General features: G+C 60.6%; 116 protein-coding genes (1 of these 116 running past the window's edge). 83 read left to right on the forward strand and 33 right to left on the reverse strand.

The annotated features are described in order from the left end of the window. Positions 1-45: 45 nt before the first annotated feature. Together olsB and AC1DNW_RS10180 are read left to right on the forward strand one after the other, a co-directional pair. Positions 46-921 carry a l-ornithine N(alpha)-acyltransferase gene (gene olsB, locus AC1DNW_RS10175; RefSeq protein WP_477852562.1) on the forward strand — a complete coding sequence of 292 codons (876 nt, stop codon included), beginning with the start codon at positions 46-48 and terminating at the stop codon, positions 919-921. A 117-nt stretch (positions 922-1038) separates the two neighbouring features. Continuing rightward, positions 1039-1674: a bleomycin resistance protein gene (locus AC1DNW_RS10180; RefSeq protein ID WP_113307768.1), complete on the forward strand. Its 636-nt coding sequence runs from the start codon at positions 1039-1041 to the stop codon at positions 1672-1674. Between the two features lie 44 nt (positions 1675-1718). Here the strand turns inward: AC1DNW_RS10180 and AC1DNW_RS10185 are convergent, their stop codons facing one another. After that, positions 1719-4004 (reverse strand): NADP-dependent malic enzyme, encoded by a 2286-nt coding sequence (locus AC1DNW_RS10185; RefSeq protein ID WP_477852564.1) that lies wholly within the window; start codon positions 4002-4004, stop codon positions 1719-1721. A gap of 113 nt (positions 4005-4117) precedes the next feature. On the opposite strand from AC1DNW_RS10185, the gene mutS reads away from it, so the two are divergent. The 4 genes from mutS to murJ all read left to right on the forward strand — a co-directional run bounded on the left by mutS (position 4118) and on the right by murJ (position 11714). Further along, entirely contained in the window at positions 4118-6844 is a 2727-nt protein-coding gene (mutS, locus tag AC1DNW_RS10190; RefSeq protein WP_477852565.1) for a DNA mismatch repair protein MutS, read from the forward strand. 11 nt (positions 6845-6855) lie between these two features. Continuing rightward, positions 6856-7131, forward strand: coding sequence for a hypothetical protein (locus AC1DNW_RS10195; protein WP_113298350.1), 276 nt, complete (start codon positions 6856-6858; stop codon positions 7129-7131). Positions 7132-7245: 114 nt separating this feature from the next. After that, positions 7246-10137, forward strand: coding sequence for a [protein-PII] uridylyltransferase (locus AC1DNW_RS10200; protein ID WP_477852566.1), 2892 nt, complete (start codon positions 7246-7248; stop codon positions 10135-10137). Next, the gene (gene murJ, locus AC1DNW_RS10205) at positions 10134-11714 is read left to right on the forward strand and encodes a murein biosynthesis integral membrane protein MurJ (RefSeq protein WP_477852567.1); all 1581 of its coding nucleotides are present in this window, start codon (positions 10134-10136) and stop codon (positions 11712-11714) included. The genes AC1DNW_RS10200 and murJ overlap by 4 nt, the downstream gene beginning before the upstream one ends. Before the next feature lie 90 nt (positions 11715-11804). On the opposite strand, the gene AC1DNW_RS10210 is transcribed toward murJ, so the two are convergent. Further along, positions 11805-12233 carry a YcbK family protein gene (locus AC1DNW_RS10210; protein WP_477852568.1) on the reverse strand — a complete coding sequence of 143 codons (429 nt, stop codon included), beginning with the start codon at positions 12231-12233 and terminating at the stop codon, positions 11805-11807. Between the two features lie 187 nt (positions 12234-12420). Here AC1DNW_RS10210 and AC1DNW_RS10215 point away from each other — a divergent pair, with 187 nt between their 5' ends. From AC1DNW_RS10215 to trmB, 16 genes are all read left to right on the forward strand, one after another. Next, complete coding sequence (locus AC1DNW_RS10215; RefSeq protein WP_113307763.1) at positions 12421-12816, forward strand: VOC family protein; 396 nt, start codon at positions 12421-12423, stop codon at positions 12814-12816. Between the two features lie 89 nt (positions 12817-12905). Beyond that, positions 12906-13970 (forward strand): tryptophan--tRNA ligase, encoded by a 1065-nt coding sequence (gene trpS / locus AC1DNW_RS10220; protein ID WP_113307762.1) that lies wholly within the window; start codon positions 12906-12908, stop codon positions 13968-13970. A gap of 75 nt (positions 13971-14045) precedes the next feature. Then, the gene (locus tag AC1DNW_RS10225) at positions 14046-14537 is read left to right on the forward strand and encodes a universal stress protein (RefSeq protein ID WP_477852570.1); all 492 of its coding nucleotides are present in this window, start codon (positions 14046-14048) and stop codon (positions 14535-14537) included. A gap of 107 nt (positions 14538-14644) precedes the next feature. Further along, positions 14645-15211 (forward strand): NifU family protein, encoded by a 567-nt coding sequence (locus AC1DNW_RS10230; protein ID WP_113307761.1) that lies wholly within the window; start codon positions 14645-14647, stop codon positions 15209-15211. A gap of 87 nt (positions 15212-15298) precedes the next feature. After that, complete coding sequence (gene tsaB, locus AC1DNW_RS10235) at positions 15299-15958, forward strand: tRNA (adenosine(37)-N6)-threonylcarbamoyltransferase complex dimerization subunit type 1 TsaB (protein ID WP_113307760.1); 660 nt, start codon at positions 15299-15301, stop codon at positions 15956-15958. Next, complete coding sequence (locus tag AC1DNW_RS10240; RefSeq protein WP_477832392.1) at positions 15955-16455, forward strand: GNAT family N-acetyltransferase; 501 nt, start codon at positions 15955-15957, stop codon at positions 16453-16455. Before tsaB ends, AC1DNW_RS10240 begins: the two co-directional genes overlap by 4 nt. 34 nt (positions 16456-16489) lie before the next feature. Next, positions 16490-16918, forward strand: a complete 429-nt coding sequence (locus AC1DNW_RS10245; protein ID WP_113298340.1) for a ferric uptake regulation protein — start codon at positions 16490-16492, stop codon at positions 16916-16918. A 27-nt stretch (positions 16919-16945) separates the two neighbouring features. Further along, positions 16946-17743 carry a lyso-ornithine lipid O-acyltransferase gene (gene olsA, locus AC1DNW_RS10250; protein WP_477852573.1) on the forward strand — a complete coding sequence of 266 codons (798 nt, stop codon included), beginning with the start codon at positions 16946-16948 and terminating at the stop codon, positions 17741-17743. A gap of 48 nt (positions 17744-17791) precedes the next feature. After that, the gene (gene miaB / locus AC1DNW_RS10255) at positions 17792-19201 is read left to right on the forward strand and encodes a tRNA (N6-isopentenyl adenosine(37)-C2)-methylthiotransferase MiaB (RefSeq protein WP_477852575.1); all 1410 of its coding nucleotides are present in this window, start codon (positions 17792-17794) and stop codon (positions 19199-19201) included. A gap of 18 nt (positions 19202-19219) precedes the next feature. Then, a complete protein-coding gene (locus tag AC1DNW_RS10260; protein WP_113298337.1) occupies positions 19220-20272 on the forward strand; it encodes a PhoH family protein in 1053 nt (350 codons plus the stop codon). Beyond that, positions 20272-20787, forward strand: coding sequence for an rRNA maturation RNase YbeY (gene ybeY / locus AC1DNW_RS10265; protein ID WP_113298336.1), 516 nt, complete (start codon positions 20272-20274; stop codon positions 20785-20787). Before AC1DNW_RS10260 ends, ybeY begins: the two co-directional genes overlap by 1 nt. Further along, complete coding sequence (locus AC1DNW_RS10270) at positions 20784-21920, forward strand: hemolysin family protein (RefSeq protein ID WP_115035817.1); 1137 nt, start codon at positions 20784-20786, stop codon at positions 21918-21920. Before ybeY ends, AC1DNW_RS10270 begins: the two co-directional genes overlap by 4 nt. A gap of 78 nt (positions 21921-21998) precedes the next feature. Continuing rightward, positions 21999-23603: an apolipoprotein N-acyltransferase gene (gene lnt / locus AC1DNW_RS10275; RefSeq protein WP_477852578.1), complete on the forward strand. Its 1605-nt coding sequence runs from the start codon at positions 21999-22001 to the stop codon at positions 23601-23603. 153 nt (positions 23604-23756) lie between these two features. Beyond that, positions 23757-24176: a helix-turn-helix domain-containing protein gene (locus AC1DNW_RS10280; RefSeq protein ID WP_113298333.1), complete on the forward strand. Its 420-nt coding sequence runs from the start codon at positions 23757-23759 to the stop codon at positions 24174-24176. Positions 24177-24356: 180 nt separating this feature from the next. Beyond that, positions 24357-25610, forward strand: a complete 1254-nt coding sequence (gene metK / locus AC1DNW_RS10285; protein WP_113298332.1) for a methionine adenosyltransferase — start codon at positions 24357-24359, stop codon at positions 25608-25610. After that, a complete protein-coding gene (gene trmB, locus AC1DNW_RS10290; RefSeq protein ID WP_477852579.1) occupies positions 25607-26308 on the forward strand; it encodes a tRNA (guanine(46)-N(7))-methyltransferase TrmB in 702 nt (233 codons plus the stop codon). Before metK ends, trmB begins: the two co-directional genes overlap by 4 nt. Positions 26309-26676: 368 nt before the next feature. On the opposite strand, the gene AC1DNW_RS10295 is transcribed toward trmB, so the two are convergent. Both AC1DNW_RS10295 and AC1DNW_RS10300 read right to left on the reverse strand, forming a co-directional pair. Beyond that, the gene (locus AC1DNW_RS10295) at positions 26677-26934 is read right to left on the reverse strand and encodes a BQ00720 family protein (protein ID WP_113298330.1); all 258 of its coding nucleotides are present in this window, start codon (positions 26932-26934) and stop codon (positions 26677-26679) included. A gap of 47 nt (positions 26935-26981) precedes the next feature. Further along, positions 26982-27407 (reverse strand): Hsp20 family protein, encoded by a 426-nt coding sequence (locus tag AC1DNW_RS10300; protein ID WP_113298329.1) that lies wholly within the window; start codon positions 27405-27407, stop codon positions 26982-26984. A gap of 282 nt (positions 27408-27689) precedes the next feature. Here AC1DNW_RS10300 and AC1DNW_RS10305 point away from each other — a divergent pair, with 282 nt between their 5' ends. After that, positions 27690-28634 carry a nucleoside hydrolase gene (locus tag AC1DNW_RS10305; protein WP_477852580.1) on the forward strand — a complete coding sequence of 315 codons (945 nt, stop codon included), beginning with the start codon at positions 27690-27692 and terminating at the stop codon, positions 28632-28634. Positions 28635-28708: 74 nt separating this feature from the next. Here the strand turns inward: AC1DNW_RS10305 and grpE are convergent, their stop codons facing one another. Both grpE and hrcA read right to left on the reverse strand, forming a co-directional pair. Beyond that, the gene (grpE, locus tag AC1DNW_RS10310) at positions 28709-29344 is read right to left on the reverse strand and encodes a nucleotide exchange factor GrpE (RefSeq protein ID WP_477852582.1); all 636 of its coding nucleotides are present in this window, start codon (positions 29342-29344) and stop codon (positions 28709-28711) included. A gap of 111 nt (positions 29345-29455) precedes the next feature. Then, a complete protein-coding gene (gene hrcA, locus AC1DNW_RS10315) occupies positions 29456-30544 on the reverse strand; it encodes a heat-inducible transcriptional repressor HrcA (protein WP_477852584.1) in 1089 nt (362 codons plus the stop codon). Positions 30545-30721: 177 nt separating this feature from the next. On the opposite strand from hrcA, the gene rph reads away from it, so the two are divergent. The 4 genes from rph to hemW all read left to right on the forward strand — a co-directional run bounded on the left by rph (position 30722) and on the right by hemW (position 33793). Further along, positions 30722-31438, forward strand: coding sequence for a ribonuclease PH (gene rph, locus AC1DNW_RS10320; RefSeq protein WP_113298602.1), 717 nt, complete (start codon positions 30722-30724; stop codon positions 31436-31438). Between the two features lie 72 nt (positions 31439-31510). Next, entirely contained in the window at positions 31511-31927 is a 417-nt protein-coding gene (locus AC1DNW_RS10325) for a VOC family protein (RefSeq protein WP_113298325.1), read from the forward strand. Positions 31928-31936: 9 nt separating this feature from the next. After that, the gene (rdgB, locus tag AC1DNW_RS10330; RefSeq protein ID WP_477852586.1) at positions 31937-32581 is read left to right on the forward strand and encodes an RdgB/HAM1 family non-canonical purine NTP pyrophosphatase; all 645 of its coding nucleotides are present in this window, start codon (positions 31937-31939) and stop codon (positions 32579-32581) included. Between the two features lie 15 nt (positions 32582-32596). Next, complete coding sequence (gene hemW, locus AC1DNW_RS10335; RefSeq protein WP_477852588.1) at positions 32597-33793, forward strand: radical SAM family heme chaperone HemW; 1197 nt, start codon at positions 32597-32599, stop codon at positions 33791-33793. 6 nt (positions 33794-33799) lie between these two features. Here hemW and AC1DNW_RS10340 read toward each other — a convergent pair whose 3' ends face one another. Next, positions 33800-34720: a DMT family transporter gene (locus AC1DNW_RS10340; protein ID WP_477852589.1), complete on the reverse strand. Its 921-nt coding sequence runs from the start codon at positions 34718-34720 to the stop codon at positions 33800-33802. Between the two features lie 142 nt (positions 34721-34862). Here AC1DNW_RS10340 and gcvA point away from each other — a divergent pair, with 142 nt between their 5' ends. Beyond that, positions 34863-35747 carry a transcriptional regulator GcvA gene (gcvA, locus tag AC1DNW_RS10345; protein WP_113307752.1) on the forward strand — a complete coding sequence of 295 codons (885 nt, stop codon included), beginning with the start codon at positions 34863-34865 and terminating at the stop codon, positions 35745-35747. On the opposite strand, the gene AC1DNW_RS10350 is transcribed toward gcvA, so the two are convergent. The 5 genes from AC1DNW_RS10350 to mutM form a co-directional block, all read right to left on the reverse strand. Continuing rightward, positions 35744-36826 (reverse strand): saccharopine dehydrogenase C-terminal domain-containing protein, encoded by a 1083-nt coding sequence (locus AC1DNW_RS10350; protein WP_113307751.1) that lies wholly within the window; start codon positions 36824-36826, stop codon positions 35744-35746. The genes gcvA and AC1DNW_RS10350 overlap by 4 nt on opposite strands. Before the next feature lie 132 nt (positions 36827-36958). Further along, a complete protein-coding gene (gene dnaA / locus AC1DNW_RS10355) occupies positions 36959-38512 on the reverse strand; it encodes a chromosomal replication initiator protein DnaA (RefSeq protein ID WP_477852592.1) in 1554 nt (517 codons plus the stop codon). Positions 38513-39374: 862 nt separating this feature from the next. Then, positions 39375-39653 carry a 30S ribosomal protein S20 gene (gene rpsT / locus AC1DNW_RS10360; RefSeq protein ID WP_113298319.1) on the reverse strand — a complete coding sequence of 93 codons (279 nt, stop codon included), beginning with the start codon at positions 39651-39653 and terminating at the stop codon, positions 39375-39377. 194 nt (positions 39654-39847) lie between these two features. Further along, positions 39848-40621 (reverse strand): enoyl-CoA hydratase, encoded by a 774-nt coding sequence (locus AC1DNW_RS10365; protein ID WP_477852594.1) that lies wholly within the window; start codon positions 40619-40621, stop codon positions 39848-39850. Positions 40622-40630: 9 nt separating this feature from the next. Further along, positions 40631-41521 (reverse strand): bifunctional DNA-formamidopyrimidine glycosylase/DNA-(apurinic or apyrimidinic site) lyase, encoded by an 891-nt coding sequence (mutM, locus tag AC1DNW_RS10370; protein WP_113298317.1) that lies wholly within the window; start codon positions 41519-41521, stop codon positions 40631-40633. Positions 41522-41674: 153 nt separating this feature from the next. On the opposite strand from mutM, the gene ubiE reads away from it, so the two are divergent. From ubiE to AC1DNW_RS10410, 8 genes are all read left to right on the forward strand, one after another. Further along, the gene (gene ubiE, locus AC1DNW_RS10375; RefSeq protein WP_113307749.1) at positions 41675-42451 is read left to right on the forward strand and encodes a bifunctional demethylmenaquinone methyltransferase/2-methoxy-6-polyprenyl-1,4-benzoquinol methylase UbiE; all 777 of its coding nucleotides are present in this window, start codon (positions 41675-41677) and stop codon (positions 42449-42451) included. Positions 42452-42456: 5 nt separating this feature from the next. Beyond that, positions 42457-44031, forward strand: coding sequence for a 2-polyprenylphenol 6-hydroxylase (gene ubiB, locus AC1DNW_RS10380; RefSeq protein WP_113298315.1), 1575 nt, complete (start codon positions 42457-42459; stop codon positions 44029-44031). Positions 44032-44122: 91 nt separating this feature from the next. Next, positions 44123-45706 carry an aromatic amino acid ammonia-lyase gene (locus AC1DNW_RS10385; RefSeq protein WP_113307748.1) on the forward strand — a complete coding sequence of 528 codons (1584 nt, stop codon included), beginning with the start codon at positions 44123-44125 and terminating at the stop codon, positions 45704-45706. 27 nt (positions 45707-45733) lie between these two features. Beyond that, positions 45734-47101 (forward strand): dihydroorotase, encoded by a 1368-nt coding sequence (locus tag AC1DNW_RS10390; protein ID WP_477852596.1) that lies wholly within the window; start codon positions 45734-45736, stop codon positions 47099-47101. Continuing rightward, positions 47098-48378, forward strand: a complete 1281-nt coding sequence (locus AC1DNW_RS10395; RefSeq protein ID WP_113298312.1) for a Zn-dependent hydrolase — start codon at positions 47098-47100, stop codon at positions 48376-48378. The genes AC1DNW_RS10390 and AC1DNW_RS10395 overlap by 4 nt, the downstream gene beginning before the upstream one ends. Next, complete coding sequence (locus tag AC1DNW_RS10400) at positions 48359-49456, forward strand: S-methyl thiohydantoin desulfurase domain-containing protein (RefSeq protein ID WP_113307746.1); 1098 nt, start codon at positions 48359-48361, stop codon at positions 49454-49456. Before AC1DNW_RS10395 ends, AC1DNW_RS10400 begins: the two co-directional genes overlap by 20 nt. 3 nt (positions 49457-49459) lie before the next feature. Further along, positions 49460-49789 (forward strand): TfoX/Sxy family protein, encoded by a 330-nt coding sequence (locus tag AC1DNW_RS10405; protein ID WP_113307745.1) that lies wholly within the window; start codon positions 49460-49462, stop codon positions 49787-49789. A gap of 47 nt (positions 49790-49836) precedes the next feature. Then, a complete protein-coding gene (locus AC1DNW_RS10410; RefSeq protein ID WP_477852599.1) occupies positions 49837-51498 on the forward strand; it encodes a urocanate hydratase in 1662 nt (553 codons plus the stop codon). A gap of 9 nt (positions 51499-51507) precedes the next feature. On the opposite strand, the gene AC1DNW_RS10415 is transcribed toward AC1DNW_RS10410, so the two are convergent. Then, a complete protein-coding gene (locus tag AC1DNW_RS10415; RefSeq protein ID WP_113307744.1) occupies positions 51508-51909 on the reverse strand; it encodes a GFA family protein in 402 nt (133 codons plus the stop codon). A 58-nt stretch (positions 51910-51967) separates the two neighbouring features. Then, the gene (locus AC1DNW_RS10420; protein ID WP_477852601.1) at positions 51968-53221 is read right to left on the reverse strand and encodes an MFS transporter; all 1254 of its coding nucleotides are present in this window, start codon (positions 53219-53221) and stop codon (positions 51968-51970) included. Positions 53222-53311: 90 nt separating this feature from the next. Between AC1DNW_RS10420 and AC1DNW_RS10425 the strand changes: the two genes are divergently transcribed. Further along, on the forward strand, positions 53312-54187 hold the full coding sequence (locus AC1DNW_RS10425; protein ID WP_113307742.1) for a LysR family transcriptional regulator: 876 nt from the start codon (positions 53312-53314) through the stop codon (positions 54185-54187). Here AC1DNW_RS10425 and AC1DNW_RS10430 read toward each other — a convergent pair. Beyond that, positions 54184-55089 carry a LysR family transcriptional regulator gene (locus AC1DNW_RS10430; protein WP_113307741.1) on the reverse strand — a complete coding sequence of 302 codons (906 nt, stop codon included), beginning with the start codon at positions 55087-55089 and terminating at the stop codon, positions 54184-54186. The two genes, AC1DNW_RS10425 and AC1DNW_RS10430, sit on opposite strands and share 4 nt — an antisense overlap. A gap of 125 nt (positions 55090-55214) precedes the next feature. On the opposite strand from AC1DNW_RS10430, the gene AC1DNW_RS10435 reads away from it, so the two are divergent. Both AC1DNW_RS10435 and AC1DNW_RS10440 read left to right on the forward strand, forming a co-directional pair. Beyond that, on the forward strand, positions 55215-55979 hold the full coding sequence (locus AC1DNW_RS10435; protein ID WP_113307740.1) for an SDR family oxidoreductase: 765 nt from the start codon (positions 55215-55217) through the stop codon (positions 55977-55979). Between the two features lie 131 nt (positions 55980-56110). After that, entirely contained in the window at positions 56111-56860 is a 750-nt protein-coding gene (locus AC1DNW_RS10440) for an SDR family oxidoreductase (RefSeq protein ID WP_477852602.1), read from the forward strand. Between the two features lie 63 nt (positions 56861-56923). Here AC1DNW_RS10440 and AC1DNW_RS10445 read toward each other — a convergent pair whose 3' ends face one another. After that, positions 56924-57787: an NmrA family NAD(P)-binding protein gene (locus AC1DNW_RS10445; RefSeq protein ID WP_477852603.1), complete on the reverse strand. Its 864-nt coding sequence runs from the start codon at positions 57785-57787 to the stop codon at positions 56924-56926. A 251-nt stretch (positions 57788-58038) separates the two neighbouring features. Here AC1DNW_RS10445 and AC1DNW_RS10450 point away from each other — a divergent pair, with 251 nt between their 5' ends. Beyond that, entirely contained in the window at positions 58039-58959 is a 921-nt protein-coding gene (locus AC1DNW_RS10450) for a DMT family transporter (RefSeq protein WP_113307738.1), read from the forward strand. A gap of 71 nt (positions 58960-59030) precedes the next feature. Further along, positions 59031-60242, forward strand: a complete 1212-nt coding sequence (coaBC, locus tag AC1DNW_RS10455; protein ID WP_113307737.1) for a bifunctional phosphopantothenoylcysteine decarboxylase/phosphopantothenate--cysteine ligase CoaBC — start codon at positions 59031-59033, stop codon at positions 60240-60242. Here the strand turns inward: coaBC and AC1DNW_RS10460 are convergent. Then, positions 60229-61041: a class II glutamine amidotransferase gene (locus AC1DNW_RS10460; protein WP_113307736.1), complete on the reverse strand. Its 813-nt coding sequence runs from the start codon at positions 61039-61041 to the stop codon at positions 60229-60231. The genes coaBC and AC1DNW_RS10460 overlap by 14 nt on opposite strands. A 549-nt stretch (positions 61042-61590) precedes the next feature. Here AC1DNW_RS10460 and AC1DNW_RS10465 point away from each other — a divergent pair. The 6 genes from AC1DNW_RS10465 to AC1DNW_RS10490 all read left to right on the forward strand — a co-directional run bounded on the left by AC1DNW_RS10465 (position 61591) and on the right by AC1DNW_RS10490 (position 67718). Further along, entirely contained in the window at positions 61591-62268 is a 678-nt protein-coding gene (locus AC1DNW_RS10465) for a FadR/GntR family transcriptional regulator (protein WP_477852606.1), read from the forward strand. Further along, positions 62265-63551, forward strand: a complete 1287-nt coding sequence (locus AC1DNW_RS10470) for a CynX/NimT family MFS transporter (protein WP_477852607.1) — start codon at positions 62265-62267, stop codon at positions 63549-63551. Before AC1DNW_RS10465 ends, AC1DNW_RS10470 begins: the two co-directional genes overlap by 4 nt. Positions 63552-63651: 100 nt before the next feature. Beyond that, positions 63652-65190, forward strand: a complete 1539-nt coding sequence (locus tag AC1DNW_RS10475) for a S10 family peptidase (RefSeq protein ID WP_477852608.1) — start codon at positions 63652-63654, stop codon at positions 65188-65190. Between the two features lie 48 nt (positions 65191-65238). After that, the gene (gene otsB, locus AC1DNW_RS10480) at positions 65239-66036 is read left to right on the forward strand and encodes a trehalose-phosphatase (protein ID WP_113307732.1); all 798 of its coding nucleotides are present in this window, start codon (positions 65239-65241) and stop codon (positions 66034-66036) included. A 37-nt stretch (positions 66037-66073) separates the two neighbouring features. Beyond that, on the forward strand, positions 66074-67447 hold the full coding sequence (gene otsA / locus AC1DNW_RS10485; protein ID WP_477852610.1) for an alpha,alpha-trehalose-phosphate synthase (UDP-forming): 1374 nt from the start codon (positions 66074-66076) through the stop codon (positions 67445-67447). 61 nt (positions 67448-67508) lie between these two features. Then, entirely contained in the window at positions 67509-67718 is a 210-nt protein-coding gene (locus tag AC1DNW_RS10490) for a TOBE domain-containing protein (RefSeq protein WP_025669386.1), read from the forward strand. Positions 67719-67732: 14 nt separating this feature from the next. Here the strand turns inward: AC1DNW_RS10490 and tsaA are convergent, their stop codons facing one another. Both tsaA and AC1DNW_RS10500 read right to left on the reverse strand, forming a co-directional pair. Then, entirely contained in the window at positions 67733-68236 is a 504-nt protein-coding gene (tsaA, locus tag AC1DNW_RS10495) for a tRNA (N6-threonylcarbamoyladenosine(37)-N6)-methyltransferase TrmO (protein WP_113307730.1), read from the reverse strand. 68 nt (positions 68237-68304) lie between these two features. Further along, positions 68305-68832: an Lrp/AsnC family transcriptional regulator gene (locus AC1DNW_RS10500; RefSeq protein WP_113307729.1), complete on the reverse strand. Its 528-nt coding sequence runs from the start codon at positions 68830-68832 to the stop codon at positions 68305-68307. 82 nt (positions 68833-68914) lie between these two features. Between AC1DNW_RS10500 and AC1DNW_RS10505 the strand changes: the two genes are divergently transcribed. Beyond that, on the forward strand, positions 68915-69301 hold the full coding sequence (locus tag AC1DNW_RS10505) for a RidA family protein (RefSeq protein WP_113298292.1): 387 nt from the start codon (positions 68915-68917) through the stop codon (positions 69299-69301). A 36-nt stretch (positions 69302-69337) separates the two neighbouring features. Here the strand turns inward: AC1DNW_RS10505 and AC1DNW_RS10510 are convergent, their stop codons facing one another. Further along, entirely contained in the window at positions 69338-70045 is a 708-nt protein-coding gene (locus AC1DNW_RS10510; RefSeq protein ID WP_113307728.1) for a glutathione S-transferase family protein, read from the reverse strand. A 113-nt stretch (positions 70046-70158) separates the two neighbouring features. Here AC1DNW_RS10510 and AC1DNW_RS10515 point away from each other — a divergent pair, with 113 nt between their 5' ends. Then, positions 70159-71055 carry a LysR substrate-binding domain-containing protein gene (locus AC1DNW_RS10515; RefSeq protein ID WP_113307727.1) on the forward strand — a complete coding sequence of 299 codons (897 nt, stop codon included), beginning with the start codon at positions 70159-70161 and terminating at the stop codon, positions 71053-71055. Here AC1DNW_RS10515 and AC1DNW_RS10520 read toward each other — a convergent pair whose 3' ends face one another. Next, positions 71056-72639 (reverse strand): peptide chain release factor 3, encoded by a 1584-nt coding sequence (locus AC1DNW_RS10520; RefSeq protein ID WP_113307726.1) that lies wholly within the window; start codon positions 72637-72639, stop codon positions 71056-71058. A gap of 90 nt (positions 72640-72729) precedes the next feature. On the opposite strand from AC1DNW_RS10520, the gene dut reads away from it, so the two are divergent. Together dut and AC1DNW_RS10530 are read left to right on the forward strand one after the other, a co-directional pair. Beyond that, positions 72730-73200 (forward strand): dUTP diphosphatase, encoded by a 471-nt coding sequence (gene dut, locus AC1DNW_RS10525; protein WP_113307725.1) that lies wholly within the window; start codon positions 72730-72732, stop codon positions 73198-73200. Continuing rightward, positions 73197-74090 (forward strand): GNAT family N-acetyltransferase, encoded by an 894-nt coding sequence (locus AC1DNW_RS10530; RefSeq protein WP_477852612.1) that lies wholly within the window; start codon positions 73197-73199, stop codon positions 74088-74090. The genes dut and AC1DNW_RS10530 overlap by 4 nt, the downstream gene beginning before the upstream one ends. A 15-nt stretch (positions 74091-74105) precedes the next feature. Here the strand turns inward: AC1DNW_RS10530 and AC1DNW_RS10535 are convergent, their stop codons facing one another. Continuing rightward, positions 74106-74573 carry an Lrp/AsnC family transcriptional regulator gene (locus AC1DNW_RS10535; RefSeq protein ID WP_477832420.1) on the reverse strand — a complete coding sequence of 156 codons (468 nt, stop codon included), beginning with the start codon at positions 74571-74573 and terminating at the stop codon, positions 74106-74108. A gap of 108 nt (positions 74574-74681) precedes the next feature. On the opposite strand from AC1DNW_RS10535, the gene AC1DNW_RS10540 reads away from it, so the two are divergent. After that, entirely contained in the window at positions 74682-75584 is a 903-nt protein-coding gene (locus tag AC1DNW_RS10540; protein ID WP_113307779.1) for a DMT family transporter, read from the forward strand. A gap of 4 nt (positions 75585-75588) precedes the next feature. On the opposite strand, the gene AC1DNW_RS10545 is transcribed toward AC1DNW_RS10540, so the two are convergent. Continuing rightward, on the reverse strand, positions 75589-76107 hold the full coding sequence (locus AC1DNW_RS10545) for a Dps family protein (protein ID WP_113298286.1): 519 nt from the start codon (positions 76105-76107) through the stop codon (positions 75589-75591). 231 nt (positions 76108-76338) lie between these two features. Here AC1DNW_RS10545 and AC1DNW_RS10550 point away from each other — a divergent pair, with 231 nt between their 5' ends. Beyond that, entirely contained in the window at positions 76339-76956 is a 618-nt protein-coding gene (locus AC1DNW_RS10550) for a LysE family translocator (RefSeq protein ID WP_113307723.1), read from the forward strand. A gap of 131 nt (positions 76957-77087) precedes the next feature. Next, entirely contained in the window at positions 77088-78050 is a 963-nt protein-coding gene (cysK, locus tag AC1DNW_RS10555) for a cysteine synthase A (protein ID WP_113298284.1), read from the forward strand. A gap of 126 nt (positions 78051-78176) precedes the next feature. Here cysK and AC1DNW_RS10560 read toward each other — a convergent pair whose 3' ends face one another. From AC1DNW_RS10560 to rsmI, 5 genes are all read right to left on the reverse strand, one after another. Continuing rightward, positions 78177-79709: a YifB family Mg chelatase-like AAA ATPase gene (locus AC1DNW_RS10560; protein ID WP_477852614.1), complete on the reverse strand. Its 1533-nt coding sequence runs from the start codon at positions 79707-79709 to the stop codon at positions 78177-78179. A 262-nt stretch (positions 79710-79971) separates the two neighbouring features. Next, complete coding sequence (gshB, locus tag AC1DNW_RS10565; protein WP_113307721.1) at positions 79972-80919, reverse strand: glutathione synthase; 948 nt, start codon at positions 80917-80919, stop codon at positions 79972-79974. A 96-nt stretch (positions 80920-81015) separates the two neighbouring features. Then, the gene (locus AC1DNW_RS10570) at positions 81016-81519 is read right to left on the reverse strand and encodes a cupin domain-containing protein (protein WP_113298281.1); all 504 of its coding nucleotides are present in this window, start codon (positions 81517-81519) and stop codon (positions 81016-81018) included. A 153-nt stretch (positions 81520-81672) separates the two neighbouring features. Next, positions 81673-82041, reverse strand: a complete 369-nt coding sequence (locus AC1DNW_RS10575; RefSeq protein ID WP_113307720.1) for a YraN family protein — start codon at positions 82039-82041, stop codon at positions 81673-81675. Next, positions 82034-82948, reverse strand: a complete 915-nt coding sequence (gene rsmI, locus AC1DNW_RS10580; RefSeq protein WP_113307719.1) for a 16S rRNA (cytidine(1402)-2'-O)-methyltransferase — start codon at positions 82946-82948, stop codon at positions 82034-82036. The genes AC1DNW_RS10575 and rsmI overlap by 8 nt, the downstream gene beginning before the upstream one ends. Before the next feature lie 248 nt (positions 82949-83196). Between rsmI and dnaN the strand changes: the two genes are divergently transcribed. The 7 genes from dnaN to AC1DNW_RS10615 all read left to right on the forward strand — a co-directional run bounded on the left by dnaN (position 83197) and on the right by AC1DNW_RS10615 (position 88144). After that, positions 83197-84315 carry a DNA polymerase III subunit beta gene (gene dnaN / locus AC1DNW_RS10585; RefSeq protein ID WP_477852616.1) on the forward strand — a complete coding sequence of 373 codons (1119 nt, stop codon included), beginning with the start codon at positions 83197-83199 and terminating at the stop codon, positions 84313-84315. A gap of 111 nt (positions 84316-84426) precedes the next feature. Further along, complete coding sequence (pmtA, locus tag AC1DNW_RS10590) at positions 84427-85020, forward strand: phospholipid N-methyltransferase PmtA (RefSeq protein ID WP_113307718.1); 594 nt, start codon at positions 84427-84429, stop codon at positions 85018-85020. Beyond that, positions 85021-85602 carry a histidine phosphatase family protein gene (locus AC1DNW_RS10595; RefSeq protein ID WP_113307717.1) on the forward strand — a complete coding sequence of 194 codons (582 nt, stop codon included), beginning with the start codon at positions 85021-85023 and terminating at the stop codon, positions 85600-85602. Between the two features lie 6 nt (positions 85603-85608). After that, the gene (gene pyrF / locus AC1DNW_RS10600; RefSeq protein WP_113307716.1) at positions 85609-86316 is read left to right on the forward strand and encodes an orotidine-5'-phosphate decarboxylase; all 708 of its coding nucleotides are present in this window, start codon (positions 85609-85611) and stop codon (positions 86314-86316) included. Between the two features lie 13 nt (positions 86317-86329). Beyond that, positions 86330-86617: a DUF1330 domain-containing protein gene (locus tag AC1DNW_RS10605; RefSeq protein ID WP_113307715.1), complete on the forward strand. Its 288-nt coding sequence runs from the start codon at positions 86330-86332 to the stop codon at positions 86615-86617. Positions 86618-86726: 109 nt separating this feature from the next. Continuing rightward, complete coding sequence (locus tag AC1DNW_RS10610; protein WP_113307714.1) at positions 86727-87707, forward strand: complex I NDUFA9 subunit family protein; 981 nt, start codon at positions 86727-86729, stop codon at positions 87705-87707. A 284-nt stretch (positions 87708-87991) separates the two neighbouring features. Beyond that, a complete protein-coding gene (locus AC1DNW_RS10615) occupies positions 87992-88144 on the forward strand; it encodes a hypothetical protein (protein WP_477832425.1) in 153 nt (50 codons plus the stop codon). 78 nt (positions 88145-88222) lie between these two features. On the opposite strand, the gene AC1DNW_RS10620 is transcribed toward AC1DNW_RS10615, so the two are convergent. Continuing rightward, positions 88223-89020 carry an undecaprenyl-diphosphate phosphatase gene (locus AC1DNW_RS10620; RefSeq protein ID WP_113307713.1) on the reverse strand — a complete coding sequence of 266 codons (798 nt, stop codon included), beginning with the start codon at positions 89018-89020 and terminating at the stop codon, positions 88223-88225. 279 nt (positions 89021-89299) lie between these two features. Between AC1DNW_RS10620 and AC1DNW_RS10625 the strand changes: the two genes are divergently transcribed. The 9 genes from AC1DNW_RS10625 to AC1DNW_RS10665 all read left to right on the forward strand — a co-directional run bounded on the left by AC1DNW_RS10625 (position 89300) and on the right by AC1DNW_RS10665 (position 99575). Then, entirely contained in the window at positions 89300-89992 is a 693-nt protein-coding gene (locus tag AC1DNW_RS10625; protein WP_113298271.1) for a glutathione S-transferase family protein, read from the forward strand. A gap of 12 nt (positions 89993-90004) precedes the next feature. Further along, positions 90005-91165, forward strand: a complete 1161-nt coding sequence (queG, locus tag AC1DNW_RS10630; RefSeq protein ID WP_113307712.1) for a tRNA epoxyqueuosine(34) reductase QueG — start codon at positions 90005-90007, stop codon at positions 91163-91165. Further along, entirely contained in the window at positions 91165-92034 is an 870-nt protein-coding gene (locus AC1DNW_RS10635) for an SDR family oxidoreductase (RefSeq protein ID WP_477852618.1), read from the forward strand. The genes queG and AC1DNW_RS10635 overlap by 1 nt, the downstream gene beginning before the upstream one ends. Positions 92035-92443: 409 nt before the next feature. Next, positions 92444-92806: a septal ring lytic transglycosylase RlpA family protein gene (locus AC1DNW_RS10640; protein ID WP_113298269.1), complete on the forward strand. Its 363-nt coding sequence runs from the start codon at positions 92444-92446 to the stop codon at positions 92804-92806. A gap of 179 nt (positions 92807-92985) precedes the next feature. Further along, positions 92986-94275, forward strand: coding sequence for an RsmB/NOP family class I SAM-dependent RNA methyltransferase (locus AC1DNW_RS10645; RefSeq protein WP_477852619.1), 1290 nt, complete (start codon positions 92986-92988; stop codon positions 94273-94275). 228 nt (positions 94276-94503) lie between these two features. Further along, positions 94504-95781 (forward strand): imelysin family protein, encoded by a 1278-nt coding sequence (locus AC1DNW_RS10650; protein ID WP_477852621.1) that lies wholly within the window; start codon positions 94504-94506, stop codon positions 95779-95781. Positions 95782-95828: 47 nt separating this feature from the next. Beyond that, a complete protein-coding gene (locus AC1DNW_RS10655; protein ID WP_477852622.1) occupies positions 95829-97367 on the forward strand; it encodes a di-heme oxidoreductase family protein in 1539 nt (512 codons plus the stop codon). Then, positions 97367-98470, forward strand: a complete 1104-nt coding sequence (locus AC1DNW_RS10660) for an imelysin family protein (RefSeq protein ID WP_113307708.1) — start codon at positions 97367-97369, stop codon at positions 98468-98470. Before AC1DNW_RS10655 ends, AC1DNW_RS10660 begins: the two co-directional genes overlap by 1 nt. 4 nt (positions 98471-98474) lie before the next feature. Beyond that, positions 98475-99575 (forward strand): DUF1513 domain-containing protein, encoded by a 1101-nt coding sequence (locus AC1DNW_RS10665; protein ID WP_477852625.1) that lies wholly within the window; start codon positions 98475-98477, stop codon positions 99573-99575. On the opposite strand, the gene AC1DNW_RS10670 is transcribed toward AC1DNW_RS10665, so the two are convergent. Then, the gene (locus AC1DNW_RS10670) at positions 99554-100633 is read right to left on the reverse strand and encodes a DUF2252 family protein (RefSeq protein ID WP_113307706.1); all 1080 of its coding nucleotides are present in this window, start codon (positions 100631-100633) and stop codon (positions 99554-99556) included. The two genes, AC1DNW_RS10665 and AC1DNW_RS10670, sit on opposite strands and share 22 nt — an antisense overlap. A 391-nt stretch (positions 100634-101024) precedes the next feature. Between AC1DNW_RS10670 and AC1DNW_RS10675 the strand changes: the two genes are divergently transcribed. From AC1DNW_RS10675 to guaA, 3 genes are all read left to right on the forward strand, one after another. Beyond that, entirely contained in the window at positions 101025-101474 is a 450-nt protein-coding gene (locus AC1DNW_RS10675) for a PaaI family thioesterase (RefSeq protein ID WP_113298261.1), read from the forward strand. Continuing rightward, a complete protein-coding gene (locus AC1DNW_RS10680) occupies positions 101471-102109 on the forward strand; it encodes a 5'-methylthioadenosine/S-adenosylhomocysteine nucleosidase (RefSeq protein WP_113298260.1) in 639 nt (212 codons plus the stop codon). Before AC1DNW_RS10675 ends, AC1DNW_RS10680 begins: the two co-directional genes overlap by 4 nt. A 92-nt stretch (positions 102110-102201) precedes the next feature. Continuing rightward, entirely contained in the window at positions 102202-103764 is a 1563-nt protein-coding gene (gene guaA / locus AC1DNW_RS10685; protein WP_477852627.1) for a glutamine-hydrolyzing GMP synthase, read from the forward strand. Positions 103765-104015: 251 nt separating this feature from the next. Here guaA and AC1DNW_RS10690 read toward each other — a convergent pair whose 3' ends face one another. Continuing rightward, the gene (locus AC1DNW_RS10690; RefSeq protein ID WP_113307704.1) at positions 104016-104618 is read right to left on the reverse strand and encodes an NAD(P)-binding domain-containing protein; all 603 of its coding nucleotides are present in this window, start codon (positions 104616-104618) and stop codon (positions 104016-104018) included. A gap of 51 nt (positions 104619-104669) precedes the next feature. After that, positions 104670-105404, reverse strand: coding sequence for an SDR family oxidoreductase (locus AC1DNW_RS10695; RefSeq protein WP_113307777.1), 735 nt, complete (start codon positions 105402-105404; stop codon positions 104670-104672). Positions 105405-105654: 250 nt separating this feature from the next. On the opposite strand from AC1DNW_RS10695, the gene AC1DNW_RS10700 reads away from it, so the two are divergent. The 10 genes from AC1DNW_RS10700 to AC1DNW_RS10745 all read left to right on the forward strand — a co-directional run bounded on the left by AC1DNW_RS10700 (position 105655) and on the right by AC1DNW_RS10745 (position 115323). Continuing rightward, positions 105655-106551, forward strand: coding sequence for a LysR family transcriptional regulator (locus AC1DNW_RS10700; protein ID WP_477852629.1), 897 nt, complete (start codon positions 105655-105657; stop codon positions 106549-106551). A 553-nt stretch (positions 106552-107104) separates the two neighbouring features. Further along, a complete protein-coding gene (locus AC1DNW_RS10705) occupies positions 107105-108046 on the forward strand; it encodes a hypothetical protein (RefSeq protein WP_162748432.1) in 942 nt (313 codons plus the stop codon). Between the two features lie 387 nt (positions 108047-108433). Continuing rightward, positions 108434-109153 (forward strand): AAA family ATPase, encoded by a 720-nt coding sequence (locus AC1DNW_RS10710; protein ID WP_477852630.1) that lies wholly within the window; start codon positions 108434-108436, stop codon positions 109151-109153. 174 nt (positions 109154-109327) lie between these two features. Next, the gene (locus AC1DNW_RS10715; protein WP_113307700.1) at positions 109328-109936 is read left to right on the forward strand and encodes a 2'-5' RNA ligase family protein; all 609 of its coding nucleotides are present in this window, start codon (positions 109328-109330) and stop codon (positions 109934-109936) included. Positions 109937-110006: 70 nt separating this feature from the next. Continuing rightward, on the forward strand, positions 110007-111068 hold the full coding sequence (locus AC1DNW_RS10720; RefSeq protein ID WP_477852631.1) for a M14 family metallopeptidase: 1062 nt from the start codon (positions 110007-110009) through the stop codon (positions 111066-111068). A gap of 104 nt (positions 111069-111172) precedes the next feature. Continuing rightward, positions 111173-112303 (forward strand): TIGR03364 family FAD-dependent oxidoreductase, encoded by a 1131-nt coding sequence (locus AC1DNW_RS10725; RefSeq protein WP_113307698.1) that lies wholly within the window; start codon positions 111173-111175, stop codon positions 112301-112303. Continuing rightward, complete coding sequence (gene phnX, locus AC1DNW_RS10730) at positions 112300-113079, forward strand: phosphonoacetaldehyde hydrolase (protein WP_477852632.1); 780 nt, start codon at positions 112300-112302, stop codon at positions 113077-113079. Before AC1DNW_RS10725 ends, phnX begins: the two co-directional genes overlap by 4 nt. Positions 113080-113148: 69 nt before the next feature. After that, positions 113149-113499, forward strand: a complete 351-nt coding sequence (locus AC1DNW_RS10735) for an ArsC family reductase (protein ID WP_113307697.1) — start codon at positions 113149-113151, stop codon at positions 113497-113499. 3 nt (positions 113500-113502) lie between these two features. Beyond that, a complete protein-coding gene (gene ybaK / locus AC1DNW_RS10740; RefSeq protein ID WP_113307696.1) occupies positions 113503-113976 on the forward strand; it encodes a Cys-tRNA(Pro) deacylase in 474 nt (157 codons plus the stop codon). Between the two features lie 93 nt (positions 113977-114069). Then, positions 114070-115323: an aminopeptidase gene (locus tag AC1DNW_RS10745; RefSeq protein WP_113307695.1), complete on the forward strand. Its 1254-nt coding sequence runs from the start codon at positions 114070-114072 to the stop codon at positions 115321-115323. Here AC1DNW_RS10745 and AC1DNW_RS10750 read toward each other — a convergent pair. Continuing rightward, positions 115271-115343, reverse strand: partial view of an EamA family transporter gene (locus tag AC1DNW_RS10750; RefSeq protein ID WP_477852634.1) — the end only. The gene runs 848 nt beyond the window's last position; only the last 73 of its 921 coding nucleotides appear in the window; its start codon lies beyond the right edge, outside the window; the stop codon is at positions 115271-115273. The two genes, AC1DNW_RS10745 and AC1DNW_RS10750, sit on opposite strands and share 53 nt — an antisense overlap.

A 115343-nucleotide genomic window follows, 5' to 3' on the forward strand; every position in this document is an offset into this window, starting at 1 on the left:
TAAGTGTTTTATGGCGTGTGATAAGCCGGAGACGGGAGAATCGCCATGTCTGTTGACATCCTTAATTGTGACGCTACCGCCGAGGTCTCCCGGCCGTCGACGGCTGCTGCCCCGAAGGAAGGCGACGTTTTTGGCCGCATCGGCAATCTCGAAACCCGCCTCGCCCGTACAGCGAGCGAGATCGATGCCGCTCAGTCCGTGCGCTACCGTGTCTTCGTCGAGGAAATGAAGGCTCAGCTGCCGGCGGACGCCATGCGTCGTGAGCGCGATGTCGACGCTTACGACGCCTTCTGCGACCATCTTCTGGTTCTCGACCGCTCGATCGAGGGCGATACCGAAGACYAGATCGTCGGCACTTACCGCCTGCTCAGGCAGGACGTCGCCATGGCCAATGGTGGTTTTTACTCGGCTTCGGAATTTGCCATCGATGAGCTCATCGCCCGCCATCCCGACAAGCGCTTCATGGAACTCGGCCGCTCCTGCGTGCTGCCGGAATACCGCACCAAGCGCATCGTCGAACTGCTCTGGCAGGGCAATTGGGCCTATGCGTTGAAGCACGGCATGAGCGCCATGTTCGGCTGCGCCTCCTTCCCGGGCGTTCACCCGGAAAGTCATGCTCTGGCTCTCTCCTTCCTCTACCACAGCGTGCTCGCCAAGGATGAATGGGCCGTCGGCGCGCTGCCGCATCTGGCGCGCGACATGGACCTGATGCCGGCCGAAGGCGTCAATCCGAAAAGGGCGCTGATGGCGCTGCCGCCGCTTATCAAGGGGTACCTGCGCCTCGGCGCCATGGTCGGCTCCCATGCGGTCGTCGATCAGGCGTTCAATACGACCGACGTGCTGATCGTGCTACCGATATCAAGCATTTCCGATCGTTATCTGAACTATTACGGTGCGGATGCAGGCCGTTTCGCAAGCTGAGGCGGCCGCTTGACGGCTGCGTCTTGTCAATTCATTCTTATCAGGCGTTTTCAGTAGGGCGCATCGGCAATGGTGCCGGCTGGGCTATGCCCGCCTACAACATCAAAACCTTGCGCCATGCCGAATTTCGAAAACCTCAGAAAGAAAGCCAAGCAGTTTAAACGCTGGCATCAGGATCGCTATTATCCTGTCGCTGCGGAGATCCGCTGCTGGCTTGCCCGTTACCGCCATCTCAACGACCAGCAAATCCTCGAGCTTGAATTCAAGCTTGCCGATGCGCAGGAACTCGTGGCGGCACAGGAGGGCTTTGAAAGCTGGTCGGCGCTCAAAAAGGGGCTCACCGACATGAATGCAACAACTGGACAGAAATCTGCCTCCCAACCGACACTGCTCGATGCCCAACCGCAGCTTTTCGTGAGCGATATTCACGCTGCCTGTGATTTCTACTCACAGAAACTCGGCTTCGCTCCTGGCTTCATTTATGGCGAGCCGCCCTTCTACGCACAGGTCGTTCGCGGTGCGGCGAGGCTCAACCTCCGACACGTCGAAATGCCGGCTTTCCATCCGGAGATTCGCCAACGCGAGAAGGATATCCTGTCCGCGACGATTACGCTTGATGACGTGAAGGCGCTGTTTCTCGAATACACCGCAAACGGCGTTCCTTTTCACCAGCCGCTGCGGCTGGAACCCTGGGGTGCCAGAACATTCATCGTCTGCGATCCAGATGGAAATCTGATCGCTTTTGCGGGATAAGCCGTTCGGGCGGACCACATCAGCGGTCCGCCCTCTATTATTTATCAGGAGCCGGCAGCATAGGCCGCAATCGCAGCCATGTTGACGATATCGCTATCCTTGGCGCCCATCGACGTGATCTGCACCGCCTTGTCGAGGCCGACGAGGATGGGTCCGATGACCGTCGAGCCGCCGAGTTCCTGCAGCATCTTGGTCGAGATCGATGCCGAGTGGAATGCCGGCATGACGAGGACGTTGGCCGGACCGGAGAGGCGGYAGAAGGGATATTGCTCCATCACCTTACGGTTCAGGGCAACGTCGGCGGCCATTTCGCCGTCATACTCGAAATCGACGCGACGCTTGTCGAGGATCTTCACAGCTTCGCGCACACGCTCGGAACGCTCACCCGAGGGATGGCCGAAGGTGGAATAGGCGAGCAACGCGACGCGCGGCTGGTAGCCCATGCGGCGCGCGAGACCTGCAGCCTCCTCCGCAATATCGGCAAGCTCCTCGGCCGTCGGCATATCGTGAACCGCAGTGTCGGCAACGAAGACCGTGCGGCCGCGGCAAAGCGCGATCGACACGCCGATCACGCGATGGCCCGGCTTATGGTCAATGCAGCGGCGCACATCTTCGAGTGCCGTCGAATAGTTGCGGGTGATGCCCGTCACCATGCCATCTGCATCGCCTAGCGCCACCATAGTGGCAGCGAAATGGTTGCGGTCATTATGGATCAGGCGCTGTGCGTCGCGGTGCAAGTAGCCCTTCCTCTGCAGGCGGGCATAGAGATAATCGATATAGGCCTCGACGCGGGTCGAGATGCGCGCGTTGACGATCTCGAGACCTGGACGATTGAGGYCTATGCCGGCGCGCTCGGCCGTTGCGCGGATCAGATCCTCGCGGCCGAGCAGGATGGCGGTGCCGAGCTGCTGGTTGGCATAGACCATGGCGGCGCGCAGCACCTGTTCCTCTTCGGCCTCGGCGAAAACAACACGCTTCGGATGCCGGCGAACGCGTTCGTAGAGGCTTGCAAGCGTGGAGGCGATCGGGTCGCGACGAGCGGAAAGCTCGCGCTTGTAGCCAGCCATGTCAGTGATGATCTTGCGAGCGACGCCGCTTTCGATCGCCGCTTCGGCAACGGCCGCCGGAATGGCCGAGATCAGGCGCGGATCAAAGGGAACAGGAATGATGTATTGGGCCCCGAAGCGCGGGCGATTGCCCTGATAGGCGGCCGCGACATCATCAGGCACGTCCTCACGGGCGAGGCTCGCGAGCGCCTTCACGGCGGCGATCTTCATCGCATCGTTGATGGTCGAGGCACGGACGTCGAGGGCGCCGCGGAAGATATAGGGGAAGCCCAGCACGTTATTGACCTGGTTCGGATAGTCCGAACGGCCGGTCGCCATGATGGCATCATCGCGGACACGGGCGACTTCCTCCGGCGTGATTTCCGGATCGGGATTGGCCATGGCGAAAATGATCGGCCGGTCGGCCATGGAGCGGATCATCTCCTCGGAGAAGGCGCCCTTCTGCGACAGGCCGAAAACGACATCCGCGCCCTTCATCGCCTCTTCCAGCGTACGCGTGTCGGTCTTGGCCGCATGGGCCGACTTCCACTGGTTCATGCCCTCGGTGCGGCCCTGATAGATGACGCCCTTGGTATCGCACAGGACGATGTTTTCGGGCGCAAAGCCCATCGACTTGATGAGCTCGACGCAGGCGATGGCAGCGGCACCCGCGCCGTTACAGACAAGTTTTGTCGTCTTCAGGTCGCGGCCCGTCAGTTCCAGCGCGTTGATCAGGCCGGCGGCGGCAATGATCGCAGTACCGTGCTGGTCGTCATGGAAAACAGGAATATCCATCAGCTCGCGCAGGCGGCTTTCGATGACGAAACAGTCCGGCGCCTTGATGTCTTCCAGATTGATGCCGCCGAAGGAGGGGCCGAGGAAACGGACGCAGTTGATGAACTCGTCGACATTTTCCGTGTCGACTTCGAGGTCGATGGAATCGACGTCGGCGAAACGCTTGAAGAGAACCGACTTGCCTTCCATGACCGGCTTGGAAGCCAGGGCGCCGAGATTGCCAAGGCCGAGGATGGCCGTGCCGTTGGAGATGACGGCAACCATGTTGCCGCGGGTCGTGTAATCGTAAGCCGTCGCCGGATCTTCAGCGATGGCTTTGACCGGCACCGCGACACCGGGAGAATAGGCAAGCGAGAGATCGCGCTGCGTCGCCATCGGCTTGGTCGGGTTGATTTCCAGCTTGCCGGGCCGACCCATTGCGTGAAACTCAAGCGCTTCCTTATCGGTGACAGACGTCACCGACCGTTCTTTCTTCTCCATCTGCGACATAACTCCTCCAAACGTCTTGTGGGTGACGTTTTCCTCTTCCCCAATTGCTGTTGTCATCTATAGCGGCGGCCGGATAGGGTTGGCACCTGTTTTTTGGGAAAAACTGCACCTCCGTGAACGCACGAATAGACACCAGAAACGAAGCCTTCTCGGCAGCCGAGCTTGCGACAGAGGAAAGTCGCGCCTCGGCGACGCCGATGATGGAGCAATATATCGAGATCAAGGCGAACAATCCGGATTCGCTGCTCTTCTATCGCATGGGCGATTTTTACGAGCTGTTCTTCGAGGATGCGCTCGAGGCTTCGCGTGCGCTCGGCATCACGCTGACCAAACGCGGCCAGCACATGGGGCAGGATATTGCGATGTGCGGCGTGCCGGTGCATGCGGCCGACGATTACCTGCAGAAGCTGATCGCGTTCGGCTATCGCGTCGCGGTTTGCGAGCAGGTGGAAGATCCGGCGGAAGCCAAGAAGCGCGGATCGAAATCCGTCGTCAAGCGCGATGTCGTCCGCCTCGTTACACCGGGCACCATTACCGAGGAGAAGCTGCTTTCTCCTTCGGAATCGAACTATCTGATGACGCTGTCGCGCATCCGCGGCACTTCGGAGCCGGTACTGGCGCTTGCCTGGATCGATATTTCCACCGGCGTCTTCCGGCTGGCCGAGACCGAGGCTTCGCGGCTGCTTGCCGATATCCTGCGTATCGACCCACGCGAACTCATCGTTCCGGACACGATCTTCCACGATCCGGAATTGAAGCCCGTTTTCGATGTGCTMGGCCGCACCGCCGTTCCACAGCCGGCTGTGCTTTTCGACAGCGCGACGGCGGAAGGCCGCATAGCGCGCTATTTCGGCGTTTCGACGCTTGACGGCTTTGGCAGTTTTTCACGCGCTGAGCTTGCGGCAGCATCAGCAGCCGTTGCCTATGTGGAGAAGACCCAGATTGCCGAACGGCCGCCACTCGGCAGGCCGGAACGGGAAAGCGGCGCCTCGACGCTGTTCATCGATCCGGCCACGCGCGCCAATCTGGAGCTTGTGCGCACGCTGTCCGGCGATCGTAACGGCGCGCTGCTCAAGGCGATCGACCGGACAACTACCGGCGGCGGAGCGCGGCTGCTGGCCGAACGGCTGATGTCGCCGCTCACCGATCCAGCCCGCGTCAACGAGCGGCTGGATTCAATCGGTTTCCTGATGCAGGAGCCGTCGCTCTGCGGCGAATTGCGCGATGCCCTGAAACATGTGCCCGACATGCCGCGGGCGCTCTCCCGCCTGGCACTCGACCGTGGCGKCCCCCGCGATCTCTGGGCAATCCGCCAGGGGCTGGGCACTGCCGCGCATCTTGCCGGCCTGCTGGGAAGCGCCATGCTGCCGGAAGAGCTGGAACAGGCCCGCATGGGGCTGGAAGCCCTGCCGTCCGGCCTCGAAATATTGCTCGCGGAAAACCTTGCAGATGAACTGCCGCTCCTGAAACGCGATGGCGGCTTCCTGCGCGATGGTGCCAATGCCGACCTCGACGACGTCAGGGCGCTACGCGACCAGTCGCGTCGCGTCATTGCCGGCCTGCAGCTGCAATATGCCGAAGAGACCGGCATCAAGTCGCTGAAGATCAAGCACAACAACATTCTCGGTTACTTCATCGAGGTTACCGCCGGCAATGCCGGACCGATGACCGATACATCCGAGGCGAAAGCCCGCTTCATCCACCGCCAGACGATGGCGAATGCCATGCGGTTCACCACGACCGAGCTTGCCGATCTCGAAAGCCGCATCGCCAACGCCGCCGACCGCGCACTGCAGATCGAATTCCTCGCCTTCGACCGGATGACGGAAGCGACGGTCGCCGAGGCCGAAGTAATCAAGACAGGCGCGCGGGCGCTCGCCGTCATCGATGTTGCGGCAGGCCTGGCGCTGCTTGCCGAAGAACAGGCTTATTGCCGGCCGCTGGTCGACGGCTCGAAGATGTTTGCCATCGAAGGCGGCCGMCACCCTGTCGTCGAACAGGCACTGCGTCGGCAGTCCACCGGTCCCTTCGTCGCCAATAATTGCGATCTGTCGCCCGTCTCCGACGGCAAGGATGGCGCGATATGGCTGCTGACCGGCCCGAACATGGGCGGTAAGTCGACATTCCTGCGCCAGAACGCGCTGATCGCCATTCTTGCGCAGATGGGCTCCTTCGTGCCGGCAACGTCTGCGCATATCGGCATCGTCGACCGGCTTTTCTCACGCGTCGGCGCATCCGACGATCTGGCGCGCGGGCGTTCCACCTTCATGGTGGAGATGGTCGAGACTGCGSCGATCCTTAATCAGGCCAGCGATCGTTCGCTGGTCATTCTAGACGAAATCGGCCGGGGTACTGCGACATTCGACGGTCTTTCCATCGCCTGGGCGGCTGTCGAGCATCTGCATGAGGCCAACCGCTGCCGTGGGCTCTTTGCCACGCATTTCCATGAACTGACGGTCCTCTCCGAAAAGCTTGCCCGGCTATCGAACGCAACAATGCGCGTGAAGGAATGGGACGGCGACGTCATCTTCCTCCACGAAGTCGGTCCGGGTGCAGCCGACCGGTCCTACGGCATTCAGGTCGCGCGGCTTGCCGGACTGCCGGCATCCGTCGTGGCGCGCGCGCGCGACGTGCTGACCCGACTCGAAGACGCCGACCGCAAGAACCCAGCGAGTCAGTTGATCGACGACCTGCCGCTCTTCCAGGTGGCGGTGCGCCGTGAAGAGGCGTCACGCGGGCCTTCCAAGGTCGAAGAAACCCTGAAGGCGATGAGCCTCGACGATATGACACCGCGCGAGGCGCTCGACGCGCTTTACGACCTTAAAAAGAAAATGAAGTAGGAGCCGCGCCCGTGTTCATGGAAAAACTGCTTCAGGAAACGCAGCGCCTCTCCGTCATCGTCTCGATGCTGGAGATCATGAAACAATCTGATGGCAATCTGGAGGCGCGCGGCTGGAACACGCCGATCGGCATGGCGAAGATCACTGGTTCCTGCCTGAAGATCGGCGCGTTCAGCGGTGCAATCATTGACGCTGGATACCGCGAATGCGACAAGGCGACGCTCGACGGCATCATGAGCGAGACGCGGCAGGTTCTCAATACGCTGCTGACACAGCCGTCTGCCTGAGAACTTGCGGCAAAGCGTCCGTGGCCGACGGCTTGCCAACACCATTTCGCCAAATTTAAAGGTTCATGCAATATGGACGGCTGTGTCATCAGGCGGGCAAAGAGGCTATAGCGCATGCAGACGAAACCAGAGGCGCGCCACGAGCAAGCGGCCAGGACCGGACAGGAAATCGCCCAGCCGATGGCAACGCGCACCAGCGATTTCTCAGAAATCCTCGACGTGGAACTGCTGCAGGGGCAATGCGACGCCATTGCCGAGGCTAACCGCAACCGTCCGGACGTTCTGCGCAACGATCTTCTCTCCGTTCTGAAGAAGGCGAGTGTTGAAGGACGTCGGAAGGCGCGCGAACTGCTCGACGCCCAGGGGGGCGGGCTCGACTGCGCGCACCGGATTTCCTGGCTGCAGGACCAGATCATCGCCGTTCTCTACAATTTCGCGACTGCGCATATCTTTCCGAAGCAGAAGGACAAGTTCGCGGTCACGGCGGTCGGCGGCTATGGGCGCGACACGCTGGCGCCCGGCTCCRATATCGATCTGCTCTTCCTGTTCCTGCCGAAGCCGGCGGAAGAGACGCACAAAGCCGTCGAGTTCATGCTTTACATGTTGTGGGACATGGGTTTCAAGGTCGGCCACGCGACCCGCACCGTCGAGGAATGCATCGCGCTTTCCAAGTCGGATATGACGATCCGCACCGCCATTCTGGAGATGCGTTACATCTGCGGGCTGAAGCCGCTCGAAACGGAGCTGGAAGCCCGCTTCGACAAGGAAATCGTCACCGGCACGGGACCGGAATTCATCGCCGCCAAGCTGGCCGAACGCGACGAGCGCCACCGCAAGGCCGGCGACACGCGCTACCTCGTCGAGCCGAATGTCAAGGAAGGCAAGGGCGGCCTTCGCGACCTGCACACGCTGTTCTGGATTTCGAAATATTATTACCATGTGCGCGACCCCGCCGATCTGGTGCCGCTCGGCGTGCTGTCGAAGCAGGAATACCGGTTGCTGGAAAAGGCCGACGACTTTCTCTGGGCCGTGCGCTGCCACATGCATTTCCTGACCGGGAAGGCCGAGGAGCGTCTTTCCTTCGATATCCAGCGCGAGATCGCCGAGGCGCTCGGTTATCATTCCCGCCCCGGCCTTTCGGCCGTCGAGCGCTTCATGAAGCACTATTTCCTCGTTGCCAAGGATGTCGGCGACCTGACGCGCATCCTCTGCGCCGCACTCGAAGACCAGCAGGCGAAGTCGATCCCCGGCCTGACGGGCGTCATCAGCCGCTTTACGCACCGCAATCGCAAGATCCCCGGCAGCGTCGAGTTCGTGGAAGATCGCGGCCGCATCACGCTCGCCAATCCTGATGTGCTCAAGCGCGATCCGGTCAGCATTATCAGACTATTTCACGTCGCCGATATCAACGGGCTCGAATTCCATCCCGATGCGCTGAAGCGCGTGACGCGCTCGCTCAACCTCATCAACAACGATCTGCGCGAGAATGACGAGGCCAACCGGCTCTTCCTGTCGATCCTCACTTCCAAGCGCGATCCGGCGCTGATCCTGCGGCGCATGAACGAGGCCGGCGTGCTTGGCCGCTTCATTCCCGAATTCGGCAAGATCGTCGCGATGATGCAGTTCAACATGTATCATCACTATACTGTTGACGAGCACCTGATCCGCGCCATCGATGTTCTGTCGGAAATCGACAAGGGCAAGGCCGAGGAACTGCACCCGCTCTCCAACAAGCTGATGCCGCATATCGAGGATCGCGAGGCTCTTTATGTCGCGGTTCTGCTGCACGATGTGGCCAAGGGCCGGCAGGAAGATCATTCGATTGCCGGTGCACGCGTCGCCCGCAAGCTCTGCGCCCGCTTCGGCCTGTCGCAGAAGCAGACCGAAATCGTCGTCTGGCTGATCGAGGAACATCTGACCATGTCGATGGTCGCGCAGACGCGCGACCTGACGGACCGCAAGACGATCACCGACTTCGCCGATCGCGTTCAATCTCTGGACCGCCTGAAGATGCTGCTGATCCTGACGATCTGCGACATCCGCGCCGTCGGACCGGGCGTCTGGAACGGCTGGAAGGGGCAATTGCTGCGCACACTCTATTATGAGACGGAGCTGCTGCTGGCCGGCGGCTTCTCCGAAGTGTCGCGCAAAGAGCGCGCCCAGGCTGCTGCCGACGCGCTTTATGCGGCGCTTTCCGACTGGAGCCAGAAGGACCGCCGCACCTATGCCAAGCTGCATTACCAGCCCTACCTGCTCTCCGTGCCGCTGGAAGATCAGATACGCCATGCGCATTTCATCCGCCAGGCCGACAAGGCCGGCCAGGCGCTGGCAACCTCGGTGCGCACCGACAGCTTCCACGCGATCACCGAAATCACCGTTCTCTCACCCGACCATCCCCGCCTGCTCGCCGTCATTGCCGGCGCCTGTGCGGCTGCCGGTGCCAATATCGTCGATGCGCAGATCTTCACGACTTCGGACGGCCGGGCGCTCGATACGATCCATGTCAGCCGCGAGTTTCCGAATGACGAGGACGAGCTTCGCCGTGCAGCCACGATCGGCCGGATGATCGAGGACGTGCTTTCCGGCCGCAAGCGGCTGCCCGAGGTGATCGCGACCCGCACCAAACACCGCAAGAAGAGCAAGGCCTTCATCATTCCGCCTTCGGTGACGATCACCAACAGCCTGTCGAACAAGTTCACCGTCATCGAGGTGGAATGCCTCGACCGGCCGGGCCTGCTGTCGGAAATGACGGCAGTGCTGTCGGATCTCTCGCTCGACATCCAGTCCGCGCGGATCACCACCTTTGGTGAAAAAGTCATCGACAGCTTCTACGTCACCGATCTCGTCGGCCAGAAGATCTCCGGCGACAGCAAGCGCGCCAATATCACCGCCCGCATGAAAGCAGTCATGGCCGAAGAGCAGGACGAACTGCGCGAACGCATGCCATCAGGCATCATCGCGCCTCTCGCTACTGCGGCCGAAAAGAAAGCCGGTTCCCCCACATGAGCCTCGTCAAGAAATTTGCCACGGTCGGCGGCGCCACGCTCGGCAGCCGCATCTTTGGTTTTGCCCGCGAAACGCTGATGGCGGCGGCGCTGGGGACAGGGCCGATGGCCGACGTTTTCTATGCAGCCTTCCGCTTCCCGAACCTGTTCCGTCGGMTCTTTGCCGAAGGCGCCTTCAACGCCGCCTTCGTGCCGCTCTTTGCCAAGGAGATCGAGGCGAACGGCACGGACGGCGCCAAGCGCTTTTCGGAAGAGGTGTTCGGCGTTCTTTTTTCCGTGCTGCTGCTCATCACCATCGTGATGGAGTTTTCCATGCCGCTTCTCGTGCGCTTCGTCATCGCGCCGGGCTTTGCGGATGATCCCGAGAAGTTCGACATCACCATCCGAATGGCGGCGGTGATGTTCCCCTATCTCATGTGCATGTCGCTGACGGCGATGATGAGCGGCATGCTGAATTCGCTGCACCACTTCTTCGCCGCGGCCGTGGCACCGGTCTTCCTCAACGTCGTGATGATCGGGGCGCTGTTCTACGCGCTCTATACCGGCGCCGACCCATTGACGACGGCCTGGTATCTCTCCTGGGGCGTGCTCGCGGCYGGCGTCCTGCAGCTCGCCGTCGTCTATCTCGGTGTACTGCATGCCGGCATGAGCATCGGCATCCGCTTCCCGAAGATGACGCCGAACGTCAAGCGGCTGCTGATCCTTGCCGTTCCGGCCGCCGTCACCGGCGGCATCACGCAGATCAACCAGCTCATCGGCCAGGCGATCGCCTCCTCCCGCGAAGGCGCCATCGCCGCCCTGCAATATGCCGACCGTATCTACCAGCTCCCTCTCGGCGTCGTCGGCGTCGCCGTCGGTGTGGTGCTGCTGCCCGAGCTTGCCCGTTCGCTCAAGGGCGGAGCGTTACGCGAGGCCGCCTTTCTGCAGAACCGCTCGATCGAGTTCGTCCTGTTCCTGACGATCCCAGCCGCCTTCGCGCTGTGGATCCTCTCGGACGAGATCATCCGCGTGCTCTATGAGCGCGGCGCCTTCCACCAGGAAAACACTGTTATCGTCGGCTCGATCCTTGCGATTTACGGCATCGGCTTGCCGGCTTTCGTGCTGATCAAAGCACTGCAGCCGGGCTTTTATGCCCGCGAGGACACCAAGACGCCGATGCGTTTTTCGGCGGTCGCCGTCGCTGTCAACTGCGCCACGGCGCTGACCCTCTTTCCCTACATAGGTGCACCCGGAATCGCTGTGGCCGAGGCCACCGCCGGCTGGATCAGCACCGTGCTGCTCTTCACGACACTTCTGCGACGCGGTCATCTGACATGGGAATGGGCGCTTGCCAAACGCGCCGTCCTTCTGATCGTCGCCTCTGCCGTCATGGGCGCCGTCATCATCTACCTCAAGCAGCACTGGGAACCCTGGCTTGCCTCGGGCGCCCCGCTTCTAACCAAGGTCGGCACCCTTGGCCTGCTGATTGCGATTTCGATGGTCGTCTATTTCGCGACCGCCTTCCTGATCGGCGGCGCGGACCTCGGCATGATCCGCCGCAATCTCAACCGCAAGCCGGCACCCGCGAAAGACGCCTGAGATCAGGGTATCTCCGGTTTTCCTTCGAAGCATGGGATACTCTATCCCTTTGTTTTTGCGCAATTCTGCGCGCAAAATCGCTGGAATTGCTTAGCAATCGACCCATCGTCGCTGCGGCCCGACATCGACATGGATGATGCCGTTGCAATAGCTGCCGATCCCACCTATCCCGGGTGCGGTTTTCGCGGCCGCGATGATCGTCCGCTCCGACAGTMCGGGAATCCTGATATCAGCTGCCATGCACGTTCCGTGCAAGGAGCCGTGGCGGCGGGGATGCGGCCGGAAGCCCGACGTTATCATCGGGCGGCGGCCGGTCTTTGCCGCGATATGCGACAAAATCGCCCGCAATCGCACCGGAAAACAGCTGGCGCGAACACTGACGGTCTGCATCGTGTAGGCTATACGCGTCTCGTGTTTGGGAAGCTGGGTAGTCTGCCGTCGATTATCTTGACCGACGGCTGTCGTTGCTGATTGTAGGGCGAAAAGGCCTGCCATGGCGAGCAAACTAGCGTTCTGCATGGTCCCTCCGATCGGTTATCCCGACGGCCCCTTGGGCCGCCAGCCCGGCGAGAGGATTTTCAGTTCAAAGAAAGCTTTTCTGTGAAATTTTATACTCAATTTTAGCTAAACAGGCTGATCAATTTGGCGTAAAACCTGGCATTTTCCCCCATATAATTGGAATAGCCTTCCTAATTTGGAGATCCCCGTGACCCAATCCCTCTTCCTCGTCACCCTCGTCGTCGATGATTATGACCGCGCCAAAGCCTTCTATTGTGAGGCTCTCGGCTTCGAATGCCTTCAAGATGAAGTGCAGCCGGAAGGCAAGCGCTGGGTCGTCGTCAAGCCGAAGGGCGGGGATGGGGCAGCCTTTTTGCTGGCACAGGCGACAAATGAAGCGCAGCGAGTAGCCATCGGTAACCAGGCCGGCGGACGTGTGGGTTTCTTCCTGAAAACCGATGATTTTGCGCGTGACCATGCTGCGATGCTAACAGCCGGGGTGCGCTTTCTGGAGGAGCCACGGCACGAGGTTTACGGCACCGTCGCAGTCTTTGCGGATCCTTACAGCAACACCTTCGATCTGATCCAGCATGCCGCGGGCTGAACCCCTTGATTGCGAGCGGCCGCCCGTGCATAAGCCGCGGCGTTAACGGCACAGTCAGGCCCTCCACCAGCCTAATCGAGGACAACATCATGGGCGAATTCAAGAAGCTCGTATTTTCCGGCGTTCAGCCGACGGGCAATCTGCATCTCGGCAATTATCTCGGCGCGATCCGTCGCTTCGTGCAGCTCCAGGACGGCAACGACTGCATCTACTGCGTCGTCGACCTGCATGCGCTGACCGCGCAGCTCGTCCACGAGGACATGCTGTCGCAGACGCGCTCGATCGCGGCCGCCTTCATCGCTTCCGGCATCGACGCCGAAAAGCATATCGTCTTCAATCAGTCCGCCGTACCGCAGCACGCCGAACTCGCCTGGATCTTCAACTGTGTCGCCCGCCTCGGCTGGATGAATCGCATGACGCAGTTCAAGGACAAGGCCGGCAAGGACCGCGAGCAGGCCTCGCTCGGCCTCTATGCCTATCCGAGCCTGATGGCTGCCGACATCCTCGTCTACCGCGCGACGCACGTTCCCGTCGGCGAGGACCAGAAGCAGCATCTTGAGCTCACCCGCGACATCGCGATGAAGTTCAACCTCGACTACGGCTCGCATATCCGCAAGACGAACTACGGGATCGACATCACTGTCGGCAACGAGCCGGTGCATGCCTATTTCCCGATGGTCGAACCGCTGATCGGCGGGCCGGCACCGCGTGTCATGTCGCTGCGCGATGGCACGAAGAAAATGTCGAAGTCCGATCCTTCGGATCTTTCGCGCATCAACCTGATGGACGACGAGGACGCGATCTCCAAGAAAATCCGGAAGGCCAAGACCGATCCTGATGGATTGCCGAGCGAAGTCGCCGGTCTGGAAAGCCGGCCGGAAGCCGAGAACCTCGTTTCGATCTATGCGGCACTCGCCGACCAGTCGAAGGAGCAGGTGCTCGCAGAATTCGGCGGCCAGCAGTTCTCCGTCTTCAAGCCGGCGCTGATCGATCTCGCTGTTCAGGTGCTTTCGCCGATCACTGGCGAAATGCGCCGCCTGATGAGCGATACGAGCCATATCGACGCGATCCTGCGCAACGGCAATGAACGCGCAAGGGCACGCGCCGACGTGACGATGCGCGAACTTCGAGAGATCATCGGCTTCCTCTACTAGTCCGATCGACATGCAGAGCTCCCGTGCAAAACGGGGGCTTGCAAATTTTTGGTCTCAGGTGTCAGAGTTCGCACCATGGTATCAAAGCGACTCTCACGGCTCGAAGGTCATCGCCGCAAATTCATAGCGGTGATTGACGGGACTCCTGAATGCCAACGCGCCGTCCATTATGCCGGACGGCGCGCCAAGAATTCCAATGGCGGCCTCATCCTTCTCTATGTGATCCCGGAAGGCGATTTCCAGCAATGGCTTGGCGTCGAKGAGATCATGCGGGCGGAAGCCCGGGAGGAGGCGGAAGCCACCGTCGCCAAGATCGCGCAGATCGTACGCGAGACGATCGGCATCGAGCCTGAAATTGTCATCCGCGAAGGCAACTCGGCAGAGCAAATCAATGCGGTGATCGAAGAAGATCGGGACGTCGCCATCCTCGTGCTTGCCGCAAGCTCCGCCAAGGAAGGACCGGGACCGCTGGTTTCGTCTATCGCCGGACGGGGAGCGGCCTTTCCCATTCCCGTCACCGTGCTTCCCGACACGCTGACCAACGAAGAAATCGACGCCCTGTGTTAAGTCATTTCTTGAGTATCAGTCTCTTGAATTGGCCGGACAATAGGCTTATTTTCTTTTGAAGAATTCTAAAGACGGCAGAGGTCACGGCCCGCCGCACGGAGAGCGAGATGTTCATTCAGACCGAAGCCACGCCGAACCCGGCAACACAGAAGTTCCTTCCCGGCAAGGTCGTGATGGAAAACGGCACGGCCGAATTCCGCAACGCCGATGAAGCCCAGGCTTCGCCGCTCGCCGCCCGCCTCTTCGATATCCCGGGCGTGACCGGCGTCTATTTCGGCTATGATTTCATCTCCGTCTCCAAGGACGATGCTGAGTGGCAGCATCTGAAGCCGGCCATCCTCGGCTCGATCATGGAGCATTTCATGTCCGGCAAGCCGGTCATGGGCGATGCCTCGATCCTGTCGGAAGATGCCGATGCGGGTGACGAATTCTTCGACGAGGGTGACGAATCGATCGTGCTGACCATCAAGGAACTGCTGGAGACGCGCGTGCGTCCGGCCGTTGCCCAGGATGGCGGCGACATCACCTTCCGTGGCTTCAAGGACGGCAAGGTCTATCTGAACATGAAGGGCTCCTGCGCCGGCTGCCCGTCTTCGACGGCTACGCTGAAGCACGGTGTCCAGAACCTGTTGCGCCATTTCGTTCCGGAAGTGCAGGAAGTGATTGCCGCTTAAAATCTCGGATACGTCCGGCCGTTCATCTGGGGTTGGATCGGACGGATTTATGGATGGGCGACAATAGTTTATTCGGAAATTGATGGCATGATCGTTCTGGCGCTCGACACGGCAGGTGTAGATTGCGCTGCCGCCGTTTATGACAGCGGCAGGAATACGATGCTGGGGGAGGCATCGGATATGATCGGCAAGGGGCATGCTGAACATCTGATGGGTATCGTCGATCGTGCGCTGGATCAGGCGGGCGTCGCGCTTTCGGATATCGACCGCATTGCCGTCACCATCGGACCTGGCTCCTTTACCGGTATCCGCGTCGGCGTCGCCGCAGCCCGCGGCTTTGCGCTTTCCCTCAATATCCCCGCCGTCGGCATCACCACACTCGAGGTCATGGCAGCCGCTCAGCGCGAGAACACACCGGGCTGCGCAGTGCTCGCAGCGATGGATGCCAAGCGGGACGAAATCTATCTCCAGTCCTTCGCCGCCGACGGTTCGCCGCTCGACGAGGCGCGTGCGGCGAGTGTAGTGGAGGCCCAGGCTTTTGCCGCCGGTTTCGACGGCGAGATCACCGGTTCTGCGACTCCGCTCCTGAAGCCCGATGCAACGGGCGAGCACATCAACACATTCCCGATCTCCATCGTGGCCCGCCTCGGTGCGGCCGCGAACCCGAATGCCGGAAAGCCGAAGCCCGTTTATCTGCGTGGACCCGATGCCAAACCACAGGCCGGGTACGCGATTGCAAGAGTATGACAATGCTGGAAGCATATCTGACGCTGAAACCGGAATTCGAAATCGTCGTCATGGAGCCCGAAGATTGCCTCGACGTTTCCGTCCTCCACGGCGAACGCTTCGCGCGCCCCTGGGGTGACGGCGAATTCCACAGCCTGCTTTCGCAGAACACAGTCTTCGGCTTTGTTGCCCGCCAGACCAACGCCATCCTGAAGAAGACCTTGCCGGGCTTCATCCTTGCGCGCCAGGTTGCCGGCGAGGCGGAAATCCTGACGGTCGCCGTGCAGGCGAAGGTCGCGCATTCCGGCCTCGGCTGGCGTCTGATGCAGGCCGCTATACGCGAAGCACGCCTTCGCGGCGGCGAGAGCATGTTCCTGGAAGTCGACAACGGCAATATCGCTGCCCTTGGCCTTTACCGCAAGCTTGGCTTCGAGCAGGCCGGCGAGCGCAAGGGCTATTACAAGGACGCCAATGGGGCTACCTCCACAGCGCTTGTCATGAAGCGCGTTCTTCGGTAGTTCCCTTCTCGACAGGAATAGCGAGAAGGCAGCCATGACTGAGGAAGCCAAGACCCTTGAGGAGCTTTGCGCTGAACGCGGCATGCGCATGACCGAGCAGCGCCGGGTGATCGCGCGTATTCTCGAGGATTCCGAAGATCATCCCGATGTCGAGGAGCTTTATCGGCGTTCCGTCAAGGTCGATGCCAAGATTTCTATCTCGACGGTCTATCGCACCGTGAAGCTGTTCGAGGACGCCGGCATCATCGCCCGGCACGATTTCCGTGATGGCCGCTCCCGCTACGAGACGGTTCCCGAAGAACATCACGATCATCTGATCGACCTGAAGACCGGCGCCGTGATCGAATTTCGCTCACCGGAAATCGAGGCGCTGCAGGAGCGGATCGCACGCGAACACGGCTTCAAGCTCGTGGACCACCGCCTCGAACTCTACGGCATCCCGCTGAAGAAAGACGAAATCTGATACCATGGCAGTCCGGGAGCGCCGCATTTGATCGTCAGGCTGCGCATTGCCTTCGCCATTACCGTCATCATTGTCGTCAGCATCCTGCTCATGCCGCTGCAGGTGCTGGCGCTTTATTTTAACTGGAAGCTGCGTCGCACCCTGCCCCGACACTGGCATCGCATCGTCTGCTATTGTCTTGGCATCCGCATTCGCGTGCGCGGCACACTTGAGAGACGCCGGCCGCTGATGCTCTGCTCCAATCACTCTTCGTGGATGGACATCATGGTCATGTCGGCCGTTGCAGACGTTGCCTTCATCGCCAAGATCGAGGTGCGCGACTGGCCGATTTTCGGCACTCTCGCCAAGCTGCAGAAGAGCGTCTTCGTGGTGCGGGAGGAAAAACGCCGCACCGGCGATCAGGCGAACGAAATCGCCGGCCGTATGGCAGACGGCKAAATCGTCGTGCTTTTTCCCGAGGGAACGACCTCTGACGGCAATCGCCTGCTGGAGGTCAAATCGTCGCTCTTCGGTGCAGCCGCCATGGCCGTGCCGCATTCCCCGACCGGTTCTGTCATGGTCCAGCCGGTTTCCATTGCCTATACGCAGGTGCACGGTATCGCCATGGGCCGCTATCACCGCCCGCTCGCCGCATGGCCGGGCGATATCGAGCTTCTGCCGCATCTCAAAGACATCTTCAAATGTGGTGCCATCGATGCCGAAGTCTCCTTCGGCGAGGCAATCGAATATGGCGAGAAGACCAATCGCAAGGACGTCAGCGCGACGATCGCCGCCCGCATCCGCAACCTGCTGAACAGCAGCCTTCGCGGCCGCAACGTTGGCTGAGGCAAGAGTCCCTTTTCTCGAGCGCCAAAAACCACTAGATAACGCGCCATGACCCAGGACAGCGCCCTTCTTCAGGCCCCGGAGGTTTCTCTCCGCGATGGCTCCAACAGCCGCAAGGTTTTCATCAAGACCTATGGCTGCCAGATGAACGTCTATGACTCGACGCGCATGAGCGATGCTCTTGCCCGCGACGGCTATGAGCCAACCGAGGACATGGAAGAAGCCGACCTCGTCCTGCTCAATACCTGCCATATCCGCGAGAAGGCTGCCGAGAAGGTTTATTCCGCTCTCGGACGACTGCGCGAGATGAAGAAGCGCAAAGCGGCCGACGGCCGCGAGATGATGATCGGCGTTGCCGGCTGTGTGGCACAGGCGGAAGGAGAAGAGATCTTGCGCCGTGCGCCGGCAGTCGACGTCGTCATCGGCCCGCAGACCTATCACCGCCTGCCGGAGGCGCTGCGCCGCGCCAAGGAAGGCCACCGCGTCGTCGATACGGAATATGCGATCGAGGACAAGTTCGAGCATCTGCCGATCGCCGAGGCGCCGAAGATTCGTGCCCGCGGCGTGACCGCCTTCCTGACGGTGCAGGAAGGCTGCGACAAATTCTGCACCTTCTGCGTCGTGCCCTATACGCGCGGCTCGGAGGTTTCGCGACCGGTCTCGCAGATCGTCGAGGAGGCGATGAGGCTCGTCGATGGCGGCGTGCGCGAAATCACTCTGCTCGGCCAGAACGTCAATGCCTGGCACGGCCTCGGCCCGAAGGGCGAAGAGTGGAGCCTTGGCGACCTGCTCTACCGGCTTGCCGATATCCGCGGCCTTGCACGGCTTCGATATACGACCAGCCATCCGCGCGACATGGACGACCGGCTGATCGAGGCGCATCGCGACCTTCGCACGCTGATGCCTTACCTGCACCTGCCGGTCCAGGCCGGTTCGGACCGTATTCTCAAGGCGATGAACCGCCGCCACACGGCAGCTGAATATCTTTCCCTCATCGAGCGCATCCGCAAGGTCCGCCCCGATATCGCGCYCTCGGGCGACTTCATTACCGGCTTTCCGGGGGAGACAGACGGCGAATTTGAGGATACACTAAAACTCGTTGAGGAGGTTCGTTATGCACAGGCCTTCTCGTTCAAATATTCGACGCGGCCGGGTACGCCCGGTGCGGAATTGAAGGACCAGGTGCCGGAAGAAATCAAAGCAGAACGGTTGGAACGCCTGCAAGCGCTGCTTCTCAAGCAGACGCAGGAATTCAACGAGTCCTGCGTCGGCAAGGAAATCGATCTTCTCCTGGAAAAGCCGGGCCGCATGCCGGGCCAGCTCATCGGACGTTCTCCCTGGCTTCAGTCTGTGAATGTTGATGCAAAAGCATCGCAAATCGGTGACATTATTAAAGTGCGAATCACAGGAACCGGAACCAACAGCCTGTTTGCCGAACGCGCAGAGGCTGAGGTCTAACCCAAGGAGCTCGACCGCTTGAACGGACAGGAATTGGTTTCATCTTCACCGCGCCACCCACGCATTGCGAGCGACGCCAATCACTTCGTCCTGACGTTCGAGAACAACCGGTTCGCCAGCGAACTTTTCGGACAGTTCGATCAGAACCTGAAGCTCTTGGAACAGCGGCTCCATATCGATGCGCGGGCGCGTGGCAACTCCGTCGTCATTACGGGCGATGTGCTGGCGACCAATCAGGCGCGACGCACACTCGATTACCTCTATGAAAAACTCCAGAAAGGCGGCAGTGTGGAGCGTTCAGACGTGGAAGGCGCAATCCGCATGGCGGTTGCAGCCGACGACCAGCTCACGCTGCCGACGATGGAGAAAAAAGCCAAGTTGACGATGGCGCAGATTTCTACGCGCAAGAAGACGATCATCGCGCGCACGCCGACACAGGATGCCTATATGCGGGCGCTTGAGCGCTCGGAGATGGTGTTCGGCGTCGGCCCGGCCGGCACCGGCAAGACTTATCTCGCCGTCGCCCACGCAGCCCAGCTTCTGGAGCGAGGCGCCGTCGAGAAGATCATCCTTTCGCGGCCGGCCGTGGAAGCCGGCGAACGCCTCGGCTTCCTGCCGGGTGATATGAAGGAGAAGGTCGATCCTTATCTGCGCCCGCTCTACGACGCGCTTTACGACATGATCCCCGGCGACAAGGTCGAACGGGCGATCACCGCAGGCGTCATCGAAATCGCGCCGCTCGCCTTCATGCGCGGACGCACGCTCGCCAACGCCGCCGTTATCCTCGACGAGGCCCAAAACACCACGGCGATGCAGATGAAGATGTTCCTGACGCGTCTCGGCGAGAATTCGCGTATGATCATCACCGGCGACCCGAGCCAGATCGACCTGCCGCGCGGCGTCAAATCCGGCCTCGTGGAAGCGCTGCACCTGCTGAACGACGTCGAGGGCATCTCGATGGTGCGCTTCAGGGATGTCGACGTCGTGCGCCATCCGTTGGTCGGCCGCATCGTCAAGGCCTATGACGCGACCTATGTAGCGGCAAACGAAGAGGCCAGCCGGCAGGACTGATGGCCGATCTCGACATACAGATCAGCATCGAGGACACGGGCTGGCCCGCCGAAGATGTGTTGCATGCCCTTGGCGAACGCGTGCTGGGTGCGGCGGTCACTTACTTGCGGGAAGAGGAACAGCAGCCCTTCCCGACGATGCCGCCGGAAGTTTCGCTCGTCTTTACCGACGATGCCTCCATCCAGGACATCAATGCGGAATGGCGCGGCAAGGACAAGCCGACCAATGTGCTGTCGTTTCCAGCCTTCCCGGTCAAACCCGGCAAAATGCCCGGCCCGATGCTCGGCGATATCATCATCGCCCGGGAAACGGTAGAGCGCGAGGCGCATGAGCTCGAAAAGAGCTTTGACGATCATCTCACTCATCTTATGGTGCATGGTTTCTTGCATCTGCTCGGCTACGACCATATGAATAATAACGAAGCCGAAATTATGGAGGGGCTGGAGACTCGCATTTTAGCAGTACTCGGCCTATCTGACCCCTACGAGGGTCAAGACCTTAAAATGGAACCATGAGCGACTTTTCAACGAAGCCGGCGTCAGACGCCAAGGACTCCGACCAATCCTCCTCTTCCGACGAGGGTGGCAGTAGTCGACACCGACCGCCATCCTTCTGGTCACGCGCCGCGCGCATCTTAAGACCGCAACAGGGCTCGCGCCTACGCGAAGACATCGCCGATGCGCTGATGACAGACCCGGCAGCGGCCGATGCCTTTGCGCCCGACGAACGCGCGATGCTTCACAATATCCTGCGCTTCCGCGAGGTACGCGTCGCCGACGTCATGGTGCCGCGCGCCGATATCGAGGCGGTCGACCAGAACATCACGATCGGCGAGTTGATGATCCTCTTCGAGGAAAGCGGCCGCTCGCGCATGCCGGTCTATGCCGAAACGCTCGATGACCCGCGCGGCATGGTGCATATCCGCGACCTTCTTTCCTATGTTGCCAAGCAGGCGCGCAACAAGCGCCGCAGCGGTACGAAGCCTGTAGCAGGCGCGCCGGCCATCGAGGTCTCTCCGGAAAATATCCAGAAGGCGCCACGCTCGGCCAAACCCAATTTCGATCTCGGACGCGTCGACCTGCAGAAGACGCTCGCCGAAACCGGTATCATCAGACAGATCCTCTTCGTGCCGCCCTCGATGCTCGCCTCTGATCTGCTGCGTCGCATGCAGGTGAACCGTACGCAGATGGCACTGGTCATCGACGAATATGGCGGCACCGACGGTCTTGCCTCGCATGAAGACATCGTGGAGATGGTGATCGGCGATATCGACGACGAACATGACGATGAAGAAGTGATGTTCAAGCGCGTTTCGGAGGACATGTTCGTCGCTGATGCCCGCGTCGAACTCGAGGAAATTGCCGAAGCCATCGGCCCTGATTTCGACATCAGCGAGCAGATCGACGAGGTCGACACATTGGGCGGCCTGATCTTCTCGGCGCTCGGGCGTATCCCGGTGCGCGGCGAAGTCGTGCAGGCTTTGCCCGATTTTGAATTCCACATTCTCGACGCCGATCCACGCCGCATCAAGCGGGTACGCATTACCCGTAAGCGCCAGGCGATCCGCCGCCGCGCCAAGGCGGATGGTGACGGGCCGCTCATCGGCGACGGAAACGACGATCGGCCGGCTGAATCGACCGCAAACTGACCTTTCCGTAAGACGACAAGCGCGCACTTTTTTGAAAGACTGCGATTGGATTGATTCGCGGCTTTGATGGGAGTGCGCATGGAGCGGCTTGCGGACAGGGTTATCCTCGTCTGGGGTTTCAAACGGTCATTGCTTGCGATCGCAGCAGGTGCCTTTGGCGTGCTGGCGCTACCTCCCGTCGGCTTCTTCGCCGCGATGTTCGTTTCCTTCACGCTGCTCGTCTGGCTGATCGACGGGGCGGCCGCCTCGCCGGAAAGTAGTCTGCCAGGTCGGCTCTGGCCGGCATTTGCGACCGGCTGGCTGTTCRGCTTCGGCTATTTCGTTGCCGGGCTCTGGTGGCTTGGGCATGCGCTGCTGATCGATTCAGAGGAATTTGCCTGGGCTTTACCGCTCGCCATCCTCGGGCTCCCGGCCTGTCTTGCCATCTTTTACGGGTTGGCTGCAGGACTTGCCCGTATCTTCTGGTCCGACGGCATGGGGCGGATTGCAGCACTTGCTGCCAGCTTCGGCCTGCTTGAGTGGGTGCGTAGCTTCATCTTCACCGGCTTTCCGTGGAACGCCATCGGCTATGCCATGATGCCCGTGTCTGTCATGATGCAGTCCGCGCATGTGATCGGCACCATGGGGGTAACGGCTCTCTCGGTCTTCGTCTTTGCCGCCCCCGCTCTGCTCGGAACCCGGCAGGGAGCGAAGCTCGGTATCAGCCTCGCGGCAATCCTCTTTGCAGCGCATCTCGGTTACGGCGCCTATATCCTCTATCTCACGCCGAAACCCGAGCCCTTGCCCGAGGACAAGCGGCCTGTGGTTCGCCTGGTGCAGCCGGCAATCGACCAGGCCATCAAGATGGACAATGATGCAGATCGCGAGGCGATCTTCGAGACACATCTCAAGCTTTCGACGGAGGCTCCCAAAGACGGTGGCAGGAAGCCTGACATCATCGTCTGGCCGGAAACCTCGATCCCATTCATCCTCACCGATAACAAGGATGCGCTGACGCGGATCGCCGATACGCTCGACGACGACCAGATCCTGATCGCGGGCGCCGTGCGCGCCGAAGAACTCGGTCCCGGCTACCCCACACGCTATTATAACTCGATCTATGTCATCGACGGACGCGGGCAGATCGTCGCCGCCTCCGACAAGGTGCACCTCGTTCCCTTCGGTGAATATCTTCCCTTCGAAGACATGTTCAACGAACTCGGTATCCAGAATGTGGTGGAGATGCCGGGTGGTTTTTCGGCCGCCGCCAGCCGTCATTTGCTCGAGCTTCCTAGCGGGCTGAAATTCTATCCGCTCGTCTGCTACGAGATCATCTTCCCAGATGAAATGACAGGCGACATCGGCCAAGCGAATGCCATTCTCAACATCACGAATGACAGCTGGTTCGGGTCAACACCCGGTCCCTACCAGCATTTTCAGCAGGCGCGCGTACGAGCGGTCGAAACCGGTTTGCCGCTGATTCGCGATGCGAATAGTGGAATTTCGGCGGTTGTAGACCCGCGTGGCGAAATCGTGTCAGGCCTAAAATTGGACGAAATTGGCTTTATTGATGCAACTCTCGATGGATTTGAAAAAAGCAACTGGAGATCATACCCCCGCCAAACTTACTTCTGGTTGACTGAAACGTTACTGATACTGATTGCGCTAATTTCACGCAGGGGTTTTATTTTCAGGTTGAATTGACCAAAAACCCCTAAAATTGCATAGTGGCAGCAATCGGCGTTAGTAACGTATGCTTCAAGGTGGGTTATCGCGACTTGCAACGTGGCGTTACGGAATGAGGTCAGGGCATGCCGGTTAGAACAAGGTTGAATTTTTCTTTGCTAGGGCACGACCATGATTGAAAATAAGAAGAAGCCGAATCCTATCGACATTCATGTCGGCAGCCGCATTCGACTTCGCCGTACTATGTTGGGAATGAGTCAGGAGAAGCTCGGCGAAAGCCTCGGCATCACCTTTCAGCAAATCCAGAAATACGAGAAGGGCACCAACCGCGTTGGCGCCAGTCGACTCCAGAATATTTCAAGCATCCTCAACGTCCCCGTTTCCTTCTTCTTCGAAGACGCTCCCGGCGAACATTCCGGTGCTCTGAGTGGCATGTCGGAAGCCTCGAGTTCAAACTACGTCGTCGATTTCCTCTCCTCTTCGGAGGGACTTCAGCTCAACCGCGCGTTTGTAAAGATCACCGATCCCAAGGTTCGTCGCAAGGTCGTCGAACTGGTGAAGGCACTGGCGGCGGAAGCCGACTCCGACTGAGCGTCCCCACGCTCAGGAAAACTCAAGGGCGGCTCAAAAGGCCGTCTTTTTGCGTTTTTGGGGCAAAATTTGTCATTTCGCCGTAGATATAAAGATATATTTATGTCCTTCTGTGCTTGTCATTGTGGCACGAAATGAGTACCTACTAGACCGCTTTTGTTCTTTGAGGGGAATCCCGAAATGCGCGCGAATTATTTCTTTACCAGCGAATCTGTTGCCGAAGGTCATCCGGACAAGGTGTGTGACCGCATCTCCGACGAGATCGTCGATCTGGTTTACCGCGAAGCGGCAAAGACAGGCGTCAATCCGTGGGGCGTGCGCATTGCCTGCGAAACCCTTGCAACGACCAACCGCGTCGTCATCGCCGGCGAAGTTCGCCTGCCGCCGAGCCTGATGAAGAAGGACAAGGACGGCAACGACGTCATCAATCCGTCGAAGTTCAAGGCTGCTGCCCGCCGCGCCATCAAGGACATCGGTTACGAGCAGGACGGCTTCCACTGGAAGAAGGCCAAGATCGACGTGCTGCTCCACTCGCAGTCTGCCGACATCGCGCAGGGCGTGGACAGCGCCGCCGACCAGCAGGGCGACGAAGGTGCCGGCGACCAGGGCATCATGTTCGGCTACGCCTGCAAGGAAACCCCAGACCTCATGCCGGCGCCGATCTACTATTCCCACAAGATCCTTCAGCTGCTCGCTACCGCCCGCAAGAAGGGCGAAGGCGAAGTCGCAAAGCTCGGCCCCGACGCCAAGAGCCAGGTGACCGTACGCTATGTCGACGGCAAGCCGGCGGAGGCCACCTCGATCGTTCTTTCCACCCAGCATCTCGACGACAGCTGGGATTCGAAGAAGGTTCGCAGCGTCGTCGAACCCTATATCCGCGAAGCCCTTGGCGACCTGAAGATCGCTGACGATTGCAAGTGGTACATCAACCCCACCGGCAAATTCGTCATCGGCGGCCCGGATGGTGACGCCGGCCTTACCGGCCGCAAGATCATCGTCGACACCTATGGCGGCGCTGCTCCGCATGGCGGCGGCGCGTTCTCCGGCAAGGACACGACCAAGGTCGACCGTTCGGCCGCCTATGCTGCCCGCTACCTCGCCAAGAACGTCGTAGCCGCCGGCCTTGCCGACCGCTGCACGATCCAGCTCTCCTACGCTATCGGCGTTGCCCAGCCGCTGTCGATCTATGTCGACCTGCACGGCACCGGCAAGGGTGTTTCCGAGGACCAGGTCGAAGCTGCGATCCGCGAGAACATGGACCTGTCGCCGTCGGGCATTCGCCGTCACCTCGACCTGAACAAGCCGATCTATGCCAAGACCTCGGCTTACGGCCATTTCGGGCGCAAGGCCGGCCGCGACGGCTCGTTCTCCTGGGAGCGCACGGATCTCGTGAAGGGCCTCAAGGACGCCGTCAAGACCAAGGCTGCTGCATGACGGACATGGAACGCCGGGGCCGCGCGACCGAAGCCTTCTTCGGTCGCCGCAAGGGGAAGGCGCTGCGCGAACAGCAGGCCGAAAGGCTCACTACCCTGCTCCCGGCATTCCTCATCGACCTTTCGGCGGCTCCCCCGGAGCCGCCGATGAATCTCTTCCCTGATCCGGTCGAAAGAATGCGGCTGGAGATCGGCTTCGGCGGCGGGGAACATCTCATTCATCGCGCGCTGGAAACACCGTCAACGGGCTTTATCGGCGTCGAGCCTTTTGTGAACTCCATGCAGAAGCTGCTGGCGCGCGTCGACGAAACGGGTGCGCGCAACGTGCGCGTCTACAATGACGACGCGACGCAGCTCCTCGACTGGCTTCCCGATCATTGCCTCGATCAGATCGACCTGCTCTATCCGGACCCCTGGCCGAAGCGGAAGCACTGGAAGCGGCGCTTCGTCTCGAAGACCAATCTCGACCGTTTCCACCGCGTGCTGAAGCCAGGCGGGCTCTTCTGCTTCGCCTCGGATATCGACACCTATGTGAACTGGACTMTGTTGAAATGCCGCGACCATGGCGGCTTTGAATGGATGGCGGAAAATGCCGCCGACTGGCTGACGCCCTATGAAGGCTGGCCGAGCACCCGCTATGAAGCCAAGGCGCGCMGCGAAGGCCGCTCCTCGGCCTATCTCACGTTCAAGCGCGTCTGACCTAGTCTACGAGATCGCCACGGCGTTCGGAACAGCCGATGACGGCGGTTGCCCTTGTCGCCGGAAGGTTTTCGAGGATCGAAAGAATGCCGGACTGCCGAGCTATACCGCACGGCTCTCAACCAAGCGCTGCTGGTCGTATGTCCCGGGAGGATTCGGAAAGAGAGCAAGATCGACGCCACGCGCATCGGCTCAGAGCAAATCGCTCGATATCGCATCGGCCGCAGTCTCAGCGTTGTCGAAAACGGGAAAACGCTGGAAGGCGGCTATACGCATGGGCAAGGGACCCGCATGTGGCCCTTGCATCGCCCATTGCCCTTATTCACACATGCATTCTGACGGCCAGCCCTGCGGCAGGCCGGTCGTGATCAATGCAGGCTGACCGTCTTCAGCTCGTCTTCGGCAGCCTTGAAGAAGGTGCTGGAGCGGTTATCCGTCAGCAGGATCGGCGTACCATCGGCGCCGAACAATGCCCAGAGATCAACGCTTGGATCGATATCCGGCGCCTCAGGGAAGCACCTTGCAACCTCTTCGTTGCGTATTTTGCGGATATAGGCGACCTCGCCATTGCCGATGCCGGCAAGTTCGGACTTGGTCAAACGCGACGTGGCTTCTTTCATCAACATTCCTGTTCCTCCGGGAGAAGGGACCAACGGTTCAGCAAACCGTTGTGCTACTGTGAAACCGAAATGTTAATTTTCTTGACCATGCGGGCCGGTTCCGGGCGAATTAGATCAACCGACAGCAGACCGTTCTTGAGGCTTGCGCTTAGAACCTGCATGCCATCGGCGAGAACGAAGGTGCGCTGGAACTGCCTGGCCGCAATGCCGCGATAGAGATAATCGCGCTCGCCCTGATCGACCTGGCGGCCACGGATCAGAAGCTGGTTTTCCTCAGTGGAAACATCGAGGTCTTCTTCGCTGAAACCGGCAACGGCAAGCGTGATGCGGAGCCGTTCAGGCGCGTCGTAACCTGCCGCGATGCGTTCTATGTTATAGGGTGGATATCCGTCGCTTGCCTTGGAAATCCGCTCAAGCGTCTTTTCCATGGCATCGAAGCCCAGAAGTAGCGGGCTGGCGAAAGGGGTAATGCGACTCATCTTCCAAAGTCCTTGATGCAAGCGACCTCTCCGGACCTCACAAGCAGCATCCGGGTACCGCTAATATGGGAACGACGGTTGCCCGCTGCAAGGCGCGATGGCCACCCAACCAGGCCTCCCCCATTTTAAGGCGAAGCCTCACAAGACCGCTTCCTTGACAAAGGACGCAACGCCCCGCATCAAAACATGCCCCGGCGCGATGTGCTGATTTGTTACGGGAGCATGAAGACAATGAGAAGGTGCATGCCAGAGCGACGCGCACCAGAGGATGGAACGATTCGGATGGCAGAACCGAGAAAAATCATTATCGACACCGACCCCGGCCAGGACGATGCCKCCGCGATCATGTTGGCCTTCGGCAGCAGGCAAGAGCTTGACGTGCTGGGCATCACTACCGTCGCCGGCAATGTGCCGCTGTCTCTGACGAGCCGCAACGCGCGCATCATCTGCGAGCTTTGCGAGCGGACTGACATCAAGGTCTTTGCCGGCGCCGACCGGCCGATCGCCCGCAAGCTGGTTACCGCCGAGCATGTGCATGGCAAGACCGGCCTCGATGGCCCGACCCTTCCCGAGCCGACGATGCCGCTGCAGGCACAGCATTCCGTCGACTTCATTATCGAAACGCTGCGACGCGAGCCGGAAGGCACCGTCACGCTCTGTACGCTCGGACCGCTGACCAATATCGGCATGGCTTTCCGGAAGGCGCCCGACATCATTCCGCGTATCCGCGAGCTTGTGATGATGGGTGGCGGTTTCTTTGAAGGCGGCAATATCACGCCGGCTGCGGAATTCAACATCTACGTCGATCCGGAAGCGGCCGACATTGTGTTTCGCTCGGGCGTGCCTGTCGTCATGATGCCGCTCGACGTCACGCACCAGCTTCTGACCCGCAAGGACCGGGTGAAGCGGATGGCCGAGATCGGCACCGCGCCGGCCAAGGCGATGGTGGAGATGCTGGAATTCTTCGAGCGCTTCGACATCGAAAAATACGGCTCGGACGGCGGCCCGCTGCACGACCCGACGACGGTGGCCTACCTGCTGAAACCCGAACTCTTCAAGGGCCGGGACTGCAATGTCGAGATCGAGGTGACGTCGGAGCTGACAGTCGGCATGACGGTCGTCGACTGGTGGCATGTGACCGACCGCAAGCGCAATGCGAAGGTCATGCGCCACGTGGATGCCGACGGATTCTTCGATCTGCTGATCGAGCGCTTCGCGCGGATATGATCCACCAAGGTTAGACAGGAACAGAAAAGGCCGCCAGCGCGGCCTTTTCTTAATTGTCGGGCGTCCTTATCGTCTTAGGCGTCCTTCTCGTCCAGCACCGAGTTGGCCTCGGCTTCGACGAGTTTCGGACCACCCTTGGCAACGCCGACCATGGCCGGGCGCAGCACGCGTTCGCCGATGKAGAAACCGGCCTGCACCACCTGCACGACCGTATTGTTCGGCACTTCGGTATTCGGCACTTCGAACATCGCCTGATGGAAGTTCGGGTCGAACTTCTGGCCAACCGGCTCCAGCTTGCGAACGCCGTGGCGCTCGAGAGCCGAGAGCATTGAACGCTCGGTCATATCCACACCTTCAATCAGCGTGGTCAGGCCGGCATCGGCCGTTTCCTTCACTTCGGCAGGAATGGAGTCGAGCGCGCGGCGCAGGTTGTCCGAGACGGCCAGCATGTCGCGAGCGAAGCCTGCGACGGAATAGGACTTGGCATCCTTGACCTCGCGCTCCGTGCGGCGGCGCAGATTGTCCATTTCGGCCGCGAGCCGCAAATAGCGGTCGCGCAGTTCGGCATTCTCGGCCTTCAGAAGCTCAAGCGGATCTGGTTCGCTTGCAGCTGCTTCCTTCACGGCTTCATTCTCGACGTTTGCGGCAGCGTGGGCTGCGGCTTCTGCCGCAGCTGCGTCAGGTCCGTTTTGCGTCGTTTCATCAGTCATGACGGTCTCCGGTTCATATATTCTCAGATGCGCCCGATATCGATGTTTGGCCGGAAAAAATCAAGTCTGCGTGACGAAGAAGCTGAAATTCAGCCGGTTTCGCGTGAGGGATCAGAGAGATCCGCGCGAAAGGCGCGACACGAGCTGGGCCGTATAGTCCACCATCGGCACGATGCGGGAATAATTAAGCCGCGTGGGGCCAATCACGCCCACCGCTCCGACAATGCGGTCGTCGTCATCGCGATAGGGGGCAACGATCAGGGAGGAACCGGAAAGCGAGAAGAGCTTGTTCTCCGAACCGATGAAGATGCGCACGCCGGGTCCGCTTTCAGCAAGGTTCAGGAGCTCGATCAAGCTGTCCTTCTTCTCCAGGTCGTCAAAGAGCAGGCGCAGACGGTCGAGGTCTTCCGCCCCGCCCACGCCTTCCAGCAGGTTTGCGCGGCCGCGGATGATGAGTTGCGCTGGCTTTGTCTCGTCCGAGTTGCCGGCCCATACGGCAATGCCACGCTCCACGAGATCCCGCGACAGCGCATCGAGCTCGTGGCGAACTTCATCTTTCAGTCGGCTCAATTGCAGGCGCAATTCCGGCAGCGTTTGCCCGGTCATGTGCGCGTTGAGGAAATTTGCGGCTTCGGTGAGCTGCGAAGAGGTAACGCCCGCAGGCAGCTCGATGATTCGGTTTTCCACCTGATCGTGATCACCGACAAGCACGGCCAGAGCCTTGGTAGGCTCCAGGCGGATGAACTCGACATGCTTCAGCACCGAATCGCTCTTGGACGTGATGACGAGGCCGGCGCCGCGCGAAATGCCCGAGWGCATGCGACTTGCCTCGTTCATCATCGATTCCACGGGATTGTCGCGGTTTCCGGCCCGCACCTGTCGGTCGATGCTGGCGCGCTCCTCGACAGAGAGATCGCCGACCTGCATGAAGGCATCGACAAAGAAGCGCAGCCCCACCTGCGTGGGCAGGCGGCCGGCACTGACATGCGGCGAATAGATGAGCCCCAGTTCTTCCAGGTCGCTCATGACATTGCGCACAGAGGCGGGCGACAGTGACATGGGCAGAAGACGTGACAGATTGCGGGAACCCAACGGTTCGCCGTGCTCCAGATAACCTTCGACGATACGTCGGAAGATTTCCTTGGATCGTTCATCCAGCGCGGCCACGGCATCCGAAACCGATGTCGACCTGTAGCTCATGAACTTTCGCACCCGTACTGAATGATATCCGGGAAATATAGCCAAACTTACCCCCGTGGCAAAAGGGAATTTGCAAATGCACGCAGCCAATCGTAGAAGCGGGCGACAATACAGATGCAGGCATGGCATTGCCGGGACCCGCTCACGCTTTTCGGCATCATGTTTCAGGAGAAGAGAATGCGGCCTTCAGGCAGAAAAACAGACCAGATGCGCAAGGTCTCCTTCGAGCGCAATTTTTCCAAGCATGCCGAAGGCTCCTGCCTGGTGAAATTCGGCGATACGCATGTGCTCTGCACGGCAAGCCTTGAAGACAAGACACCGCCATGGCTGCGCAATAGCGGCAAGGGCTGGGTTACCGCCGAATACGGCATGTTGCCGCGCGCGACAGGCGAGCGTATGAAGCGCGAAGCCGCTACCGGCAAACAGGGTGGCCGCACGCAGGAGATCCAACGCCTCATCGGCCGTTCGCTGCGCGCTGTGGTCGACCTGACCGCGCTCGGCGAGCGCCAGATCACGCTCGACTGCGACGTTATCCAGGCGGATGGCGGCACGCGTACGGCCTCCATCACCGGGGCCTGGATTGCGCTTTACGACTGCCTGCGCTGGATGGAAACCCGCAACATGATCAAGGCCGACCGCGTCCTGAAGGATCATGTCGCGGCGATCTCCTGCGGCATCTTCGCCAGCCAGCCGGTTATCGACCTMGACTATCTCGAAGATTCTTCTGCCGAAACCGATGCCAATTTCGTCATGACGGGCGCCGGCGGTATCGTCGAGATTCAGGGCACGGCGGAAGGCACGCCTTTCACCGAGGAAGAATTTTCTTCGCTGATGGGCCTTGCCAAGGCCGGTATCGCCGAACTGGTGGACCTGCAGAAGCAGGCAATCGCCTGAGGGCATCCGTTCGGGCCTATCAATGAATTTTCCTTGTCCCCGTTTCGGGGACAGCCGGACCAAGAGGCGGTAATGGCCCACCCGATCGAAGGCATTCTTGAAACCGCGCTTTATGCCGCAGATCTCGATGCGGCTGAAGCCTTCTACGGGAATGTGCTGGGTCTCGAGAAGATCGCACGGTCGGGCAACCGCCATGTGTTCTTCCGGTGCGGATCGGGCGTACTGCTGATCTTTAACCCGAAGGAAACGATGAAGCCGCCGGCACCTGACAGTCTGCAGGTTCCGCCGCATGGCACGACCGGAAAGGGCCATGCCTGCTTCAGGGTTTCGGGAGATTATCTCGATCAGATGGCCAGGAAGCTGCAGGCAGCCGGTATCGGTATCGAATCCGAGGTTCACTGGCCGCAGGGCGGCCGATCGATTTATTTCCGCGATCCTGATGGCAACAGCCTGGAATGCGCGGAGGCGAAAATCTGGGGCATGGAATAAGGATATTTTATGCGTAAGCTCGAAACCAAGACCATTGTCGTTGCCAGCCATAACCAGGGCAAGATCCGCGAGATTCAGGATCTGATCGGGCCGCTCGGCTTTACCGCCAAATCGGCTGCCGAACTCAATTTCATCGAACCCAAGGAAACCGGGACGACCTTCGAGGAAAATGCGACGATCAAGGCGCTCGCCTCGGCTGAAGCCTCGGGCATGCCGGCGCTTTCTGACGATTCGGGTCTCGTCGTCGATGCACTCGGCGGCGATCCGGGTGTCTACACGGCCGACTGGGCGGAGACCGGCAACGGCACCCGCGATTTTGGCATGGCGATGGAAAAGGTCGAGAAGGCACTGGAAAAGGCCGGCGCCAAGAAGCCCGAACAGCGCACCGCGCGTTTCGTCAGCGTGCTCTGCCTTGCCTGGCCGGATGGCCATACCGAGCTTTTCCGCGGCGAAGTGGAAGGCACCGTCGCCTGGCCGCCGCGCGGAATGCAGGGTTTCGGCTATGATCCGGTTTTCCAGCCGGAAGGCTATGATGTGACGTTCGGCGAGATGAGCGCGGAAGAAAAGCATGGCTGGAGTATCGGCAAACCGCAGGCTCTGTCGCATCGCGCCCGCGCCTTCAAGCTCTTTGTCGAAACCTGCCTGGAAGCATAGGGCCAAGCTTTGAACATGATCGAGTCGCCTGCGCTGATGCCCGACGCAAAGCTTCTGCCAGATACCGGCGAGCCCGGTTTCGGGGTCTATGTGCATTGGCCTTTCTGCGCGGCGAAGTGTCCCTATTGCGATTTCAACAGCCATGTCCGGCATCAGCCGGTCGATCAGGAGCGCTATGTCGCCGCTTTCCTGAAGGAGATCGCCACTGCCCGCCAGATGAGCGGGCCGAAGACGGTGACCAGCATCTTCCTCGGCGGGGGCACGCCCTCGCTGATGAAGCCGGAAACGGTCGATGCGATCCTTGATGGCATTTCGCGGTACTGGCATGTGCCTGATGGCATCGAGATCACGATGGAGGCCAACCCTTCCAGCGTCGAGGCGGAACGCTTCCGCGGCTATCGCGCTGCCGGCGTCAACCGTGTGTCGCTCGGCGTGCAGGCGCTCAACGACCGTGACCTGAAATTCCTCGGGCGGCTGCACGACGTCGCCGATGCGCTGAAGGCGATCAAGCTGGCGCGCGACATCTTCCCGCGCATGTCCTTCGACCTGATCTATGCCAGGCCGAACCAGACGGTGGAAGAATGGGAGCGCGAACTGAAGGAAGCGATCTCCTATGCGGTCGATCATCTCTCGCTCTATCAGCTGACCATCGAGGAAGGCACGCCCTTCTATGGCCTGCACAAGGCCGGAAAGCTGATCGTGCCTGATGGGGACCAGTCCGCTGAACTCTATGAGGCCACGCAGGAAATCACCGAGCGTGAAGGACTGCCTGCCTATGAGGTGTCCAACCACGCCCGGCCCGGCGCGGAGAGCCGACATAACCTCACCTATTGGCGCTACGGTGATTATGCCGGCATCGGCCCTGGCGCGCATGGGCGCCTGACGCGCTGCGCAGAAAAGATCGCAACCGCTACGGAACGCAAACCTGAGGCTTGGCTGGACCTCGTCGAGCGCGACGGGCACGGCATCGTCGACGAGGAGCGCCTCGGCTTCGAGGAACAGTCCGACGAACTGCTATTGATGGGCCTGCGCCTGAAAGAAGGCGTCGATCTCGCTCGCTGGCAGCAGCTTTCCGGCCGCGATCTCGATCCGAAACGCGAAGAGTTTTTACTGGAACACSGCTTCATCGARCGGATCGGCAATTCGCGGCTGCGCTGCACTCCGTCAGGCATGCTGATCCTCGATTCCGTCGTCGCGGACCTCGCCTGCTGAATCACATCAGGCAGTGCGCCTCTTCCCCAAGTTGACGAGCCTTCCATCGATCGCCGCAAGGCCGACGGCGATCAGCGCCATGCCGATCAGATGCTTGAGCTGCAACTGCTCGCCGAGCGCTAGCGCCCCTAGCAGGATCGCACTGACGGGGATCAAGAAGGTTACCAGCATCAGGTTGGTGGCTCCAGCCGTGGCCAGGATTCGGAAGAACAGAACATAGGCCACAGCCGTGGAGAGTATCGCGAGGCCGAGCAGCGCCAGCCAGGTCTCGGCAGAGGGGATGGCGAGCGTCCAGGGTTGGTCGGCAATCAGGGCGATCGGCAGCATGAGCACAGTCGAAGCCGTCACCTGTCCGGCGGCTGGGATCAAAGGCGCCAGGCCCATCCGGCGGAATCGCCGGCCCCAGATGCCTGCCAGGGAGTAGGAGAAGGCCGCACCGAGGACCGCGAGCTGGGCGAGCACGTTCGAACCGAGATCCCTCAAGACATCGAAGCCGATCATGTAGGCTACGCCGGCAAAACCGACGATCACGCCGAAGAGACGGTTTGCCGTCAGCTTCTCGTCTGCCGTCAGCAGGTGGGCGACGACCACGGCGAAAAGCGGCGTCGTGGCGTTGAGGATCGAGGCAAGGCCGCTCGCAATATGCGTCTGGCCCCAGACGATCAGGCAGAAGGGGATCATATTATTCAAGAGTCCCATGCCGAAGAAAGCGATCYAGCTCTGCCTGTCGCGCGGCATGGTATGTCCCATCGCCCGCACGATCAGATTGAGCGCGATGGCGGCAAGTAGCACGCGCGCGGTCACGATCGTGAAAGGCGGCAGCGCCTTCACCAGAATGCCGTTGAAGAAGAAGGAGCCGCCCCAGAGAAGCGACAAGACGATCAGCATGGCCCATTCACCGGTTCCCATGGTTCTCTGTACAGCCATGATAATCTCCTTCATCGAGCTTTGCTAAATCGTTCTCTCGAGCAAACCGACGCAGATTTGCCAGAGACATTTGTTTTTATTAGTATCTCTACGTGTCCGGCAAACGAGCATTTCTCCTCGTATAATTGAGCTGAGCTAAATCATGGTTGATCCCTTGCCTTCGCTCTCGGCCTTGCGCGCCTTCGAGGCAGCGGCGCGCCATCTCAGCATGACGCAGGCAGCGCACGAGCTGCATGTCACACCGGGCGCTGTCAGCTTGCAGATTCGCGATCTCGAGGCCTCGCTTGGCGTGTCGCTTTTCGAGCGGCGTACGCGGCAGATTCTGCTGACGACCGAGGGCCGCGATTACTTCGCGACGCTGCGCACAGCCTTCCAACTCGTGCGCGAGGCAACGGCATCGCTGACGGCACGGCGGCGCGGCAATTCACTGGCGCTTACCTGTACGGCCGGTTTTGCGACGCACTGGCTGTTGCCACGGCTTCAGCGGTTCGAGGACATGCATCCTGATATCGATGTGCGCATCAGTGCCTCCCATCGCATGTTCGATTTCGAACGTGACGGGATCGATCTCGCCATCCGCCACGGACTTGGCGGCTACGAGGGGCTGATCAGCGAGCGTCTGGTGGATGATGAACTGGTGCCGGTCTGCACGCCGGCGATTGCGGTGGCCCTCGGCGCCCATCCTTCCCCGGATCAGCTTGCGGGTTATCAGCTCATCCACGACGTCTACCGCCGCGATTGGCAGCTCTGGCTGGCGGCAGCGGGCGCCACTAGGGTGGATGCCTCCCGCGGCCCGATCTTCAGCGACGGCAACGGCGCCTTCGAGGCGATGAAATCTGGTTTCGGCGTGGCGCTGATGCGACGCTCCTTCATTGGGAAGGAGCTTGCCGAAGGCCTGCTCGTGGCGCCGTTTCCGCTGGGGCTCGCAAGCAGGCTTGCCTACCATCTGGTCTATCCAGGCACAGCGCTGGAACGACCGGCGGTCGCTGCCTTCCGGCGCTGGCTGCTTTCAGAAGCTCACAGCTAGTTCCGATGAGTCGTGCCTGTTTTGAACAGGCTGCCCGTCGGGGTCTTCAGGAACATGTCCAGCGGAATATGCTCCTGATGCAGGAAGCCGTTGGCCGGCAGCAGGCCGTCGCGGACCATCTCGATGACGGCAACCACAGAAGCCGACGTCGTCCAGGCGATCGCCGTGCGCCGTGCGCCGGCAATCTCGATCGGGTAATAGGCGCGCACGAACTCCTTGCGGCGCAGGCCGCCATTGACTGTGCCTTCGGCCGCGACGTGCACGTAGACGACGTCGTCATCGACCGGCGGCTTTGCATTGGTCAGGATCTCGCCGGCAAGCTGGCGCCTGTCGCGCATCAGAAGCTCGTGGAAGAAGAAATTCATCAGCTCCATGTGGCCAGGATAACGCATCGTCTTGTAGTCGAGATTGTCGACCTTGCCGAGCATGGTGTCACACATGGTGCCTAGCCCGCCCGAGGTCGTGAAGGCTTCCAGCTTGACGCCGCCGACATAGATCGTCTCGTGCCACTCCATGGGCGAGACGAGCTTGCGTACGCCGCCCTCGATGACCTCGCAATCGTTCAGATATTCATTGACCACACCTTCCGGCGACCAATTGAAAGCATAACCCAGAAGCCCGGTCGGGTTCTGCGGCAGGGCGCCGACACGCATGCGGATCGAGCGGCAGCGGTCGAAGCCATCGGCAAGGCTTGCGCCGACGATGCCGACGAAACCGGGCGCCAGGCCGCATTGCGGCGCCATCAGGCCGCGAGCGGTCTTGGAAAGCTCGATGATGAAATTGGTGGTCGGCACATCCTCGGTCAGATCAAAATAGTGGATGCCGGCGAGATGAGCCGCCCGAGCCAGCTCTATATTCAGATGATAGGGTAGGCAGGACAGGACCGCTTCGACGCTCGACAGCAACTCGCCGATGACGGAGGTACTGGTGATATCGCCGGATCGGCATTTAAACGGCAGATCGCCCTGAGGCAGGTGCGCATCGACGCCGATCACCTCGAAGCCGCCCTCATGCAACAGCGTCGCTGCCAGCCGTCCGACCTTGCCGAGGCCGACCACGGCAATTTTCTGAAAACTCATTGATATCCTCCCGAGCGCCGGCTTTTTCACTGGCGCGTTTTTCTCACGTGGAGGCTGTATAGAATAAAATACTTATAAAAGAAAACAGCCGGGATCGCTCCCGGCTGTCGGATGGCGATGGCAATCCACCGCCTATTCGTTGATGAGGCGCTTCAGAAGCTCGATCTCATGCGAAAGCTTCGTGTCTCCCGAGATCAGTTCCTCGATCTTGCGAACGGCGTGCAAAACCGTCGTGTGATCGCGTCCGCCGAATCGGCGGCCGATTTCCGGGAAGGAGCGCGGCGTCAGTGTCTTCGCCAGATACATGGCGATCTGGCGCGGCTTGACGATGACACGCGTGCGGCGGTTCGAGACCAATTCCTGTCGCGAGACGTTGTAGTGACGCGCGACGATACGCTGGATATCCTCGATACGCACACGGCGCGGCTCACCGGAACCGACGAGATGGGCCAGAAGCTCATCCACGCGCTCGATCGACAGGTTCGGCTCGAAGGAGCGGCGGAAGATCAACTGGTTGAAGGCGCCTTCCAGCTCACGGCCGCTTGCCGTGACGTTGCGGGCGACGTGCTGCAGCAGATCGGTCGGGATTTCCAAGGACGGATCTTCCAGACGGGCGACCGCAAGACGACGATTCAGGATTTCGAGACGCATCTCGTAGTCGGGACCATCGAGTTCGATGGCAACACCACCCTGCAGACGCGAGCGGACGCGTGGATCGAGCGATTCCAGCTCCCACGGCGCCCGGTCGCCGGCGACGACAACCTGCTTGGCGCTGTCGAGCAGCATGTTCAGCAGGTGGCAGAACTCGTGCTGGATCATCTTGCCCTGCAGGAACTGCATGTCGTCGATGATGAGAAGATCGATGGCACGCAGCGAATCCTTCAGCGTCAGTGCATCATTGTCGCGGATTGCGGTCGCAAAACGCCACATGAAGTATTCGGCCGTCAGATAGACAACGCGCAGGCCACGCGGGTTCTGCACGGCGGCATTGGCGATCGCCTGCAGCAGATGCGTCTTGCCGAGGCCGACGGTCGCGTGGACAAAGAGCGGGTTGAAGCGCACAGCGCCCTGACCTGCTTCCGCGATGGTCTTTGCGGCGGCGAGCGCCACACGGTTGGAGCTCCCCTCGACGAAAGTGTCGAAGGTGAAGCGGGAATCCAGCGGCGAGCCAAAGAGCGGCGAACCGACATTTGCCGGGCGCGCCGCAGCGGCGGCCGAAACAGCCTGCTGAACGATCTGCCCCGCCGGCTGGGCAGATGCCGGGCGGCGAAGCTGGGTGGGCTGGGTGACCGTCTCGACGGAGACTGCATCGTCCAGCGCCTTCGTACCGATGCGCGTTGCCGTGCGCACAAGGATTTCGACCTTCAGGATTTCGGAATCTTCGGCCTGGAAAAGACCGGTGATGAGATCGAGATACCTGTTGTTGATCCACGACTTCAGAAAGGTCGTGGGAACGGAAAGACGAACGACGCTCTTGGAAACCGAATGAAGCTTGAGCCGTGCAAACCAGCTTGCATAGACGTCAGGACCGACTTGTGCCTTCAGACGCGCGCTAACGCGGTCGAAGAGAACGCCATGCTTCATATCCGTCTTTTCTTCCTTCGCGCCCAGGTGAATGGAACCGAAAGACTGCTGTGCAGCTTCCCCGTTATCCAGTGCACCCGTCGTAATCKAATTCATCTGCATAATGCCGCCTTTCATTTCCTCGGGMGGTCATTTGCTAACAGCCGCCCGATCATTCCCCGCTTTKACAAAGCCGACGGCACCCTCATGAGCCATCCGCCTGCCGGTTCACACAAACACTGTCCTGTTTCCAGGACCGACACGGAGCCCCTGCGGTGGTCGCGTTCATGCGACAACCGTCACGAATTCTCCATGTCAGGATGGCAGCCGATMCTCGTTTTTCGCCTGCCAGCCCGAACGCAATGTTACTCTATCCCCTGCCCTTCTCCTGGCCTCGCGCAAAACGTGTGGCCACGAAGCGCACAAAACGTCCCCGTCCCGTGACAGCCACGTCACGGCACAATGTCGTCGAGTGCGTTGAGAAAACGGAAGCTGTGCGCTCCGTTGCAAGTGACACAGTGTCATCATCCCGCCGACTTGGCAGTTTGGACTGACTTCTGCAGGTGATGTCCGCGCCCTTTGCTGGACGCCATTTAGGCAGGATCAAAAGGCAAGATCAACGATGAATTTTACGCAAAATTAACAAGCGGCCATTGACTCCGGCGGGGCCTTTAGGGCGTCACACCAACGTCAAAAAAGAATCGCTTTTGAATCAAGGAGATTCCCCTGCTGGGCTATTTTGGACACGTATAAAAAGAAAAAAGAAAAAATCTTCTTGACTCATTTGGGGCCACGGGCTGCGTGACCAGAGTCGCAAGCCTTGAAAGGATCCTTGCGTAAGCCATTGTTTTAAAACAATTTTTCCTGTCATGCCTCTGACACGAAATCGTCGCCGGATTAACTATATCCGCGGCGGCCAGCTGAATCGAAAAAGCCCGGTAAAATTACCGGGCTAATCATAACGAGCAATTCGTTAATGAAATATTTAGGCGCTTGCAGAGGCCGAAAGAGCCTTCACACGAGCAGCAAGGCGCGAGACCTTGCGGGATGCTGTGTTGGCGTGAAGGACGCCCTTGCTTGCGGCGCGTGCCAGCTCTGGCTCAGCGACAATGAAGGCTTCCTTTGCCTTGGCAGCATCACCAGCCGCGAGCGCCTCTTCGACCTGGCGAACGTAGGTGCGAACGCGCGAACGGCGAGCCTTGTTGGTTGCGGTACGGCGAGCGATCTTGCGAGTCGCCTTTTTCGCCGAGGTTGTATTGGCCATGGATGCCTCTCTCAAGAATTCGAACAAAACTCCGCCATTACCGCGCTGGCCCTGCGGCCACTCAATTCAGCAATACGGGAGCATTAGCGGAAAACCAGAGCGGCTTTCCGAACCGTGGGCGGGCATATAACTCTAAAGCTGCGCGACGTCAACGCGCATTTTCAAGGAAAAGCCCCTTTCCCAGCGCCGCCCGCTCACCTGTTCCTGAAGACCGGTTTGCGCTTCTCGACGAAGGCAGCCATGCCCTCTTTCTGGTCCTCGGTCGCAAAGAGGCTCTGGAAGAGACGGCGCTCGAAACGCAGACCTTCCTCCAGCGTGGTCTCGAAGGCGCGGCTGACTGCCTCCTTAGCCATCAATACCGAGGGACGCGACAGCGATGCGATCTTGGCGGCCGCCTCCAGTGTCTCGTCTAGAAGCCGCTCAGGCGCCACCACACGCGAAACGAGTCCCGAGCGCTCGGCTTCGGCCGCATCCATCATGCGACCGGTCAGGATAAGGTCCATTGCCTTGGCCTTGCCGACCGCTCGCGTCAGGCGCTGCGAGCCACCAATCCCCGGAATGACCCCCAGCGTGATCTCCGGCTGGCCGAACTTCGCCGTCTCCGAGGCGATGATGAAGTCGCAAAGCATGGCAAGCTCGCACCCGCCGCCGAGTGCAAAACCGCTGACGGCAGCGATGATCGGCTTGCGGGCCTTGGCGATCTCATCCCAGCCGCTGATGAAATCGCTCTTATAGACCTCGGCGAAATCGAGCGGCTGCATTTCCTTGATATCGGCGCCGGCGGCAAAGGCGCGCTCGGAACCGATCAGCACGATCGCGCCGATGGCATCATCCGCGTGAAAGGCCGCATAAGCGCGCTTCAATTCCTTGAGCACTATCGAATTCAGGGCGTTCAGCGCCTGCGGCMGGTTCAGCGTGATCAGACCAACATTGCCGCGGGTTTCGACGATCAGGGTTTCATAGGCCATCGCGCGCTCCTATTTTTGGCAGGTGGCACAATAGAAGGTGGAACGGCCAGCCTGCACGATGCGCGAGACCGTACCGCCACAGCCCGGCGTGCGGCAAGCAAGACCTTCGCGATCATAGACGGAAAAGGAATGCTGGAAGTAACCGAGCGAGCCATCCGTCTGAATGTGGTCGCGCAGTGACGATCCGCCGGCAGCGATCGCATCGGCAATCACATCGCGGATCGAACTGACAAGCAGGTTCAGCGGCTCCTTCGGCTTGCCCGTCTTCGTCACCAGCGTGCCGGCTGCACGCACGGGCGAGAGATGTGCCCGCCACAGGGCCTCGCAAACATAGATATTGCCGAGCCCGGCGATGGTCTTTTGATCCAGCAGTGCGCCCTTCAGCGGCTGGGCCTTGCCGGCGAAACGTTCGGCCAGATAGGCGGCCGACAGTTCATTGCCGGTCGGCTCCGGCCCCAGGCCAAACAGGAAGGGGTTCGCGTCGAGCTCGGAGCGATCGGCAATATCCATAAAGCCGAAGCGGCGCGGGTCGTTGTAGATGACGCGACGCGGACCACCCTCGCCTTCCAGATGGAAGACGGCGTGATCGTGCTTCTCGTCCTTGGAGCGCTCATGATGAAATTCGCCGGGCGTGCCGGTGACCGGACCCTGCTCGATCCGAAAGGAGCCGGACATGCCGAGATGGGAAATGATCGTCTTGCCGCTGTCGAGATCGATCAGCAGGTACTTGGCCCGCCGCCCAAGGCCGATGATCGTGCGGCCTGAGACCTGATTTTCGAAATCCTTCGGGAAAGGGAAGCGCAGGTCACCGCGACGCAATTCCAGCCTTTCGATGCGTGCGCCTTCCATCGCCGGCGTCAGGCCGCGCTTCACCGTCTCGACTTCTGGCAATTCCGGCATCTTAACCCATCTATATCTAACGTGTTTCAACCGCCTGCGATGTGCGCTATAGCGCCAACGTGCCGCGGGCGGACCGTGGCCCACAGATAGCGCCGCAGCCACGTTTTCGCTATGGTCGCCGCGCCGAATTCTTGATGTGAACGGAGTAGCTTGATGTCAGACAGCCGTATCTCCGCCGATGGCGGCATGGAAACATCCTACGGCTTCCGCGAGGTGCCGACCGGCGAGAAGCAGGGTCTCGTCAACGAGGTCTTCCACAAGGTTGCCAAGCGCTACGACATCATGAACGACGTCATGTCGATGGGCATGCACCGCGTCTGGAAGGATGCGATGATTGCGGCGCTGAACCCGCGCAAGGAGCCGGGCTACAAAGTGCTCGACGTTGCCGGCGGTACGGGCGACATCGCCTTCCGCATCGTCGAAGCCTCCAACCGCCAGGCACATGCGACCGTGCTGGACATCAATGGCTCCATGCTCGGCGTCGGCGCCGAGAGGGCGGAAAAGAAGGGGCTTTCGGAGAACCTCACCTTCGTGGAGGCCAATGCCGAGGACCTTCCCTTCGAAGCAAACAGCTTCGATGCCTATACGATCGCCTTCGGTATCCGCAATGTACCGAGGATCGAGGTGGCGCTGTCGGAAGCCTATCGGGTGCTGAAGCGCGGCGGCCGCCTGCTCGTGCTCGAATTTTCGGAAGTGGAACTGCCGGTTCTCGACAAGATCTATGACGCATGGTCGTTCAATGCCATTCCCAAGTTCGGCAAGGCAATCACCGGCGATGCCGAGCCTTACCAGTATCTCGTGGAGTCGATCCGCAAGTTTCCGAACCAGGAGAACTTCGCGGCGATGATCCGCACGGCCGGCTTCTCCCGGGTGAGCTACACCAATTATACCGCCGGCATCGCAGCGCTGCACTCCGGCTGGAAGCTCTGATCCGCATGAGTGCTTTCGGTGCATATTTCAGGCTCGTCAGGGTCGGTTGGATTCTTGTGCGCGAGGGCGTCATTTCGGCGCTGCCTTCGGAGGGGCTGCCGCCGTCCGTCAGCCTGGCGAAGTCCTTTGTCGGTATTTTCGCCCGCAATCGAAGCAAATCCCAAAAGCGCAGCGACCGGCTGGCGAAAGCCGTCGAACGGCTCGGGCCATCCTATGTGAAGATCGGCCAATTCCTCGCGACGCGTCCCGATGTCGTCGGCGTCGATTTTGCCGACGACTTGTCGCAGCTTCAGGACCGCATGGCCTTTTTCCCGGCGGCTGCCGCCAAGGCCAATATCGAGGGTTCGCTCGGGCGACCGATCGCAGACCTCTATGCAAGTTTCGGCGATCCGATTGCTGCGGCCTCCATCGCGCAGGTGCATCCGGCCGAGGTCGATACGCCGCAGGGAGGCAAGAAGGTCGCCGTGAAGGTTGTGCGGCCAGGTGTCCGGGCGCGGTTTGCCCATGATATCGAGGCGATGTACCTCGTCGCCCATATGCAGGAACGCTTCATGCCGGGCAGCCGGCGCCTGCGACCGGTGGAAGTCACAAAGACGCTGGAACAAACCACCAAGGTGGAGATGGACCTGCGTCTCGAGGCAGCCGCTCTTTCGGAGATTGCCGAGAATACCGAGAAGGATCCAGGCTTCCGTGTGCCGAAGGTGGACTGGGAGCGAACGGGCCGCGACGTCATCACCATGGAATGGATCGACGGTGTCAAGATGTCTGACGTCGAGGGATTGCGGGCTGCCGGCCACGACCTCAACCAGCTTGCCGACACGCTGATCCAGTCTTTCCTGCGCCATACGCTGCGCGACGGTTTCTTCCATGCCGACATGCATCCGGGCAATCTCTTCGTCGATCCCGACGGCATGATCGTCGCTGTCGACATGGGCATTGTCGGGCGTCTTGGGAAGAAGGAGCGCCGCTTCCTTGCCGAGATCCTCTACGGCTTCATCACCCGCGACTATATCCGGGTGGCGGAAGTGCACTTCGAGGCTGGTTACGTGCCCGGCCATCACAATGTCGAGAGCTTTGCCCAGGCGATCCGGGCGATCGGTGAGCCGATCCATGGACAGCCGGCCGAGACGATCTCCATGGGCAAGCTGCTGACGCTGCTTTTCGAAGTGACCGAACTCTTCGACATGCAGACGCGGCCCGAGCTCGTCATGCTGCAGAAGACGATGGTCGTCGTCGAAGGCGTCTCGCGCATGCTCAATCCGCGCTTCAACATGTGGAAGGCCTCCGAGCCAGTGGTCGGCGACTGGATCAAGAACAATCTCGGCCCGAAGCGCATCGTCACCGATCTCAAGGACGGGCTGAAGGCAGCCGTGAAGCTTGCCGAAGCTGCGCCCGAAATCGCCGCCCAGACCGAGAAATTCCATCACCAGCTTGTGCATATGAGCGAGCACGGCCTGCGCTTCGACGAGCAGACGGCCGAAGCCATCGGCAAGGCGGAAGCACGCCACAACCGCTCCGCCAAAGTGGCCCTCTGGATCATTGCGCTCACACTTCTCTATATTGCGTGGGTACTGAGCTGACCGGGACCAACAAATGCATGATGTGTTCGGCATTTGGGATATCCCGCCAGACGTGAGGCTCGCTTAGTCTCGCCTCCATGGAGATGAGCATATGAAGCACGAGCGTCCCGGAATCGAACTGAGCGGCCAGCCCCTGAGCTTTGCCGAGATGGTGAGGATCGGCTCCGGCAAGGCAGCACTTTCGGCTTCGGCGATCGGCATGCAGCGTGTGAAGATTGCGCGCACGATCGTGGAGGATGCCATTGCAACCGGGATGCCGGTCTACGGCGCGACCACGGGTGTGGGCGCCATGAAGGATGTCGAATGGTCGCCCGAGGATCTCGACGCCTTTAATCTTGGCCTCGTACGCGCCCATCACTTCGGCACCGGCACGCCCTTTTCCTGCAATGTCGTGCGCAATGCCATGGCGATGCGCGTCAATACGGCGCTGACCGGCCAGGTCGGCTGCACTCCTGACCTCATCGATGCCTATATGCGGATGCTGAAGGCGGACGTCATTCCAGTCGTGCGTCGCACCGGCTCGATCGGCTGCGCCGATATCGGCCTGATGGGCCAGATCGGCGCTGTGCTGACCGGGGTCGGCGAAGCGATTTATCGCGGTAATCGCATGCAGGCCGCCGAAGCCTTCCAGGCAGCCGGCATGGAACCGGTGAAGATGGCGCCGCGCGACAGCCTCGCCTCACTCAGCGTCAATGCCGTCAGTTTTGCTGCAGCCGCCGAGACGACGCGCAATGCCGCCGCCTCGATCCGCGTCCTGCTTGCGACCGGCATGATGGCGTCAGGCGCGCTCGGCGCATCGCGTGATCCCTGGCGGGCCGTGCGCCATGTCGGCACGGCACGGGAAGCGCTGATCGGCGCCTGGCTTTGCAATGCCTCGGACGAATGGGAATGGCCGGTCGCCACCCACGTGCAGGACGCGCTCAGTCTCCGCATGATCGCCCAGGTCTTCGGTGCGGTTATCGAGAACCTGCTTTCGACCGGCCATAAGATCCTTGCCGCCACCGGCCGCTCCGACGACAATCCCGTCGTCGTGGAAGGACGGGTGATGACATCGGGCGGTTCCCTGCCGCTCGACGTGACGATCCTCCTGGAATCGGCCGCACTCTGCATGGCACATGCGGCGCGCAATGCCTTCAACCGTTGCGTTCTGCTCGGCAACGGCCAGCGGCGCGGCCTGCCGGTCAATCTCGTACCTCCCGGCCGCATTGCCACCGGTTTTGGACCGATCATCAAGCTTGCGGGGGAAATCTTCTCGCGCGTACTCTCCATGTCGAATCCGGTTTCGGCGCAGTCGCTCGTCGTTGCAGCCGGCCTTGAAGACGAGGCAGCTTTCCTGCCGCTCGTCATCGAGCGTTTCGACCGGCAGATGCGGGCGCTGAGACGTCTCGCCGCTCTGGAAGCCCTGCTTTCGGCACAGGCGATCGATATTATCGGCGATACGCCGAAGGGTGTTGCGGGCATGCTCTATGGGGTCGTGCGCAAACACGCAGCCTTCTATACGGTCGATCGGCCGCTCTCGGCCGAGGTCGAGGCGATCGAGGAAGAACTCGGCTCGGATGAATTCATTTCGAAGCTGATCGAGCAAGTGCCGATCGCTTCCTTCGACGATTTCTTTGCGCTTGGTTCACTCGAGCGCATCGAGGAGCGGCTGACGCAGGAACCGGCCATCATCTGAATTGCGACCTATCGAGGGAGACGCGGCATGGATTTCGATCTCGTTCTGCAGGGCACGGTGGTGCTACCGGAGCGCATTCTCGAAAGCGGTTATGTCGCCGTTCGTGACGGGAAGATCGCAGAAGTCGGCCTCGGCGTGCCGCCGGCGGCCAGGGAACGGCATCTTCTCGGCAAGGCGCTGATCTTGCCGGGCGCTATCGACGCCCAGGTTCATTCGCTGTCGCAGAAGGATCAGGAGGACTTCATCTGGTCGACGCGCTCGGCGGCGGCCGGCGGTGTGACCACTATCGTCGATATGCCTTATGACGAAGGCAATCTCGTCTGCTCGGCCGAAGCGGTAAAGAAGAAGCTTGATCACGCCGGCCCGCAGGCACGTGTGGACTTTGCGCTCTACGGCACAATCGATCCTGAGGAAGGTCCTGCGCGCATCGCCGAAATGGTGCAGGCGGGCGTCGCCGCCTTCAAATTCTCCACTTTCGGCACGGATCCCAAACGCTTCCCACGCATCCCGCCTGCGCTGCTCGACGCCTGCTTTGCGGCGATTGCCCCGACCGGGCTGACGGCGGGCGTGCATAACGAGGATGACGAAGCGGTTCGCACCTACATGGAGCAGGTGAAGGCAAGCGGCATTGCCGACTGGCGCGCTCATGGCCTGTCGCGCCCGCCGATCACTGAACTGCTTGCCATGCATACGATCTTCGAGACCGGCGCCAATAGCGGCTGTCCCTCCCATGTCGTGCATTGCTCGCTCGGACGCGGCTATGATATCGCCCGCGCCTACCGCCGCGATGGCTTCGAGGCGACTGTGGAATGCTGCATCCACTACCTCACGCTCGATGAGGAAAATGATGTGCAGCGGCTCGGCGGCAAGGCGAAGATCAATCCGCCGGTACGTCCGCGCGCCGAAGTCGAAACGCTGTGGCGCAAGGTCGCCGAAGGCAATGTCTGGTTGGTGTCGACCGATCACGTGAGCTGGTCGGAGAACCGCAAGACCAATCCCGACATGCTGGCGAATGCATCCGGCGTTCCAGGCCTGGAGGTGATGGTGCCGCTCTTCGTCAAGGGCGCGCTGGAGCGTGGCATTCCCCTGACCTGGGCGGCAAAGCTGATGGCCGAAAATCCGGCAAAACATTTCCGTTTGGACCACATCAAGGGCGCGCTGATGCCAGGCAAGGATGCCGACATCGTCGTGCTCGAACCCAACGAGAGGGTTTATGACGCTTCTGCGAGCGGCAACAATGTCGTCGGCTGGAGCCCCTATAATGGTATCCGCCTGCCATGGACGGTTTCAGCCACCTGGCTGCGCGGACAGAAAATCACCGAAGGAGCGAAGGTTATGGCCGAACCCGGTTCCGGCCGCTTCGTGCGCCCGCTGCCACGCMAGGTGCTCGCATGAGCCGCAACCTGCCCGTCAATCCTGGCCGGATCTCTGCTGATATTGAGGCTCTTTCCGCCATCACCGAACCCGATCGTCCCTGGACGCGGCGGGCTTTTTCGCCGCTCTTTCTCGAAGGTCGCGCCTATCTTGAGGCGCGTATGCGTGCGATCGGCCTGGAAACCCGTATCGATGCGTCGGGCAATCTGATTGGTCGGCGGGAAGGCTTAAAACCGGGATCCGGCATCATCATGCTCGGTTCGCATTCCGATACGGTGCCTGACGGCGGTCGCTTCGACGGCATTGCCGGTGTTGCCGCAGCACTTGAAGTTGCGCGGTCGCTGCGGGAACGGGAAATCCACCTCGACCATGATCTGGAAATCGTCGACTTCCTGGCTGAGGAAGTGAGCATCTTCGGCGTTTCCTGCGTTGGCAGCCGCGGCATGACCGGGCAATTGCCGCAGGCGTGGCTGTCTCGCAGCGTCGATGGTCGGGACCTTGCCGAAGCTATTGCCGAGGTCGGGGGATCGCCCGGCGTCCTGACCCATGAGAACAAACCCGATATCGCCGGCTTTCTGGAACTGCATATCGAGCAGGGCCCGGTGCTTGAAAACGAGCGCAAGGATATCGGTATCGTCACAGCAATTTCGGGCATCACCCGCATCGAAATCACCGTGGAAGGCCGGGCCGACCATGCCGGCACGACCCCGATGGATTCGCGTGCCGATGCGCTGGTCGCTGCTGCGCAGCTCGTGATCGATATCCGCAATGCGGCAAGCGAGCTTGCCAAGACGCCAGGCCATTTTGCGGCCACCGTCGGCGAGTTCCGGATCGAGCCGAATGCCGCCAATGTCGTGCCGTCGCGTGTCGTTCTGCTGGTCGACGGGCGTGCCGAAATCCGCGACGACATGGAGGCCTTCTGCCATTGGCTCACCGGCCACGCCGAAAGGCTCGCCTTCGCCTTTGGCGTGACAATCGCGCCGCCAAACCGCATTTCCGACAATCTTCCGACACCGAGCGACAAGGGCCTGCTCTCCAAGCTGGAGCGGGCCTGCGAGACGGTTGGCGCCAAACACCGGCGCATGGCTTCCGGGGCCGGCCACGACACAGCCTGGATCGCGCGTGTCGCACCGGCTGCGATGATCTTCGTGCCCTGCAAGGAAGGCCGCAGCCACTCGCCGGATGAATGGGCTGAAAATGACGACATAGCGCTCGGCGCCGCCGTACTTTTTGAAGCGGTGCTTGAGATGGACCAGAACGTGATCAAGGAGATGGGCGATGGGACGCATACTGGTTGAGAAGGATGTGGAAGCCGCCGTCAAAGGCGGTTCCGTCTACGCTGCCGGTGGCGGCGGCTGGGCCGATCACGGCCGCATGCTCGGTTATGCTGCCGTCAATGTCGGCAAACCTGAGCTCGTCTCCGTCGAAGAACTCGGCGACAGTGACTGGATCGCCACGGCAGCGGCAATCGGCGCGCCGGCCTCCACCACGCCCTGGGAGATGCAGGGCATCGATTACGTGAAATCCGTTCAGCTTCTGCAGGAGGCCCTTGGCGAGAAACTGTCCGGCCTGATCATCGGCCAGAACGGCAAATCCTCGACGCTGAACGGCTGGCTGCCTTCCGCCATTCTCGGAACCAAGGTCGTCGACGCGGTCGGCGATATCCGCGCCCATCCGACCGGCGATATGGGCTCGATCGGCATGGCGGGTTCGCCGGAGCAGATGATCCAGACCGCCGTTGGCGGCAACCGCGCTGAAAACCGCTACATCGAGCTGGTCGTCAAAGGCGCAACGGCGAAGATCTCGCCGGTGCTGCGGGCAGCCGCGGACCAGTCCGGCGGCTTCATCGCCAGCTGCCGCAATCCGTTGCGTGCTTCCTATGTGCGCAAGAATGCTGCGCTTGGCGGCATCTCGATGGCACTGAAGCTCGGCGAAGCAATCATCGAAGCCGAAAAGAGAGGTGGATCGGCGATCATCGACGCGATCTGCAAGACGACGGGCGGCCATATCCTGGCCGAGGGTACGATCACCAAGAAGGATGTCGTCTATACCAAGGAAGCCTTTGACATCGGTACGATCACGGTCGGCGCCGGCGACAAGGCTGTCACCCTGCACGTGATGAACGAATATATGGCTGTCGATGATGCCAACGGCACGCGTGTCGCGACCTTCCCGGCCGTCATCACCACGCTCTCCGAGGAGGGCGTGCCGCTCTCCGTCGGCCAGCTCAAGGGCGGCATGCATGTCTTCATCCTGCATGTGCCGAAGGACATCATTCCGCTCTCGGCCAGCGTGCTCGATCCGACCGTCTATCCGCCCGTYGAAAAGGCGATGGGCATCGAGATAGCCCGTTATGCGCTGGAGACGAGGGCTTGAGCTATGGCGCGCGACCCTGGTCTCGAAGAACTGATGCGCGATGAGCTCGGCGACCGGCCGGGCCTGAGCGAGAAATCCATGTTCGGCGGCTGGGCGTTTATGCTCAATGGCAACCTGCTCTGCTGCGCGCGCCATGACGGCATGCTTCTCCGTCTCGGCAAGGGCAAAGATGGCTGGGCGCTGGCCCTGCCCGGCATAATCCAGATGCTGTCGGGCGAGCGGATCATGCATGGCTGGGTGCGAGCCAATGCCGATGTCTATGGCGACGATGCCATGCGGCGGCGCCTTATCGATGCGGCGCTTGCCTTTGTGGAACCGATTCCAGCGAAGTGAATGAACAGGTGCTTCAGGCGCCGGCGACAAAAGACGAGGAACCCAAGATGCCCAAGGCCAATCCACGCCATCCGAAATTTCCGATCCCCGGCGGGCCGGAGCTGCGCGCCAAGGGCTGGCGGCAGGAAGCGCTCCTGCGGCTCTTGGAAAACGTGCTCTCGGTCGGCGAAGATCCGGATAATCTCGTTGTTTATGCCGCGCTCGGCAAGGCCGCCCGCAACTGGCCGGCACATCGGGGCATCGTCAAGGCGCTGACCGAAATGGACGAGGACCAGACATTGCTGATCCAGTCCGGCAAGCCGATCGGCCTCGTGAAGACCCACGCCAAGGCGCCGCTCGTCATCATGGCGAACTGCAATATCGTCGGCCAGTGGGCGAAAGCCGAAGTCTTCTACGAACTGCAGCGCAAGGGCCTGATCTGCTGGGGCGGGCTAACGGCCGGCGCCTGGCAATATATCGGCAGCCAGGGCGTCATTCAGGGCACCTATGAGATTTTCATGCGCATTGCCGAGCGCCGCTTCGGTGKCGATCTTCATGGGCGCTTCGTACTGACGGCAGGGCTTGGCGGCATGGGTGGGGCGCAGCCGCTTGCCGGTCGCATGGCGGGGGCTGCCATCCTCTGCGTCGATATCGATGCGGAACGCGCCCACAAGCGCCAGCAGATCGGCTACCTGCAGGAAATCGCACCCGATCTCGATAGCGCGCTTTCGATGATCGATGCGGCGGTCAAGGAAAAGCGTGCGCTTTCCGTCGGTCTCGTCGGCAATGCGGCAGAAGTTTATCCGGAAATTGCCCGGCGCGGCATCGTGCCCGATATCGTCACCGACCAGACCTCGGCGCATGACCTCGTCTACGGCTATGTGCCGAAGGGCATGAGCCTCGATCAGGTGAAGGGACTGCGCGACGACGGCCAGGGCCAGCTCATGGCCGCCAGCCGCGCCTCGATTGTCGAGCATGTCACCGCGATGCTGGAATTCCAGAAGCGCGGATCGGAAGTCTTCGACAACGGTAACCTTATCCGCACGCAAGCCCGCGAGGGAGGCGTTGCCAATGCCTTCGACATTCCGATCTTCACCGAAGCCTACTTGCGGCCGCTCTTTGCCCGCGCGATCGGCCCGTTCCGGTGGATGGCGCTGTCGGGCGAGGAGAGCGATATCGCCAGAATCGACGACCTGCTGCTGGAGATGTTCCCCGACAACAAGATCATCACCAACTGGATTCGGCTGGCGCGTGAGCACATTCCGTTCGAGGGGCTGCCGGCGCGCATCGCGTGGCTGGGTCATGGCGAACGCACGGCGCTGGCGCGGCGCGTCAACGAACTCGTCGCGAATGGCGAGCTCAAGGGGCCTGTCGCCTTCTCGCGAGACCATCTCGATGCCGGCGCCATGGCGCATCCGAACATCATGACCGAGCGCATGAAGGATGGTTCTGACGCCATCGCCGACTGGCCGCTCATCGATGCGATGATGCTCTGCTCGTCAATGGCCGACCTAGTCGTCGTCCATTCGGGCGGCGGCGGCTATGCCGGCTACATGACGAGCTGCGGCGTCACCGTCGTTGCCGACGGCTCGGAAGCCGCCGACGAACGCCTCGACCATGCGCTTACCAACGATACGGCGCTCGGCGTCATGCGCTACGCCGACGCCGGTTATGACGAGGCGCTGGACGAGGTGGCGAAGAAGGATGTGCCCTATATCCGGCTCGGCTGAAAGCCGTTGTCAGAGAAGCCGCTTTTCCGCGGGCTCGGCGTCGTAGCGGTCATGCAGGCCATCAAAATAGGCAATGGGTGCCGCGGCAAGCTCTTCGGCACCCGCATCATCGAGGCAGTTGACTGCAACGGCGATGAAGGGGCCGATCGTTTCGTTGTCGTTGCGGGCGAAGGAAGCCACGCCACAGGTCTCACAGAAGAGATGATGGATCGACCCGGAGCCAAAGAGGTATTCACGCAAATGATCGCGGCCTGACACCAGACGGAAATCGGCCGGCTGCACGATCGCCAGCCAGCTGCGCTTCTTGCGGCAGATCGAGCAATTGCACTTGAAGGTACCGGCCGAAAGGTCAAGCCCGGCCTCATAGGCAATGGCGCCGCAATGGCAGCTTCCATGGTAGGTTTTCTTCACGATGATCCTCCGACTCGTATTTAACCTGTTAGTTAAATTAGTCACTACGGATCGGAAGTCAAGACGGGCGCCGGGCGAGCTGGCGTGCCGCGAGTGCCGACAGAAACGCGAATGCCATCATGACCAGCGTGAAGACCACGATCGCCGCCCATCCCTCCATCGACCAGAACCAGCCTCCGGCCGAGCCCATGATGCTGGAGCCGATGTAATAGGCGAGCATATAAAGCGAGGAGGCGTGGCCTTTCGTACCGACCGCAAGTTTGCCGACCAGACCACTCGCCACCGAATGCGTCGTGAAGAAGCCGCTCGTCAGGATGATGATGCCGAGGACAATGAGCGGCAGAGAGGCTGAAAGCGTCAGCGCGCAGCCGGCTGCGGTGATGCCGATGCCCGTCAGAAGAACGTTGAAATGACCGAGCCGGTCGCCAAGGATGCCGCCGACCGACGATGCGCCGATCCCAAAAAGATAAACGGTAAAGATCAGGCCGAGCTCGGTCTGGTTCAAGTCGTAGGGAGGCGCTACGAGACGGAAGCCGGCATAGTTGTATATCGYCACGAAGGAACCCATCGCGAAGAAGGCGATGGCGAAGATGAAGGGCAGAGCCGGATTGCCGAGATGTCCGAGCCAGGCCTTCAGATGGAACTGCGGATCGAAGCCTGCACGACGCACGAAATTGCGTGACGGCGGCAGTAGAGCGATGAAGCCGATCGCCGCGGCAAGGCCGATGGCGCCGATCAGGAACAGAGCCGGTCGCCAGGAAAGATATTCGGCGAAGATGCCCGTCAGCACGCGCCCCGACATGCCGCCGAAGGCCGTACCGCCGACATAAAGGCCCATGGTGGCGCCAAGGCCGCGCGGATCTATTTCCTCCGCGAGATAGGCCATGGCGACGGCCGGAACACCGCCGAGCACGAAGCCCTGCAGGGCGCGGATGACCAGCATGAGATGCCAGTCGGGCGCAAAGGCGGTGGCGATCGTCAGCACGGCTGCGCCAACCAGCGAGATCGACATGAGGCTGCGACGACCAAGCCCTTCCGAGACGGCAGCGGCACAGACGATCGCGATCGCCAGGAATCCGGTCGAGAGCGACAAAGCCAGCGAACTCTCGGCCGGGCTGACGGAAAATTCCTGAGCGAAGATCGGCAGCAGCGGCTGCACGCAATATAGCAGCGAGAAGGTAGCGAAGCCTGAGAGGAAGAGAGCCAGGCTGGCGCGGCGATAGGCGCCGGTACCGCGTGTCAGATAGAGTTTCTGACGGTCTTCATCGGCCGTTTGCAGGCCGGCAACGTCTTGGATTGCAGAGTCGGACATATCAATTCCTTCCTGTCTCCGATCTAGTCAGACCGCCTCCATTTGTCCAATATATGAAATAGACGATCTTGATATGTTTTGGAGATAGCGATGGAACTGCGGCATCTGAGGTATTTTCTGGCGGTGGCTGAGGAGGGTAATTTCACGCGGGCAGCCGCACGCCTTGGCATCGGCCAGCCACCGCTCAGCCAGCAAATCCGCGATCTCGAAACGGAAATCGGCGCGATGCTCTTCCATCGCGTGCCGCATGGTGCGGAGTTGACGGCGGCTGGCGCCGCCTTCCTGCCGGAAGCAAAGGCCTCGCTGGCAGCGGCTGAAAAGGCGCGTTTGGCGGCGCAGAGCGCCAATCGCGGCGAGACCGGCCGGCTGTCGCTCGGCTTCACCGCCTCTTCCGCTTTCAACCCCATTGTCAGCACGACGATCCGCCGTTTTCAGGCCCGCTGGCCGGACGTGCAGCTTTCACTGACGGAGATGAACACGCTCGGCCTGATGCAGAAGCTCGAACGCGGCGAACTGGATGCGGCCTTCATGCGACCGGGCCTCGACGATCCCAATGGCGTCAGGCTGAAGCGCTTACCGGACGAACCGATGGTCGTCGCCCTACCGGCAAACCATCCCTTGGCAAAGCAGAAGACGTTGCCGCTTGCCTTGCTGGCAAAAGAGTCTTTCATCCTCTTCCCGCGGCTGGTCGGTCTCAGCCTTTATGACGATGTGGTGCGCGCCTGCCGCGAGGCGGGCTTCGAACTGATGGTGGCGCAGGAGGCACCGCAAATCTCCTCGGTCGTCAATCTCGTCGCGGCCGATCTCGGCGTCTCTATCGTGCCGGCCTCGATTTCGCAGATCAAACTTGCCGGCGTTGCCTACCGGCCGATCGACGGACCGCCCGCTGTGGCACGGCTGGCACTTGCCGTGCTGCGTAGCCAGCGATCTCCCGTAACCGAAAACCTGATGAGCCTTCTGAATTAGAAATCCGGATCCCAATAGGGCGGATCACCGAAGGTCTTTTTCAAATGATCTGCGATGGCGCGCAGTTTGGCCGAGGGGTTTCGGCCTTCGGGATGGGCCATATAGATGAATTCCGGTTCGGGCTTGGCGCCGACATCAATCTCTATCAGCCGACCGTCCCGAATTGTCGGACCGGCGATAAAGGTTGGCAACAGCGCGATGCCGAGGCCCTCGATCGCGGCATCATGCAGCATGTCGCCATTGTTGATGCCGAGACCCAGCATCGCTCGGATAACGACGGTGCCATCCTCCGTCTGGAAGCGCCAGTCCGCGGCACCGCGGTTCGTATAGAAGACACCGCGATGATCGTTGAGATCGGACAGCGAGCCGGGTTTGCCGTGACGCTCGATGTACTCGGGCGAGGCGACGAGCAGCCGGCGGCTACGGGCGAGCTTCCAGGCGACCAGCCTCGTATCGGCGATAGCGCCGTGGCGGATGATGGCATCATAGCCATCCGAGGCCGGATCCACGCGTCTGTCATCCATATCGAGCGTCAGCGCGATCTGCGGATGCGCCTTCAAAAACGGATAGAGGGCCGGACCGAGATGCAGGCGGCCGAAGCTGACGGGGGCCGCGATGCGCAGTGGCCCAGAAAGCGTGCCTCGGCGCTCCGCCATATCGGCCGCAGCGTCTTCCATCTCGCGGACAATGCGCCCGGCGCGCTCCAAAAAGGCTGCTCCATCTTCCGTCAGTGTCAGCTTGCGCGTGGTGCGGTGGACGAGCATGGCGCCCAGTGTCTTCTCCAGTTCCGCCAGCCTTTCGCTGACAACCGACTTGGACAGGCGTAGCCGCCGGGCGGCCTCGCTCACCGATCCGGCCTCCACCACGGCGACAAAAGCCGCAATCCCTTCAATCTTCATCATCGTTCGGCTTTTCCGAATTCGAGCTCCGCATTTAGGAGACTAATCCGAACGAAGGAAGAGTGCCATCTTCCAGTCATCGAAACCGGCAGCCACGCCGATCCAACCCAAAGATAGGAGATGGAACAATGAATCGTCTGATCGACAAAGTCGCAATCGTCACCGGCGCAAGCTCGGGTATCGGTCGCGTCACCGCAAAACTTTTTGCCGCCGAAGGCGCCAAGGTCGTCGTCGGTGCCCGCCGCCAGGCTGAGCTCGACAGCCTCGTCAATGAAATCGAGGCCGCGGGAGGTGACGCCGTTGCCGTTGCCGGCGATGTCAGGTCGGAAGACTATCACAAGGCACTGGTCGCAGCCGCCGTCGAGAATTACGGCAAGCTCGACATCGCCTTCAACAATGCCGGCACGCTTGGAGAAGCCGGCCCGAGCACCGAAGTCTCGGAAGCAGGCTTCAGCGACGCGCTGGCGATCAACCTGACAGCATCCTTCCTCGCCGCCAAGCATCAGGTCGCCGAAATGGTCAGGCACGGCGGCGGCTCGGTGATTTTCACTTCGACCTTCGTCGGCTACAGCTTCGCCTTCCCCGGTGTTGCCGCCTATGCCGCGAGCAAGTCCGGCCTCATCGGGCTGACGCAGGCGCTCGCCGCCGAATACGGCCCGCAGAACATCCGCGTCAATGCGATCCTGCCAGGCGCCGTCGATACGGACATGTATCGCGAAATGAACGACACCTCGGACAAGCAGGCCTTCATCACCAACCTGCACGCGCTCAAACGCGTCGCAGCACCGGAAGAGCTCGCCCGCTCCGTGCTTTACCTTGCATCCGACGACGCAAGCTTCGTCACCGGCACGGCCACGCTGGTCGATGGGGGCGCTTCGATCACCCGCACCTGACGGCAACGGTGCGAGTATCTGCTGCAGCTTGATGAACCCTCCTGAAATCAGCAGGTTATCGTGCCGGCATTCTACAGCGCGGTCCGATCATCAAAGGGCAAACGCCCGTCCCATATCCAAGGAACAACACAATGACCCGTCTTGCAAACAAAACAGCCCTGATTACCGGCGGCACCAGCGGCATCGGACTTGAGACCGCCCGCCAATTCATCGCCGAGGGCGCACGCGTCGCCATTACCGGCAGCAGCGCAAAAAGCGTGGAAGCCGCCCGAGCCGAATTCGGCGACACGGTTCTCGTCATCCAAGCCGATGCCGGCAATGTTGCCGGTCAGGCGGCTGTTGGCGAAGCTGTAAGGAACGCCTTTGGCACGCTCGACATTCTCTTCGTCAATGCCGGTATTGCCGAATTCGGCCCGCTCGAAGGCTGGAGCGAAGCCGCATTCGACAAGTCGTTCGCGGTCAACGTCAAAGGTCCTTACTTCCTGATCCAGGCATTGCTGCCGATCTTTTCGAAGAAGGCCTCGATCGTGCTCAACACCTCGATCAACGCYCATATCGGCATGCCGAATTCCAGCGTSTAYGCSCTGACGAAGGGCGCATTGTTGACACTCGCCAAGACGCTATCGGGAGAATTGATCGGCCGCGGCATCCGGGTCAACGCCATCAGCCCCGGCCCGATCGCCACGCCGCTCTACGGCAAGCTCGGCATGTCGGAGGCCGACTCCAAGGMGATGGCGGCCCAGATCCAGTCGCAAATTCCGGCCGGTCGGTTCGGCGACGTCAGTGAAGTCGCCAAGACCATCGTCTTCTTCGCCTCGGATGAGGCTGCCTACATCGTCGGCAGCGAACTGATCATCGACGGGGGCATGAGCAATCTCTGAGACCCCTGGACTTCAGAGATATCAGCTAAAGGCCGCGGCTCCTCTCCGCCGCGGCCTTTATATTCATGCGCCGGCGACAAGCCGGCGAATGGCCGTTTCGATCGTCGTCGTGCCCTTCAGCGATTTCCCGCGGCCAGCCTCAAATTCGATCCAGCCTTCGTTGAAGCCATCCAGCATGCGCATGCGGGGCTCGGGGTTATTCATGCCCTGGGCACGGAACAGCTCTTCCCAGCTCTCCTGCGGGACGACTTCTGCGGTCACCGGCTTGCCAAGCGCCTTGGCGAAGGCAGCAGCAATCATGGCCGGGCTGACACGCTCGGGACCTTCCAGCTCTGCCACGCGTACACCCTGCCAGTTCTCGCGCAGCATCTTCGCACCAATCACACCGATATCATCCACAGCAACCATCGGTACGGCACGGTCGAGCGGCTGAAGGAAGCTCGGAATGACCCCGGCTTCGCGTGCAGGCGCTACATCCCAGGCGGCGTTTTCCATGAACCAGGCGGCGCGCAGGAAAGCGACCGGTATTGATAGTGTCGAAAGCTCCTTCTCGACGATGCCGAGCTGGCTCAACAGGTTCGGCTGCRTGGCCTGTGCGCCGACCGTCGACAGGCAGACGAGCTTTCCGGGCCTTGCCGCCTCAAGCGCGGTCTTCAGCGTTGCCAGCATGCCTTTCACCTCCGGGAAGCCCGGTGTGGGATCGAAAAGCGGAGGGATAACGAGAAAGACACCTTCCGCACCTCTGAACGCTGATGTCAGCGATACCGCGTCGTTCATGTCGGCGACAGCGATCTTGCAGCCCCGCTCTTTCCAGCCGGCGGCCTTTTCGGGATTTCTCACGACGGCACGAACCTCGGCGCCATCCTTCAGCAAGTGATCGGCAACGGCGGCACCGACCTGGCCTGTCATTCCGGTTACAGCAAACATGGGGCAACTCCTTTATTTGKGTTGGCCCACTATGCTGCCGCACTATTTTTGACTGAAGTGCGCTTACGTCACATGATTGATGACACAAAGGCAGCAATTTCGACTCGTTCTGCGAAACCCGTCTCCGCTATGTCGCGGGCCGACTCTTGTTTCCGCCCGTGATAGGGCATATCGGCTAGGCGATAGCTCTTCGCGACCGCTCCACATCCCCTTTCCCACCGGAGCCCAGTCCCATCTCTTCGGAGTTTCACATGCTGATCGGCATCCTCTGCGGTCTGGCCACCTGTGCGCTGTGGGGGCTGAGCTTCGTCGCCCCGCGCGTCGTCGAGCCCTATACGGCGATCGACCTGACCGTGGCGCGCTACGGGCTTTTTGCCGTTGTCAGCCTTACCCTGATGATCAATCCGCGCTTTCGTCCGGTGGGTTTGCGGCGGTCGCTTGTTTTGACCGGCATTGCGCTCGGCAGCATCGGGTATGTCGGTTATTTCATGAGTATTTCCTATGCCGTGCGTTACGCAGGCACCGCCATTCCACCGCTCGTCATCGGCACGATGCCTGTACTGCTTGCCATCATCGCCAATCTCAAGGACCGGTCCATCGACTGGAAAACACTGGCAATACCGCTGATCCTGATAGCCGTCGGCATCGGCTGGGTGAATGTCTCGATCTTCGCCACGACATCCGCCAGCGATCAGCCGGAAATCCTGCTCGGCATCGTCGCCGCGCTGATCGGACTGGCGCTCTGGGTCGCCTATGGCATGATGAGCGCTGCGGTCATGCAGTCGCAGGATGCGCCAAGCGCCATGCACTGGACCGCCTTGCAGGGGATCGGCGCCGGCATCGGTGCACTCGTCCTTCTGCCCTTCACCTCGCTCTGGGAGACTGTCAGTTTCACCGGCACGCAGACCTTTCACTTCGTACTCTGGGCGACAATCATGGGCACTGCCGGCTCGTGGCTTGCCACGCTGTGCTGGATGATTGCCTCGCGCCTTCTGCCGCTCGCGCTTGCCGCCCAGCTGATCGTCGCAGAAACCGTCTTCGGCCTTTTTTACGGCTTTCTGTTCGAACAGCGCATGCCGACGGTGCCCGAAGCCGGTGGTGCGGTCCTGCAGCTGATCGGCGTCGGCATGGCAATTGCGCTCTTTACGCCCAAGCGGATCAAACAAGCCTGAGTGTCGCGATTGCATGTTTTCCACCAAAGGCTTAGGGTTTTGCCCAGTCAAAGAAGCGGCGGGAAAAAACCATGGCTCTCAGCGGCAAACGCATCCTCCTCATCATCTCAGGCGGCATCGCGGCGTATAAGAGCCTCGATCTGATCCGCCGCCTGCGCGAACGCGGCGCCTCGGTGCGTCCGCTCATGACCAAGGGGGCGCAGGAATTCGTGACACCGCTGGCGGTCGGCGCATTGGCCGCCGATCATGTCTTCACCGACATCTTTTCGCGACAGGACGAGCAGGATGTCGGCCATATCCGGCTGGCGCGCGATTGCGATCTGGTGCTGATCGCGCCTGCCACCGCCGACCTGATGGCGAAGATGGCCAATGGACTTGCCGACGACCTCGCCTCCACGGTGCTGCTTGCCACCGACAGGCCAGTGCTTGCCGCGCCTGCAATGAACCCGAAAATGTGGGCGCACCCGGCGACGAAACGTAATGTCGAGACGCTGCGGCGCGATGGCCTCCGCTTCATCGGCCCTGTCGCCGGCGAGATGGCGGAAAGCCGCGAGGCCGGCACCGGCCGCATGGCCGAGCCGCTGGAAATCGTCGCTGCAGCCGAAGCCCTGCTGGACGACGGGCCGAAACCGCTTGCCGGCAAGAGGGCCATCGTCACCTCCGGCCCGACGCATGAACCGATCGATCCGGTGCGCTATATCGCCAACCGTTCCTCCGGCCGGCAGGGACATGCCATCGCCGCAGCGCTTGCGCGGCTCGGCGCCGATGTGACGCTGGTGTCCGGTCCGGTTACCATTCCCGATCCGGCCGGCGTCAAGATGATCCATGTCGAGCGGGCCGAGGAGATGCGCGACGCCGTGCTCGCCGCCCTTCCGGCCGATGTCGCCGTGATGGTGGCGGCAGTGGCCGACTGGCGCGTCGCCTCGGCCGCCGACCAGAAGATCAAGAAGCACCCGGGCGAATCCATCCCGACGCTGGCGCTGACCGAAAACCCCGATATTCTCAAGACTGTCGGGCATCATACGACGCGGCCGAAGCTGGTGATCGGCTTTGCGGCAGAAACGCAGGATGTCGAGACCAATGCCAAGGCGAAGCTGGAGCGCAAGGGCGCAGACCTCATCGTCGCCAACGACGTCTCGCCGGCAACCGGAATCATGGGTGGCACGCATAACAGCGTGAAGATCATCCGCCATGACGGTGTCGAACAGTGGCCCGATCTTTCCAAGGCGGAGGTTGCGGAGCGACTGGCCGCCGTGATCGCCGAGCGGCTTACGCAGGGATAGAGACGGGCTTCGGCCTTTCAAGCATGGGCTTTTCCGGGTGGAACGCCGTGATATCAAGGCCATCGGCACTGACGATCACGGCGCTGCCGTCAGGAATTTCCCGCCAGGCATCGCCATCATCGTTCAATGGTTCGGAGACAAGGCAGTAGCCGCCGGCAAGCGGCGAGGCGTAGAGCGTCGGCGCCTTGCGGTCGGTGGCATAACGAACCGCGTAGAGCGACTTGCCGTCCGAGAAGGCTGCCGTAAAGCGCAGCAGCACGGAACCCAGAATATTCTCCGCCAAGCCTTCGACGAAGGCGATGGTCCGCGCCATCGCAGCGATCGGCGCATCACGCAAGCCGAACTGCAGGGCGATCAGGAACAGAAGCTCGGAATCCGTCGTGCCGCTGCGGGCGTTGAACAGATCATCATCAAGCATGGTTTCCATTGGCCGGCGCAGGCGCTCGAAGCCGGAAATCTGGCCATTATGCATGAAGGACCAGGTTTCATGCGTGAAGGGATGGCAGTTGTCGCGCCGCGTGCCCCCGCCGGTCGCAGCCCGCACGTGGGCAAGGAACAAGGGCGAGCGAATCTGCCGCGCCAGGCTCTTCAGATTACAGTCGGACCATGCCGGCAGGATATCGCGGTAGCGGCCCGGCTCAGACCGGTCGCCATACCAGGCTATGCCGAAACCATCGCCATTCGTCGCCGTCTTGGCGCGGGTGGCGCAATGGGATTGCTCGATCAGCGAATGGGCGGGTGAAGATACCAGCTCCTCCAGATAGAGGGGATCTCCGCGATAGGCTGCCCAACGACACATGCTCTTGCTCCGGCCCACCGCCTGCTGCGGCAGGAATGCTGAAAACGTCCTGGATTGTCTGACGCTACGGCTAATAAGGGCTTAACCGCCACCCGATTTGCAAGGCGCAGGTGACGAATTCTTGACAATGGTCAAGATCACTTTCCGCAAATGCGATATGGATTTGCGTGATCGGAACGGCCGAAAATCAGGCATTAGAACGACATAGCCCCGACGCCGGCTAAAAAACAGCCATGCGTTTTCCTCTTGCATCTCGAAGGAATCGAGCTACCTTTAAGTCATCGACAACGTAACGAAAGGAAGGTGATCCAATGTCTAATGAGTTTTCGGACTTCGTAACGGGCATGGAAGTGGTGATGAAGGCGAGGCAGCCCTCGTTCTAAACCCGCCTTCCTGGGGCCGCATAAGACGGTCCGGGCCAGTTACAGGCCAAACCTCATGGAAAGGGTCGCGAAAGCGGCCCTTTTTTATTGCCTTCATTCAGCCGTTGACGCTCGAAAGGAACAACACTATTCGTAAAGTCATCAGATGACTTTACGAATAGTGTTGATGCAACCTCTTAACAAGACCAACCTTGCCGACACGGCCACTGAAGCGATCCGCAGCGAGATCCTCGCCAAGCGCTGGGCTGTCGGCGAGAAACTGCCGAACGAAGCCTCGCTTTCGACCATGCTGTCGGTCAGCCGMGGCAMTGTGCGCGAAGCCGTGCGCGTTCTTGTTTCGCAGGGCCTCCTGGAAACGCGGCAGGGCTCCGGCACCTATGTGCTTTCGACCACCGACAGCAGCCGGCCGCTCACCATGGCGCGGCGCGCCAGCCTGCGCGACCAGTTCGCGGCGCGCTGCGCGCTCGATGTAGAAGGCGCGCGGCTTGCCGCCACCCGCAAGACGCCAGACATCATCGCCGGGCTTCGCGCACTGCTTGTCGCGCGCGGCAATTATCAAGGCGGCGATCCGGCAAGGTTTATCGAATGCGACCTTGCTTTCCACAAGGCGGTCATTGCCGCCTCCGGTAACCGGGCGATGATCGAGATCTACGATTTCTTCTCCACCTCGATTGCGGAGACCATTGCCGCCACGCTCGACAAGGCGATTCCCGAACCCGATATGCAGGCACACCAGGCAATCGTCGACGCCATCGAGTCCGGCAGCCCTGACAAGGCCGATACCGCCGTGCGCGATTTCATGGCGCCCATCCTTTCCGCCCTCGACCGGATGCTTCTTTCATGACCATACAGAATGCCACACCCTCGTTCGACGCCGTTGACGAGACGATGATCGATGCCGAAATCGACAGTGTGCCGGCACCGCTGCCGCCGCAGAAGCTGAGCACGACCGCCCGCTTCCTGCTCGGTGCCAGCCTCGTGCTGATCGCGTTTAATCTGCGGCCGGTGTTTTCCAGCGCCTCCGCGCTGCTGCCGGAAATCCGCACGGAACTCGGCTTGTCGCCACTCGGCGCCAGTCTTCTGACGACACTGCCCGTCGTCTGTCTCGGCGCGTTCTCACCGCTCGCTCCGCGGCTTGCCCAGCGCATCGGCTCGGAGCGGACGCTGCTCGGCGTGCTCCTGCTGCTGACATTCGGCACGGCGCTGCGCGGCCTTTCCTCCATTCCGCTGCTGTTTTTCGGCACCGCRCTTGCGGGTGCTGCGATCGCCGTCGGCAACGTGCTGCTACCCGGACTGATAAAGCGCGACTTCGCCGCGAACACAGCTCTGATGACCGGCCTCTATACGATGGCGCTCTGTGCGGGTGCCGCCAGTGCGRCGGGCCTGACGCTGCCGATCGAACAGGCGCTCGGCGGCTCGCTGGAAGGCGCGCTCGCCGTCTGGGCCTTKCCCGCCCTCATCGTTGGGTTGATCTGGCTGCCGCAGGTCATTGCGAGCGGTCGACAGGCGCGACGCRGCGGCTTTCGCGTCGAAGGACTATGGCGGGACAAGCTTGCTTGGCAGGTCACGCTTTTCATGGGCCTGCAGTCGGCACTCGCCTATTGCGTCTTCGGCTGGCTGGTGCCGATCTTGCGTGAGCGCGGGCTTGACGGCGTTGCGGCTGGCGGCATCGTCTCTGCCTCCGTCATGGTGCAGGCCGCCGCCTGCCTCGTCGTGCCGCACATCGCCGTGCGGGGCAAAGATCAGCGCCTTATCAATGTTACGCTCTGCGCCCTCGCCGTCGTGGCACTTCTCGGTCTGCTCTTCGCGCCACTTTCCACCGTCTGGTTCTGGGCCGTCCTCCAGGGGATCGGCCAGGGCGGGCTCATTGCCGCGGCCATGACAGCCATCGTKCTGCGTTCGCGCGATCCGCATGTCGCAGCCCATCTTTCGGGCATGGCGCAATGTATCGGTTATCTGCTTGCCGCAATCGGTCCGTTCATTGTCGGCCTGATCCGCGGCTGGACCGGCAGTTTCGCCTGGTGCGCCGTACTGTTCGTCGCGCTCGGCCTCGGTGCAGCCTTCAACGGATGGCGGGCCGGCCGGGCACGGCATGTGAACGCACGGACCGTCGAGAGCGGCCAGTGAGCAAAGCTCACTTGCGCATCACCATCTCTTGATCTCCATCGAAGGGGTGCGGCTGCTACCCTATCTCAGCCGCATCCCGCACCCGCCGGAGGAGATATACTTGCGCTTCCGATCCCTACTTCTGTTCGCCGCACTGACCGCCACGCTCACGCCTGCCCTCGCCTTCGCGCAAGAGGCCGGCGAACGTCGTGCTCCCGCCCAACAGGGTTCGGCCCGCGAGGGCGTGCTCAGGCTGCTGCCCGCAGATTCCGTCACCGAACACGAGCTGACGACAGCCGATGGGCGCAAGATCGCCTATACCGCGACCGCAGGCACACTCGATCTCTTCGGCCAGGATGGTGGGCAGAACGCCGCGATCTTCTATACCGCCTATGTCGCCAAGGATGCGAGGCAAGACCGGCCGATCACCTTCGCCTTCAATGGCGGACCAGGTGCGGCTTCCGCATTCCTGCATCTCGGCCTCGTCGGCCCGAAGGTGCTGGATTTCGGACCAGATGGCCGTGACGGCGCAAATGCAAAGCTCGTCGATAACACGCATAGCTGGCTCGATTTCACCGATCTCGTGCTGATCGATCCTGTTGGTACCGGCTGGAGCCGCACGGTGAAGGCCGACGACGCTTCGAATTATTACAATGTCAGCGCCGATGCGCAKACCATGGCGAAAACGATCGCGCTCTACGTCGCTCATAACAACCGCGCCAATTCGCCGAAATACCTGCTCGGCGAAAGCTATGGCGGTTTCCGCGCTGCCAAGGTGGCGTCCACGTTGCAAGAGAGCCAGGGAATCATCATCGCAGGCACTGTCATGCTATCGCCGCTGCTTGAAGGGCAGTTGATGTTTAATGCCGACCAGTTCGCGCTCGGTGCGGCGCTGGAATTTCCCTCGCTGGCAGCCGCCGAGGCCGACCGCCGCAGGAGCTTCAGCGAGTCCAGCCAGCGCGATATTGAGACCTTCGCGCTTGGCGAATATCTCACCACGCTTGCTGGCGCCGCGCCCACAGGCGATGCGGCAACAGCCTTCTATGGCAAGATTTCCAGTCTCACCGGCATTCCGCAGGATGTCGTTATCCGCAATCGCGGCTTCCTCGGCGATGCTTTCGCCAAGCATTCCGACCGGCAGGGCGGCGAAGTGATGAGCCCCTACGACGCCTCCTTCGCAACACCCGATCCCTATCCGGAATCCGATTACGACCGCGGCAACGACCCAATCCTCGACGGGTTCGCCCGCGCCTATGGTGGCGCCTTTGCCGATTATGCCCGCAACGAACTCGGCTTCAAGACGGAGATGACCTACACCCTGCTCGAGAACGATATCAGCCGGCGCTGGGATTGGGGCGGTGGACGTGGCGGCGGCTCGCGCTTCCAGGCAAGCGCCACCGACGATATCAGGCAGATGCTCGCCTCCAACCCGTCCTTTCACCTGCTAGTCGCGCACGGCTACAGTGATCTGGTGACCCCCTATGGCGTCAGCCGCTACGTAGTTGACCATCTTCCGCCGTCGCTTGCGGGCAATCGCGTGTCACTGAAGCTCTATCGCGGCGGCCACATGTTCTACACGACGGCCGGCCAGCGCGCCGCCTTCACGGCGGATGCGAAGGCCTTTTATGCCGAGCATCCCGCCGGTCCGCCGGCAGATTGAGGACGGTCGAGGGTTGCCGCAGAGCCGTGCTGACCTAGTTTCCCGGGCATGGCAAACAGCAATCAGCTATCAGAAGCGCCGCCATCCGGCAGCGTTTCCCAGCAGGACGAAACCCTTACCACGCTCTCTTCCTATCTCCAGCACGGCGCACTCTTTCTCGATATTGACGGCACGCTTCTCGATCTCGCACCGACGCCGGATGAAATATTCGTACCACCGTCGCTTCCCGCGCAGCTCGACGCGCTATCGAAAAGGCTCGGCGGCGCGTTGGCGCTGGTGACAGGGCGCGGACTATCCTATGCCGACCGCCTCTTCGCTCCCTTCCAGTTTCCTATCGCCGGCCTGCATGGAGCCGAACGCCGCAGCCCCGACGGCAGCATCTTCAAGGTGGAGTCTACGGCCGAATTCGAGAGGCTGAAGATCGAACTGCGGGCAGAGACGGCAGGCTGGACCGGCATCCTCATCGAGGACAAGGGCGCGGCCGTCGCCGCCCATTTCCGACTTGCGCCGGCGCGGCAGGCGGAACTTACAGAACTGATGCAGCGTTTCGCGAACCGCGCAAGACCGGACTGGACCCTCCAGCATGGCAAGATGGTTCTCGAAATCCGCCCCGCCAGAGCCAACAAGGGCGACGCATTGGAGAGCTTTCTCGCAACTTCAACCTTTCTCGGCCGCCATCCGATCGCCATTGGTGACGATGTCACCGACGAGGCGATGTTCGCCATGGCGAACCGGCTCGGTGGATATTCCGTCCGCGTCGGCCCGCCGTCAGCCGAGACCGCCGCTCGCGGCACCCTGCCTTCTGCGCAAGTGGTCCGCGAAATCATCTCGCATTTCACCAACTGATTGCATTTGCAGTTATTTCTAATGAAAGGAATTTTTCATGAGCCGACTTGTCGTCGTTTCCAACCGTGTCCCCGTCCAGGAAAAGAAAGGGGCCGCGTCCGCCGGCGGGCTTGCCGTGGCGCTGGAGGCCGCACTTGAGAAACGTGGCGGCATCTGGATGGGCTGGTCGGGAAAGATCAACGAAGAAGGCGAACCCGGCCCGCTTGCGATCGAGGAGCGGGGCAACATCACTTATGCACTGACCGATCTCACATCCAAGGATGTCGACGAATATTACTTCGGCTTCGCAAACCGCATGCTCTGGCCGATMTGTCATTACCGAATGGACCTTGCGGAATACGGCCGTACGGAAATGGCCGGCTATTTTCGTGTCAACCGCTTCTTCGCCCATCGACTGGCGCCGTTGATCAAGCCGGACGACGTCATCTGGGTCCATGATTACCACCWCATTCCGCTTGCCGCCGAGCTTCGGCAGATGGGTATCAAGAACAGGATCGGTTTCTTCCTGCACATTCCCTGGCCACCGGCAGACGTGCTCTTCGCCATGCCCGTCCACGAGGAAATCATGCGAGGGCTCGCTGCCTATGATCTCGTCGGCTTCCAGACCGATCACGATCTGGAAAATTTCGCAGGCTGCCTGCGTCGCGAGGAGATGGGAGACATGATCGGCGAAGGGCGTTTTACCGCCGGTGAGCGCACGTTCCGCGGCGGAGCCTATCCAATCGCCATCGAAACGGCCGCCTTCGCTGAATTCGCAAAGAGAGCCGACAGCCACAGCATGGTACTGAAGGCGCGCCACAGCATCGAGGACCGCAGCCTCATCATCGGCGTCGACCGGCTGGATTATTCCAAGGGCATCACGCAGCGCATCGATGCCTTCGAGCACTTCGTCACCAACAATCCGGCGCATCAGCGCCAGGTCACCTATCTGCAGATCACCCCGAAATCCCGCTCCGAAGTACCGGAATACGAGGCAATGCAGCGCATGGTCGCCGAACAGGCCGGCCGTGTGAACGGCGCGCTCGGCACTGTCGACTGGGTGCCGATCCGCTATATCAACCGCTCCGTCAGCCGGCCGGTGCTCGCCGGCCTCTATCGGCTTGCCAAGGTCGGCCTCGTCACGCCACTGCGTGACGGCATGAACCTCGTCGCCAAGGAATATGTTGCCGCACAGAACCCTGATGATCCGGGCGTGCTGGTTCTTTCCCGCTTTGCCGGCGCGGCGCGGGAGCTGAACGGCGCCCTGCTCGTCAATCCCTACGATATCGTCGGCACATCCAATGCGCTGGCACGCGGGCTTAACATGCCGCTCGACGAACGCCGCGACCGCTGGCGACGGATGATGGATCACCTCTTGGAACATGACGTCTCGCGCTGGTGCGACGACTTCCTAGGTGATCTCGCTGCCTGAACGGTTTGACGCGGAAGCCTGCCGGCAGATAATTTCGCGAGCATAACAAGGGAGGATTTTCATGAAGATCAGTGCGCGCAACCGCCTGAAGGGCAAGGTCGTGGATGTGGTGAAGGGTGCGACGACCGCCCATATCCGCATCGATATCGGCAATGGCGTTATCGTCACCGCCTCCATCACCAACGAGGCGGTTGACGAACTCGGCCTCAAGGTCGGTTCCGAGGCCTATGCCGTCATCAAGGCTTCCGATGTGATGGTGGGTGTCGACTGATTTTTTCGGTTTCGCTACGATGCGTGGCCGGTCTGGAAATCGCCCGGCTGCGGCGGGGCTATGGGCTTGAAAAAGGTGCGGTCCGGCTTCAAGTCGAGAAGCGGCGTTCCATCGAGGCAATCCAAGCCGCGGACCAGCACCGCATTGCCTTCGATCGCTTCCAGCTTGACGATGGAGGTGCCGATCGGATTGGGCCTTACGGGTGAGCGCAGCGAAAAGGTCCCGTGCGTCTTGCCGTTGCTGGCCGGGCTCTGCAGCAGCAGATCGCGCCGCGACTGATGCAGCCAGTAAAGCACTTCCAGCCGCTCGTAGGCCGCGACACCTTGCAGTGCAGGCGTCCAGGGATCGAAGATTTCGATGCGGCAGAGCGGTCCGTCATGCCGCCCCTGGCGCGGGGTTTCCATTCGCGAGGTCCAGGGCGTGAAAATGCGACCGATGAAGACGAGGCCGGCATCCGTCGCTTCAGGCGGATTGTCGAGCGCCAGTTCATTTTCACGGATCTCGTTTTCTCGCACCATAATTCCTTCTCCCAGCCGCAACGAACACAGGCGCGCGGTATGTCGCGTTGACTATAGCGACCCAGATATCAGGCAGGCAACGGATTATCCGGCCATTCCTCCGTCAGGTCAGCCTGAACCGGCCGCTCCAGATAGGTGGACAGCACCACATAGCTCTTGGTCCCTGTGACGCCTGGAACGGCATGGATCTGTGACAGAAAGGCCTCCAGCGCGACCGGACTTTCCGTACGCACCTTGAAGATGACACTCGCGTCGCCTGCCACGGAATGCATCTCTTCCACTTCAGGAAAACGGCAGATCCGCATCAGTCGCTCGCTCTTGCCCCAACCGGCCGCCTCCACATGGACGAAGGCGAGCAGCGGCTTGCCGAGTGATGCCCCGTCGAGCGCGGCGTGCGCACCCTTCATCACTCCGGATCGGCGCAGCCGCTTGACACGCTCGTGCACGGCTGGCGGCGACAGGCTGACCTTCTCGCCGAGGCTGGCATAGCTCTGCATGGCATCGACTGCCAGCGCGCCTAATATCCTTCGGTCGAATGGATCCAACTGCACGGCATCCCGCTTGCTGCGCCGAACGTCCTTCGTTTCTTTTGCCATTCGGAAAATCTGCCCTCTTGCCGAATTTTATTCGGCGATAATAACAGAAAGCTTCACTGCGTTCGATATGGAGAAACCTTGGATGGAACTGGTACGACACAATCCACGGGACGGCGTCTATGCTGCAACGCCGGATTATATTCACGCGATGGAAGTCCGGAATCCCAGCCGCCTGCTCTTCGTCAGCGGCACGATGGGGCTCGATGGCACAGGTGCGGCCGCAGATGATCTTCCTGGCCAGTTGGATCTCATCTGGTCGAACCTGCGGGCAATCCTTGCCGATGCCGGTTTGAGCGTGGGCAATATCGTACGGCTCACGAGCTATCTGCGCGACGCGGAATATGCCGAAGCCAATCAGAATGCGCGGCTGGCAGCGCTTGGCGATCACATTATCCCGACGACGGCGATTGTGGTGCAAACACTTCGGGATGACTGGCTGGTCGAAATCGAGATCATCGCAGCAGGTTGAGACTGCCGCCCCGTCCAGACGGGGCGGCAGATGGCGTCACGCAGCCTGACGCAGCAGGCCGAGTGCCTCTTCGAGGCCGACTTCGCCCAGGAAGTTGCCGGCGCTTCCGGCCTTCTCCCGATGCTCGATCGCGTGGGCGAAGCGCACGGCAGGCAGCTGAATCATGCGCTGATAGAGATCGTTCACCGCCGGAAACTGCCGGCGGTCGACCACCATGTGAAAGTCGTTCCAGCGGGCGATACCGGTGAAATAGGCATCCGCAATGCCGGGCTTGTCGCCAAGCAGCCATTTCCGGCCGGCGAGCAGACGCTCCAGCGTGCCGTGGGCCTTTTCGACCTTGGCTGTACCGTAAGCGACGAGTACCTCCTTCTCGGCAGGCCCAAGCTCATGTTCGACCGCGTGCCAGAGCGGGCCGAAGGCGCCAAAAAAACTGGTATTCAAATAGGCGAGCATCTGGTTCAGGCGGTCGAACTCGGCTGTACCCTGTGCAAAACCCAGCCCGTTGGCGAGCGACTGCGCAGCGATATGGTTCAGGATTGCCATGCTTTCGTTTATCAGCCGCCCGTCCGGCAGCAGCAGCGAAGGCGTCTCTCCGACAGTGTTGATGCGCCGGTATTCGTCGCCAGAGACAGTCTCGGGCATTTCGATCCGGCAGAGGCGGTAAGGCAGGCCGGACCATTCCAGAGAGACGATCGAACCGAAGGAGCAGCCTTCCGGTACGCCGTAGAACAATATGAGTGACATTATCGGGTCCTTTCCAGGTGGAATTTGTTGACCCGGCCAATATGATTTCGTGGACGATCAAACGGCAGTCGGCAATAATGCGCCTTAAAGTCCACAGATATGGAGGCTGAAAAATGCCGGCCGCCTTTAACCTCAACGACCTCCATCTCTTCGTGCGAGCGGTGGAAAGCGGTAGCTTCACGGCTGCGGGACGCCATCTGGGCATCCCGAAATCGACGATCAGCAAGCGCGTGGCGGAACTGGAGGAGAGGCTCGGCGTACGGCTGATCCAGCGCACCTCACGCAGCTTTGCCCTGACGGATATCGGCAGGGATGTCTTCGAACATGCGCAAGCCTCGATCATCGAAGCGGAAATGGCCGAAAGCATCGTGCGCAACCGCCTTGGAGAGCCGAGCGGCACGGTCAGACTGACCGCAGCAGTGCCTACGGCGCAATTTTCGCTCGCCGATCATCTGGCCGAACTGACAGCACGCTATCCGAAGCTGAAAGTGTCATTGCATGTGACCGACCGCTTCGTCGATATCGTTCAGGAGGGCTTCGACATCGCGCTGCGCAGTCACCGCTTTCCGCTGGCAGACTCGGCGCTCGTACAGCGGCGGCTTGCGGTTCACCCGTTCCTGATTGTCGCTTCGCCGGACTATATAGCGCAATATGGGAAGCCCGAGCGGCCCGAAGATATCGCCGGTCACAAGGCAATCATGCCCAGTCTTACGGAGGAACACTGGTCCCTTATCTCGGACGGCGGCACCAAGGCGTTGATAATGCCCCAGCCTGTGATGGCGGCGGACGAGCCAATGGTACTGCTGAAAGCAGCTGCGGCCGGCATGGGCATTACTGTTCTGCCCACCTCCGTCTGCAACGATGCGCTGCATGACGGCCGGCTGGTGCGTCTTTTGCCTGGTTGGACGGCCGGCAGCATCAGCACGACGATGCTCATGCCGCACAGACGGGGACAATTACCCTCAGTGCGCGCCGTCGTCGAGTTCCTTGCCGAGCGGCTGGCGCGGTAATCAGGCGGCCTTGGCCGCATGATATTCCTTGATTGCCACCATCTTGATCGCCGGATAGCGCTCCGCCTCGTAGCGCAACGAGAAACCGTCCTGCGCCAGGAAGACCGGGTCGCCGTCCAGATCGCGGGCGATGTCGCCACGCTTGACGGTGAGGAACTTGTCGAGGTCAGAAGCCTGATCGGACGAAATCCAGCGGCAGATGGAGAAGCGCGACATTTCGAAGGAGACCGGCAGGCCGTATTCGGCCATCAGGCGCTCCTTCAGCACATCGAGCTGCAACGCGCCGACGACACCGACGATAGCGGGCGAACCGTCTTCCGGAGAGAAGAGCTGGACCACACCTTCTTCGGCCATCTGCTGCAAGGCTTCCTTGAGCTTCTTGGCCTTCATGGCGTCTTCCAAGCGCACGCGGCGCAGGATCTCCGGCGAGAAGTTGGGCACGCCCTGAAAGACGAGGCTTTCGCCTTCCGTCAGCGTGTCGCCGATGCGCAGCGTGCCGTGGTTCGGGATGCCGACCACGTCGCCGGCATAGGCCGTATCGGCAAGCTGGCGCTGCGAGGCAAAGAAGAATTGCGGCGCGGTGAGGCCGAGTTGCTTGCCCGTGCGCGAAAGGCGCGCCTTCATGCCGCGCTCCAGCTTGCCGGAGCAGATGCGGGCGAAGGCGATGCGGTCGCGATGGTTCGGATCCATGTTCGCCTGAATCTTGAAGACGAAGGCCGTCATCTTGTCTTCGGCGGCATGCACGGTGCGAATATCGGCCGTCTGGTCACGCGGCGGCGGGGCGACTTCACCCAGTGCGTTGATGAGGTCTCGGACACCGAAATTGCGCAGCGCCGATCCGAAGAAGACCGGCGTCATATGGCCTTCGAGGAAAGCTTGCCGATCGAACGGACGGCAGGCCTCGATCGCCAGCTCGACTTCCTCGATGAAGGAATCGCGCTCGTTTTCCGGCAGCCGGTCGGCCACACTCTGCGGGCCGTTGACGGCAGTGACCTCGACTTCCGTATCGGAGCCGCGCACGGTGTTTTCCTTCAGGTGGTAGGAACCGCAGAAGGTCTTGGCGCGACCGATCGGCCAGGTGACCGGGGCCGTGTCCAGCGCCAGCTTTTCCTCGACCTCGTCCAGGATCTCGAAGGGATCGCGGCTTTCGCGGTCCATCTTGTTGATGAAGGTGATGATCGGAATGTCGCGCATGCGGCAGACTTCGAAGAGCTTCAGCGTGCGCGGCTCGATACCCTTTGCGGCATCGATGACCATGACCGCGGCATCCACCGCCGTCAGCGTGCGATAGGTATCGTCGGCAAAGTCTTCGTGACCGGGAGTATCGAGAATGTTGAAGACATTGCCTTCATATTCGAAGGTCATGACCGAGGTGACGACGGAGATACCGCGCTCACGCTCGATCTTCATCCAGTCCGAGCGGGTCTGTATGCGGTCCTTCTTCGCCTTCACTTCACCGGCGAGCTGGATGGCGCCGCCGAAAAGCAGCAGCTTTTCCGTGAGCGTCGTCTTACCCGCGTCCGGGTGGGCAATAATAGCGAATGTGCGGCGGCGGGAGACCGCCTCGGCGAGACTTTCGGCCATAGTGTGAATCCTGTGGAATTGCGGCGTATCTAGCGATTAAAGCGCGCCATTGCAATTGACCTTGCGGCGTGAGGCACGAAGTAATGCCGCATGACCATTCACACAGACACCCGCCCGACCCTCAATCTCGTCCGCCTGCCGAACGGCCAAGGCCTCGATCTACCCGCCTATGAAACGCGGGGGGCTGCCGGCATGGACCTTCGCGCGGCCATCGACGAGGACAAGCCGCTGGTGCTTGCGCCTGGCAAACGCGCGCTTGTTCCTATAGGCTTCGTCTTTGAAATCCCTGACGGTTTCGAGGGACAAATTCGCCCGCGTTCCGGTCTTGCGGCCAAGAACGGTGTCACCTGCCTCAATGCGCCCGGCACCGTCGACTGCGATTATCGCGGCGAAGTGAAAGTCATCCTCATCAATCTCGGCGAGGAGGATTTCACCATCACACGTGGCATGCGCATCGCGCAGATGGTGATCGCGTCTTTCATCCAGACCCGCATCACCGAAGTCTCGGAGACGACCGAAACCGCGCGCGGCGCCGGTGGCTTTGGTTCCACAGGCGTATGAGCGCCGCGGATGCGACCGGCCTTACCTTCCGACAGAACTATTTCAGCGATCCGGCAGCCTGGGCCGCGCTCGTTTCTCTCCTCGACAATACATTCGGCATCGATATCGACCCACTGCGTGCACTCGGCGGTGCGGACCCGACCAGCATGCCCTTCGGCTGGTTTACCGATGAGGGCGTGCTTGCCGCCAATCTTTCCGCCTTCGCCATGCCTTTCGTCTTCAACGGCAGGCTCGTCAATGCGGCCGGACTTCAATCCGGAGCGGTCCGTCCACCATGGCGTGGCCGCGGCCTCTACCGCGATGTGACGCAGAAAGCACTTGTCTGGTGCGAGACGCAAGGTTTCGAGGTTGTCATCCTCTCTACGGACAAGCCTGATCTCTACGAGCCCTATGGTTTCCGTTCGCTCCCGCTTCACAAGTACGTTGGCCCTGMACCAGCGGTCAGCGGCGCCACCGGGGCGCGGACGCTTCAGCCGCGCGATGTCGACGATCTTGCTTTGCTCCAGAGCCTGCTGAAAAACCGCAAACCGGTTTCTGAAACTCTCGCCGTTGCCGGCAGCTCGGCGATGTTTCTGATCAACACGCGACTCGATGCCGATGTCCGCTTGAGCTATCTTGAAGAGAGTGCGGCGGCCATCGCATGGAAAATGCCGGTCGCCGGCCACTTCGTTCTTCTCGATGTGGTCGCGACAGACATCCCTCCACTTGCCGCAATCCTTGCCGGTCTCGGCATTCAGGCGACATCCGTCGAAACGCTCTTCCGCCCGGACAGGCTCGGCTGGTCCGGCGAGGCCGCTCCCTGCGAAGGCGGGACACGGCTGATGCTGCGCGGGCTGGAAGAGATGAGCCTCGATCGTCCCGCGATGCTGTCGCCGATGGCAGATTTCTGAGGTTATTGTTTCGGACTATTTCTTTCGGATCAGCGGCGGCAGGCGGCGCTTGACCGGCGAGGACTTGATCATCGAGGTATTGGTCTCCGCCCGCTCGGCCACCTTGTCGAGAATGTTGTCGAGCTCACCCATGGAGCGGACGACGAGACGGGCAATGAAACAATCATCTCCCGTCACCTTGTCGCATTCGATGAACTCCGGCGTGTCCTGGATGATGCGCTCGACGATATGGAGCTGGCCGGGCAGCGGGCGCACCCGCACGATCGCCTGAAGCGGGTAGCCGATCGTCGCCGGATCGAGATCGATGGTGAAGAGGGTAACGACCCCGCGATCCTCAAGCCGCCGCAAGCGCTCTGCCGCGCTCGGCGAAGAAAGACCTACGGCCTGGGCGAGTTCCTTTAGGGAAATACGTGAGTTTCCTGCCAGCGCCTCTATCATTGCGCGGTCAATATCGTCGACAGCCGGGATCTCGTTAGCCAACATGGCAAAAACTCCTAACAAGATTAGGTTTATCCAGCCTTTCCCTTTTTTATCTTATAGAAATTGCTGCTTTGCCGCAATACAATTTCCCGATAACTGATGGAGATGGCGATGCAGGGTGAGATCAGAAGAGGCACAGCGGAGATGACAGCGGCGATGCTGATCTCCGGAACGATAGGCTGGTTCGTCGTCATGTCCGGCCAGCCGATCAGCGGCGTCGTCTTCTGGCGCTGCTTTTTCGGCGCGCTGACCCTGCTTGTCATCTGCACCGCCCTTGGCCTGCTCAGGCCCGGTATCATCAGTCTGCGCTCGCTCGGTATTGCTGTCTTCGGCGGCATCGCGATCGTTTCCAATTGGCTGCTGCTGTTTGCCTCCTATTCGCATGCCTCGATCTCCATCGCGACGACGGTCTACAATACTCAACCCTTCATGCTGCTTGGGCTCGGCGCACTCTTTCTCGGTGAGAAGATCACGAGCACGAAGCTCTTCTGGCTCGGGCTTTCCTTCGCCGGCATGGCTGTAATCGTCGAGGCGAAGCCAAGTACCGATGCCGTCTCCGAAAGCTACGGTCTCGGCATCCTAATGGCGCTGGGTGCCGCCTTCTTCTATGCGCTGGCAGCACTTGCCGCCAAGTGGCTGAAAGGCACGCCGCCGCACCTGATCGCGCTGATCCAGGTTTCGACCGGCATCGTCATGCTGGCTCCGATGACCGATTTTTCGAACCTTCCGGCCGATACCGGTTCCTGGACGATCCTGATCACCGTCGGCGTCATCCACACCGGCCTGATGTATGTGCTGCTGTATGGCGCGATCCAGAAGCTGCCGACACATCTGACCGGCGCCTTGTCTTTCATCTATCCGGTCGCCGCCATCCTGGTCGACCGTTTCGCCTTCGGCCACGCGTTGCAGCCGATGCAGATTGCCGGGGCGGCGGTCATTCTGCTCGCCGCCGCCGGCATGAATCTCGGCTGGTCGCCGGGCAGGCTCATTCGCCAGCCCGAGGCCAGAAGCTGAGCCATTACTTCGCCTGACGGGTCGTTTCGAACAGGAACCAGGTACGGCGCTCACTCTGGTCGATCCAGTTCTCGATCAAGCTGGCGGTCGCGACGTCGTTATGCTCGTCGCAGACTTCGTGTACTGCGCGCAGGATTGAAACGAGGTGAAGATTGTCTTCACGCAGTTCGGAGAGCATGTCCTCAGGCGTTACATAATCTGCATCATTGTCCGGGATACGCTGCTGGCGGGCGATTTGGCCGATCGAGCGCAGCGTCGTGCCGCCGATCTTGCGGGCGCGTTCGGCAACCTCATCCGTCATGTCGAAAATCTGTTCTGCCTGCTCGTCAAGCAGCAGATGATAATCGCGGAAATGCGGACCGGACATGTGCCAGTGGAAGTTCTTGGTCTTCACATAAAGCGTGAAGACATCGGCAAGCAAAGCCGTCAACGCGGCCGAAATATCGGTGATCGCGTTGGTCGGCAGGTCGGACGGTGTCTTGAGCGGCGAACGTCTGCGGGCTTCAGCTGAGGTAGGCGACATACATTCTCTCCTTGGTGATGAAAACCTTCTGCGCCGCTGGCCGGGGGATAACCGCGGCTGGCCTGCTTGCGGCCGGATGCAAGGGGAAAATAGCAAGGCCGGATCGCTTTCCAAGTAGATCATGGTTCAKCCGACCTATTCTTTATGGTTATGGACAGATCAGCGTGAGGCGATTGATGGAGCCGGCGATACGCGCCTATAGAGAGACTGCGCAAATCAGTGGATACGAAGATGAGCCTCACCGTCCTGATCGCCTATGCCGGAGCCCTGTTGATTGCTGCCGCCATTCCCGGCCCGGGGATCACGGCGATCGTGGCGCGTGCGCTCGGCTCGAACTTCCGCGAGACCTTCTTCATGGGGCTCGGCCTCGTGCTCGGCGACATGACCTATCTCACAGCCGTTATCCTCGGCCTTGCCTTCGTGGCGCAGACCTTCACCGAAATCTTCCTCGTCATCAAAATCGCCGGCGCGCTCTATCTCGGTTACATCGCCTGGAAGCTCTGGACTGCCGGCCTGCTGCCGCAGGATATCGCCGCGAAGAGGTCCAGCAATGCGGGCATGTCGTTCCTGTCCGGCCTGCTGGTAACGCTCGGAAATCCAAAGACCATGCTGTTCTATGTGGCACTGGTACCGACGCTGATCGATCTCGGCAGCATCGGCATGCGTGAATACCTCACCCTGCTTTTCGTCACTTTCGTGGTGCTGATGATCGTGCTCATTCCCTACATGATGCTGGCGTCCCGCGCCCGCATCATGCTGAAGCAGCCGCGCTCACTGCAGGCGCTGAACCGCGTCGCAGCAAGCATCCTGGCAGGCACGGCGGCCTTCATCGCCACGCGTGCTGCCTGAAATAAACATTCGGCAACGAACGGTTTTCAAAGGATTTTTTCTCTGGCTAGAACAGTCGGCGGATGAAGCCACTCTGGTCTCATCGCCAGTTTGACCCTATTCTCTCTGCAGATTTCAAAGGGAGAGCACCCATGTCGCACAAACCGGGCCGCGGCCGCATCTATTCCTCGATAACGGACACAGTCGGCGACACGCCGCTCGTTCGCCTCGACAAACTCGCCAAGGAAAAAGGCGTGGTTGCCAACATTCTCGCCAAGCTGGAGTTCTTCAATCCGATCGCTTCGGTGAAGGACCGTATCGGCGTTGCCATGATCGAGAGCCTGGAAACGCAGGGCAAGATTTCACCCGGCAAGACCGTGCTGATTGAGCCGACCTCGGGCAACACTGGTATCGCGCTTGCCTTCGCCGCTGCCGCCAAGGGATACCGACTGATCCTCACCATGCCTGAGACCATGTCCGTCGAGCGCCGCAAGATGCTGGCGCTGCTCGGCGCCGAACTGGTTCTGACCGAAGGGCCGAAGGGCATGAAGGGCGCCATCGGCAAAGCTGAAGAACTCGCCGCCTCACTGCCCGACGCCGTCATCCCGCAGCAGTTCGAAAACCCGGCCAACCCGGAAATCCACCGCAAGACAACGGCCGAAGAAATCTGGAACGACACCGACGGCACGGTCGATATCTTCGTTGCCGGCATCGGCACCGGCGGCACGATCACCGGCGTCGGCCAAGTGTTGAAGAGCCGCAAGCCTGACATCCGGGTGGTCGCCGTCGAGCCCACCGATTCTCCGGTGCTATCCGGCGGCACGCCTGGCCCGCACAAAATCCAGGGCATCGGCGCCGGCTTCGCCCCAAAGATCCTCGATACCAGCATCTATGACGAGGTCGTCACCGTCAGCAACGACGAGGCCTTCCAGCACGCGCGGCTCGTCGCCAGGCTCGAAGGGGTGCCGGTCGGCATCTCCTCGGGTGCAGCGCTTGCAGCCGCGATCGAGGTCGGCCGCCGTCCGGAAAATGCTGGCAAGAATATCGTCGTCATCATCCCATCCTTTGCCGAACGTTATCTTTCGACGGCGTTGTTTGAAGGGCTGGGAAGCTGAGAGAGGAATTCGTGAGTAGTGAGTGGTGAATGAGGTTGCTTTCGGTGCCTGCCACAATCGCTTTGGCTGGCCAATCACCGATTATGAACCGCTACTCACTAATCACTGCTCACTAATCACCCAACCTCATGCCGCTGCCGTCAGCCGCGTGCCGGCAACACGGTAGGAGATTGCCTCCGCGAGATGGATCCGGCCTACGGTTTCCTTGCCATCGAGATCGGCAAGCGTGCGGGCGACCTTGAGGACGCGATGGTAGCCGCGGGCAGAAAACTTCATTTTGTCGGCGGCATCCCGCAACAGCTGCAATCCTGCCGTATCCGGCTCGGCAAATTTCTCGATCATTGCCGTCGAGCATCCGGCATTGGTGGAAATACCAGCAGCGCCGGCAACGGCATAGCGTTCACGCTGGATGTCGCGGGCGCGGGCGACGCGCCGGGCAACATCGGCGCTCGCTTCGGCGACCGTCGGCCGGATCAGATCGGCAGCGGAAACGGCCGGCACGTCGATGCGGATATCGATGCGATCCATCAGCGGGCCTGAAATACGAGCCTGATAATCGCTCATGCAGCGCGGGCCGCGGGCGCAGGTGTGGCCTGGCTCTCCCGCCATGCCGCAGCGGCAAGGGTTCATGGCCGCAATGAGCTGAATCCGAGCCGGATAAGAGACGCGATGATTGGCGCGTGCGATGACACATTCGCCGCTTTCCAGCGGCTGGCGCAGGGCATCGAGCACCTGCGGTGCAAATTCAGGGAATTCATCAAGAAAAAGCACGCCATGATGAGCAAGCGAGGCCTCGCCCGGCCGGGCGCGCAGGCCGCCGCCAATGAGCGCCGCCATGGTCGCAGAATGATGTGGCGTGCGGAAAGGCCGGCGGTCCGAGAGCTTGCCGCCGGACAGCTGTCCGGCGATGGAATGGATCATCGAGACTTCGAGCAGTTCGGCAGCCAAGAGTGGTGGAAGGATGGAGGGCAGCCTCGAGGCCAGCATCGATTTGCCGGAGCCGGGCGGTCCGACCATCAAGAGATTGTGGCCGCCGGCAGCCGCCACTTCCAGCGCCCGCTTGGYGCTTTCCTGTCCCTTGATTTCGGAGAGATCGGGCAGATTGGCAGCGTTCGGACGGATGGAGGGCTCCGGTCGTGAGAGTATCTGTGTGCCGCGGAAATGATTGGCGAGCGCGATCAGGCTGCGAGGCGCCAGAATGTCGACGCCGGAACCTGCCCATGCGGCTTCCGGGCCGCTTTCGGAAGGGCAGATCAGCCCCTTCCCACTCGCATTTGCACCGATTGCCGCCGGCAGCGCACCGGCGATGGCGGCAATCGTGCCGTCGAGGTTGAGTTCGCCGACGACGACATAATCGGACAAGGCATCCGCAGGAATGGCGCCGAGCGCTGCCATCAKGCCGAGCGCGATAGGCAAATCGAAATGACTACCCTCTTTAGGGAGATCGGCTGGCGCAAGGTTGACCGTCACGCGCTTGGACGGCAACGCCAGACCAGAGGCATGTAAGGCCGCCTGCACTCGCTCGCGGCTTTCCGCAACCGCCTTGTCGGGCAGCCCGACGATCTGGATTCCCATCTTGCCGGGAGCGACCATGACCTGGACTTCGACCGGCACACCTTCAATGCCCTGAAACGCAACCGTGCTGACGCGCGCGACCATGCCTTGCCCCGTAACCTCTAAACCCAACCTATGAAGGCGGTCACAATCTGGCATGGAACCTAGAAGAAAACAAGAACGATAAGTGAACAGATTCAGCTATTCGCTGCAATCAAATTGCAGCGGGTTGTAAAGCCGGAACGAAGGCGATCAAAGGCGGAACGCTGAGAGCGTTTCCGTTTTCTTCGAATCAGAGGGATGCCCTATCTCTCTGTTTTCACCCAATTCCGGACGCAAACCGTTGCGCACTTTTGACGGGACTGCTCTAACCGCGCTTTCGTTCGATGGCTTCCCATAACAGGCTTGCGATGTCGACGCCGCCGAATTTTTTCACTTCGCGGATGCCGGTCGGCGAGGTCACGTTGATCTCGGTCATGTAGTCACCGATCACATCGATGCCGACGAGCAGGAAGCCGCGTTCGCGCAGGGCGGGTCCGATGCGGCCGCAGATTTCCTTCTCGCGGGCCGTCAGCTCGGTCGGCTCAGCGCGGCCGCCCACATGCATGTTCGAGCGGCTGTCATGCTCAGCTGGGACGCGATTGATCGCGCCGGCAAACTCACCGTCGACGAGGATGATGCGCTTGTCGCCCTTGCGCACGTCAGGCAGGTACTGTTGAGCGATGAAGGGCTCGCGGAAGAGCTGGCCGAACATTTCCAGCAGCGAGGACAGATTGCGATCGTCCTTGGTGGAATGGAAGACACCGGCGCCACCATTGCCGTAGAGCGGCTTCAGGATGATGTCGCCCATCTCGTCGCGGAAGCGGCGGATCTCGCCGGGGTCCTTGGTGATCAGCGTCTTCGGCATCAGGTCGGAAAATTCGGTGACGAAGATCTTTTCCGGTGAGTTGCGCACCCAGGCCGGATCGTTGACGACAAGCGTCTTCGGATGGATGCGTTCCAGAAGATGCGTCGAGGTGATGTAGGACATGTCGAAAGGCGGATCCTGGCGCAGCAGGACGACATCCATGGTCGACAGGTCGATGCGCTCAGGCGCGCCGAGTTCATAATGATCGCCCTTGACGTCGCGCAGCACCATCGGCTCGACGGCGGCATAGAGCTTGTCGTCGCGGAAGCTCAGGCGATCGGGCGTGTAATGGAAGAGCTTGTAGCCGCGCGCCTGAGCCTCGAGGCTCATGGCAAAGGTGGAATCGCCCGCGATATTGATGCCGGAGACATGGTCCATCTGGACCGCTACGTTCTTGATCTTGGCCATTTCCGTCCCTTGAGCTGATGCCGCCCAGATGTAGGTCGGTCAGCCATCAAACGCAACGGCAATCAATGGCTTCGGACGTTTCCGCGAGCGCAATTTTCAGGCGGCAATGCCGGTGCCGCCGCCGTTACGCAAGAGGTTGCGCAGGCGGTAGGCGATGGCGAGTGGCTTCGGGAAAGGCTTGCGCAGGAAGGCAACCTTGCGGACGTAATTATCGACCCGCCAGTTCGCCCAGGTGCCGCCAGCAAAGAAGGCGACGTCACCTGCCTGCAGCGTTCGCTCCAGGCCGTCTTCGGTGGTGACATGCACCTCGCCTTCGAGGATCATCACCGTCTCGTCCCAACCGAAACGCCAGCGGAATTCGCCTGATGTGCAATCCCAGATCGCCGTCAGCGACGCCTCGTCATGGCCGCGGGAATGTTCTGCCGTGCGCGCCTGCGGATTGCCGCTGATGATCCAGTCCGGATTGATCGGCGTCGATTTCAGCACCATGCCCCCGCTTGCCTGTGCGATGAAGGATTTGTTGGCCGACTTCAGCGCGGCATAAGGCACGGACCGCGCAGCCATGGCGACCGCGGTTGCAAGCATCATCTTCCAGGCCATGAATTACCCCCAATTTGCTACCCCTAGCTGCGCCGTGAATAGCAAAAAAGTCGTAAAAGCCCGTTCAAGCAGATGCTAAAATTTTAATGGAAGGTTGTTCGTCGCTGACGACTTCTTGGACACTCACCATCACAAGAACAAACTCAGTAAGGTTTAGAAAGCATCCGGGAAATGACGCGGCAGCTTCCCTGGCACTATCGCAACGATATCGTAGCGTTGCGATAGCCGAGCATAGTCCCGCTGACGAGCGAGCCAGAGGTCGCTTGCGGCCCGGATCCGTTTTTGTGAAGCGTAGGATACGGCATCCACCGCGCCCGTCTCGTCGGCGCGCGCCTTGACCTCGACAAAGATGGCCAGATCGCCCTTCCGGGCGATGATATCGATCTCGCCGAGCTTCGTCCGATGCCGCAGGGCGAGGATGCGATAACCCTTCAGCATCAGGAAAATGGCAGCGATATATTCCGCGGCCGAGCCGCGACGCAGCGCCTTTCTCCTGCGGAGCGTGGCTTCGCCGTCAGCCATTCGCAGCCTTCATGTCGAGGAGCTTCTGGTAGAGCACCTTGCGCGGCAGGCCGGTCAGGCGGGCAGCCTCGGTCGCCGCCTTGGCGGTCGGCAGCGATTTCACGAGATCCGTCAAAATCGCATCGACGTCGGCTTCGGCAACCGGCTGCTCCTGCGGTGGACCGATGACGAGCACGATCTCCCCCTTCACGTTGTCATGCTCTTCATAATGGACAGCGAGTTCAGAGAGCGTGCCGCGACGGAATTCCTCATAGGTCTTCGTCAGTTCGCGACAGACCGACGCTTCACGCGAACCGCCGAGCACATCGGCTGCCGCAGCAAGTGTTGCGCCGATGCGATGCGGCGATTCAAAGAAGATCAGTGTCGCCGGCGCACTCATAAATTCCGCGAGCCGGTCGCGGCGTGCCTTGTCCTTGGTCGGCAGGAACCCGGCAAAGAGAAAGGTGTCATTTGGCAGACCCGAGCCGACAAGGGCCGCGAGCGGCGCGGAGGCGCCCGGAATAGGAATAACGCGGTAGCCTGCCTCGATTGCCTGTTGCGCCAGCCGGTAGCCGGGGTCAGAGACGAGCGGCGTGCCGGCATCGGAGACGAGCGCTACCGACTTGCCGGCTTCGAGCGCCTGCAATAGCCGCGGCCCGGCCTCGTTGGCATTGTGCTCGTGATAGGCGAAGGGGCGGTTCTGAATGCCGTAGCGGTCGAGCAGGACACGGGTGACGCGCGTGTCCTCGCAGGCCAGGACATCGGCGCCAGCCAACGTTTCCAGCGCCCGCAGCGTGATGTCGCCGAGATTGCCGATCGGCGTTGCGACGAGATAGAGAGCCGGTTCGAGCGGGCGCGCCGGCACCGCGATATTGTGCAGGCGAAAACCGCGCCGGGCGCCGGTTTCCACTGTCGTCTCTTCCGTCATGTCATTCGCTTTCGTCCCGCCGGGCTTTTCTCTTTATGGGCGAGCGGTGCGGCTTCGACAAGAGCCCGCAATTTCTGTGAGCATTGCATTGCAAAACGGCATTTGCTGGCCTGTGGATGGCCATGCCTCTTGCAATCGCCGGCAAAGTTCTGCCATTTTGCCCGTCCACTCCCCTCTCCCGAAGGGGAAAGCAGTGACGTGGCGTTTCCGGGCGCCCGGACAATAAAGGTCGAAAGCGGTAGCATCCCATGCGTATTACTATTGAGCGGTCAAACCTTTTGAAGTCGCTGAACCACGTGCACCGCSTGGTCGAACGCCGCAACACGATCCCGATCCTGTCCAACGTGCTGCTGAAGGCCGATGGCCAGAGCCTCGACATGAAGGCGACCGACCTCGATCTCGAAATTACCGAAGCGACGCCTGCCAATGTCGAGCAGCCGGGTGCCACGACCGTTCCCGCCCACCTTCTTTACGACATCGTGCGCAAGCTCCCCGATGGCGCGGAAGTACTGCTTGCCACCTCCCAGGATGGCGGCTCGATGACCGTTCAGTCCGGCCGTTCGAAGTTCTCGCTGCAATGCCTGCCGGAATCCGACTTCCCGGACCTGACCGCCGGCACCTTCACGCATTCCTTCAAGCTGAAGGCAAGCGATCTGAAGATGCTGATCGACCGCACGCAGTTTGCGATTTCGACCGAGGAAACCCGCTACTATCTGAACGGCATCTTCTTCCACACGATCGAGAGCAGCGGCGACCTGAAGCTGCGCGCCGTGGCAACCGACGGCCACCGTCTGGCCCGCGCGGATGTCGACGCCCCCTCCGGCTCGGAAGGCATGCCTGGCATCATCATTCCGCGCAAGACGGTTGGCGAGTTGCAGAAGCTGGTCGATACGCCTGACGCGATCGTCACCGTCGAAGTTTCCGATGCCAAGATCCGGGTGACCCTCAATTCCATCGTCATGACCTCGAAGCTGATCGACGGCACCTTCCCGGACTACCAGCGCGTCATCCCAACCAATAACGACAAGGAAATGCGCGTCGACTGCACGAGCTTCGCCCAGGCCGTCGACCGCGTTTCGACCATTTCCTCCGAGCGCGGTCGCGCCGTGAAGCTCGCTCTCTCCGACGGCCAGCTTCTGCTCACGGTCAACAATCCGGATTCCGGCAGCGCGACAGAAGAAGTTGCCGTCGGCTACGATACCGATCCGATGGAAATCGGCTTCAACGCCAAGTATCTGCTCGATATCACCGCGCAGCTTTCTGGCGACCAAGCGATCTTCCTGCTGGCCGATGCCGGTTCGCCGACACTCGTGCGCGACACCGCAGGCGATGACGCCCTCTATGTGCTGATGCCGATGCGCGTCTAGGCGCGCGTCGCATTTATTGTCGAAAGCTTTCTGATCGCGACATCTGCACTTGTTTTTGCTCCCCCCTCCTGCAATTAAGGGAAAATTGAACGGCAGGCATGGGAGGACGGCATGGCATTGCGGCTCAAGGAACGACTCGGCAGAAAATTTGACGAGGAGATCCGTTTCTTCAAGGGCATGATGCAGGGGCCGAAGACCGTCGGCTCCATCGTTCCGACCTCCTCGATCACCGCCCGCAAGATGGCAAGCGTTGCAAATCCGCATTCGGACCTGCCCGTGCTCGAACTCGGTCCCGGCACTGGAGCCATCACCAAGGCGATCCTTGCCCATGGCGTGAAGCCGGAAAAACTCGTCGCCATCGAATATTCGACGGACTTCTACGAACATCTTATGCGCCTCTATCCGGGCGTGAACTTCATCAACGGCGATGCCTTCGATCTCGATAAAACGCTCGGCTCGCTCAAGGATCAGAAATTCGATTCCGTAATCTCAGGCATACCGCTCCTGAATTTCCCCATGCAGGCGCGCATCGCCCTGCTGGAGAGCCTGCTCGACCGCATGCCGGCCGGCCGCCCGATCGTGCAGATCTCTTATGGCGCGGTTTCGCCGATCGTCGCCAATGCCGATCGTTACAGCATTCATCATTTTGATTTCATCGTGCGCAATATTCCTCCAGCTCAACTCTGGATCTATCGGCGCGGATAAATGTTTGGACTTTATATCACCCATCCTCAGGTCAGGATCGACCCGCAGGTTCCCGTCCCCAAATGGGGTCTTTCCGATATCGGCGCCGAACGCGCCCGCAAGGCTGCTACGAGCGACTGGGCCAAGCGGCTGACCCGCGTCGTCTCAAGCGATGAGACGAAGGCGATCGAGACGGCGGAAATTCTTGCCGCGGCTTCGGGCGTGAAAATCGAAATCGTGCATGGCATGCACGAGAACGACCGCTCCGCCACCGGTTTCCTGCCGCCTGATAAATTCGAGGAGGCCGCCAACTGGTTCTTCGCCCACCCGCAGGAAAGCTTCAGGGGCTGGGAGCGGGCCGCCGATGCGCAGGCGCGCATCGTCTCTGCAGTCGAGGCAGTCCTTTCCTCGCATGAGGCGAATGCTCCAATCGCCTTTGTCGGCCATGGCGGCGTCGGAACTCTGCTCAAGTGCCACCTGATGGGTTCGCCAATTGCGCGTGATCGCGACCAACCAGGCGGTGGCGGCAATCTCTATGCTTTCAGCCTTGCGGATCGGCGCTTATCATGCGACTGGACACCCATCGAAGACTGGCGGGGATGAATTGAGATGGACGCACGCGAGCGGTTGATCGTCGGACTGGATGTTCCAACGATTGGCGAAGCGGAAAGACTGGTTTCCACGCTCGGCGACGACATTCTCTTCTACAAGATCGGCTATCAGCTCGTCTTTGCCGGCGGGCTGGAATTTGCCCGCGACCTTGCCGCAAGCGGCAAGAAAATCTTCCTCGACATGAAGCTGCTCGATATCGACAACACGGTCGCGTCCGGCGTCGAGAACATCGCCAGGATGGGCATGTCGATGCTGACGCTGCATGCCTATCCGAAAGCGATGAAGGCAGCCGTCGAAGCTGCCAGGGGTTCCGGCCTCTGTCTGCTCGGCGTCACGGTGCTGACCTCAATGGATGCCGAAGACCTTATCGATGCGGGTTATCAGTACGATCCGAAAACATTGGTCGCGCGCCGCGCCGAACAGGCGCGCGCCGCCGGCATGGGCGGCATCGTCTGCTCCGCCGAGGAATCGGCTGCTGTCCGCGAGATCGCCGGAGCTGACATGGCGATCGTCACCCCCGGCATCCGCCCCGCCGGCGCCGAGAAGGGCGATCAGAAGCGGGTGATGACGCCTGCAGATGCACTGAGGGCGGGTTCCACCCATCTCGTCGTCGCCCGTCCGATCGTCAAGGCGCCGGAGCCGCGTGAAGCCGCTCGGGCAATCCTCAATGAAATGGTCGCCGCGCTCTGGCCGGCGAACCGCTGATAAAGGAGCAATGATGGCCAAGGGATACTGGATCGCCCGCGTCGATGTGCGCGACCTCGAGCGCTACAAGGATTACGTCGCTGCCGCAAAGCCCGCCTTCGAGAAATATGGCGCAAATTTCCTCGCCCGTGGTGGCGCGATCACCGAGCTTGAAGGCAAGGCACGCGCCCGCAACGTCGTCATCGAATTTCCCTCGATGCAACATGCCGTCGACTGCTATAATTCCCCGGAATACCAGATCGCCGCAAAAATCCGCCATGAAGTGGCCGATGCCGAAATGGTCGTCGTCGAAGGCATCTGAACCAGTTTCGAACGGGTAAGAACTGCGGCGCAATGGCCCTTTTCGTCGAGCCGGGATTGGGCTAAGACGAAACAATCACAGCATTCCAAAGCCTTTCGAGGAGCCTGCCATGACCCTTGCCAACCTGCCGCCGCTCGTCACCGTGTTCGGAGGGTCCGGCTTTGTCGGCAGGCACGTCGTGCGCGCGCTGGCCAAGCGCGGCTATCGCATCCGCGTTGCCGTGCGCCGCCCCGATCTCGCCGGCTTCTTGCAGCCGCTCGGCAATGTCGGCCAGATCTCCTTCGTGCAGGCCAACCTGCGCTACCGCAACTCGATCGACCGCGCCGTCGAAGGCGCCGACCACGTCATCAACTGTGTCGGCATTCTCTTCGAGAGCGGCCGCAACACTTTCGACGCGGTGCAGGAATTTGGCGGCCGCGCAGTAGCCGAGGCCGCCCGCAACGTCGGTGCGACACTCACGCACATTTCCGCCATCGGCGCCAACGCCGGTTCCAACTCCGACTACGGCCGCACCAAGGGCCGCGCAGAAGCCGCCATCCTGTCGCTCAAGCCGGATGCGATCATTTTCCGTCCGTCGGTCGTCTTCGGCCCGGAAGACAGCTTCTTCAACAAGTTCGCCGATATGGCGCGTACCTTCCCGGTCCTGCCGCTCGTCGGCGGCGGCAAGACGAAGTTTCAGCCCGTTTATGTCGAGGATATTGCCGAGGCCGTCGCCCGTGCCATCGACGGCAAGGTCGAAGGCGGCAAGATCTATGAGCTCGGCGGTCCTGAGGTCCTGACCTTCCGCGAATGTCTCGAGACCATACTCAAGGTTACGGTACGCAAGAATCCGTTCATTTCCCTGCCTTTCGGCATCGCATCGCTGATCGGCAGCATTGCCTCGCTGGTACCTTTCATTGCGCCACCGATCACGCCGGACCAGGTGAAGCTGCTCAAGCACGACAATATCGTTTCCAAGGAAGCAGAAGCCGAAGGCCGCACGCTGAAGGGCCTCGGCATCACGCCGACGATGGCCACCTCGGTGCTCGACTCCTACCTGGTGCAATATCGTCCGCATGGCCAGTATACGGGGTCTGGCAAGGCTGCCTGATAGATCGATAGCCGACAATTTAAACGCCGTTCGCGAACTTCCGCGGACGGCGTTTTTCTTTTTCGCGAAGCGTAAATCCGGCGCAAGTCTGGCGTGTTTTGATGCGTTTCATAATGTGTAACGTTGCATAAAAGACGCATAGGAAAATTAGTGGAATTAACACCAAATTTAGCAGGAACGTTTATTGCTATTTGCCATTCCACTGACTAAACACCCCCGCGCGTCTCCAGAAGACTCAAGGCGCCTCGCAGGCGTGCGGCAATCACTGTGAAAGGCTATTTCTGATGGGCAAGTCAATCGCGCTTCTTTTTGCGTGTGCGGCACTGGTAATCCTCGCAGGCTCCTTCATTGCGCCGGGTTCCGTCGCAGCGGTGAAGGGCGGTTGCGCGCCGGCTTACGGCGTCGATCCCTGCTCTACGGCCTCCATCAGCCACTAAAAAGCCGGTCCTTTCGAACCGGCTTTATTTTATCCCGGCGCGAGCGACGCATATTCGATCGCTCGCGGGTTAACCGACTCAGCTAATAATGCCGGCCATCGCCATGCCGAGCAGTACGACACCCAAAATGATGCGATAGATCGCAAACACCGTGAAGCGGTTGCTCCTGATATAGGCCAGCAGCCATTTTACGGCGACAAAGGCGACGACGGTGGAAACGACGAAGGCAATGCCGAGCGCAGTCCAATCCTCGTTTGCCGCGCTGCCGTCCTTGAAGGTTTTCAGCAGCGAAAATGCGCTTGCCGCATACATGGTCGGAATGCCGACGAGGAAAGCAAATTCGGTTGCGGCAGCCCGATTAGCCGTGCCGGCGAGCATGGCGACGAAGATCGTGGCACCCGAGCGGGACGTTCCGGGGAAGACGCCGGCAACAACCTGCGCAATGCCCACAAGAATGGCAACGAGCCAGGTGATGTGAGTGCTCGGCGGGCGGCGGGCGGCGGCCCATTCGGCAACGATCATCCAGATGCCGCCGATGATCAGCGCCCAGGCAACCGGCGTTGCGTTCTCAGGCAGTTCAAAACCGAACCTCTTGACGATAAGCCCGAGGACCGCAGTGATCAGAAATGCGACGATCAGCTTGAGGGCATAATCGCGGTTCTGCGGATCGCGCCAACCGAGCAGCAGATCGAGCAAACGACGCCAGTAGATGATCGTAACGGCGAGGATCGCGCCTGCCTGGATGACGATGTTGAATGTATCCGAGCGGGCGCCAAGCCACTGTTCGGCAATGATCAGGTGGCCGGTACTCGAAATCGGCAGGAACTCGGTGATCCCTTCTATAATGCCCAGAATTATAGAGTTTATGTAGTCCATAAAGTGTCTCCGGTTTGGGGTTCGGTCGGACTGGAGTGGCGGTCAGGTTTATATTGCACTGCACAATCATCATTCGCCAGAGCGGGAGGAAAGAAAAGGCGAGCGGGGAGTTGCGATGATTCAGGCAGCCATGTTTTGTCCCTTGTCAGCTGGGCGCGGCCCGATTCGCTTGTATTAGAGGGGCCAAACTCCTATAGCTTCAACTAATGAGTCATGACTAGGGCGGTATAAGTGGCGCGCCCTTGAGCCCATGCACCACAATCAAACGTTCGAGTATCGATGCCCACGCTTTACCATCATCCCATGTCGTCCGCATCTCGCTTCGTCAGGCTCATTCTGGCGGAATACGGCTATCAGGCGGAGTTGATCGAGGAACAGACCTGGGAAAAACGCCGCGACTTCCTGGCGCTCAACCCGGCTGGTACGCTGCCCGTCTATGTCGATGACAGCATGCGGGCGCTCTGCGGCGCGACTGTCATTTCGGAATATCTCGACGAAACGCATGGCGTGTTGAAACGCGACCGCCGGCTGCTTGCCGAAGATCCGTTCCAGCGTGCGGAGATCCGCCGCCTGACGGAATGGTTCATGCAGAAGATGGAAAACGATGTCACCAAGCCGCTGGCGCGCGAACGCGTTTATAAGCTGCAGATGACGGCGGATCAGGGCGGCGGAGCCCCGGATTCCAAAATGCTGCGCACGGCGCGCGCGAATATCCGCCAGCACATGCGCTATCTCACCTGGCTTGCGGGTTCGCGCCAATGGCTTGCCGGCGACCGAATGAGCTATGCCGATCTTGCTGCCGCGGCCTCCATTTCGATTCTCGATTATCTTGGCGAGATCGACTGGTCGGAATCGCCGCTCGCCAAGGATTGGTACCAGCGGCTGAAATCGCGCCCCTCCTTCCGCCCACTGCTCACCGAGCGCGTGCGCGGTCTGACGCCGGTTTCCCATTACGCCGACCTGGATTTCTGACGAGGGCTTTTGATGCCCGAGCCGAAAACCGAGGACACAAAAGAGCGCAAGCGCCGCGACAATTTGACCGCCTTCCTGAAGGCGGAGGCGGTCGCTCTCGGCTTCGACCTCTGTCGCGTGACCCGTCCGGACTCGATCCTGGAGGCAAAGGAACGCCTTGGCCAATTCATCGATGCCGGCCGGCATGGGACGATGGAATGGATGGCAGAGACGCGCGAGCGGCGTGGCGATCCGCGCACGCTCTGGAGCGATGTACGCTCCGTCGCCGTCTTCGGCCTCAATTATGGGCCGGATGAAGATCCACGCAGTATTCTTGGCAAGAAGGATAGGGCCGCGATTTCCGTCTATGCCCGCAATCGCGATTATCATGATGTCATCAAGGGCCGGCTGAAGGAGATTGCGACGCGTTTTGCCGCCAAGGCGGGCGCAGACGTGAAAGTCTTCGTCGATACCGCACCCGTGATGGAAAAGCCGCTTGCGGCAGCAGCTGGTCTCGGCTGGCAGGGCAAACACACCAATCTTCTCAGCCGCGAGCATGGCTCCTGGCTTTTCCTCGGCTCGATGTTCACGACCGCCGATCTCAACATAGATGCCTCGGAGACCGATCATTGTGGTTCCTGCCGTGCCTGCCTCGATGCCTGCCCGACGGACGCCTTTCCGGCACCGTACCAGATCGATGCGCGCCGCTGCATCTCGTATCTGACGATCGAGCACAAGGGGCCGATCGATCTCGAGTTCAGGCCGCTAATCGGCAACCGCATTTACGGTTGCGACGATTGCCTCGCTGCATGCCCCTGGAACAAGTTTGCAAACGAAGCGTCAGAAATGAAGCTGAAGGCGCGTGAGGATCTGAAGGAACCTTCGATCGCCTTCCTCTTGACGCTCGACGATCCGACCTTCCGCACGTTCTTCAGCGGTTCGCCGGTCAAGCGTATCGGGCGCGACCGCTTCATTCGTAATGTGCTGATCGCTGCTGGCAATTCCGGCGAGCGCAGGCTGATCGAACGATGTCGTACGCTCGCCGTCGATGCCTCACCTGTCGTGCGCGGCATGGCAGTTTGGGCGCTGTCGCGACTCATGGAGGCTGGCGAATTCGAAGCCTTTGCCGCACAAAGGGAAAACGAGTCGGACGAAGAGGTCCTCAACGAATGGCGATTGGCGGGGGTGAACTGATGCACGTGATGATCTTTGGCTGCGGTTATTCCGGTACGGCGATCGCCAGAGCTTTTGGTGACAGCGGCATGCGCATCTCGGGAACGACCCGTTCGGAGGAGAAAGCGGAAGAGCTGAGGAAATCCGGGATCGAAGCCTTCATATTCGACGGGGAGACCTTGAGCGGCGACCTGCGGGCGGCCATGCCCGGCGTCACTCATCTCGTGCAATCGATCGCACCTCGCGATGCCGATCCACTGCTTGCATTGCTCGGTCAGGACAGCACGGCGCTTTTGCCGAAGCTGGAATGGATCGGCTATCTCTCCACAGTCGGCGTCTATGGCGACCACAGGGGCGCTTTGGTGACAGAGGAAACCCCTTGCGTGCCCGTCTCTGGCCGCTCGAAAGAACGGCTGGAAGCGGAGGAAGCCTGGCTTGCGCTCGGACGCAGGCGCGGCGTGCCGGCGGCGATATTGCGTCTCTCGGGCATCTATGGGCCGGGACGCAACGCCTTCGTCAATCTCGATCGCGGCAAGGCGCGTCGCATCGTCAAGAAAGACCAGGTCTTCAACCGCATTCGTGTTGAGGATATCGGCGCTTCTGCCAGCTTTCTATCCGAGCATGCGCTCGGCGGCATCTATAATGTCACCGACGACCAGCCCGGCCCGCCGCAGGACGTCATCGTCGAAGCGGCGCGGCTGATGAATGTCGAGCCGCCACCGGAACAKGCTTTCGAGACGGCAGAAATGACGCCGATGGCCCGCTCCTTTTATGGTGAGAAMAAACGGGTTTCKAATGCCAAACTGAAGGCTGCGGGTTTCCATTTCGCCTTTCCGCACTACCCGATGTCGCTTGCCCAGCTCTGGCAAAACGGCCATTGGAAGGGATGATGAAAACACCCCATTCGGGTGAGTGGGCTATAACCCGTAAAGAGTAGAAATTTCCTACTTTCTAATTTTGGCGAACTGAATTTCGCTCCATATTATGGTTAACGGCCTCTAAATTTGCGCAAATGTGGCAGCAAATATGGCAGTCTGAGAAAAAAATTTTTGTGATTTCCAACGGCTATCAAATGTTTACCGTTTTTCGGGAAAAATCGTTCATATTTTAGCTGATTTCATTTGGTTTTTTCCAAAACCTGCCAATGCGGTGCCCTGCTACCGCAATGTTACCAAAATCACAAATGTTACAGACTGTAACGTTCCGTGATTGCGAGCGGCACTTTTTCGCCACTTTTCCCCGGATTGAAGCCCCACCGCCTGCGAAGGCGCAAGTTCAACAGTTGAGGGACAATCCGTTTTGAAGAAAATCTGCCGTTCTCTAATCACTACCGCAGCTATTGCAGCCTGTTCATTCGCCCTTCCGGCGGAAGGATTTGCTGGTAACGGATGTGGCGGTGCTTCGTGGTACGCACTTCGCTCCAAAACTGCTTCCGGGGAACGCATGAACCCGGCCATCTATACTGCCGCACATCGTTCTCTGGCGTTCGGCACCAAGGTGAAGGTCACCAACCGCAACAACGGCCGCAGCGTCGTCGTTCGCATCAATGATCGTGGTCCGTTCATCCGCGGTCGCGTGCTCGATCTGTCACGCGCTGCCGCGCAGAACATCGGCATGGTCTCTACAGGTACTGCGAAGGTCTGCTACGAAATCATGAGCTGAGGCCAGGTCCTCCGCGAAATCCCTGCGCCGGATGCGGCGCTTGCTCTTGCCGTCAATCGCGGGTAACCACGCGGTTGGGACTTGTGAACAATCCGCCCAGTCACTCAGGTTTCCCTGGCAGGCTTCCTGGGACTCATTTGCGCGGATCGTCACCAGCCAAGGCAATAGGAGAAGTTTGAATGCGTTTGGGCGGCCGCCTCGAAGGGGCGATTTCGGTTCTGGCTGATATCGATGCCCGCAAACGGCCTGTCGCCGATGCGCTGAAGGATTGGGGCCTTGCCCACCGTTTCGCCGGCTCCGGCGACCGGGCGGCGATCGGCAACATCGTTTATGACGCGCTGCGCATGCGCCTCTCCCACGCCTTCCTGATGGACGACGACAGTGCTGTTGCCATTGGGCACGCCGTCATGTTCCGCCAGTGGGGCTTCACGCCGGAAACGCTGGCTGCCGAACTTGCCGACGACAAGTTCGCACCGACTCCGCTTTCGACCGAGGCGCTCACGGCCTTTACGAGCCGCTCTCTTTCCGACGCGCCCCTGCATGTACAGGGCGATATTCCCGATTGGGTCCAATCCTCCTTCGAACAAGCTTTCGGCGACGGCTGGCTTACCGAAGCGCAGGCGCTTGCCGGGCGCCCGACGCTCGATCTGCGCGCCAATATCCTGAAGGCCACCCGCGAAAAGGCCGTCAAGGCGCTGGAACGCGCCGGCGCGAAGGAGGCCAAGATCGCACGCCACGGCATCCGGATTGCCGCCGGTGAAGGTGCCTCACGTCTTCCAAACGTCACTGCCGAGCTTTCGTTCCAGAAAGGCTGGTTCGAAGTGCAGGACGAGGGATCGCAGATCGTTGCCGATCTTGTGCTGGCTGGGGATGGCGAGCAGGTACTGGATTACTGCGCCGGCGGCGGCGGCAAGACGCTTGCAATGGCGGCCGCCATGCACAACAAGGGCCAGGTTCACGCCTATGATGCCGACCGCAAGCGGCTGGCACCAATCATCGAGCGGCTGAAGCGCGCTGGCACGCGCAACGTTCAGGTCCATGACGATGTCAGGGGCCTGTCCAGCCTGCGTGGCCGCTGCGACAAGGTGCTGGTCGATGCGCCCTGCACCGGTACGGGCACGTGGCGCCGACGCCCGGATACGAAATGGCGGCTGACAACCAAGAACCTCGACGAGCGCAAAGCCCAGCAGCAGGACGCGCTGACGCAGGCGAGCAGCTTTGTGCGCCCCGGCGGCGAACTGGTCTATGTTACCTGCTCGGTGCTGCCGCAGGAAAATGAAGAGCAGGTGCGGCGCTTTGCTRCCGACAACGGCGATTTCGAAATCGTMAATGCTCTGCCGGCCTGGGACAGCCTGTTCGGCAAGGAAAGCACACGCCCACGCTCTTCCGACGGCAAGACGATCACCCTGACGCCGGCCTCGACGGATACGGACGGCTTCTTCTTCTGCCGCCTCAAAAGGAACGGCTGAGCGGGCCGGTCTGCCGCGGAAATCGAAAACGCGGCGTGACCGGCATGTGCCAGATGACACAACAGCAGAACGCGCTGAATTTTCGGGCAAATGTTCTTCCGCYAGCCAGGTTGAACACAGTAAATCCATCCTTAAAACCATTCCAAACTAGAGTGTTTGACACCAGTTTGCTTTTGCGCGAAGAGACGATTGCCGGATTCAGACGGAAATCCGTCACAGGAGAGGATCATGAAGCTCAACCGCACATTCCGCGCAGCCGCGCTGGCGATTGCCCCCGCCACCCTGCTCGCCCTTCCCGCCCATGCGGCAACCGACGCAGCGGCTGTCGTGAAGCATTATGCTGAAGTCGMACATGCGAAGTACGAAGACTCGCTGACAACAGCCAAGGCGCTCGACGCGGCCATCGACGCGTTTCTGAAGTCGCCTGATGATGCCACGCTGAAGGCCGCCAAGGACGCCTGGATCAAGGCACGTGTTCCCTATCAGCAAACCGAAGTCTATCGTTTCGGCAACCCTGTTGTTGACGACTKGGAAGGCAAGGTCAACGCATGGCCGCTCGACGAAGGCCTGATCGATTATGTCGATCCCTCCTATGGCACGGAAAGCGACGAGAACTCCCTCTATGTCGCAAACGTCATCGCCAACAAGACGATCAAGATCGACGGCAAGGATGTCGACGCCTCCAAGCTGACACCGGAGTTCCTCTCCGGCACGCTTGCTGAGGCCGGCGGTATCGAAGCCAACGTCGCKACCGGCTACCACGCCATCGAATTCCTGCTCTGGGGCCAGGATCTGCACGGCACGGGGCCTGGCGCCGGCGAACGTCCAGCCAGCGACTACGACCTGAAGAATTGCACGCACGGCAATTGTGACCGCCGCGCCGACTATCTGAAGTCGGCCTCCACGCTGCTCGTTTCCGACCTGCAGGAAATGACCGACGACTGGGCGCCGGATGGAGAAGCCGCAAAGCATGTCGAAGCCGATCCGAAGGCTGGCCTCGTCGCCATCCTCACGGGCATGGGTTCACTCTCCTACGGTGAGCTTGCCGGCGAGCGCATGAAGCTCGGCCTGCTGCTGCACGATCCGGAAGAAGAGCATGATTGCTTCTCCGACAATACCTACAACTCGCATCTGAACGACGCGATCGGCATCGCCGCCGCCTATACGGGCGAATATACCCGCGTCGACGGCACCAAGCTGGCCGGCCCGTCGCTGCACGACCTCGTTTCAGCCAAGGATAAGGCTCTGGACGCCGAGATGACCGGCAAGCTCAACAAGACGCTGGATGCCATGCATGCCATGGCCAAGCGCGGCGAGACGGTCGAGAAGTACGACCAGATGATCGGCGAGGGCAACAAGGAAGGCAACGCTGTCGTTCAAGCGGCCATCGACGGCCTCATTGACCAGACAAAGTCGGTCCAGCGCGTTATTGCCGCACTTGACCTCGGCACCGTCGAGCTTGAAGGTTCCGACAGCCTGGATAATCCTAACGCTGTCTTCAAATAAGCAAAAAGGCGGGCCGCTCCGAACCCGGAGCGGCCCGGATCCTTGAAATGTCGCATAACCCGGCCGGACGTCTTTTTATCAGCGCAGCTTTCTGCGCTTTGGTTGCCGGGCTTCCCGTCGCCATAGCCGGCGCCTTCGACCTTCCGGCTGGACGTACCGATCTTTCCGATGCGGATTTGAAGCGCGTCGCCGGTGTCACGCGGCCGACCGGCGATTTCACCAAGGCCGAACCCTACGAGGCGATGCAAGCGGGTGCAGCAACCTCCATCGATCCGATCACCGAAGACAGCTTCTCGCATATCGCCGCCAATATTCCCTTCGAGGAAGAACAGAGTTTCCGACTCGGCAATGCACTCTTCCGCAAACTCTGGGTCTCTGCACCCTCCTCGACGCAGGCGTCCGACGGGCTCGGCCCACTTTTCAATGCCCGCTCCTGCATGAGTTGTCACGCCAATGACGGCCGCGGCAAACCACCGGAGGGTGGTCCGAGCGCCACGTCGATGGTCCTTCGCGTAGCCCGTGCGGCAAAAACACCTGAGGAAGAAAAAGCGATCGCCGGGGCCGATGTCGTCAATTTCCCCGATCCGGTTTACGGCCACCAGCTTCAGGATCTTGCCGTTCCCGGGCTTGCCGCCGAAGGCAAGATTGCCGTCAGCTATACAGAGGAGATCGCGGCACTTGCCCGCGGCGGGACGGTGAGCCTGCGCAAGCCTGTCTATTCCGCCGATKACCTTGCCTATGGTCCGTTCGATCCGGCGACGACGATCTCTGCGCGCGTTGCCCCGGCGATGATCGGCCTCGGGCTGATCCAGGCAATCCCCGAGGCAGATATTCTCGCTCACGCCGACCCTGCCGATCTCGATCACGATGGAATCTCCGGCAAGGCGGCCATCGTGCGCGACCACCGTAATGGCAAGATTGCGCTCGGCCGTTTCGGCTGGAAGGCGCAGAACGCCACGGTACGCGACCAAAGCGCCGACGCCTTTTCCAACGACATCGGCATTTCGACGCCGGACGCGCCTAATGCGTATGGCGATTGCACTGCGGCCGAGACAAAATGTCTCGGCATGCCTGATGGCGTGCAGAAACGCCTCGGCGACGAGGAAGCCCCGGGCCCTGTGCTTGATCTCGTCACCTTCTATTCAGAGAACCTCGCCGTGCCGGCACGCCGCAAGGCGAGCTTTGCCGGGACCCTGCGCGGCAAGCAGCTTTTCTACGAATCCGGCTGCATTTCCTGCCACGTGCCGAAGTTCGTCACCCGCCGCGATACCGCTGAGAAGGCCCAATCCTTCCAGCTTATCTGGCCCTATTCGGATTTCCTGCTGCACGACATGGGCGATGGCCTGGCGGACGGACAGCAAGTAGGACTTGCCAGCGGACGTGAATGGCGCACGCCTCCGCTATGGGGTATAGGACTGACCCGGACTGTCAGCGGACACAGCTTCTTCCTGCATGACGGCCGCGCCAGAAATCTCACCGAAGCGATCCTCTGGCATGGCGGCGAAGCTGAAAAAGCCCGTAACGCATTCTCCTCGCTGTCAAAAGACGATAGAGAGGCCCTGATTACATTCCTGGAGTCACTCTGATGCGCCCCTGGCATACCCTCCTTTGCCTCGCCCTGACCGGCCTTGCCACATCGGCAGCCGCCCAGAGCGCCGCACCGCCCGCTTCGGGCCTCAACGAGGATGCCGTGCCCTCAGTCATGCAGCGCGCCGTCGATGAGGTCATCCGCCCCGGCTACCGCAACATGCAGCAATCGGCCGCACGCCTGACGACCGCCATGAACGATCTCTGCGCATCCGGCACGCAGCAGACGCTCGACCGCGCCAAATCCACTTTCGACGATACGATCCGTTACTGGTCGACCATCGAGATCGTGCAGACAGGCCCGGTCATCCAGGACAATCTCTTCGAACACATCCTCTTCTATCCCGACCGCAAGGGCGTCGGCCTCAAGCAGGTGCAGGCGCTTATCGCCAAGGCCGATCCGAAGGACACGGCCGTCGATGCCATCGCCGGCAAAAGTGTGGCCCTGCAGGGCCTGACCGCGCTCGAATATGTACTTTACGGCAGCGGTTCTGAAGATCTCATCAAGCAGAAGGGCGGCTTCCGCTGCCTCTACGGCCAAGCGGTCGCCGGCAATATCCAGCGAGAGGCCGGCGAAGTGGTCGCCGCCTGGGAGAAGCCTGACGGCGTGCAGGCGAGCTGGAAGCATCCCGGCCCGCAGAGCGACGATTTCATGGACAACAAGGAGGCCGTCACCGCCCTTCTCGGCATCCTCGTCCACGGCGCCGAGAATGTCCGCGATCAGCGGCTGGAGCAGTTCTACAAGGGCAAGGATACGCCTGCTCGCCCGCGCATGGCGATCTACTGGCGCTCCAAGAACACCTGGAAGTCCATGGCTGCCAATCTCGAGGGCATCCGGACGCTCTGGCAGAAGGCCGGCATGGCCGAGCTGTTGCCGCCGGAGAAGAAGCAGGTTGCCGATGCGATCGACACCAAGCTCAAGACGATCATCGACAGCGTCTCCAAGCTGAACCCGGATATCGAAGTCGCCGTCAGCGATGCGGAAAAGGCCAAGCTCGATACGCTGCTGACCGAGAGCCGCGACCTTATCACCACGATCAGCGACCAGTATGGCGCCGCGATCGGCCTTTCGGCCGGCTTCTCCTTCTCGGACGGGGACTGAGCCAGTGTGGCGCAGCGCCGCCATCGACAGACGCGGTTTCATCAAGGCCGCCGGCATCGGCTTCCTGGCCGCGCTGAAGCCGCAGGCGCTGTTGGCGCTCGACCGCGCCGATGCCGTCTATGCCTCCGGCATCCGTGCCGCCAACGGCTCCTTCGCCGTGGCAACGGTCACCGAGCGTGGCGAGATTGTCGATCAGGTGACGCTTCCCGACCGCGCCCACGGCATGGCCCATAGCAGCGCCACCGGCCGCACCGTCGCCTTTGCGCGCCGGCCCGGCACATTCGCCATGATCTTCGATCCCCGGAACCAGGCAGAGCCCATCGTCATCACCTCGCCGGAGGACCGGCATTTCTACGGCCACGGCGCCTTTTCGCCGGATGGACGGCTGCTCTATGCCAGTGAGAACGACTTCGACAATAACAGGGGCATGATCGGCCTCTACGATGCGACGAACCGTTTTGCCCGCATCGGCGAGTATGAGACCTATGGCGTCGGTCCGMACGACATGACGGTTTCCGATGACGGCCGCATACTTGTAGTTGCCAATGGCGGTATCGAGACCCATCCAGACTTTGGCCGCACCAAGCTCAATCTCGGCAATATGCAGCCGTCGCTGGCGCTCATCGATGCGGTGACCGGCGCACTGATCGAAAAACACACGCTGCCGCCGCAATGGTCGTCAGTCTCCACACGCCATGTCGATATCGACGCCAGCGGCCGCATCTGGTTTGCCTGCCAATACGAAGGTCACCGCAAGGATCTACCACCGTTGGTCGGCCATTTCGCCAAGGGCGAGGATCTTGTTTTCATAGACCTGCCCGAGGAGACGACACGGCTACTTGCCAGTTATGTCGGGGCGATCGCCGTCAACCGGAAGGAAGGGCTCGTCGGTGTTACCTCGCCGATCGCCGGTGCGTCCGTCACCATCGATGGGAAGACKGGCAAGGTACTGCGCGAGGAAAGCATTCCCGATGCCGCAGGCATTGCGCCGGCACCTGATGGTTTTGCCGTTTCATCCTATGACGGCAATTTCCTTTCCGCTCAAAGCGATGTCGCCTGGGACCAGCATATCGTGCGCATCGCTCAGCAAGCGTCCGTACGGTAAGCCTTCCAGTCCCTTTCAGTGGCTTCCGCGGTTGCCCGCGCCGCCTCGTAAAGCCAGTTCTCGCCGCGGGAGCGCAGATCATTGCGAATTGCCGCAACACTTGCTGCGTCATCTGAATGGCAGTTGGCGATCTCGAAGCCCATCAGTTCCAGCATCGAGCCGTTCAACAGGGTCTTCGCATCGCTCTTGATCTCGATCTTGCGGCTGTTGGGCGAAAGCCTGCGAACGAGAATGCGACCGGTTACAACGAAATGGGGATCGGGGCTGCGCATCCGTCCGGCGGCGATGACGCCGGTTCTGATGACGTGATCTCCTGATCTGGCCAAAGACCAGGCGGAGGGCACAAGCGCCTTGGCTTCACGCAACACTGGGCCGCCGCGCCACTCCTTCACATAGGCGATGAAACGCGGCCGCCCGAGACTTCCCGTCCCCTTCGTCACCGGTACAGGTGTGGCATTTCCCGAACCCCTCGGCAGAGCATTTTTCAAGGCCTCGACAAAACGGCCGGGTGCCGGCCTTTTGCCGGGTTTGCGCTTATCGCATTTTTCCCAGAAGTCTTTCCGCTCATCTTCCGAAAGCAAAAGCTTGTCGCGGAGCCAAGGATGATCGCGCTCCAGGATGACCGGAGCCGGGTGCTCGAGGCCGCGCACATAGCCGGCGAGGATGAGCTCGGCGATCGCCCTGCCGGAAATCCCGTCATCCGACTGAGCCAGAACGGCGCTTGCCACCAGCCGCACGAGATCCAGCCCGTAGGGCATGATCGCCGCGTCGTCGAAATCATTGGCACCCCAGACGAGCCGTCCCTCGATATCCCGCCAGGTCCCGAAATTCTCCAGATGCGTATCCCCGATCGACAGCACTTGCGGCATGTCGGCAAGCTCGGGCCTGACGTCGTAGATGATCTCGGACCAACGCCAGTAGGTGGCTCGCAAGAACGCGAAGGCCTCGTCGCACATCTTCCGGTGTTTCTCGTCGAGATCCTCGTGCACGAGCTCGCCCTGCAGCTCGTTTGCCAGCCACGCCTCATAATCGTCCACAGATTGAGAAAATCTCTTCATCGGCTCGCCCTCAGCTTCGGTCGATCATAATCCTGCGGGGCCTTATTCAGAAGAGGTTTCGGGATGATCCCAGGACGGACGCGACGAAGCGGAAATTCAGTCGTCGCGCCCATGACAGGATGTGTATCCGTCGCCTTTTTCGGGCGACGAATTGCCCAGAGCATCGAAMGGGTCGAGCTTGCCACGGCGCGGCACTGACGGACGAAGTGCTGCAGGCCGTCCGTGAGACGACTGGCGTGGCTCCCTGGGCGGAAGCGATCCAGTCGAATAGATGACCAGAGAGAGCCGCGTGATCGAAATTCGACCGAAAGACAAAAACATCGTAAGCCGGATTGAAACCTTGTCGAATCCGGCCGGTCATGCCACTTTCGCGGCTGCGAGAGGGACTGCGATGAACAATACCGACAGGGGCGATTTCCGGGAGCGGATCCGCCAGAATTTTTCCCGCCAGGCGGCAATGCACACGATCGGCGCGGAGCTGACACGCGTCGAGCACGGCGTGGTGGAAATCGAGCTTCCTTTCGACGTCAAACTGACACAGCAGCACGGCATTTTGCACGCGGGCATCATTTCCGCCGCGCTCGATTCGGCGTGCGGATTTGCCGCCTACAGCGTTATCGATCCTGACGCCTCGATCCTGACGATCGAGTTCAAGGTCAACCTCATGTCGCCGGGGCGCGGCGAACGCTTCCTCTTCAGGGGCGAGATCACGAAACCCGGCTCCAACATCATCGTCGCCGATGGGCGAGGTTATGCGATCAGCGATGGGCCTGCGAAGCTCATCGCATCCATGACCGGCACGATGATGGTTATCCGCGGAAGAGAGGGAATTACGGGATGAAATTCGAACTGAAGTCGGTCGCAGGCAAATCCATCCTGTTCGTCATGGCCGCAGAGGCCGAATATGGTCCGTTCCTGCGCTCACGCATCGAGCCGCTGATGACTGGCGTCGGCCCGGTCGAGGCGGCGATCGCCCTCACCAAATCGCTCTCCCGTCTCGATGCATCCGACGATCTGCCCGATCTCGTGGTATCGCTCGGCTCGGCCGGCTCGGCGCGGCTGCAACAGACGGAGGTCTATCAGGTCACCTCCGTCTCCTACCGCGACATGGACGCCTCGCCTCTCGGCTTCGAAAAGGGCAAGACGCCCTTCCTCGACCTGCCGGCAGACCTCGATCTGCCGCTGCGCATTCCCGGTGTTCCCGAAGCCACCCTTTCGACCGGCGGCAATGTCGTCTCCGGTGCGGCCTATGCCAATATCGCAGCCGACATGGTCGACATGGAAACCTATGCAGTGCTGCGCGCCTGCCAGGGCTACAAGCTGCCCCTGATCGGCCTTCGCGGCATTTCGGATGGCGCAGTCGAGCTACAGCATATTTCCGGCTGGACAGAATATCTGCACATCGTCGACCGCAAACTTTCCTATGCCGTCGACAGTCTGTTTACTGCCCTGGAAGATGGCGTTTTCTGGTTCTAAGGGCTGAAAACAGGGACAATCGGGACAATAAAACCCGGCTGCGGCCGAATTCCCGGATTGCAAGCAGAGGCGCTTTTCATTAAAGGCTCGCCATGACCCAGACAGCACATCCCGATAGCGTTCTCATCGTCGATTTCGGCAGCCAGGTGACCCAGCTCATCGCACGACGCGTGCGTGAAGCCGGTGTCTATTGCGAGATCGTTCCCTTCCAGTCCGCCGAAGAGGGCTTCAATCGCCTCCAGCYGAAAGCCGTGATCCTGTCCGGCAGCCCGGCCTCGACGGTGGATGAAGGATCGCCAAGGGCGCCGCATATCATCTTCGACAGCGGCCTTCCGGTGTTCGGCATCTGCTACGGCCAGCAGACGATGTGCATGCAGCTCGGCGGCCTCGTGGAGAGCGGTCATCACCGCGAATTCGGACGCGCCTTCCTCGAAGTCGATGAGGACTGCGCTCTTTTTGAGGGATTGTGGTCCAAAGGCTCCCGCCATCAGGTCTGGATGAGCCATGGCGACCGCGTGACGAGACTGCCCGAGGGCTTCGAGGTTGTTGCAACCTCCTCCAACGCGCCATACGCCTTCATCGCCGACGAGAAACGCAAATATTACGGCGTGCAGTTCCATCCGGAGGTCGTGCACACGCCTGATGGCGCAAAGCTGATCGCTAACTTCATTCACAACATTGCCGGCATCAAGGGCGACTGGACCATGTCGGCTTATCGCCAGAAGGCGGTTGACGACATTCGCAAACAGGTCGGCGACAAGCGTGTCATCTGCGCCCTTTCGGGCGGTGTAGACTCCTCCGTTGCGGCGCTGCTCATCCACGAGGCGGTCGGCGACCAGCTCACCTGTATCCTCGTCGACCACGGCCTGATGCGCAAGGACGAGGCGGCGGGCGTCGTCGCCATGTTCCGCGAGCACTACAACCTGCACCTGATCCATGTCGATGCAGCCGATCGCTTCATCGGCGAACTCGAAGGCGTCTCGGACCCGGAAACCAAGCGCAAGATCATCGGTCGCCTGTTCATCGAGACTTTCGAGGATGAAGCCAAGAAGCTCGGCGGCGCCGATTTCCTCGGCCAGGGCACGCTCTATCCCGATGTGATCGAGTCCGTTTCCTTCACTGGTGGCCCCTCCGTCACCATCAAGTCGCACCACAATGTCGGCGGCCTGCCGGAGCGCATGAAGATGCAGCTCGTCGAGCCGCTGCGTGAGCTCTTCAAGGATGAAGTGCGCGCCCTCGGCAAGGAACTCGGCCTGCCTGACAGCTTCATCGGCCGCCACCCCTTCCCGGGTCCGGGCCTCGCTATCCGCTGCCCCGGCGGCATCACCCGCGAAAAGCTCGAGATCCTGCGCGAAGCCGATGCGATCTATCTCGACGAGATCCGCAAGGCCGGCCTCTATGACGCCATCTGGCAGGCCTTCGCCGTGCTGCTGCCTGTCCAGACCGTCGGCGTCATGGGCGACGGCCGTACCTACGAATTCGTCTGCGCACTGCGCGCCGTCACCTCCGTCGACGGTATGACGGCGGATTTCTACCATTACGATATGGAATTCCTCGGCCGCGCCGCCACCCGCATCATCAACGAAGTCCGCGGCATCAACCGCGTCGTTTATGATGTGACGAGCAAGCCGCCGGGCACGATCGAGTGGGAGTGAAGGGGAGTAGTATCGGAAGCAGAGGACATTCGAGCGAACCCTGGGGCCATCGGTAGCAGTCGATAGGTTCAAGGCGACCCGCAGATCTGCCGCTCCGTCGGGCGTCTCCCCGCTCTTCGAACGGCGCCCATGCGCCGTCAGGCCCACCCCAACCTACGCGACTTTGTGGCCTTCAAATACTCGGTCGCGCGCTGCTCGAAGAAGCTAGCGCGCGACCAGTTCTCGGCGTCGATCACACGGTCACAGATCGATTACTGCTCCTTCTTGAACAAATCCTGGAAGATGAGCTGGCCCCAAGTGCGGCCGCGTGCATGCACCAGCGCGCCACCCTCGTTGAGCTTTCCGAGCGTGACGGGTGCGAACCCGAGTCGTTTGGCCAAGGCCGCCACGGGAGCGATCGCGTCCTCGTCGTCGCTCGACAGAAAGACGACCCGGTGTCCGCCCTCGACGATCGGATCGGCGGCCAAGGTGGCCGCAACCAGGTGATTGAAACCTTTCACGAGCTTGGCGCCGGTGAACGCCTTCGCGACGAAGGCGGAGGACGGGAGACCGTCCAGCTCTTCAACGAGAACTCCAAAGGCGTTCGTGGCGTCGATGACTGTCTTGCCTTCCCAGCTCGGCAGGGCCTTCGCGACCTCGCGATGCTCACCGAACGGGACCGCCAAGATGATTGTGTCGGCCTCGAGTGCATCCCGCAACGACTTGGCGACGACGCCGGGTCCAATCGCCCGAGCCTGCGGCGCCAACGCCTCGGCCGGCCGGCGGCTCGCGACGGCCACGTCGATGTTTTTACGGGCGAAGGTATGGGCGAGAGCCTGGCCTACCGCACCGAATCCTATAATCGCATAGCTCATAATACTTCTCCGTGTTGATATTGATCCCCCGGCCTAGCCCGGCGGAACGCGTCAGAGTTGCGCGAGGCCGCCGTCGGCCGCGACCTCGCTGGCGGTCATGAAGCTGCTGTCCGGCGACGCGAGAAATGCAGCCACCGCTCCGATCTCCGCCGGATCGGCCATACGCTGAAGCGGGGTCATCGAGGCGAAGACCTTCTGGCCCTCCTCGCCGAGCGCTTCCTTCGCCAGTTCGGTCGCCGTCGCCCCGGGCGACAGCACATTTACACGGATGCCGGTGCCTTTAAGGTCTTCCGCCCAGGTCCGCGCGAGGTTGCGCACTGCCGCCTTGCTCGCGCTGTAGGCGCTGAATGCCGGGGCGCCCGTGGTGCCGGCGCTAGAGCCGGTCAGGATGATCGAACCGCCTTCCCCCATCAGCGGCAGCGCCTTCTGGACCGTCATGATCGTACCCTTCACATTGGTGTCGAAAGTTTCATCGATGTGCTCGGGGGTGATCTTGCCGAGCGGAAGCGGGCTTCCCGCCCCGGCATTGGCAAAGACGATATCGAGGGTTCCGCGCTCGGCCGCCACCGCCGCGTAGAGTCGGTCGAGGTCGGCCAGATCGGAGACCGAGCCCTTCACCGCGCGGGCATTCGGCCCGAGGTCCGCCAAAGCCGCGTCGAGCGCGTCTTGCCGGCGGCCGAAGATGAAGACGAAGGCGCCCTCCTCGATGAAGCGCTTTGCTGCGGCGCGGCCGATGCCGGTAGCGCCACCGGTGATAACGGCAGTCTTTCCATTCAGTCTGTTCATGTCATGCATCCTTCGTTGCCCCTGGTCGTTCGGGGACGCCCCGAGACCCTCAACATAGGTCCGCAGGATTCAGGCGGTGAGTGCGGAAGCGCGCACATCGGTGGTGCAAAATCGATCCGGCCTGACGAATGATGCTGCCGCGACAGTCGATATCGCGCTTGTCAACATGGGCTTTGATGACCACCAATACTGCAGTACGATGCAGTAGAGACGGCTTTGGAAGGCGCACCGGGCGGTGCAGGATTGCACCATGATCGACTGGGATGACATTCGCTACTTTCTGGCTGTGGCGCGCGGAGGCTCAGTGCGGGCTGCCGCCGAGAGCCTCGGGGTGTATCACTCGACCGTGCTGCGACGCATCGCACAGCTCGAAGAACGCCTCGGGGCGCGGATGTTCGAAAAGCTGCCTTCGGGTTATCGCCTGACGGCTGCGGGCGAGGAGGTCCTCGAGCTTGCCAACCAGATGGAAGCGTCGTCACACCAGCTGGAGACGCGCGTCTTCGGGCGCGACCAAAGCGTGCGCGGGCTTCTGCGGGTGACGTTGGCTCCGGCACTCGCGACACACCTGCTCATGCCGGATTTCGCCGATTTCGCGCGCCTGCATCCGGACATCGAGATGGAAATCTCGTCGTCCGGCGAGCTGGCAAATCTTACGAACAGAGAGGCCGACGTGGCGATCCGCGTCGTTTACGACCGCAAAACGCTGCCGCTCAATCTTCACGGCCTGAAGGGACCGGAGCTGTTCGGTGGAGTCTACATGTCCCGCGACCGACTAGCCGCATGGCGTGCGGGCGCGCCTGATCCCATCCGGTGGATCGTCATAAGCATTCATGGAATTCCGGATTGGGCCAGCGAGGGTGAGGTTCACACCGCGGGGGGTCCATTCAGGATTACGGACGCCGAGGCGCAGATCGTTGCTGTACGGCAGGGGCTCGGGATCACGACACTGCCTTGCTTCGTCGGAGATGCCGACCCCTTACTGGTGAGGGTGCCGGGCACCGACCTGCACATGTATGGAACGCTCTGGCTTCTCACACAGGGGGAGACGCGCAAGACGAAGCGCGTGCAGCTCTTTACCGAGTTCGTATCCCGCAGGCTCGCCGTCTACGCTCCGCTTCTCGCGGGGCTGTGCATATCGCGCGACTGACGCCCGGCAGGTCGCCGGCGAGATGGCGTTATTTCTTTTGATGCCTCACCTCGCCGATTGGTTTTCTTAAAATTTTCTCGCACAATTTTAACGGATATCGGCACCTGGTCAAACGTGATGCGGAGCGGTTATTACTGCCTTCTCACAACTTCTATCATATGCTACAATATTTCTGCAGACGAATGGATTCGTATGTCTGCGAGTAAACTGCACCTGTAGATTATTTTCTCGAACGACAAAGTATTCTCTGCCCGATAACAGAGATTGTCAGCTCACTATCGAGGAGTATTTACTTATGGGCCGACCGAAACTTTACCTGCCTTCAAAGGAACAAAGAGAGATTATTGCCTGGATGGGTGGCGGTCTCGTAATCGCAATTGGCGGACTCTGGACGTTGTTTGTCTATTTCTATCCCTCAGACAACATTTCGAACGCCCCAACGGCCGGAACCAGCGCCACCGCTGGAGGAATAGTTATCGGTGGGAATGCTACCAACTCAAGAGTGAGTACGCAATCGACGCAGCAGAAAGACAGGCAACCGTAGGGTAAGCAGATGCGCTTTTATTTTTGCATTGCCAGTCTTATTGCCTCCTTACTCACCGGTGCGGCGCAGAACACTGCACCTGTGTTAGCGCAAGAACCAAGAGTTAAAGCAGAGACCGGCGGAATTGTCATCGAAGGTAATGTTGAAGATAGCTGTATTGGCAACTGCTCGGTAAGTTTGGAACAATTTCAGTCAATTATGGCCGAATTTAAATCTTTTTCCGAAGATCAAAAATTAGCAATAGAGCAATTGAAATTGAATTCAACGCTTAATCGTAAACAACTATTAGCAGTTCTTGAAATAGCCGAAAGCCTTAGTATTTCTGATAAAACTTTGTCGGATACCATTTTAGGGTTATCGAAGGATATAAAGGCTGTTTCTCCTGCTATATCAAATGTAATAGTATTAAAATCTACAAATAAGGATAAATTCGCTATCGAATTTACACTATCAAATCCATCGAATGTCGTACCAGCATGGACAAAATCTCTTAATTTATCTTCAGATCTAGAATTAAAAGCCGCGGGAATTTCAGGTTTTATCGACAGTGTTACGTATAACGTGCAGGTCGGATTAGACGGAAAAGGCGCAGTGATAGGGGTGGCGACAGAAAAGCCCGATGCGGAGTTCGGATACCCCGTCTCTGGATCGTTTGACTACGGTATCGACACGCGTGAAAGAGGCGCGAAATATTGGAATGTGAAGCTTGGCATCCCGTTACAGATAAAAATAGAACCGGGAGAGAAACTAAGATTGACTCTTGTTTTTTCGAAACCATCGGGGACGTTTTTAAAGGCCGAAAAGGACGGCGAAGCGATCGCGATGAGCATAATGGGGCTACTAAAATCTACCAATAATTTGAGCATTATTTCAGACAATCTCAAAAGCAGCGAAGCAACTTTTGACGGGACAGAATTTCTTGAGTGGTTCACAGAGAATGTGAAATTATAAGTACTGGATCGGTCGGTGATTTGACCAACAATTTACGTATACAGGCGGATAGCGCGTGACGCCCGATATATGGAGTCAGTCCTGTCGTAGAAAATATCGGGCCCTAATGATGCACATCATTTCCATATTGCTTGATCGGATCCGCGCAAACTGGACCAGTTCAAGATACGCAATTCTTCGCAAGAGAAGAAGGCGCGTATGCATTACAGCCTTTGCTCACTAATAGCACCCAGAAAAAATCAACCTCGGACAGCAGGATAAAACAGCGCCACGCAAGGTTGCTGTTTGACCTTTTCAACTCATCACTGCGAAAGCCGCTGTCCTTTAAGCCCGAGACGCGTCTCTCTCAGGGATGAGTGCCGCCAACTCATCAACCCGAGGTAATCGATGCCAACACTTACTTTTGCGAATACGAAAGGAGGCGCCGGCAAAACGACGGTCGCCCTCGTTCTTGCCACAGAACTGGCTCGCCGTGGCCATCGCGTTTCCGTTCTGGATGCAGACCCTCAGCAATGGGCCACACGCTGGCACCGCCTGACAGGGGAAGCAGCCAATTTCGCCGTCATGCCAGGCGTCAGTGAAGATACGATCGAACAGCAGATCAAGGACCTCAAGAAACGGGGCGGTTATGTCATCATCGACCTGCCGGCCGGGATGACCCCGCTGATGGCGAAGGCCATCGGCTTTTCAGATCATGTGATGGTTCCGGTGCAGGGCTGCGCCATGGATGCCGTCGGCGGCGCGCAGGTGCTTGAGATCTTGAAGCAGCTCGCGGCCCAGCATGATATTCGCATCCCGCATTCGGTCGTGCTGACCCGCATCAGCTCGATCATCACGACGCGCGCATTGCTCGCCGTAAAGGGTCTGCTCGCCAAGCAACAAGTCAATGTCATCGACACGGCGCTGATCGAGCGTGCCGCCTATCGCGATATGTTCGTTTCCGGCGGCAGCCTCTACACGATGGACCCTGCCCGTGTCAGCAATCTCGACAAGGCGCAAGACAATGCCCGCTTGCYGGCAGACGATGTTCTTCGTCTCGCGCCGCCGAAGGCAGCCCGCACCAGGTCTCCCAAGAAGGCGGTTGAGCTCGTCAAGAACGCTGCATAAGGCTTGCCTCAACGCTTGATTGACGCCAACAAACGGCTGCCTTGCGGCAGCCGTTTCTGTCTTTAATATCCATACAAAACATTTTGTTCATGTTTTGTTTTTGACTATAATGTCAATCCGGTTATGCTCCTCCTTGTCGAAACAAGGAGGCGGGCGATGTAGTCCGTAGTTCAAATGCCTCATTTTCCACTCGATCCGAATAGCGCAGGCCCGCAGAAGAAATCCGATCTTGTCGGAGAATTTCACGACAGGATTTTCTTCGCGCTTCGTCCAACCATCGAAGCGGCATCCGAGGCGCTGGACATCGCGCAAATGTATCGCAATAGACATTCTCTGACCGGCCCCTCGCGGCCCAACGCAGTGCTTCATGTCACGCTGAACGGCATTGGCGCCTACCGTCGGCTCCCGGATGATATCGTGTTCGGCGCTGAACAAGTCGCCGCGACAGTGCGTGCCCAGCCGTTCGAAATTGTTCTCGACGAGGCCATGAGCTTCAAGCATCCTGGCCAAGCGCAGGCTTTCGTCATCTGTGGCAGGCAAGAAAACGAAGGCCTGCTGGATCTTCGCAACCAAATTCAAGAAGGTCTCTACGAGGCCGGGCTACCCTATAATGTTGGCGGACATCTGACGCCGCACATGACGATGGTCTATGATCGCAAGACCGTGCTGCCTGAAAAGCTTGACCGACCTGTGCGCTGGACCGTCCAGGAGTTCCTGCTGATTCACAGTATCTACGGGAAGAGCGAGCATCACGTCATCAACCGGTGGCCTCTCATCGGCTGAGCTGCGCTTGCACCGCGGGTGGGGATTCGCCTAAAACTCCCCACTCAATATGCACATGCGGAGCAAGACAGTGGACGTTTCAGAGATCATCATCCCCGGCGATACGCCCGGCATCGAATGGCGGTTGCCGGTCATGCGCTTCAGGGGAAGCGATCCGGCGGCGCCGAAGGTCTATATCCAGGCCGCGTTGCATTCCAATGAACTGCCGGGAACGGCGCTTGCGCATTTTCTCTGCCTTCAACTCGGGCAAGCAGAAAGCGAAGGACGTATCGCCGGCGATATCACGCTCGTGCCGCAGGCAAATCCGATCGGGGCGGCGCAATCGCATTTCGGCGAGTTGCAGGGCCGCTTCGATTTGGGATCGCGGACCAATTTCAATCGGGATTTTCCGCTGATCTCGGTTCGCGACCGGGAGGAGTTGCTTGACGGTCTCGATGATTATCCGGCTACAGATCGATTGAAGCGAAAGCTGATTGACATGGCACTCGGGGCCGATCTGGTGCTCGATCTGCATTGCGATGATGAATCGCTGCAATATGCCTATATCGATGAGGCCTTCTGGCCGGAGGCAGCGGACCTTGCCAATGCGCTCGACATGGAAGCAGTGCTGCTTTCTGATGGCGAAAGCTCCGCCTTTGAAGAAGCGGTCGGTTTTGCCTGGAAATATGAGGTGCCAGGCGAGCGCAAGACAAAGCTTCCGGGCAAGCTTTCGGTGACGGTGGAGCTGCGCGGCCGGCRCGACGTCTATCCCGATATGGCCGCAAAAGACGCCGAAGGCCTGCTGCAATTCCTGATCGGGCGTGGTGTCGTCAACGGCCGGGCAGGCGGTGACAAGACCTTCTTCGGACCGGCCGTGCCGCTCGACAATGTCGAGATCGTGCGCGCGCCGCAGGGTGGCACAGTGTTGTTCCATCGCAATATCGGCGAACGTGTTTCTGAAGGAGAGCTTCTGGCGACGATCATCACCCGACCCGGCTTTGCCGAAGGCGATATCCACATCCTGGCGCCGCAGGGCGGGCTGCTGCTGACCCGCACGTCCGATCGGCTGGTGCGCCGGCGAGGCGACATAGTGAAGATCGCGGCCGACCGGCCGAGCAAGGCGACGCGGAGGGCCGGCGCGCTGGAAGACTGAACCGGCGTTCTTTTCCACACGCGAATGTAAGGCTCCGCGCAACTGTCACACAGGCTTCAAGATAATCCGCCAAGCCGTTGCAGACATGTTGCGAAGGAGCTTTCATGCCGCAATACGACGTTGCGATCGTCGGCGCAGGAATTATCGGGCTGGCGCATGCGCTGGCGGCGGCAAAGCGCGGCAAACGCGTTGTGGTTATAGACCGCGACGCACAGGCAAACGGCGCCTCGGTGCGCAATTTCGGATTTGTGACGGTGACCGGCCAGCAGGCTGGCGACTGCTGGGGCAAGGCACGGAAGGCCCGTGATATCTGGGCCGAAGTGGTGGACGAGGCCGGCATCGATGTCCTGCAGCGCGGGCTTTTGCTGGCAGCGAGGCTCGACGAATCCGAAGGCGTGATCGATGCCTTTCTGCGGACCGAAATGGGAGAAGGCTGCGAAAGACTGACGGTCGACGAAGCACGGCGGCTCGTGCCGGCGCTGCGGCCGGAGGCAGCGCCGTTTACACTCTACAGCCCGCATGAGCTGCGCGTGGAGTCCCGAACTGCCATTCCCCTGCTCGCGCGGTATCTTGAAGTCAAATACGGCATCGAGTTCCGCCGCTCCACGGCGGTGAGTGCCGTCGAACCGCCGCGAGTCGAAACGACTGCAGGGGTGATCGAGGCGGAAACAGTGGTCGTCTGCCCGGGCGATGATTTCAAGAGCCTGTTTGCCGACCGGATCGCTGCTTTCAACGTAACGCGCTGCAAACTGCAGATGATGCGCGTCGTTCCGGCGCAACGGGTTTCGCTCGGCACAGCCGTCATGTCCGATCTCGGGCTTGGACGCTATCTCGGCTATGCCGAGTTACCGGAGGCGACTGTGCTCAAGGCGAGGCTCGACCGGGAATTCAAGCCCGAGCGCGAAAACGGCATCCATCTGATCGTCACGCAGTCGGAGGACGGCTCGCTCGTCGTCGGCGACAGCCATCATTATTCCGAAACGCCCGATCCCTTTGGGCTGGAGCGGGTCGACAGGCTGATCCTCGACGAGTTGGACACCGTGCTCAACCTGCCGGGACGCTTCATCACCGAGCGTTGGATCGGCACCTATGCCTCCGCCCCGGACCGCTGGCGGTTCACCGACAAGCCTTCCGACGCGTTGCGCATCGTCGTGGTCACGGCGGGCTGCGGTGCATCCACTGCTTTCGGCATCGGCGAGGAAACCATCGAAGATCTTTACGGGAGCGCAGCATGACGCAATTCAAGGCAGTGGTCTTCGACTGGGCCGGCACGGTCATCGATTTTGGCTCCTTCGCGCCGATGGGCGCCTTTGTGGAAACCTTCGGCAAGTTCGGCATCGAAGTGACGATCGCCGATGCCCGCAAACCGATGGGGCTTCCAAAGCGCGCGCATATTGCGGCAATGCTGGCCGAGCCGCATATTGCCGCCCGCTGGCAGGCTGCATGCGGTACCTCCCCTGACGAATCGGCAATCGATAAGGTCTACGAACTCTTCGTGCCGCTCAACGAGGCGGTCGTGAGCAATTACTGCGCACTGGTACCGGGCGCGCTGAGGACGATCGAGTACTTGCGTGAGCGGCAGATGAAGATCGGCTCGACCACCGGCTATACGCGCTCGATCATGGAGCGCGTGCTGCCGCTTGCCGCCGAACAGGGCTATGCGCCCGACAACCTGATCTGCGCCGATGACCTGCCGCTCGGCCGGCCGACGCCGATCGGCATGTACAAATGCTTCGTCGATCTGATGGTCTATCCGGCCTCTGCCGTCCTGAAGGTCGACGATACGGAACCGGGTATTGCCGAAGGTGCTGCCGCCGGCTGCRTGACGGTCGGCGTAACGCTCTCCGGCAATGAAGCCGGCCTGACGCCCGAAGAAGTGGATGCGCTTTCGCCGGAGGCGCGGGCCGAGCTGCACAAAAGGATCGGCGAGAAACTGATCGCCGCCGGCGCCGACTACATTATCGAGACCGTGGCCGACCTGCCGGCGCTMATCGAAGAGCTCGAGGGATAAACGCCGAACGACGTTTGCAGCGCTTATCCGCCGTGATATCTCCCTGCCGAAACAGGGAGATCGAACCCCATGGTCGCTACCATCTACGGTATCAAGAACTGTGACACGATGAAGAAGGCCCGCAGCTGGCTGGAGGACCACGGCGTTGCCTATGACTTCCATGACTACAAGGCTGTCGGCATCGACCGCGCGCATCTGGAACGCTGGATCGACGAGGCAGGCTGGGAAACGGTGCTCAACCGTGCAGGCACGACCTTCCGCAAGTTGCCGGACGCTGCTCGCGAGGACCTCAACCGCGAGAAGGCGATCGCGCTGATGCTCGACCAACCCTCGATGATCAAGCGTCCCGTGCTGGAAGCTGATGACAAGCTGCTGATCGGCTTCAAACCGGAGATTTACGAGCGGACGTTCGAGGGCTGAKCCATGTCCAAGACCACCCGCGCCACGCAGGTTCTCACGCAGGCAGGCATCGCCTTTACAATTCACACCTATGACTACGATCCGAATGCCGAGCGCGTCGGGCTGCAGGCGGCCGAAGCCTTGGGTGAGGAGCCGCATCGCGTGCTGAAGACGTTGATGGCGGAGGTGGATGGGAAGCCGGTCTGTGTGGTCGTGCCCTCCGACCGCGAGGTCAGCATGAAAAAGCTCGCGGGCACCTTTGGTGGCAAGTCGGCCAATATGATGAAACCGACCGATGCGGAGCGGCTGACGGGATACCATGTCGGCGGTATCAGTCCCTTCGGGCAGAAGAAGATCGTTCCGACGGCAATCGAGGAAACGGCGCTGGCCGAACCGCTGGTTTATATCAATGGCGGACAGCGTGGGCTGCAAGTGCGGCTGGACCCCAAGGACGCGCTAAAAGCACTGAAAGCGACAGCTGCGGCGCTGATCGCCTGAGGCGAGATGAATTGGCCGGAGCGCTTCATTTTCGCCGTAAAGGGGTCTAAGTCTTTCACCTCCCGTCGTAGATATCAGAAGGCAGTTGATCCCATGACGTTCATGCCCCAGAGCCACAGCTCCGTCGATCCCGTCAAACTCGAGAAGCTGGCGGAAGTCGCCATCAAGGTCGGATTGCAGCTTCAGAAGGGGCAGGATCTCGTCATTACCTCTCCTGTCGTGGCGCTGCCGCTGGTGCGGCTGATCACCAAACACGCCTATCTCGCCGGCGCCGGCCTTGTTTCAACCTTCTACTCCGACGAGGAGACGACGTTGGCGCGCTACCAATATGGCAGCGACGAGAGCTTCGACCGGGCTTCCGGCTGGCTCTACGACGGCATGGCGAAGGCCTATGAGAAGGATACCGCCCGCCTTGCTATTGCCGGTGACAATCCGATGCTCCTGTCGGAGCAGGATCCCAGCAAGGTCGGCCGCGCCAACCGCGCCAATTCCACGGCCTACAAGCCGGCGCTGGAGAAGATCTCCAACTTCGACATCAACTGGAACATCGTCTCCTATCCCAACCCCTCCTGGGCGAAGGTCGTCTTCCCCGACGATCCGGAAGCGATTGCCATCGCCAGGCTTGCCAGGGCGATCTTTGCTGCCTCGCGTGTCGACCTCGATGACCCGATCGCTGCATGGGCAGAGCATAATGCCAATCTCGCCAAACGCTCATTCTGGCTGAACGGCGAACGTTTTGCCGCTCTGCATTTCACCGGACCGGGCACGGATCTCACTGTCGGTCTGGCGGATGGCCATGAATGGCATGGTGGCGCCTCGACGGCGAAGAACGGCATCACCTGCAATCCGAACATCCCGACCGAGGAAGTCTTCACCACGCCGCATGCGCTGCGCGTGGAAGGCCATGTGTCGAGCACCAAGCCGCTTTCGCATCAGGGCACGCTGATCGACAATATCCGGGTGCGCTTCGAAGGCGGCCGCATCGTCGAGGCCAAGGCCTCGCGCGGCGAGGAGGTCCTGAACAAGGTGCTGGATACGGATGAGGGCGCGCGCCGGCTCGGCGAAGTGGCGCTGGTGCCGCATTCCTCGCCGATCTCCGCGAGCGGTATCCTCTTCTACAATACGCTGTTCGACGAGAATGCCTCCTGCCATATCGCGCTCGGCCAGTGCTACTCGAAGTGCTTCCTCGATGGCGCTTCGCTAAGCCAGGAGCAGATCAAGGCGCAGGGCGGTAATTCCAGCCTGATCCACATCGACTGGATGATCGGTTCCGACAAGGTCGATATCGACGGCATCAAGCCGGATGGTTCGCGGGTGCCGGTGATGCGCCAGGGCGAGTGGGCGTAACCGCAGCCTTCGGCATCAGG

Source organism: Rhizobium sp. 05L429, from assembly GCF_056397645.1.

What these genes read in the sequence shown, in the direction of transcription:
- AC1DNW_RS10180 (WP_113307768.1), top strand. Translation starts at nt 1,039, where the DNA reads ATGCCGAATTTCGAAAACCTCAGAAAGAAAGCCAAGCAGTTTAAACGC.
- trpS (WP_113307762.1), top strand. Translation starts at nt 12,906, where the DNA reads ATGGGCGAATTCAAGAAGCTCGTATTTTCCGGCGTTCAGCCGACGGGC.
- AC1DNW_RS10230 (WP_113307761.1), top strand. Translation starts at nt 14,645, where the DNA reads ATGTTCATTCAGACCGAAGCCACGCCGAACCCGGCAACACAGAAGTTC.
- tsaB (WP_113307760.1), top strand. Translation starts at nt 15,299, where the DNA reads ATGATCGTTCTGGCGCTCGACACGGCAGGTGTAGATTGCGCTGCCGCC.
- AC1DNW_RS10240 (WP_477832392.1), top strand. Translation starts at nt 15,955, where the DNA reads ATGACAATGCTGGAAGCATATCTGACGCTGAAACCGGAATTCGAAATC.
- AC1DNW_RS10245 (WP_113298340.1), top strand. Translation starts at nt 16,490, where the DNA reads ATGACTGAGGAAGCCAAGACCCTTGAGGAGCTTTGCGCTGAACGCGGC.
- ybeY (WP_113298336.1), top strand. Translation starts at nt 20,272, where the DNA reads ATGGCCGATCTCGACATACAGATCAGCATCGAGGACACGGGCTGGCCC.
- AC1DNW_RS10270 (WP_115035817.1), top strand. Translation starts at nt 20,784, where the DNA reads ATGAGCGACTTTTCAACGAAGCCGGCGTCAGACGCCAAGGACTCCGAC.
- AC1DNW_RS10280 (WP_113298333.1), top strand. Translation starts at nt 23,757, where the DNA reads ATGATTGAAAATAAGAAGAAGCCGAATCCTATCGACATTCATGTCGGC.
- metK (WP_113298332.1), top strand. Translation starts at nt 24,357, where the DNA reads ATGCGCGCGAATTATTTCTTTACCAGCGAATCTGTTGCCGAAGGTCAT.
- AC1DNW_RS10295 (WP_113298330.1), bottom strand. Translation starts at nt 26,934, where the DNA reads ATGTTGATGAAAGAAGCCACGTCGCGTTTGACCAAGTCCGAACTTGCC.
- AC1DNW_RS10300 (WP_113298329.1), bottom strand. Translation starts at nt 27,407, where the DNA reads ATGAGTCGCATTACCCCTTTCGCCAGCCCGCTACTTCTGGGCTTCGAT.
- AC1DNW_RS10325 (WP_113298325.1), top strand. Translation starts at nt 31,511, where the DNA reads ATGGCCCACCCGATCGAAGGCATTCTTGAAACCGCGCTTTATGCCGCA.
- rdgB (WP_477852586.1), top strand. Translation starts at nt 31,937, where the DNA reads ATGCGTAAGCTCGAAACCAAGACCATTGTCGTTGCCAGCCATAACCAG.
- gcvA (WP_113307752.1), top strand. Translation starts at nt 34,863, where the DNA reads ATGGTTGATCCCTTGCCTTCGCTCTCGGCCTTGCGCGCCTTCGAGGCA.
- AC1DNW_RS10350 (WP_113307751.1), bottom strand. Translation starts at nt 36,826, where the DNA reads ATGAGTTTTCAGAAAATTGCCGTGGTCGGCCTCGGCAAGGTCGGACGG.
- rpsT (WP_113298319.1), bottom strand. Translation starts at nt 39,653, where the DNA reads ATGGCCAATACAACCTCGGCGAAAAAGGCGACTCGCAAGATCGCTCGC.
- mutM (WP_113298317.1), bottom strand. Translation starts at nt 41,521, where the DNA reads ATGCCGGAATTGCCAGAAGTCGAGACGGTGAAGCGCGGCCTGACGCCG.
- ubiE (WP_113307749.1), top strand. Translation starts at nt 41,675, where the DNA reads ATGTCAGACAGCCGTATCTCCGCCGATGGCGGCATGGAAACATCCTAC.
- ubiB (WP_113298315.1), top strand. Translation starts at nt 42,457, where the DNA reads ATGAGTGCTTTCGGTGCATATTTCAGGCTCGTCAGGGTCGGTTGGATT.
- AC1DNW_RS10385 (WP_113307748.1), top strand. Translation starts at nt 44,123, where the DNA reads ATGAAGCACGAGCGTCCCGGAATCGAACTGAGCGGCCAGCCCCTGAGC.
- AC1DNW_RS10395 (WP_113298312.1), top strand. Translation starts at nt 47,098, where the DNA reads ATGAGCCGCAACCTGCCCGTCAATCCTGGCCGGATCTCTGCTGATATT.
- AC1DNW_RS10405 (WP_113307745.1), top strand. Translation starts at nt 49,460, where the DNA reads ATGGCGCGCGACCCTGGTCTCGAAGAACTGATGCGCGATGAGCTCGGC.
- AC1DNW_RS10425 (WP_113307742.1), top strand. Translation starts at nt 53,312, where the DNA reads ATGGAACTGCGGCATCTGAGGTATTTTCTGGCGGTGGCTGAGGAGGGT.
- AC1DNW_RS10430 (WP_113307741.1), bottom strand. Translation starts at nt 55,089, where the DNA reads ATGATGAAGATTGAAGGGATTGCGGCTTTTGTCGCCGTGGTGGAGGCC.
- AC1DNW_RS10435 (WP_113307740.1), top strand. Translation starts at nt 55,215, where the DNA reads ATGAATCGTCTGATCGACAAAGTCGCAATCGTCACCGGCGCAAGCTCG.
- AC1DNW_RS10450 (WP_113307738.1), top strand. Translation starts at nt 58,039, where the DNA reads ATGCTGATCGGCATCCTCTGCGGTCTGGCCACCTGTGCGCTGTGGGGG.
- coaBC (WP_113307737.1), top strand. Translation starts at nt 59,031, where the DNA reads ATGGCTCTCAGCGGCAAACGCATCCTCCTCATCATCTCAGGCGGCATC.
- AC1DNW_RS10460 (WP_113307736.1), bottom strand. Translation starts at nt 61,041, where the DNA reads ATGTGTCGTTGGGCAGCCTATCGCGGAGATCCCCTCTATCTGGAGGAG.
- otsB (WP_113307732.1), top strand. Translation starts at nt 65,239, where the DNA reads ATGGCAAACAGCAATCAGCTATCAGAAGCGCCGCCATCCGGCAGCGTT.
- AC1DNW_RS10490 (WP_025669386.1), top strand. Translation starts at nt 67,509, where the DNA reads ATGAAGATCAGTGCGCGCAACCGCCTGAAGGGCAAGGTCGTGGATGTG.
- tsaA (WP_113307730.1), bottom strand. Translation starts at nt 68,236, where the DNA reads ATGGTGCGAGAAAACGAGATCCGTGAAAATGAACTGGCGCTCGACAAT.
- AC1DNW_RS10500 (WP_113307729.1), bottom strand. Translation starts at nt 68,832, where the DNA reads ATGGCAAAAGAAACGAAGGACGTTCGGCGCAGCAAGCGGGATGCCGTG.
- AC1DNW_RS10505 (WP_113298292.1), top strand. Translation starts at nt 68,915, where the DNA reads ATGGAACTGGTACGACACAATCCACGGGACGGCGTCTATGCTGCAACG.
- AC1DNW_RS10510 (WP_113307728.1), bottom strand. Translation starts at nt 70,045, where the DNA reads ATGTCACTCATATTGTTCTACGGCGTACCGGAAGGCTGCTCCTTCGGT.
- AC1DNW_RS10515 (WP_113307727.1), top strand. Translation starts at nt 70,159, where the DNA reads ATGCCGGCCGCCTTTAACCTCAACGACCTCCATCTCTTCGTGCGAGCG.
- AC1DNW_RS10520 (WP_113307726.1), bottom strand. Translation starts at nt 72,639, where the DNA reads ATGGCCGAAAGTCTCGCCGAGGCGGTCTCCCGCCGCCGCACATTCGCT.
- dut (WP_113307725.1), top strand. Translation starts at nt 72,730, where the DNA reads ATGACCATTCACACAGACACCCGCCCGACCCTCAATCTCGTCCGCCTG.
- AC1DNW_RS10535 (WP_477832420.1), bottom strand. Translation starts at nt 74,573, where the DNA reads ATGTTGGCTAACGAGATCCCGGCTGTCGACGATATTGACCGCGCAATG.
- AC1DNW_RS10540 (WP_113307779.1), top strand. Translation starts at nt 74,682, where the DNA reads ATGCAGGGTGAGATCAGAAGAGGCACAGCGGAGATGACAGCGGCGATG.
- AC1DNW_RS10545 (WP_113298286.1), bottom strand. Translation starts at nt 76,107, where the DNA reads ATGTCGCCTACCTCAGCTGAAGCCCGCAGACGTTCGCCGCTCAAGACA.
- AC1DNW_RS10550 (WP_113307723.1), top strand. Translation starts at nt 76,339, where the DNA reads ATGAGCCTCACCGTCCTGATCGCCTATGCCGGAGCCCTGTTGATTGCT.
- cysK (WP_113298284.1), top strand. Translation starts at nt 77,088, where the DNA reads ATGTCGCACAAACCGGGCCGCGGCCGCATCTATTCCTCGATAACGGAC.
- gshB (WP_113307721.1), bottom strand. Translation starts at nt 80,919, where the DNA reads ATGGCCAAGATCAAGAACGTAGCGGTCCAGATGGACCATGTCTCCGGC.
- AC1DNW_RS10570 (WP_113298281.1), bottom strand. Translation starts at nt 81,519, where the DNA reads ATGGCCTGGAAGATGATGCTTGCAACCGCGGTCGCCATGGCTGCGCGG.
- AC1DNW_RS10575 (WP_113307720.1), bottom strand. Translation starts at nt 82,041, where the DNA reads ATGGCTGACGGCGAAGCCACGCTCCGCAGGAGAAAGGCGCTGCGTCGC.
- rsmI (WP_113307719.1), bottom strand. Translation starts at nt 82,948, where the DNA reads ATGACGGAAGAGACGACAGTGGAAACCGGCGCCCGGCGCGGTTTTCGC.
- pmtA (WP_113307718.1), top strand. Translation starts at nt 84,427, where the DNA reads ATGGCATTGCGGCTCAAGGAACGACTCGGCAGAAAATTTGACGAGGAG.
- AC1DNW_RS10595 (WP_113307717.1), top strand. Translation starts at nt 85,021, where the DNA reads ATGTTTGGACTTTATATCACCCATCCTCAGGTCAGGATCGACCCGCAG.
- pyrF (WP_113307716.1), top strand. Translation starts at nt 85,609, where the DNA reads ATGGACGCACGCGAGCGGTTGATCGTCGGACTGGATGTTCCAACGATT.
- AC1DNW_RS10605 (WP_113307715.1), top strand. Translation starts at nt 86,330, where the DNA reads ATGGCCAAGGGATACTGGATCGCCCGCGTCGATGTGCGCGACCTCGAG.
- AC1DNW_RS10610 (WP_113307714.1), top strand. Translation starts at nt 86,727, where the DNA reads ATGACCCTTGCCAACCTGCCGCCGCTCGTCACCGTGTTCGGAGGGTCC.
- AC1DNW_RS10615 (WP_477832425.1), top strand. Translation starts at nt 87,992, where the DNA reads ATGGGCAAGTCAATCGCGCTTCTTTTTGCGTGTGCGGCACTGGTAATC.
- AC1DNW_RS10620 (WP_113307713.1), bottom strand. Translation starts at nt 89,020, where the DNA reads ATGGACTACATAAACTCTATAATTCTGGGCATTATAGAAGGGATCACC.
- AC1DNW_RS10625 (WP_113298271.1), top strand. Translation starts at nt 89,300, where the DNA reads ATGCCCACGCTTTACCATCATCCCATGTCGTCCGCATCTCGCTTCGTC.
- queG (WP_113307712.1), top strand. Translation starts at nt 90,005, where the DNA reads ATGCCCGAGCCGAAAACCGAGGACACAAAAGAGCGCAAGCGCCGCGAC.
- AC1DNW_RS10660 (WP_113307708.1), top strand. Translation starts at nt 97,367, where the DNA reads ATGCGCCCCTGGCATACCCTCCTTTGCCTCGCCCTGACCGGCCTTGCC.
- AC1DNW_RS10670 (WP_113307706.1), bottom strand. Translation starts at nt 100,633, where the DNA reads ATGAAGAGATTTTCTCAATCTGTGGACGATTATGAGGCGTGGCTGGCA.
- AC1DNW_RS10675 (WP_113298261.1), top strand. Translation starts at nt 101,025, where the DNA reads ATGAACAATACCGACAGGGGCGATTTCCGGGAGCGGATCCGCCAGAAT.
- AC1DNW_RS10680 (WP_113298260.1), top strand. Translation starts at nt 101,471, where the DNA reads ATGAAATTCGAACTGAAGTCGGTCGCAGGCAAATCCATCCTGTTCGTC.
- AC1DNW_RS10690 (WP_113307704.1), bottom strand. Translation starts at nt 104,618, where the DNA reads ATGAGCTATGCGATTATAGGATTCGGTGCGGTAGGCCAGGCTCTCGCC.
- AC1DNW_RS10695 (WP_113307777.1), bottom strand. Translation starts at nt 105,404, where the DNA reads ATGAACAGACTGAATGGAAAGACTGCCGTTATCACCGGTGGCGCTACC.
- AC1DNW_RS10700 (WP_477852629.1), top strand. Translation starts at nt 105,655, where the DNA reads ATGATCGACTGGGATGACATTCGCTACTTTCTGGCTGTGGCGCGCGGA.
- AC1DNW_RS10705 (WP_162748432.1), top strand. Translation starts at nt 107,105, where the DNA reads ATGCGCTTTTATTTTTGCATTGCCAGTCTTATTGCCTCCTTACTCACC.
- AC1DNW_RS10715 (WP_113307700.1), top strand. Translation starts at nt 109,328, where the DNA reads ATGCCTCATTTTCCACTCGATCCGAATAGCGCAGGCCCGCAGAAGAAA.
- AC1DNW_RS10725 (WP_113307698.1), top strand. Translation starts at nt 111,173, where the DNA reads ATGCCGCAATACGACGTTGCGATCGTCGGCGCAGGAATTATCGGGCTG.
- AC1DNW_RS10735 (WP_113307697.1), top strand. Translation starts at nt 113,149, where the DNA reads ATGGTCGCTACCATCTACGGTATCAAGAACTGTGACACGATGAAGAAG.
- ybaK (WP_113307696.1), top strand. Translation starts at nt 113,503, where the DNA reads ATGTCCAAGACCACCCGCGCCACGCAGGTTCTCACGCAGGCAGGCATC.
- AC1DNW_RS10745 (WP_113307695.1), top strand. Translation starts at nt 114,070, where the DNA reads ATGACGTTCATGCCCCAGAGCCACAGCTCCGTCGATCCCGTCAAACTC.